Source organism: Phyllobacterium chamaecytisi (assembly GCF_020164455.1).
Classification (GTDB): Bacteria; Pseudomonadota; Alphaproteobacteria; order Rhizobiales; family Rhizobiaceae; genus Phyllobacterium; species Phyllobacterium chamaecytisi.
In genome coordinates this window covers 229,754-311,793 of record NZ_JAIQWW010000007.1, presented here as the reverse complement: position 1 = coordinate 311,793, position 82,040 = coordinate 229,754, and the positions used below count along the sequence as shown (strand labels likewise).

Sequence of the window (82,040 nt, the reverse complement as noted above, 5' to 3'; positions counted from 1 at the left end):
TTAGTTTTTTTACGTTCGGCATTGGTTAATATACTTAGCATTTTTTCTATTAGTTACCAATGTCTTTATGTCCCAGTGTCGCACTGTGGTTAAGATGAAATTTTATGACTACAGGGTATTAGTGCAGGAAAATACCGAATATTTCTTTAGACGAAAGTATATCTTTAATCTGTACGATAAAATCAAAAGTAATATTTCTAAAGTGATTTTTTTCTATTCAAATGTATTCCGTCGATCAATCTACTCGATTTGCTACGCAGTCAAGTAAGTAGTTCTTTAGAATTAGCTCTTATCGGCCAAATTTCAAGCACTCAGAGTCGAAATTTTCCCCTGTATGAAGGGTACAGAGCCGATGTGCTGACCGATGCGGCGGTTTTGGAAAGACATTCCCGCAATTGATACAAATATGAAACCGGCTGCGTGTCGTCGGGCGATAACATTGCGTATCGTCATCTCTGCCGAGGCCTTCCGGCCACCCAAGATGTCTCAAACAGAGCTGAAAATGTTGATGCCTGTCGTCAAGGTCTATCGAAACGCGAAGATGGTCTGTATAGACCGCCCTCAAAAGGCAACAGGGCGGACGTGCGAGCTCCGCAAATGAACATGGCAGTTTTGAGAAATACGGCAACGAGTACGCCGCAAGTGCTTCCAGGCAATGACGCGCCCAATCCCATGGTCGTATTCGAAGGCGTTGCCAAGCGCTTTGCGGCAGGGAATACCGGCGCCGAAGTGGTGGCATTGAACGATATAGACCTCGTCGTGCCGCGTGGATCGGTAACCGGGATCATTGGCCGTTCGGGGGCGGGCAAGTCGACGCTGATCCGGCTCGTCAACGGGCTCGAGAAGCCGAGTTCTGGCCGCATCCTCGTTGATGGCGTGGACATCGCCGGATTGGACGAGAAGAATCTACGCCCTGTGCGCCGCTCGATCGGCATGATCTTCCAGCATTTCAATTTGCTCTCCTCGCGTACTGCCTTCGGCAATGTTGCACTGCCTCTGGAAATTGCCGGCATGGGCACGCAGGACATCGAAAAGCGCGTGGCGCCCTTGCTTGATCTGGTCGGCCTTTCCGACAAGCGCGACCGTTATCCTTCCGAGCTTTCGGGCGGCCAAAAACAGCGCATCGGCATCGCGCGCGCTTTGGCAACCGAACCAAAGCTGCTGCTCTCCGATGAGGCGACATCGGCCCTGGATCCAGAAACCACGCGCTCGATCCTTGCCCTGCTCCGGAAGATCAACAAGGAGCTCGGTCTGACCGTGCTTCTGATTACCCATGAGATGGAAGTGGTGAAGGCCATCGCCGACCATGTGGCAGTGATTGATGGTGGCCGCATCGTCGAACAAGGCCCGACATTCGACGTGTTCACCGGGCATGTGCACGAAACCACCAAGGCGCTTCTCGGTGGCCTCGCAGGCATGCATTTGCCGGAGTTCTTGACTAGCCGGATGTCGCAGCTACCGGAGCCCGGCTCCCGGACTATTCTTCGTGTCATATTCAAGGGTGAAAATGCCACGGAACCGATGTTGGCGCGGCTTGGAAGCGATCTTGGCATCGAGGTCAATATCATGGCCGGAGCAGTCGACGAAATCGCGGGGCGTCCTTTCGGCATGCTGGTGGTTTCCCTGCGTTCCGATGAAGCGAAAATTGCCGAAGCCCGGCAGTTCCTTGCCAATCACGGCCTTTCATCGGAGGTGGTCGGCTATGTCCGCTGATATCATTGCTCTCATCGTCAAGGCGACGGGCCAGACATTGTATATGGTCGCGGTCGCTGGACTGATCGGTTCATTGCTGGGTATTCCGCTCGGCGTGTTTCTGGCGACGAGCGGGCGAGGCGAGCTTTTCGCGGCGCCTTGGGTCAACAAGGTGCTTGGCGCCATCGTCAACGCCACACGTTCGACGCCGTTCATCATTCTGGTCGTTGCCATCATCCCGTTCACCCGGATCGTTGCAGGCACATCAATAGGAACCACTGCTGCGATAGTGCCGTTGACGATTGCGACAATCCCCTTCGTTGCTCGTCTGGTCGAGACGGCAATTCGTGAGGTCGATCCTGGTCTGACGGAAGCAGCGCGCGCAATGGGTGCAAGCCCGATGCAGATCGTCTTCAAGGTGCTGCTTGCCGAGGCGCGGCCCGGAATTACCTCTGCACTGACCCTGACGATCGTCAGCCTGATTGGTTATGCGGCAATGGTTGGCGCGATTGGCGGCGGCGGTCTCGGCGACCTTGGCATCCGCTACGGCTATCAACGCTTCATGCCCGATGTCATGGCCGTCGTCGTTGTGGTGTTGATCGTGCTCGTTCAACTTGTCCAGAGCGCCGGTGACCGGTTGGCGCGGCAATTCGACAAGCGCAGCCGTCCTCGTTGAATTTATTGTAAAAGCAGGAGAATGAAATGTTGAAGAAAATACTTGGTGTAGCAGCCTTGGCGGCGATCCTCGGCGCGACTGGTGCGCTGGCCGAAACGATCAAGATCGGGGTTACGCCGGGCGAGCATGCGCAGATTCTCGAAAAGGTCGCGGAAGTCGCCAAGCCAAAGGGCCTAGATATCCAGATCCTCGAGTTCTCTGATTACGTGGTACCAAACCAGGCGTTGAATGATGGCGAGCTCGATGCAAATTCTTTCCAGCACAAACCTTACCTCGACAATCAGATCGCCGACCGGAAATTCGACATCGTCGATGTGGCCTATACCGTCAATTTTCCGATGGGCGTCTATTCCAAAAAAGTGAAGAGTTTCGACGAGTTAGCGGATGGGGCTACGATTGCGATTCCGAATGATCCGACCAATGGCGGCCGTGCCCTGCTCATTCTCGCCGATAAGGGTGCGATCAAGCTGAAGGACGGTGCCGGCCTGAAGGTCACGCCTGCCGACATCACCGAAAACAAGAAGAACTTCAAGTTCGTTGAACTCGATGCCGCCCAGCTACCGCGTTCGATTGATGACGTCGATGCCGCAGCAATCAATACAAACTACGCGCTTGAGGCCGGGCTTGATCCCATGAACGGTACGATCCTGAAGGAAGGTGAAAAGGCTCCATACGTCAATCTCATCGCTGTCCGTACTGCTGACAAGGACAAGCCCTGGGTGAAGACACTCATTGAATCTTACCATTCGGATCCAGTGAAGCAGTTCATTCTCGACAAGTACAAGGGTGCGGCCGTCCCAAGCTGGTAAATGCCAGCAAGCGAACGCCATCGCAATGCGAGGTGTAAGAAACAGCGGGCGGCGATCGACTAGATTCGCTTGCCGTCCGCGCCGAACAGATGCAGTTTTTGTTTCGGGATAATGACGCGCAATTGATCATCGGTGTTCGATGTTGACCGCCCTGGAACGCGCACGACAACCCTTTCTCCGCCGATGGTGCCATACACATAGCTTTCGGCGCCGACCGGCTCTACACCCTGAACCTTGAGATCAAGCGCCAGTCCGCCGATATGCGTATCGGTGCCAGCGGACACCTCAAGATCTTCTGGACGGAAGCCGATCAAGGATCCCGTCGCTGGAATGGATAGCCCCTCTGCACCGATGCGTGTGCCATCCTTCAGAACCAGTCCCGAATGGTCGGCCGTGACCGGCACAAGGTTCATGGGCGGCGCGCCAATGAAGCTTGCGACAAAGGTGCTGGCCGGTTTCTCGTAGATATCGAGCGGTGCGCCGATTTGTTCTACGGAACCGGCGTTCATGACGACAAGGATATCGGCGAGCGTCATGGCTTCAAGCTGGTCATGGGTAACATAGACGCTGGTCACACCCAGTTGCCGCTGCAGGTTCTTGATTTCAACACGCATTTGCCCACGAAGCTTGGCATCGAGGTTGGAGAGCGGCTCATCGAAAAGGAACACTTTCGGGCTGCGGACAATGGCACGGCCCATGGCCACGCGCTGACGCTGACCGCCCGAAAGTTCCTTCGGACGACGTTCCAGAAGCTGAGTCAATTCAAGGATTTGAGCCGCGTCTTTTACACGTTTGTCGATCTGATCCTTTGGCATACCCCGGTTGCGCAGGCCATAGGCCATGTTGTCGTAGACCTTCATATGCGGGTAGAGCGCATAGTTCTGGAATACCATTGCGATGTCGCGCTCGGCAGGTCCGAGTTCATTGACCACCTTGTTGTCGATTTTAACTGTGCCGTCGGTGATAGACTCCAGACCCGCGATCATACGCAGCAAGGTGGACTTTCCGCAGCCGGATGGACCGACCAGCACGCACAGGGCGCCATCTTCGATGGCAATGTTGATGCCTTTGACCGCTTCGACGGAGCTACTATAAACCTTGCGAACATTGGTCAATTCTACATTTGCCATATCGGTATCATTTCTCCGTTTCGACCAAACCGCGCACGAACCAGCGTTGCATGAGAACGACAACGACGATTGGGGGCAGTATGGCGAGAATGCAGGTCACCATCACCAAGTGCCATTCGGTATCGGCATCGGCGAAGGAAATCATCTTGCGCAGACCAATGACGATGGTCGACATGTCGTTGCGGTTTGTCATCAAGAGCGGCCAGAGATACTGCGTCCATCCATAAATGAAGAGGATCACGAACAAGGCCGCGATGTTGGTCTTGGATAGCGGCAGCAGGATATCCTTGAAGAATCGCCATGGTCCTGCGCCATCGACGCGGGCAGCTTCGACAAGTTCGCCGGGGATGGTCATGAAGAACTGCCGAAACAACAGCGTGGCGGTTGCAGACGCCATGAGCGGCAGGATCAACCCCGTATAGGTATCGATCAGACCAAGGTCGACCATGATCTTGTAGGTTGGCAGGATGCGAACCTCGACCGGTAGCATCAGGGTTATGAAAATGAGCCAAAAGAAGACCATGCGCCCGGGAAAACGGAAGAAGACGATCGCGTAGGCAGAAAGGATCGAGATACAGATCTTTCCGATGGCAATGCCGAGCGCCATCACCAGCGTGTTAAACAGGAGCCGATCTACGCCCACACCGCCGATACGGCCTACGCCTCCGAAGAGCGCTGCGGAATAGTTCTCCCAGAAGTGTCCCCCTGGCAGCAATGATAGGGGTGGGCGCAATATTTCCTGGAGCGTTTGCGTCGAGGCGACGAAGGTGTAGTAGATCGGGAAGGCCACGATCAATATACCGATGATCAATATCACATGGGCGATCAGACGGCCGACAGGATTGTTCTGAATCATGATCTATCCTCAGCCGTAGTGCACTTTGCGCTCGACATAGCGGAACTGAATAGCCGTCAAGCCGATAACAATGATCATCAGGATTACCGACTGAGCGGCGGAGTCACCCAGGATGAGGTTGACGAAGCCGTCATTGTAGACCTTGTAGACGAGCGTCTCCGTAGCTTTGCCGGGGCCGCCCCCCGTGACCGCGTGGATGATGCCGAACGTGTCGAAAAAGGCATAGACCGTGTTGACGACGAGCAGGAAGAAGGTCGTCGGAGCCAGTAGCGGAAAAACGATGGTCCAGAAGCGCTTCGTTTCGCCTGCGCCATCAATGGCTGCCGCTTCGATCAGCGATTTGGGGATCGACTGCAGACCGGCGACGAAAAACAGGAAATTGTAGCTGATCTGCTTCCACGCTGCGGCTGAGACGATGAGCACCATTGCCTGATCGCCGTTGAGCAGTGGGTCCCAATTATAGCCTGTCGAGCGGAAGAGATAGGCAAGCGTTCCCATCGATGGATTGAACAGAAAAAGCCAAAGCATGCCGGCGATTGCCGGTGCGACCGCATAGGGCCAGATCAAAAGCGTTCTGTAGATGCCTTTGCCGCGGATAACCTTATCCGCCATGACGGCTAACAGAAGGGCAAGCGCCATCGCGATGAGCGCTGTGGCTACAGAGAATATAACCGTGACCTGAAGCGAGTTCAGATAGTTTGGATCTCCGAGGACGCGCCGGAAATTATCCAGACCGACAAATTGCGTCGACAGCCCGAAGGGATCTTCGCGCAAGACGGATTGATAGATCGCTTGCGATGCGGGCCAATAGAAGAATATTGCGGTGATGGCGAGTTGCGGTGCCAGCAGCAGATAGGGCAAAAACTTGTTTGGAAAAGTGACGCGCGTTGACGATGCCATGAATGCCTCGTTTTGAAATAGCCCCGTCCGTAGATTGCGGACGAGGCTGTCACATGAAATGAAGATTATTGGCCGATTGCCTGTTTTATCGCAGCGTTGCCACGCTTGACGGCGTTATCCAGAGCCTGCTGGGCAGTCTGTTTACCCGAAAGCATGTTTTCGAACTCTTCGTTCTGGATGTCGCGAACCTGGGGCAAGTTGACGAGGCGGACACCCTTTGAGTTCTCAGTCGGTGCCTTGCCCATCATCTGCTGGATCGGCGTTTCGCGACCGGGATTCTTGTCGTAGAAGCCGGACTTCTTGGTTTCTTCATAGGCGGCCAACGTTACCGGCAAATAGCCCGACACCTGATGCAGGCGCGCCTGAATTTCGGTCTTGGAGAGGAAGTTGAAGAAGGCTGCGACGCCCTTGTATTGCTCGTCGCTCTTGCCCGCAAAAACCCAGAGGCTGGCGCCGCCTGGGATCGTATTCTGCGGAGCATCTTTAGACTCAGGGTCATAGGGCAACGGACCTGTTCCGTAGTTCATACCTGATTTGATCACGTCACCGAGCCCGCCCGATGAATCGTTGTAGATGCCGCATTCGCCGGAAAGGAAGAGCGGTTTGGCTTCGGACGTACGACCTCCGTAACGGAAAGTACCATCCTTTGCGAGATCGGCGAGTTCCTGGAAATGCTTGACGTAAATTGGCGCATTGATCTTCAACTCGACATCGACGCCGCCGATACCGTTTTCATTCGACCCCCAGGGCAGGTTGTTCCAGGCGGCGAAGTTTTCCGTGTGGATCCAGGTCAGCCAGGCCGAGGTATATCCGCATTTGGCTGCGCCGCTTGTCTTGATCTTCTTCGCAGCGTCCCAGACTTCCGGCCACGTCTTGGGTGGTTTGTTTTCGTCGAGTCCGGCCTTCTTGAAGATGTCCTTGTTGTAGTAGAGGATCGGCGAGGAACTGTTATACGGGAAGGACAGCATCGTGCCGTCGGGCTTGGAATAATAGGCGACAATTCCAGGCAAATAGAGGCTCTTGTCAAACTTGGCGCCGCCCATCGAAAGAATGTCGGCGACCGGCTTGATCGCACCCTCGGCGGCCATCATCACGCCGGTGCCCGCATCAAATACCTGGATGATGTCCGGCGCCTGCTTGGCGCGGAAGGCGGCAATGCCGGCATTCAGCGTTTCAGGATACGTGCCCTTGAACACCGGAACCACCTTGTAGTCGCTTTGGCTTTCATTGAATTCCTTGGAAAGCGTGTTGACGACCTCGTTATTGGCGCCAGTCATCGCATGCCACCAGCTGATCTCGGTGACGGCGAAAGACGAGGTGGATGAGGCGAGGACAATGCCGAGAGCAAGGCTCAGTGAAGTGCCGCGAAAAGTCATGTGAATCTCCCATACACATAAGGCGTCATCTGAAGTGCGCTTGAGGGCAGTATCGTCATTATGTGACAGGGAAACAACAGTTTTATGACTGGAAGCTCATACCTTGGTTCAAGGCTGTGGAAAAATGCTCAGCTGTTCACTTTGAGAGGCCCGTTAAACGAGCACAACGCCAGCCTCGCGCATTTTTGTCATCATGGTGACGAGTGAGCCGCCAAGATCGATCCCGCGACAAGCATCTAGCAGCACTTCGGCGGTGAATCCGTGCGCGATAGCGTCGAGCGCGGAATATGCGACACAATAGTCAGTCGCGAGACCTGCGAAAGTCACATTGGTAATGCCACGCTCGCGCAAATAACCGGCAAGTCCCGTAGGGGTCTTGCGGTCGTTTTCGTAGAAAGTCGAATAGCTGTCGATATGCGGATGAAAACCTTTGCGGACCACCAACTCGGCTTTTGTCCAGATCAGATCCGGATGAAATTCTGAGCCTGCCGATCCCTGGATACAATGATCGGGCCAGAGGACCTGCTCACCATAGGGCATCATGATTGTTTCGAACGGCGCCTTGCCGGGATGTGACGATGCAAAACTTGAGTGCCCGGGTGTGTGCCAGTCCTGGGTAAGGACGACGCGATCGAAACGCTGCATGAGCTTGTTAATGATCGGGACGATCTCATGCCCGCCATCGACTCCTAACGCCCCGCCAGGACAGAAGTCATTCTGCACATCGACGACGATCAGCGCGTCCTTGGCCATCTCGATTCTCCAGTAAGGTGAAGACTCTAGTATGACCAGCCGAACTGTTCCGTCAACGTGCGTAGTGCGAGTCGCCACCGATCCAGACATGATTGACATCGAGCTTCTCGTCGAGATGCACGATATTGGCGATATAGCCCGGCGCTAGGCGTCCATAGTGGTGATCGATACGAATACTCTGGGCTGGGTAGAGCGATGCCATACGCAGTGCCTCATCGAGAGACAGACCGAGCTCGCGATGCACGAAACGAACGGCCGAGATCATATCGAGATCAGCACCGGCCAGTGTCCCGTCGTCCAGTGTCAAACGTCCACCGGCACGTGTGATCCTGCGTCCGTTCAACGTGAAAGTTGTAATATCGGTGCCTATCGTGGACATTGCGTCGGTAACGAGAAATATCTTCGCCGGACCCTGCTTGGCACGCAGTGCGATGGCCATTGAGGCTTTGTCGACATGAAAGCCGTCGGCGATCAACCCCGCGGACAGTTCACCTGATTCAAGCACCGCGCCAACCACGCCGGGACTGCGATGGCCGAGCTGGCTCATCGCATTGAACAGGTGTGTCACCATAGTTGCACCCGCATCCTTGGCTGCCAGCGCGACTTCATAGGATGCGCCGCTATGGCCGAGGCTGACGATCACCCCGGCATCGACCATCGCCCGGATCTTTTCAGCCGATACCGTTTCCGGTGCGACTGTGGTCAGCAGAACCGGCAATTCCTGCACGGCTTCGATGATGGCAAGGAGATCAGCGTCGTCCATCGGCCGGATCAGCTTCGGGTCGTGCGTGCCCTTGTGTGTCAAGGACAGATGCGGACCTTCAAGATGCAAGCCGATAAATCCGGCCACTTTCTCTTGCGCCGCGGCCTTGCCTGCAGCGATGGCCGCCGCAGTTATTTCCGGCGTATCGGTAATCAACGTTGGCAGCAAGGCAGTCGTGCCGAAGGCGAAATGCGCATCGCATATGGTGCGGATTGCATCGATGCTTGGACCGTCGTTGAGGAGTACGCCACCGCCCCCATTGACCTGTACATCGATGAAGCCCGGTACAAGCTTACCGCCCTTCAATTCGACCCGGCGGACGTCACCGGGCAAATCCGACAACGGCGTGATACTCTTGATCACATCGCCATCGACAACCAGGCCTGAATCGGCGTGCCAGCTTTCGCCGTCGAATATCTCGGCGCCAGTAAGGGTATAGATAGTGCTCATAGGGTTTCAGTCACTTTTCGTAAGTGCGGCGGTTCATCCGGGTTCAATCCACGGCTGCGGGCAAAGCCTTCCACGAAAGAGTAGAAGGAGACAAGCAGTGCCAGTGGGTCAGTCAGCGGGTGGGACGTAGCCACGAAGGGCAGGGCCGTAGCATGTGATGGTTTGGACGATGTGAGGAACACCGCAGCGCCCTGGTCGGCCAGGCGATTGGCAGCATCCACGAGCGAATCTTCGGCTGCGTCGCGTGCGGCGAGCACGAGAATCGGGAAGCCTTCGCCGACAATAGCCTTTGGCCCGTGCATGACTTCGGCAGCACTGAAGGCTTCCGCATGAACCGCACTTGTTTCCTTGAATTTCAGCGCCATTTCATTGGCGATTGCCAGAGATGGTCCGCGTCCAAGAACAAACAGCGAGTTTTCGTCGGTCACTGCGCCCGCGAAGGCTGACCAGTCACAGGCGACGGCCTTGGCGAGCGCGGCTGGAAGATCATCGATTGCGGCGAGCAACTTGTTGTCTTCGGTCCAATGTCCGATCAGCGCGAGACCGGCAACAGCCGAGCTAATGAACGACTTTGTGGCGGCGACGCTGCGCTCTGGTCCGGCCAGGATGTCGATAGCAAAGTCGCTGGCATGTGCGAGGTCAGACTTGATGACATTGGTGATGGCGATCGTCAGTGCACCGCTTTCACGGGCGGCGTTTGTCATGCTGACTATGTCTGGACTCTTGCCAGACTGTGAGATGGATAGTGTCGCAGCAGAGCCAAGTTTAAGCTTCACGCCATAGATCGATGCGACGGAGGGCCCGAGCGAAGCAACGGGAATACCGGCAGTGAGCTCGCTCGAATACTTCAGGAAGGCACTGACATGATCCGACGAGCCACGAGCAATCGACGCAAGGAAGGGCGGGTTCTTTTCGCGCAACTTCGCACCGGCTGCAGCAAGCGTTGCGCGGGAGGCGTCAAGAAACTTCGCTGTCACATCGGGAATTGAGAGTATTTCTTCCCGCATGAGGGTCGTTCTGGTATTCACAGCACTGCTCCTGAAATTTCCGAAGACTCGCCGAGCTTCAGTTCGGCGACAAATTCATAGGCGTCGGCACGGTAGATCGATCGGGTAAATTCGATAACCTTTCCGGATTCGAGGTAGGATATCCGCTCGATATTCAAGCTGGCGGAACCCGCCGGAACCTGGAGCAGTTTAGCATCATTCTCTTTCAAAATGGCCGCAGAAATGCGCTGTATCGCCCTGACCGGACGATTGCCGCTCTCCGCCAGCACCGCATAGAGCGATAAAGTGACAAGTTCCGGATTTGGCAGCACATGAATCGACAAGGCGGCACGTTCGATTGCCATGGGCGTGTCATTGGCCACGCGCAATCGGCTGATCCGCGCCACCTTTTCGCCGGATGACAGTCCGAGCGTCACCATTTCTTCAGGGGAAGGCGCATAGACGCCGCGGTCGAGCCAAGTCGAGCGGACAATCATCCCGCGCCGTGCCATATCTTCAGTGAAGGATGTGAGATGCGACAAGGATTGTTCGACGCGTGCGGAACGCGGTGCCACAAATGTGCCAGAACCATGCCGCTGGACGAGCAGGCCGTCATTGACGAGACCCTGGACGGCTTTGCGAACAGTTACGCGCGAGATCTCCGCCATCGCAGCAAGTTCTCGCTCCGGAGGCAATGCATCTCCAGGTAGAAGTTTTCCTTCACGAACGGCATTTTCGATCAGCCGCTGCAATTTCACGTAAAGCGGACCACCGACAGCAGAGCTGTCGTTGAGCGAAGGCAGAATATCGATCAAACCATCACCCATTGCTAACCTCCGCCGATGACGAAGCGAAATTGCGTGCTGCCAGTTGGACTGCGCCTGTCAGAGCGTCATTCAACGGTGCTTGCAGTATTGCCCGATAGCGAGGTGAAAGGCGCGGACCATAAAAAGCACCAAGACCACCCAATAGGGAAAGACGCATAGGGGCTGGAGACATGATGGCGTCGAGCCCTTCCTCGATTTGGCCAATGGTCTTGTCCAAAAGAGCAACGGCGACTTTGTCATCTTTCGACGCATACTCGAAGACGGTTGGCGCAAACGTGCCGAAATCACTCGGTGTCGCCGAATGGGCGAATTGGACTATCCGATGCGGATTGCCTCCGAACCGTTCCATAACTGCCGCTGTCATCGGCGAGCTAGGATGAAATTTGTCATAGGCGAGCAATGTTTCTTCGAGCAGGTCCCGACCAAGCCGCGCACCCCCACCGAGATCGCTAACCTTGAAGCCCCAGCCGCCGGCAAAACGAATGTCATTGCCGAGCCGGGTAACATAGGCGGAACCAGTGCCGAGGATCACCACGGTACCATCATGATCACCAAGTGCCCCCTGGAGCGCGATCACGCCGTCTGAATAAACAAGCGATTTTTGAAACGGCAGCATAGCTTCCAGCTTTGCACCATTGCCGCCGACATTGGCGCCGGCGAGGCCGAGGACCGCGAAGACCCTTTTGGTCTGGCCAGCGTCGATTCCAGCCTTTTTGAATGCTGCTTCAGTTGCATCGAGAATGTTCAGACGTGCTGTATTCATGTCGGTCATGATATTGGCCGAACCACTCTTGCCAGTGCCTAAAACATTGCCGCTCAGATCAGCCAATGCCGCCCTGCAACCTGTGCCGCCACCATCAATTCCAAGGAGATAAGTCACGTTCAATCGTCCTCCAGCATTCAGAATACCAATAAAATACCAATAGCCAAGCGTTAATTTATATCTCGTCGGGATTTTCTCAATATCTTTGAAATCATTGAATAAAATCTATTGTCCTAAATGATCGCGTAAATTTTTTAAGGAATTGCTGGACAAGTGGTATTTTTTTGGCATTAATTATCGGAACGAGGAGTGAGCAGTGGCACTAACCCGCACCGAGCAGCGCAACGAGAACGCATTGGGACTGGACGAGAAGTCGCCAGAAGATGTTTTGCGGTTGCTGCATGAAGCGCAGCTTGAAGCTGCCGCTTCGGTTGCGCGCGCCATGAATTCCATCGCACGAGCCTCCCTGCTTGCTGCCGACACGCTCGCGTCGGGTGGGCGTCTCGCTTATGCAGCCGCGGGCAGTTCAGGGCTGATGGCCATGGCGGACGCGCTGGAAATACCCGGTACTTACGGCATTGCTCCCGACCGTGTCGTCATTCTGCTTGCTGGCGGTGTCGCCAGTCTTAGCCGGTTGGCCGGCACTTACGAAGATGATGTGAGCCAGGCCTCAAGCGACATTGCGGCGGCAGGGTTGATGGCTGATGATTGCCTGATCGCGATTTCCGCCAGCGGCACAACGCCTTATGCACTCGCCGCAATCGACGAAGCGAAGGAGCGCGGTCTCAAGATCATTTCGATCGCCAATAATCCCGACGTTCCGATGTTTGAAAAGGCGGACGTAGCAATTGCGCTGGAAACACCGGCGGAAATGGTGGCGGGCTCAACGCGAATGGGGGCGGGCACCGCGCAGAAAATCGCGCTCAATCTGTTGTCCACTTTGATGGCCATCCGGCTTGGTCACGTGCATGACGGGTACATGGTCAATCTCGTCGCGGACAATATCAAACTACGCGAGCGCGCAGCGCGCATCGTATCGGCGATCAGCGCCTGCGATATGAGCGACGCAGCAAAATTGCTCGAAGCCAGTGGTGGCTCGGTCAAGTCAGCGATCCTGCTCGCCGCTGGAGCGACAAGCGCTGAAAATGCATCAAACCTTCTCGAAAGCAATCAACAGAGGCTTCGCCCGGCGCTTTCGGAACTCAAAGAGAGTCATGGTTCTCGCTAGGAACCGGGGCTCTTATTAACGGCACTGCTCAAAAGGGTGCAACAGGAGACTAAAATGGGAAGCACGACTTTAAAAACATTGCTTATGGCGACAAGCATTCTGGCTACGGCCGGTTTTGCCCATGCCGCCGATACCACGCTGACGCTCGAAAGCTGGCGTACCGACGATCTGGCCGTCTGGCAGGAAAAGCTCATTCCGGCTTTCGAAGCCAAGAACCCTGGCATCAAAGTCAAGTTCGCTCCGACGCCTCCGACGGAATATGATGCTGCTCTTGGTGCGCGCTTCGATGCGGGCAGTGCCGGCGACATCATTACTTGCCGTCCTTTCGACAAATCGCTGGAGCAGTTCAAGCGCGGCAATCTGGCGAGCCTGAATGATCTTCCGGGCATGAAGAACTTCTCGGACGTAGCAAAGTCCGCCTGGACGACCGACGATGGCAAGGACACGTTCTGCGTGCCAATGGCTTCGGTTATTCACGGCTTCATCTACAACAAGGACGCCTTCGACAAGCTCGGTATTGCTATTCCGACCACGGAAGCCGAGTTTTTCGCCGCGCTCGACAAGATCAAGGCCGATGGTACCTATATTCCGATGGCCATGGGTACAAAGGATCTCTGGGAAGCCGCGACTATGGGTTACCAGAATATCGGACCGACCTACTGGAAAGGCGAAGAAGGCCGCGCCAAGCTGATCAAGGGCGAAGAGAAGCTGACCGACGCTGATTGGGTCGAGCCCTATAAGGTTCTTCTCAAGTGGAAGGATTATCTCGGCGATGGTTTCGAAGCCCAAACCTATCCGGACAGCCAAAATCTGTTCACTCTCGGACGTGCTGCGATTTACCCAGCCGGCTCGTGGGAAATCGGTTTGTTCAATACACAGGCCCAGTTCAAGATGGGAGCATTCCCGCCGCCTGTGAAGAATGCCGGTGACGCCTGCTACATTTCCGACCACAACGACATCGGTGTTGGTCTCAATGCCAAAAGTGGCCACGCAGAAGAAGCCAAGAAGTTCCTGGAATGGGTTGCTTCGCCGGAATTTGCAGAGATCTACGCCAACGCGCTGCCAGGATTCTTCAGCCTGAATTCAACACCGGTGAAGATGCAGGATCCGCTGGCACAGGAATTCGTCTCATGGCGCGAGAAGTGCAAACCGACAATCCGCTCGACCTACCAGATCCTGTCGCGCGGTACGCCAAACCTCGAGAACGAAACCTGGGTTGAATCGGCTAACGTCATCAACGGCACCGACACACCGGAAGCTGCAGCCAAGAAGTTGCAGGATGGTCTCGACAGCTGGTACAAGCCTGCCAAGTAAGTGATTGATAGCCGGGGCGTTCGGATGATCGTCCCGGCTATTTCTTTATCTCAGCGCAAGGTACGCTGTTGCGCTATCATTGCTAAAAACGGCAGTCGCAGGCCGCTTTCCTTGCGGCCAAAAATCATAAGCAGGGGTCTTAGTTTTCAATGAGCACAGTCGCAGAAGTATCGATCGATCGAGCTGAGGACAGACACCGCCGGCGCTGGCACATTCTGGTGTTTTTGGCGCCCGCCTTGCTCGTCTACACGGCTGTGATGATCCTGCCGCTCATCGAAACGCTGCGACTTTCCCTGTTCAACGTCAAAGACAACCAGAGCATCTTCGTCGGCTTCGCCAATTTCCAGGTGCTCTTCGGCGATCCGCGTTGGGCCGCCAGTTTCTGGAATGCGCTCCGCAACAACTTCGTTTTCTTCCTGATCCACATGCTGGTGCAGAACCCCATCGGTGTGGCACTTGCCGCGCTGCTGTCCGTGCCGAAGCTGCGCTTTGGTGCCTTCTATCGCACAGCGATGTTCCTGCCGACGCTTCTATCCTTCGTGATCGTCGGCTTTATCTGGAAGCTCATCCTGTCGCCAATATGGGGCGTTTCGCCTTTCCTGCTCGATCTGGTTGGGTTGAAATCTCTCTTTTCGCCATGGCTAGGTAAGCCGGGTAGTGCGCTGATCGCCGTGTCGCTGATCTCGGTCTGGCAATATGTCGGCATTCCGATGATGCTGATCTATGCGGCAATGCTCAACATTCCCGAAGAAGTTCTTGAAGCGGCCGAATGCGATGGCGTGACCGGATGGAGCCAGTTCTGGAAGATCAAGCTGCCGCTAATCCTGCCATCCATCGGCATTATCTCCATTCTGACTTTCGTCGGCAATTTCAATGCGTTCGATCTGGTTTATACGGTGCAGGGTGCACTCGCCGGACCGGACGGCGCGACGGATATTCTCGGTACTTTACTTTACCGCACCTTCTTCGGTTTCCAGTTGCAGATTGGCGACAAATCCATGGGCGCGACGATCGCGACGGTGATGTTCCTCATCATCCTGTCAGGCGTCTGCCTCTACCTTTTCGCGATCCAGCGGCGTATGCGCCGCTACCAGTTCTAGGAGCAGCGATCCATGGCAAAGCCAACAGCATCGCCCGTCCGCACCGGTCTCGTCCATCTGGCGCTCATCATCTATACGCTGATCGCGCTGTTTCCGGTGTTCCTGACCGTCATCAATTCCTTCAAGGACCGGAGTTCGATCTTCCGTGATCCACTGGGTCTGCCAACGCCGTCGACGTTCAGTCTCATCGGCTATCAGACGGTTCTTGGACAGGGGGATTTCGTTCTGTATTTCCAGAACAGCTTCATCGTAACCGGCGTTTCGATCTTCTTCGTCCTGCTGTTCGGAGCAATGGCGGCCTTTGCGCTGTCGGAGTATCGCTTCCGCGGCAATACCCTGATGGGCCTTTACCTCGCGCTCGGCATCATGATCCCGATCCGTTTGGGAACGGTGGCCATTTTGCAAGGCATGGTTGCTGCGGGATTGGTCAACACGCTCACCGCGCTCATCCTTGTTTACACCGCTCAGGGTCTGCCGCTCGCGGTCTTCATTCTCACTGAATTCATGCAAACCGTTTCGGATGATCTGAAGAATGCCGGACGCATTGACGGCCTGTCGGAATATTCGATCTTCTTCCGTCTGGTGCTGCCGCTGGTGAGGCCCGCGATGGCGACAGTTGCCGTCTTTACAATGATCCCGATCTGGAACGATCTGTGGTTCCCGCTTATCCTTGCCCCGAGCGATGCCACCAAGACCGTGACGCTCGGCTCGCAGGTGTTCATCGGGCAGTTCGTCACCAACTGGAATGCGGTGCTGGCCGCGCTGACACTGGCTATTGTTCCGGTCCTCGTTCTCTATCTTATCTTCTCGCGGCAGTTGATCCGCGGCATCACTTCGGGAGCGGTCAAATGATGGCTCAAAAGCCAGTGCGGGTTCTTGTGGCGGGGCTCGGCAATATGGGCCGCAGCCATGCGCTCGCCTATCACCTCAATCCCGGTTTCGAGATCGTCGGGCTGGTCAATCGCTCTGTCGTGCCCCTGCCGGAAGAGCTTGGCGCCTACACGATCCACCCCTCCTTCGACAGGGCACTCGCCGAGTTGAAGCCTGACCTCGCTTCCATCAACACATATTCTGACAGCCATGCAGCCTATGCGATTGCCGCCATGGAAGCGGGCGCGGATGTCTTCGTCGAAAAGCCGTTGGCTACGACGGTGGCCGATGCGGAGCGGGTCGTTGCTGCCGCCAGGAAACATGGGCGCAAGCTCGTGATAGGCTACATTCTGCGCCACCATCCGTCGTGGATGCGGCTTATCGAAGAAGCCCGCAAGCTGGGCGGTCCTTACGTTTTCCGCATGAACCTCAATCAGCAGTCGAGTGGGGCTACCTGGGAAACGCACAAGTCGTTGATGAAGACCACGTCGCCCATCGTCGATTGCGGCGTTCATTATCTCGATGTGATGCTGCAGATCACCGACGCCAAGCCGGTTCAGGTGCGCGGTATGGGTGTACGTCTCACCGATGAGATCGACCCGAACATGTACAATTACGGCCACCTGCAAGTGCTGTTCGATGACAACACCGTTGGCTGGTACGAGGCCGGGTGGGGCCCGATGATGTCGGAGACGGCGTTCTTCGTTAAGGATGTGATTTCGCCTAACGGTTGCGTCTCGATCGTCATGGACCAAAACGCCAAATCGGATGACATCGACTCTCACACCAAAACTTCGACTATTCGTCTGCACTCGGCAAAGCTTGGACCGGATGGCCGCTTCGCAAAGCCCGACGAGCTTTTGAGTATGGCTGGCGAACCTGGACATCAGGAGCTCTGCGATCTGGAGCAGGCGTTTGTCCTCAAAGCTATCCACGAAGATCTCGACCTCGACCGGCATATGCAGGACGCCGTACGTTCGCTCAGCGTCTGCCTGGCAGCAGATGAAAGCGTGCGGACCGGTCAACCAGTTAATCTATGAATTTGAATCAAGAAACGGGAACAAGACATTGGGTTCTTTGAAAATTGAAAATATCCGCAAGTCCTTCGGTCAGGTCGATGTGCTGAAAGGCATTGACCTTGAGGTCAAGGATGGCGAGTTCGTGATTTTTGTCGGGCCGTCCGGTTGCGGCAAATCCACATTGCTGAGGGTAATTGCAGGGCTTGAGGATGCCACTTCAGGCGACATATTGATCGACGGCAAAAAGGTGAACAACACGCCGCCTGCGAAACGCGGCATTGCCATGGTTTTCCAGACCTATGCGCTTTATCCTCATCTTTCGGTGCGCGACAACATGGGTCTCGGCCTGAAGCAGGCAGGTAAACCAGCCTACGAAATCAAGGAGCGCATCGGGATCGCCTCGAACATGCTGTCGCTCGGTGATTATCTCGAACGCCGTCCGGCGGAATTGTCCGGTGGCCAGCGCCAGCGCGTCGCCATTGGACGTGCCATCGTTCGCGAGCCGCAATTGTTTCTTTTCGACGAACCGTTGTCGAATCTCGACGCTGCGCTACGTGTCAACACGCGTATCGAGATCGCGCGTCTGCACCGGCAACTCAAGGCAACCATGATCTATGTGACACATGATCAGGTCGAGGCGATGACACTTGCCGACAAGATTGTAGTGTTGAACCGAGGCAGGATTGAACAGGTTGGCTCACCGATGGCGCTCTATAATTCGCCGCAGACAGTCTTTGTCGCCGGTTTTATCGGGTCGCCGCAAATGAACCTGATCGATGCAACCAAGCTCGGCCAGAGCGGTGCGAAAACCATCGGCATCCGTCCAGAGCACATTCAGGTCAGCAAGACATCCGGCGAATGGAAAGGCTCTGTGATCCATGTCGAACATCTTGGCGCGGATACAATCATTTACCTCCAGACTGATTTCGGCCCACTGACCGTTCGCCTCTTTGGCGAGCACAATTACGATGTGGATGGCGTGCTCTATGCCACTCCGGATGCGGGCCGGACCTACCGGTTTGACAATGAAGGCCAAGTCATCAAAGCCTGAGGCACGTGGCAAATGGCAACCCTCTTCGTCGGGTGATCTGCGACACCACGCGCCAATTCATGTCATGACATCACCATGCGTATGGGGCATAGTCCGGCGCGCGTGGAGTCGCCTCCCGCGGCAATAATGTATGGACAAGAGCAGGACGAATACCATGAGCTGGACACCGGACTCCAAGCGCTACGACACCATGAAATACAACCGTTGCGGCAGGAGCGGACTCAAGCTGCCGGCCATTTCTCTTGGGCTTTGGCACAATTTTGGCAACGACACCCCACACAACGTCAAGCAGGCGATCTGCCGTCAAGCCTTTGACCTCGGCATCACGCATTTCGATCTTGCCAATAATTATGGTCCGCCTCCCGGTTCTGCGGAAGAAGCATTCGGCGACATTTTACGCAATGACTTCAAAGGTTATCGCGATGAGCTGATCATCTCCTCCAAAGCGGGCTACAACATGTGGCCCGGGCCTTATGGCGAATGGGGCAGCCGCAAATATGTTATCGCCAGCTGTGATCAGAGCTTGAAGCGGCTGGGCCTCGACTATGTCGACATTTTCTATTCGCATCGTTTTGATCCCGATACGCCGCTCGAAGAAACGATGATGGCGCTGGATCAAATCGTGCGGTCCGGCCGGGCCCAGTATATTGGCATTTCATCCTACAACTCCCACCGCACGCGCGAGGCGGCAGCTATTCTCGAAGAGCTTGGCACGCCATGCCTCATCCATCAGCCAAGTTATTCGATGATCAATCGCTGGATCGAGGAAGACGGATTAATCGACGCGCTGGAAGATCTCGGCATCGGTTCCATCGTATTCTCGCCATTGGCGCAAGGAATGCTGACCGACAAATATCTCAAGGGAGTGCCCGAAGAGAGCCGTGCGGCACAGGGCAAGTCGCTTAATCCGGATTTTCTCAACGAGCGCAACATCGACAACATTCGTGCACTCAATGAGATCGCTTCAAAACGCGGCCAGACACTCGCGCAAATGGCAATCGCGTGGGTTCTGAGGAAGGGTCGCATCACCACCGCTCTGATCGGCGCCAGCAAGCCGCAGCAGGTGATCGATTGCGTCAAGTCGCTCGACAATCTTGCATTCACAGATGCCGAGCTTGCCGAGATCGATAGCTATGCAACCGATGCGAACGTCAATCTTTGGGCTGCCTCGGCTGAACGCAAGGGGCCGTCACGCAAGTAAAGCACCCTCAAAGCAACCTTGAAATTGGCATGGCGGGGCTAATATGCGAAACGTCCCGCCAAGATAAGGATTGGACCGTTCAATGAAGATTGCGATGATCGGGACCGGATATGTCGGTCTGGTGTCGGGTGTCTGCTTTGCCGAATTCGGCTTCCAGGTCACCTGTGTTGATAAAAACCCGGCGATTATCGACCGGTTGCAGGCTGGCGAGGTTACGATCTACGAACCGGGCCTCGATGAGCTGCTGGTGCGCAACGCGCGCGACGGGCGCCTGACGTTCACGACTGAACTCGCAGAGACCGTTGCCGATGCCGATGTTATCTTTGTTGCCGTCGGGACGCCCTCGCGGCGCGGCGATGGTGAAGCCGACCTGCAATATATCCACGCAGCTGCCGATGAAATCGCTGCGGCGATGAAGCCGAACGCGGTCATCGTCATCAAATCGACTGTGGTCGTGGGCACCAACGCCGATGTGCGTGCCCGTATCGCCAAGGCACGGCCCGATGTGCCGTTCTCCATGGTCTCCAATCCGGAGTTCCTGCGCGAAGGCTCGGCCGTCGAAGACTTCCTGCGGCCAGACCGCGTCGTCGTCGGCGTTCATGATGATGCCGGTACAGCGGCCATGAAGCGCGTCTATCGTCCGCTCTATCTGCGCGAAACGCCGATGATCGTCACGACCCTGGAAAATGCCGAGATTATCAAATATGCCGCCAACGCCTTCCTGGCCATGAAGGTCACCTTCATCAACGAGGTGGCTGACCTTTGCGAAAAAGCTGGAGGGAACGTACAGGACGTGGCGCGGGCCATCGGCATGGACAACCGCATTGGATCGAAATTCCTGCATGCGGGGCCGGGATTTGGCGGGTCGTGTTTCCCGAAGGATACACGTGCCTATGCGGCGACCGGACGCAAGGTCAATGCGCCCCAAACCCTTATCGAGCAGGTCGTTACTGTCAATGAACAGCGCAAGCGTTCCATGGCCGAGCGGGTGATCGAAGCAGCGAGGCGGACCGGGGCGAAATCCGTTGCCGTGCTTGGCATTGCCTTCAAGCCCAACACGGACGACATTCGCGAGTCGCCGGCGCTCGATATTATTCCAGCCCTGCAGAAGGCCGGCTTGAGCGTGCGAGCGCACGATCCTGAGGCACGCGAGGCAGCAGAGTCGGTCCTGCGCGATGTCACCTGGTGCAAGTCTGCCTATGAGGCCGTCGACGGGGTAGGGATCACACTGTTGCTGACCGAATGGAATGCCTACCGTGCGCTTGACCTCAAGCGGGTTTCTACGCTCATGAGCGGCAAACTCCTGTTCGATCTGCGCAATGTCTTCAACGCGCAGGACCTTGAAGGCTCTGGCCTGGAATACCACTCTGTCGGACGACCACTGGTGGGCAAGAGCGCCAATACCTGACCGAAATGCAGAGGGATAGCTCTCCGTGCACGAACTGAACGGATTTCGCTATGCAAGTGCCGGCGATGAGACCAGCTCCACGCCGCTCTTTCTCATGCACGGCAGTGGCGGCAACGAGAACGACCTGATTCCGCTTTCCGAAAGCATAGGTCAGAATAGACGCTGTATTTCCATAAGAGGGGCAGTCGAGTGGGAGACGGGGTATGCCTTTTTCAAAAGGAATAATGACAGGAGCCTCGATTACGTTGATCTGGGCTATCAGACGTACCGTTTGTGCGAATTCCTGGCTTCAGCCCTGGAAACGGGCGTCTTAAGATCCAAGCCTATTCTTCTCGGTTTCTCCAATGGTGCGATCACGGCAGCATCGATCCTCTTTCATGCACCGTTTCTTGTGGCTGGCGCAACTTTAATACGGCCACTTTCGCCCGCACCAGACGAGGCTTTCCCGGAGCTCGCCGGTCTTCCAGTCTTCATTAGCGCGGGCGAAGAGGACACAAGGCGCTCTCCGGACGATGTGAAGTTGATGACAGCCCAACTAGAAAACTGCGGCGCTGATGTCACAACCCATGTGCTTCCCACTGGTCATGGTTTGCATGACGACGAACCGAAATTGATCAGAGATTGGCTTCAGGCAAAGGTTGACTAGCTAACCGTCCTGCAATTCCAATGGAAATGGCGTTCGCTCCCAAATTTTTTCGATCTTGTAGGTTTTGACGGAGATTGCCTCCCATTCGTGGAGAATTCGGGCAATTTCAACTCGATCTCCAGCCAAGAGCGCCGGATAGAACTCCGGCGAAAGCCGATCCACATGCTCAGCTACCGACCTATTTTTCTGCAATAAGCTCAGTGCAATATCAAATTCCCCTTTCATGGCGGGTATCAATACCTCGAAAAGTTCAATTGTTGTTGAGCTGACCTCTGGCACCGTCATGGCAGAGAGAAAGGCAAAATAATCATCCAGACTTGCGATGGCATAGAGCTCCGGCAGAGCGCCCTCGATTATGTCCAGCATTTGCGCGATTATGTCTGGCTTGTTCATAGTCCACCCGGACTTCCTGATGTACTCGCCATAGTTGGCTTGGCTGAACCGCAGGCCCCAGCCAAGAGCTCTGATTTCCGTTTTAGGGACAAGCAATTGCACTGAAATTTTCGGAACGAAGACACTCGGATCTATCGAGCTTCCAATATAGACACCGCGCAGCAAATGCTGCACGGGCTTGATGAAGACAAATCGTCCTGTCGAGATCAGGTCGTTCCGGCGCTGAATGAGCGGGCGCATTGCATCACGTACGTCTTTAATAGTGGTCATTGACTATCTCCTGATGGAACCGGCACTTGGCTTGATCTGTATGACAAAGAACTCCTCCGTTTTGGGAAACGTCTTCGCGGTTGAATGGGCAAAAACCCCCATCCGTGCGAGATCAAGCTCTTTTATCCCCGTCTTGAAATCGTAGATGCAAGTCAGATCGCTCCTGACTGTCTCATGAACATCGAGCCCGAGTGATCCTTTTTCCCTGATGCCGACTTCTTGCCGGTAGTACCCGGATGGTGCGCCGGCCAGTGGAGCCATAAGAAATAGTTCTGCTTTCAGAGTGCTGTCGCCTAAGCCGTTCACCATATTTGCCGCACGCAGGTGAAACTGAGTTCCGTAGTTTTGCGGTGTTCCATAGGACCCAATGGGTCCCATCGTCGATGCAACGCTGTCGGCTATAGTTTGTATCGTCCAGTATCTGGGGCAAAACTTGCTAACAGTATCCATATCCGCCTGGCGAACGCTCGCCCAGATTTTTGCGTCGGAATCGCCTTTGCTAAATTGCCTTGCGCGCAGAGAAAGGATTGGCACGACATAAGGATCATCAGCAGCTGCAATTGCGTTGTATTGCGCAACCGCGTCCGCTAGCGGGTATTCAAGTTCAGGTGCTTTCAGGAACGAAAGTAGAGCCGTGGCAGAACGGATAACGGGATTGTTTCTGACAATGGCCCGCAGTGGAGTTTCACGGTCGATCTGCTGTCCCAGTTGCTCGGTCCGTTTAATCCATGAGCTGCTTTGCGGGCCCGAACTACTATGCGCCAATGTGGCGCCAGCGGTGATTGGATCAATCCCACCTTGGCCGTTCGTCCATTGCCCGCCATCAGAATTTCCAGCAGGCACGCGAGGCTGATCTGGATCAAATTTGAGGAAGAGGTCAAGTTCGTCCAAAAACTCGAGCTGCTTGTAGAGAAAATCCTGCTTCTGTTGCAGGAGTCGATGGTCTTGCTTGGCTTGCGCCGCTGAGCACCCACGTCTTGGTGTTCTCAGGGAAGAATCGTTAGCTCTTATCTGCCATAGCAGCTTGTGGTAGGCCGGGCTGTCTTTGGGTGATTGATGCATGAATACGGTCCTTTTTAAAGGACTATATTCCTATAAACTTTGCGACGCCGTCAATTCGACATTAGTCGCAAGTCAATCGATTATTGTGCGGCCTTGTACAGCGTAATGGTCGTCTTGCGGCCCTTGCTGTAGTTGATGCCGCTGACAGTCCCGACTGCGGTAACCGACGTCTCGCCTTGCGGCAGAGCCTTGATGAAGGCGTCGTGTTCCCGTTCATCGACTGCTGAAATCGCACAGGCCGGATCGTTGCTGAGGTGCTTGGCCGCCCCTGCACCGTCGGTGAGGACCGTCTTCGTACCGGCAAGAAAGACCAGGCTTGGCTCAGCATAACTGGCGGAAGCCAATATGCTGTTGTCGCAGGGTTTGGCGGCATTGAACGCATTGGCAATGGCCGGACTGAGCCAGATCGGCGTCAGCGCCGGAACGACGCCCCATGTTAGCAGCGTGAGCGTAATAATCGCAAAGGTTGCAGAGGCTTGCAGCGCGCGCTTGAGATTGTGATTCAATACTAGGCCGCTGGCGAAGACACCGGCGGCAGCTGCAGTAAAGAAGGCAATGATCCCCGGAAACGAGAATGATCCGGTCATGACATAGGGCAGGACAAGCCCCGCCCCCATGAAGCCGAGTGTCGCAGCGGCAAGGCCAAGAAGCGTCAGTCGCTCGACCCAGATTTGCCAGCGGCCGCGATAGGGCTGGGCGGCGATCCCGGTGTCGATGGCCCAAGCCATCATCAACAGCAAGGCGGGGTAGGCGGGAAGGATGTAGTGCGGCAGCTTCGTTGGGATAAGCTCCGTTACAAGCCAGAACGGGATGTACCACGCAGTCAGGAAAGCAAGGCGCGGATCCTCGCGCAGCCGGCTCAACGCCTGCAGCCCGCCGCGTATAGCGAGTACGCCAAATGGCCAGATGAACACGACAAAGATCAGGGCGAAATAGCCTGGCGGCGCGCCGTGGCTTTCCTGCGCATCGCCAACCTTCGACAGGAAATCCTTGTTGACGGATTCGTTGAAGAAGGCACCGCCGCTTTTCAGCGTGATCAAGATGAGCCATGGCAGCACGATTGCCAGCAGGATAAGGATACCGGTTATTGGCTTCAGGCGTTTCAGCCATCGCCACTCGCGGTAGAAAAGGCTGAGAGAGCCCATCGTCAAAACGCTGACAAAGGGAGTGATCGGGCCTTTGATCAGCACACCGGCTGCGGTTGCCACCCAGAAGGTCACTGCTGGTGCCCATTTGGCTGCAGCCTGCTTGCGGCTTGCCATCCATATCGATGCAAGTGCACCCTGTGCGATGACGACCGTCGCCAGCACCGTCGCATCAGTTTTTGCCACACGCGCCTCGAAACCGAGCATAACGATTGCCGCAAGGGCAATACCGGCCATAAGGCCGGCGCTTTGGCCAAAAAGGAATGCTCCCAGAGCAGCCGTGCCGAGCACCGCAATCGTAGCGCCGGCCACCGAGACTAACCGGTAGACCCATATCGGGGCGTCGTTATTGTAGCCTGTGAGCTTGAGCGCAGCGCTCTGCAGCCAGTAAATGCCAACCGGCTTCTTGTAGCGCGATGCGTCTTGAAAGCGGATGTCGACATAGTCGCCGCTTTCAGCCATCTGGTGTGTCGCCTGGACGTATCGTGCTTCATCGCGGTCGAGCGGCGGTATCGAGGCGATCCCCGGGACAAAGGAGACGAAGCAGATGAAAACCAGCAGTAAATAATGGCTGGCGCGAAGTTTTGTGCCGCCGCCGGGAGCGAGATCCGAAGAGGTCATCAACATCCCTTGCTCACGTGTCCAGCGTCATCGCCTTTTTCTCATTGGCGATCAGCCAGAGATTGCGAATATAGACAATCAGTCCGAGGCCCTGACCGGCAATGAACACCGGATCCTTACGCACGACTGCGTAGACAAAAAGCAGCACACCGCCAAACAGCGAGAAGAACCAGAAAGTCACCGGGACGACGCTGCGCTTGGCACGTTCGGAGGCAATCCACTGCACGACGAAACGCATGGTGAAACAGCCCTGCGCAAAAAAGCCCAGCAGGATCCAGGCGTCGAATTGGGCCACGAAAACCGAGTGCAGCCAATTGGTAATAGCATCAGCCATGACTGATCTCCGTAATCGTTGGAACGGTCTTGCGGCGCTTGCGCAGCCACCAGACGCCATAAAGGTCGAGAATACCGCGCAGACCGCGGTCGAGAATGCCGTAGTTCGATTTGCCGTGACGGCGCTCGCGATCGAGGACATCGACATGCACGACGCCATAGCCTTCACGGATCACCAATGCAGGCAGGTAACGGTGCCAGCCATCGAAGAAAGGCAATTCGCGGAAAAGTTGGGTGTGCAGTGCCTTAAGGCCGCAGCCGCTGTCGCGCGTATTGTCCTTCAGGATCGCGCTGCGCAGCTTGTTGGCATATTTCGATGCAAACTGCTTCAGTTTCGTGTCGGTGCGCTTCAGGCGCTGCCCCGCCGCGATGCCGATTGCTGGACCGGCCTGCAGCAGTGCATCGGCCAGCCGTGGCAGGTAGGCCGGATTGTTTTGCCCGTCGCCATCCATGGTGACCACGACCTTACCCCTTGCCGCGAATACGCCCGAGCGAACGGCTGCACTTTGCCCAGCAGACTTGTCGTGACGAATATGGCGCAGAGGCTTCCCGGCCTTGATCCGCTCGCCCAATGCTTCACCCGTCAAGTCGGTAGAGCCATCGTCGACCACGATCACTTCGTAGCTGCGGCCTTCCATGGCTGCATCCACTTCATCGAGGAGAAAGGCTAGATTGGCGGCCTCGTTGCGGCACGGAATGACGATCGTAATTGCCGGATTGCTCAAGTTGCACGCTTTCGTAGTGGGACTTCAGGCGCGCTCCATAACATCGAAAGCGCCGCCGTGCCATCCTCATTTGCATTACGAAGCCGTAATGGTCACCTTGGCGGTCAACGCTTATTGCGAATGTCAGAGAGAGTCTTCGCCGGTGTAATCGCTTCGGGATCGAGACGGATTTCAATGATTGCGGGTTTGCCGCTTGCGACGGCCCGTTGCCACGCTCCTTCGAATTCCTCCGTGGCGTCCACTGTCTCGCCGTGCCCGCCATAGGCGCGGGCAAGCATGGCAAAATCCGGGTTCGTAAGGTCGGTCGCAGATATTCGCCCGGGATATTCGCGTTCTTGATGCATGCGGATCGTGCCATAGATGTTGTTGTTGATGACAAGGACGATGATCGGCAGCTCATATTTTACCGCCGTTGCAAAATCCTGTCCGTTCATCAGGAAGCATCCGTCGCCGGCAAAGCAGACGACCATTCGCTCTGGGTAAAGCTGCTTGGCTGCAACCGCAGCTGGCAGCCCATAACCCATGGAGCCCGACGTCGGAGCCGCCTGGGTGGCGAAGCGGCGGAATCGATGGAAGCGATGCAACCACGTGGCATAATTGCCTGCGCCGTTGGTCATGATCGCATCCTCTGGCAGCACGCTCTCAAGATAGGACATGATTGGTCCCATCGCGACCTTTCCGGGTCCGGTCTTTGGTGGCGTCGACCAGGCGAGGTAGGATTTATGCGCGGTTTCCGCTTCCCCTGGCCAGTTGATGTGGGACGGCGGTGCAAGATGTTCGACAGCTTCGGCAAACACGTCGGGTGCTGAGTTTATCGCGAGGCTTGGGCGATATACCCGTCCAAGTTCATCCGCGTCTGGATGCACATGGATCAGAGTCTGCTTTGGATAAGGGCTGTCTATCAGCGTGTAGCCGGACGAGGGCATCTCGCCGAAACGCCCGCCAATCAGCAGCAACACGTCGGCTTCTTTCACGCGCGCCGCCAAAGCCGGATTGATGCCGATCCCGACGTCGCCAGCATAATTCGGATGCAGATGATCGAACAGCATCTGCCGCCGGAATGAGCAGCCGACAGGCAGGTGCCATTTCTCGGCAAAGCGTGTGATCGACTGGACTGCGTTTTCATTCCAGCGCGACCCACCCAGGATCATGAAAGGCCGTTTTGCGCCTTGAAGAAGATCGGCGAGCTTTTCGATACTTGCCGGAGAAGGACCCGTCTCGACCGGCTGCCAGCCCTGAGCGGCGACTGCTTCGACCTTGTCGGTCAGCATATCTTCCGGTAACGCCAGCACGACAGGCCCAGGACGGCCTGAGGTTGCGACTGAGAAGGCTCGCGTGACGAATTCCGGAATGCGCCGTGCATCGTCGATTTCTGCCACCCATTTCGCTGTATCGGCAAAGAAGCGGCGGTACTCGACTTCCTGAAAGGCCTCGCGCTCACGTGCGTCGCGTTGCACCTGGCCAATGAAAAGGATCAGTGGCGTTGAATCCTGCTTGGCGATGTGGATTCCAGGGGAGGCATTGGTTGCCCCGGGACCCCGTGTGACAAAGCAGATGCCTGGCTTGCCTGTGAGCTTTCCCCAAGCATCCGCCATCATCGTGGCTCCGCCCTCGGCCCGGCAAACGGTGACGCCTATCTTTGCGTCGTAAAGCGCGTCGAGCACGGCAAGATAGCTTTCACCCGGTACGCAAAACAACCGCTCGGCCCCATTGGCAGCCAAGGCTTCCACAATCAATTCACCGCCCGTTTTCATCGGATGCATCCTTCAGTTCCTCGAGAATTTCAGCGCTGTGCTCACCAAGACGTGGCGAAGGCCGTTGATAGGAAAGCGGGCTTTTCGACATGACGATTGGCGTGCGCACCGAAGGTATGGTGCTGCCGTGACCATCGTCGAGATCAAGCCGCAATTGCCGCGACACGATCTGCGGATCGTCAAACATCTCGCCAATCTGGTTGATCGGGCCAGCGGGAACAGCATTTCGGGAACAGGCGTCAAGTAATTCGGCGCGGGTGCGTTTCTGTGTTTCAGTCCGGATCAGGGCCGTCAGTTCGATGCGATTTTCCAGTCGTGCTCGATTGCTCAGGAAGCGAGGATCGCTGGCGAGATTTGTCAGCCCGACAATGCTACAAAACCGGGCGAACTGCCCGTCATTGCCGACCGCAAGAATCATATGACCGTCAGATGTCGGCACAACCTCGTAAGGCGAAATATTCGGGTGCGCATTGCCCATCCGGTGCGGGCTCTTGCCTGTCGCGAGATAGTTCATCGCTTGGTTGGCCATGACAGCGGATTGCACGTCGAACAGGGCCATATCGATCACCTGGCCTTCGCCTGTCTTCGCTGCGTGTGCCAGCGCGGCCTGAATGGCAATGACGGAATAGAGTCCGGTGAATACATCGGCGACGGCGAGGCCAACCTTTTGTGGCTCGCCGTCGGGTGCGCCGGTAACGGACATCAGCCCCGACATGCCCTGAATGATGAAGTCATAGCCCGCCTGGGCTGCGTACGGACCGTCCTGACCAAAGCCTGTGATCGAACAATAGACGAGGCGCGGATTGTCGGCGCTCAAAGATGCGTAGTCGAGGCCGTACTTCTTCAAGCCGCCTACCTTGAAATTTTCGAGCACGACATCTGCAGTACGACACAGTGCCTTGACGGTTTCCTGTCCCTCTTTGGTCGTGAAATCCAAGGTGATTGAACGCTTGCCGCGGTTGCATGAGTGAAAATAGGCGGCAGAGAGATTTTCGCCTTCGCTGCTGGCGATGAACGGCGGTCCCCACCCACGCGTTTCGTCGCCTCCGGCGGGATTCTCCACCTTGATGACATCAGCGCCAAGGTCGGCGAGAACCTGTCCGGCCCATGGCCCGGCCAGAACGCGAGCGAGTTCGATGACGCGCACACCCTTGAGAGGAGCATCAGTCATGTTTCAAGCACTCTCCAAATGTGTCGGTCGTTTCGAAACTGTTCGTATCGCCCAATCCGCAAAATCCCGCATGATTACCTCCCTGTTGATCTCGTTGAGGCCTTCATGCCGTGTACCCTCGTAGATATTCGTCGTGACATTGGAAAATCCAAGTTGTTTCATTCTGCGTTCAAGATGCGTGACAGCTTTGCCCTTTTCAGTGGCCGGATCTTCTGCACCGCCGACGAGATTGAAGGGTAAGTCGCGAGGGACGTTGGCCAGCAACGAATTGTCTGCACCGGTGAAGATGAAGTCGAAAATATCGCGCCACATGCTCACTGTCGGGTTCCAGCCCGACAATGGGTCGGCAAGATAGGCATCTATTTCGTCAGGGTCGCGCGATAACCAGTCAGACGCCGTACGGGCGTTTGCAATGCTGCGGCCCCACTGCTGGAAGGTGAATTTCGGTAGCACCATGCTTGGAACGTCCGATCCCAAAAACATACGCTCGGCACGCAGGACTCCTTGCGCGACCCGGCCGAGAAGTCCAGCAGAGAAATTGGCGTTCCAGATCGCCGCGGCATCCACTCTACCCGGATGCTTCAGCACGTAGTTCATTGCGATCAATCCGCCGAGCGAGTGCCCGAACAGAATCATGGGGAGGTGAGGGTGACGCTGGCGGGCAAGACTGTTGATGGCATCGATGTCGTCCAGAACGTGCATGACCCCGTCGCTTTGCGCGAATCGTCCTGCCGGAGCGCCAGTTGCCTTGGTAAGGCCGTGTCCGCGATGATCGTGCGCATAGACGTGAAAACCTTGTCCGTTCAAGAATTGGGCAAACCGCGCATAGCGCAAGGAATGTTCACTGACGCCGTGACTGATCTGGACGATGGCGTGCGCCTGACCCTCGGCCGCGGAAAACCGCATCGCAAGTTTTGCCCCTGTCGCGCTTGCAATCGTTTCTACGTCTTCGAATGCCATTCTCTGCCTCCCGTCGCAGTTGAAGTGGTGGCGCACGAATAGTCAATGCGCAATAAACTCCGATAAAATCCGCTTAATTTTTTTCGTTATTGCACAATAAATAATCACGCCAAAGCATATGCAATTTTATTTTGCAAAGCCTCTTGCAATCGATAAAAACTTGCCTCAGAACTTCACTCCGAAAGAGATTGAATGTGCGATCGTTGCAACTGCAACAATGAAACGCACTCGGTTTCTGCCAGTTACATGGCCGTTCAGGGGAGAAGAGGACGCTCCCCGAATGCGGCACCAGAGGGGAAACCGGGTGACGGAAATATCCGCGCCCGGTTTCGCTCGTTTTGGGGCTTGCCCTGTTGAATGAGGCCGGATGGCAACGGCGCTGTGCGTGGTTCGACAAGCTCACCATGAGGGAGATTGAGGATTGCACCGATAGTCACCAACCCAGCAATTCTTGGCTCCACTACAACCCAACCATCTCCCTCATGGTGAGCTTGTCGAACCACGCACAGCAGCATTGCTATCCGGCAAATCGGCAGCCTCGGACCAAATGGCCAGACTCAGATGAGGGCGTGGCAAAGAAGGAGCTTAACCTCGGTCCGCTGCTCGAAATAAGCCACCCATCCATTGCCACAGGAGCCCCTTTCGCCTACATACGGCGCAAATTCATGTCCCTAAAATCCCGAACATCGGAGTGACGCGCGTTATGGCACGCCAATTCATCTATCATATGGCCGGCCTGAACAAGGCATATGGAACCAAGAAGGTTCTTGAAAACATTCATCTTTCTTTCTACCCCGATGCCAAGATCGGTATCCTCGGACCGAACGGTGCCGGTAAGTCGACGGTCCTCAAGATCATGGCCGGTATGGACAGAGAATATACGGGCGAGGCCTGGCTGGCCGAGGGCGCGACAGTTGGTTATCTCGCGCAGGAGCCCGTTCTTGATCCCACAAAGGATGTGATGGGCAATGTCATGGACGGGGTTGCCGATAAGAAGGCCATTCTCGACCGCTATAATGAAGTCATGATGAACTATTCCGACGAGACCGCCGACGAGGGGGCGAAGTTGCAGGATATCATCGATTCCAAGAATCTCTGGGATCTGGAATCGCAGGTCGAGATGGCCATGGAAGCATTGCGCTGCCCGCCTGGCGACAGTGAGGTAACCAACCTTTCCGGTGGTGAACGCCGCCGTGTGGCTCTATGCCGTCTTCTGCTTTCGCAGCCGGACTTGTTGCTCCTCGACGAGCCGACCAACCATCTGGATGCGGAAACCACCGCGTGGCTGGAAAAGCATCTGCGCGAATACAAGGGTTCGGTACTGCTGATCACCCACGATCGCTACTTCCTCGACAATGTTACCGGCTGGATTCTCGAACTCGATCGCGGTCGTGGTATTCCTTATGAAGGCAACTATTCGGCCTATCTCGGTGCCAAGGCCAAGCGCATGCAGCAGGAGGGCCGCGAAGACGACTCGCGCCAGAAAGCTCTGGAACGCGAGCGCGAATGGATTTCGGCGAGCCCCAAGGCGCGTCAGGCGAAGTCGAAAGCGCGTATCAAGGCCTATGACGCCTTGGTGGATGCGGCCAACGATCAGCGGCCGGGCGATGCACAGATTCTCATTCCGGCAGGCGAGCGCCTTGGTCAGGTGGTGATCGAAGCGGAAGGTCTCACCAAATCCTTCGGCGATCGACTGCTCATCGAAAACCTTACATTCAAGCTGCCACCCGGCGGCATTGTCGGCATTATCGGTCCCAACGGTGCAGGTAAAACCACCCTGTTCAAGATGATCACCGGGCAGGAAAAGCCCGATTCCGGTTCCATCCGTGTCGGTGAAACCGTGCATCTCGGCTATGTCGATCAGAGCCGCGATCATCTCAAGGCCGACAAGAACGTCTGGGAAGAAATCTCGGGCGGCAATGAAATCATCAAGCTCGGCAAGTACGAGATGAACTCCCGCGCCTATGTCTCGGCGTTCAACTTCAAGGGCGGCGATCAGCAGCAGAAGGTCGGCAATCTCTCCGGCGGTCAGCGCAACCGGGTGCATCTGGCCAAGATGCTGCAGGCTGGTGGCAATGTTCTTCTTCTCGACGAGCCCACCAACGATCTCGATACCGAAACGTTGGCGGCGCTTGAGGACGCTCTGGAAAAATATGCAGGCTGCGCCGTGATCATCAGCCACGATCGCATGTTCCTCGACCGGCTGGCGACGCATATCCTCGCATTCGAAGGCGACAGTCATGTGGAATGGTTCGAAGGCAACTTCGAGGACTACGAGAACGACAAGATCCGCCGCCTTGGCCCGGACAGCGTCAACCCGAAGCGTCCTAGCTACAAGCCGCTAACTCGATAAACGGTAGTGGGAGGCGGAGACGTTCTTCCATCACCATTTTTGACGAACCCATAAGGCTTATTTGCTGGTTTTCGTGGCTTGAATTTCTAGTATGCGGGGAGTCTCACGGAGTGGCTCAATGACCGACCTGTTTGAAACCAGAACCGAAATACTCCCTTCACGCAAGCTTAGCGGGCGGGTCAGTGGATTATTCGAAGCTCTCGCAGGCGACTTTGTCACGACGCCGGCAGCGTCGCTTGAGCTCACGTTCGATGGCATCGTTGGCGATTTTCATGCTGGTCCGACGCGCAAATCCGGCGGGCGTGAGCCCTGGTATCCGCGCGGCACGGAAATGCGCAACGAGCGCCAGCTTTCCATTCTCGCATCGGACGAACTAGCGGATGTCGCTGCTGGCATGGGATTGTCTGATCTGAAGGCTGAATGGATCGGCGGCAACATGGTCATTGACGGTATTCCGGCGCTTTCGATGCTGCCGCCACGGACGCTGATGTTCTTCGAAGGAGGCGTCACCCTGAAGGTCGACGGGCAAAATGCCCCTTGCAAAGTGGCGGGACGCTCCATCGGCGAACATGCAGACACAGAAGATCACACGACGACAGCGCTCGATTTCGTTAGGGTCTCGAAGCGCCTGCGTGGCATCGTCGCCTGGGTCGAGAAACCGGGCACCATTCGCGCCGGTGAAAAGGTCGACGTGCGGGTGCCCGAGCAATGGATTTATCCGATCTAAGGCTTGCGCCAAGAGCTTTTCTATGGCGAATGGACTGAAGGTCCGGTGCCTGCTTTTTGCGGGAGAATCGGGAAGCCGGTGAGAATCCGGCACGTGCCCAACGCTGTAAAGGGGATGGGCCGCGCAGATGCCACGGAGATATCCGGAAGGCGCGCGGTTCAGGTGAACCTCAGTCAGAAGACCGGCCGGACCTCATAGCTTAAACCGCGCGGACAGCGGGGAGAGTTTCCAAGCGTTGTTGGGAGCAAACAATGCAGAATGTTTCGTATCGTCCGGTCACCGCCGATTGCTTTTCCGATGATGAGCGCGCTGCAGTCTACAAAGCCATCTATACAAGGCGCGACGTTCGCGACCAGTTCCTGCCGCAAGCTGTCCCCGACGAGGTGCTGATGCGGCTGCTGGACGCCGCGCATCATGCGCCGTCGGTCGGATTCATGCAGCCGTGGAACTTTATTGTCATTCGGGACGAAGCGCGAAAGGTGGAGATACATCGCGTCTTCACCCGCGCCAACGAGGAGGCCAAGTCGCTATTCAGCGACGAACGGCAAGCGCTTTATGCTTCGCTGAAGCTCGAAGGCATTCTCAAGGCGCCGATCAACCTGTGCATCACCTGCGACCGCACTCGTGGGGGCAAGGTGGTGCTTGGACGTACGCATAATCGCCAGATGGATCTCTACAGTACCGTCTGCGCTGTGCAAAACCTTTGGCTCGCAGCTCGGGCCGAGGGTGTTGGTGTTGGGTGGGTCAGCATTTACCACGATCAGGATATGCGCCGTGTCCTCGGCATTCCGGATCATGTCGAGATCATAGCCTACCTCTGTATCGGTTATGTCGATGAACTCCACGAAACGCCGGAACTGGAAAAGCGTGGCTGGCGCAAAAGGCTGCCGCTCAAGGAACTGATCTTCGAAGACACTTGGCAGGACACGACCAGCATCAGCTCGGATCTTCCTCATCAGGATCCAGCAGACGCGTCGCCCGCCACTCCGTCAACTTCCGATTGATGGCATCAAGCACGAAGAATCGCGCACTCTCCTTGTCATACCCTTCATCGCGCAGGGCATCATAGTCCGTGTGCTGGTGGCGGACATGCGCCACGGCAGCAAGCCACACCGCGATGGGAGGGGGCAATGACCGCATGTGCGGCGCACCGGCAGCAGCCCTTATCGGCTCCGAATCCGAATAGGGAACCGCCGGGAGAAGCAGCGTCAGCGCCTTGTTGATCGCGCGCTGGCGGTTTGTTCCTGTGCTCATGCAGGTTCCTTGCGTGATTCTTGGTCGTATTTCAAACGCGGCAAAATTTGTCGTCAACGGCAAAAACAACTTGCCAAAATTTGATTTCTCACATAAACATATCTTTATGTCTTTTGAGGTGAGTGATGGACAAGCGTAATCTCAATCTTGATCTGATGGTCGATACGCTGAAAGCAGCGGCCGAGCCAAGCCGTTTGCGTATTCTGGCGCTCTTGTCGCGCGGCGACCTGACAGTTTCGGACCTTACGACTATTCTCGGCCAGTCACAGCCACGTGTGTCACGCCACCTCAAGCTCCTGTTTGAAGCAAGCCTTATCAACCGTTATCAGGAAGGTTCCTGGGCTTATTTCCGTTTGGCAGAATCGCTGATCGTCGGCGACATCGCGCGCTCTCTTCTGGATCGTCTGGACAACGCCGATCCGCTGTTGGAGCGTGATCTTGAACGCCTTTCCTCGGTGAAGCTGCAGCGTCGCGAGCGTGCGGCTGCCTACTTCAGCGCCAATGCCACCAGCTGGGACGCGATCAGGTCACTGCACGTCCCGGATGGCGCTGTTGAGGACGCGCTCCTCAAGATCGTCGGTCGCAAGCCCTTCCAGGCCATGCTCGACGTTGGGACAGGAACAGGCCGCCTTCTGGAGCTTTTCGCTCCGCTTTATGTGCGCGGTGTCGGCATCGACATCAATCGCGACATGCTGACTATTGCCCGTTCAAACCTTGACCGCGATGGGGTTACCAACGCGCAGGTTCGCCACGGTGACGTCTACTCGCTGCCGGTTGATCGGGAATCGTTTGATCTCGTAACCATTCACCAGGTTCTGCACTTTCTCGATAATCCGGCGGAAGCAATACGCGAAGCGGCTCGCGCGTTGCGGGCGGGCGGGCGCATGTTGATCGTCGATTTTGCTCCGCATGAGCTTGAGTTCCTGCGCGATAGTCATGCGCATGTGCGTCTTGGGTTCAACAACGGGCAGATGCGCGACTGGCTGACCGAGGCTGGATTGATGCTCGAAGAGAGCCGCGATCTAGAACCGAAGGGCGACGACAAACTGACCGTCAAATTGTGGCTGGCACGCGACCCACGCCTGCTGATCGCCGATCCCGATTCAACCTCCCGCATAACGGAGAGCGTATAATGAGTTTTTTTCGCCAGTCCCGCCGTTCGGATATTGGGTCAAATATCCGTGTTTCATTTGAGTTTTTCCCGCCGAAGACGGAAGTCATGGAAGAACGGCTTTGGGAAACGGTGACGCGCCTTGCGCCGCTCAATCCTGAATTCGTATCGGTGACTTATGGTGCCGGCGGCACCACCCGGGAACGTACTGCCCGTACAATCAAGCGGATTTTGACTGAAACCGACGTCAATGCCGCCGCCCATCTGACCTGCGTCGATGCGACTAAGGAAGAAGTGGATACGGTTGTGCGCGAGTTTGCGGCCATGGGCGTCAAGCGCTTTGTGGCGTTGCGCGGCGATCCGGCCGGTGGCGTTGGCGCGCACTACAAACCAACTCCAGGTGGCTATGAGAACGGCGCCGAGCTGGTTGCTGGGCTCAAAGCCTTCGCGGACTTCGACATCTCCGTCTCCGCGTATCCGGAAAAGCATCCAGAAAGTCCAGATTTTGCCACGGATATCGACATGCTGAAGCGCAAGGTCGACAATGGCGCGACGCGGGCGATCACGCAGTTCTTTTTCGAGAACGATCTTTATGAACGTTATGTTGAGAAGGTTCGCCGCGCTGGCATCTATATTCCGATCCTGCCCGGCATATTGCCGATCCATAATTTCACGCAGGTCACCAATTTTTGCTCGAAGGCCGGAACGCATATTCCCACATGGCTTGCCGAGCGGTTTGACGGGCTGGACAATGACCCGCAGACGCACGCCTTGGTCTCGTCAGCGGTTGCCGCCGAACAGGTGCTCGATCTGGTCGAGCGCGGAATCCAGGATTTCCATTTCTACACAATGAACCGGGCTGACCTACCCTTCGCCATCTGTCATTTGATTGGCATTCGTCCTGGTAGCAGCGATACGGTTGAGGCCAGTCTTGCCGGGGCTGCAGCCTAGGCGATTTGAAACGAAAACGGCCCGGTTGCTATAACCGGGCCGCCTTCCTGTTTTCTATTCGCTTAACGGTCAGAGACCATCTTCGTAGCGCTCTTATTTACAATCAGGGGATTAGTCCTACGACCATTGCACCAATAAATGCGAACGCTGCACAGATCATAAGGACATTCATCGATCGAGTTAGTCCCATCGCTCGTCTCCTGCAGTTAACCCATTTAGCATAGCGCAAATTTGCCACATAAAAAGCCCAAATATTGCGGTCTTGTGACATGGATAGTAGAAATTTTTTGCCGTCTAAACCTAAGTTTTTGAATTTAAACCCATTTAGAGCGGTAGAAAATATTCAAATCACGATAAAATGTTCCCAAAAGCGGTATATTTTTGCAGTGCAGCAAAAAGGTCACACAGAAGGGGTGTAGCTCGAACTTGCCACAATTAGGCCAGAATTAAGCCGCGGACCCCGAGCTGTAAGGCTAACGGTATATTGAAAACTTTACGCTTTTTGGCGCTTTTGCAGCTTTGAGAGCAGCCTGCCATCAATCGCCAACAGTCCAAGAGCGATCAATGCAATGCCAACGAAGTCCTGAAGCGCGAGCTCCTCGTCGAGAAAAATTGTTCCAAGCAGAATAGCGCTGACTGGAACGATCAAAGTGACGAGTGATGCATTTGTTGCGCCCGCCGTCCGGACGATCGAAAAATAGAGGATATAGGCGAAAGCGGTCGACAGGAGGCCAAGACCGAGAATGGCCAACCAGACACCGGTATCGATGTTCGCTACGGCAGGAACGCCGTCGTAGATGAGCACCACGGGTATCATGATGAGCGTGGACGCGGTCATTTGACCGGTGGACGTTACTGTGGGTGGAACTCCCTTGAAGCGCTTCGCCAGAATGCCGGCAAAAGCGTAGGAGAGGGTGGCGCCGATCACAGCAATTTCAGCCCAAAGCGGACCACCGAGACCCGTGAGAACACCAGGGCCGATCATGATGACGAGCCCGAATATGCCCAGGAGAATGCCGACAAGTTTGTTGATCGTGATCCTTTCGTCTACCGTAAGGATGGCGGCGACAACGACCGTCCAGATCGGTGTTGTCGCATTGAGGATCGACTCGACACCTGCGCCAAGAACTGTCTGCCCGATGAAGAGCAGGGAAAAGGGTATGACGTTCATCAGCAGGCCAAGGCCGGCGAACTCAAATGCATGATCCCGGTAGTCCCAGAACCGGACGCCGCGGCTAAGCAGATAGAGATGAAGTGCCAGAGCTGCTACCGCCACGCGAAAAAGAACCAACGTTAACGGGGGAACCACCTGAACCGCGACACGCGCAAAGAAGAATGACCCACCCCAGATTGCGCCAAGAAGGAGCAATTGCAACCATGCGAAGCTGGTCATGGCGAGAGGATTGGGCGACGTTGTTGGCGCGGTGGACATGGATAGATCCTTTCGACAGTGCTGTCTGATAAGGTTTCTAGCTGTTCAACGGTATAAAACCACCCGATTCCAGCTGCAAGAAATCGACTTTCGTCTGTCACCTGTCCTTGATAAGAGTTTTGCATGACGCAGAACAAAACGATGCAACGATTCGCCTCGGCCCGTGAAGCAGCGCTTACCCTGCGACCGGATCAGCCAGTCTACTGCTTTCGCCCGCAAGTTCTGATCGATGACGCACACCAGTTCATGAAGATGTTCCCGGGCGAGACCGCTTATGCGGTCAAGACCAACGGCGAAAATCTTGTGCTCGAAACGCTGGCACGCAATGGCATCAGCGTTTTCGATGTGGCGTCCCCGGGAGAGTTCGAAGCGGTGCGCAAGGTCGCACCGGATGCGCAGATGCTCTATATGCACCCGATCAAGGCGCAGTCGGATATTCGCCTGGCTCTCGAAACCTACGGCATTCGTGTTCTGGCAGTGGATCATGAGGATGAGATCGCCAAGGTAACCCGTATCGTGCGCGCACTCGACATCGATCCAGCCAGCATCACGCTGTACGTACGACTGCAAACCAAGGGACATGCCGCCTACGAGCTGTCCAAGAAATTCGGCGCCGCTCCAGCGCATGCGGTCGAGCTGCTGCAGCGCGCCCACAAGATCGGCTACATGGTCGGCCTGTGTTTTCATGTTGGCAGCCAGATCGAGGATCCCGACACCTATGAGCGTGCCTTGAGCTCGGCTGATTGGGTACGCAACCGCGCCGGGGTTCCTTTGGCGGGTCTCGACGTTGGTGGTGGCTTTCCCGCTGAGTACGGGCATGACCCGAAACGCAAGCATGTCGAGATGCCTTCACTTGGCCAACTGATGTCGCGGCTGCGGGGCGATATCAAGGAGTATGGTTTTGGTGATTTGCCCCTGGTGGCAGAGCCGGGCCGGGTCATCGTCGCCCGGGCGTTTTCATTGATCGTGCGTGTTCTTTTACGCAAGGGCAGGCGGCTCTACATAAATGACGGTATCTGGGCGTCGCTGTCGGATTCGTGGACCGGCAAGATCACGCTGCCTGCTCGTTTCATCCCCGATCCAGCCAAAAAGCACCGCAATGGCGATCCGAAGGAAATTGTGCCGTTCCGGGTGTGCGGCGCAACGTGCGACTCCGTCGATATCCTGTCGCGCCCGTTCTGGTTGCCCGAAACGGTCGACACTGGCGACTGGATCGAGATAGGTAATATCGGTGCTTACTCGCTGTCGCTGCGCACGCGCTTCAACGGCTTTTACCCCGACACGTTCGTCGAGGTGGAGACGCCCTTCGATGAGGGTGATCGACCGGAAGGTTTTGCCTCACTCGAGACGATGGCGCCTGCGCAGTAGCTCGCGACGAAGCTCTAAAGCTTGCCGAGAAGCTCCGGGGTCGGCCACGCATCGGCGGGCAGACCGAGGCGAATCTGTTCGTCGCGTACCGCATCGCGGGTAAGAATGCCGAACACGCCGTCGATCTTCGGGCCCATATCGTGGCCGCGCGCTGCAAGCTTGTTCTGCAATTCTTTCATTTGATCGGGATTGAGCCCGGCTTCAGGATTGGTTGGCTCAAGCGGACCCGCCCCAGCCAGGCGAGTGGCAAAATAGGCTGCTGTCGTGGCGTAGATGATCGATTTGTTCCATTCGACAAAAATATCGAAATTCGCATAGGAAAGGAAAGCGGGGCCCTTGCGGCCCATCGGAAGCAGCAGCGAGGCATCGCCATCGTCGGGACCGAGCGGTCCCTTCATACCGGTAACGCCCCACGCAGCCCATTTGGAATGGGGCAGACGGTTGGTGCGCATGGCATTTTCCCACGGCAGCTCCTGTGTGAGCTTCACTTCCTCCAGCCATGGCTCACCCCTGCGCCAGCCCAGATCATGCATCACACGAGCAGCGGTCATGATCGCATCTGGCGCGCTGTGCTTCAGATCGACCTTGCCATCGCCGTCACCGTCGACGCCGCGCTCGAGATAATCGGTTGGCAGCATCTGCATCTGACCGATCTCGCCAGCCCAGGCGCCGGTCGTCTTGGCATCGACGACACCGCTGTCAAAAAGCTTCAGAAGAGCGATCAACTGCGGGCGGAAAAGTTCTGGCCGGCGGCAATCGAATGAGAGCGTCAGGAGTGCGTTCAAAGTATCGAAATCGCCCTGAACCGCACCGAAATCCGTCTCAAGACCCCAGAATGCCGCGATCACCGGTCCTGGAACGCCATACTCAGCTTCTGCCTTGGCAAAGGTATCCGCATACTTCTTGAGGTTTGCCGCGCCCTGTTTCAAGCGGTAATCGGACACCATGCGCGAGGAGAAAGTGAGGAAAGTCTGATTGAAGACGCCTTGAGCGCGGTCGCGCTCCAGTACCTTGTCATCCATCGAAGCCTTGAGAAGCTCACCCAAGCCCTTATCGGTTACACCGGCGGCTTTTGCCTCGGCGATCAGGCCATTGAACCACGGCTCCAGTTCGCCCCCGCATGCGGGCTTTGCCACTACCGGTTGCGTCGGTGCTACCTGATCCAGGGCATGGGCAGTGCTGGACAGGGCAAAAACGCTGACGGCAAGTGCAATCGATAGTTTGTTCATAAGAAAATCTCATTGATAACGGGCGCGTTCAGTACACGCGGAATTTTTCCTGCTAATGCACGAATATGTGGATGGCGTGAAGTCAAAGAAGTGCGAGAAAACGCTGGCGCTAAGCTTTATCGGACCTTGTTGCGCACCAGCCACTGTTTCCAGGCGCTTTCATTGCCCGCGAAAACATTGATATCTGCGTCGCCGCGTATGCCAGGGACTACTCCGGTCCCGGTATATTGCCAGAACGTCCAGGGATGCGGTCCGTACTTCTCATCGGGGTGACCTGCCACTGAGCGCAACCAGAATGGATAATTGGCAAGCTGCCTCAGATCGTTGTCGTCGAAGAAATCGACGGTTGTATAGATGATTGGCCGCTTGCCGTAGTGACGTTCGAGAATATCCAGGAACGTACGCATTTCGCCGCGCACGACAGCAGCATTTGGCCTGAGCTTGCAGGTTGGAGAAGCGGCGTTCCACTCCATGTCGAGAACCGGGGGCAAAGCGCTCGGATCGTTAGGAACATGCTCGATGAACCAGCGCGCCTGTTCCTTGGCGGTACGGCAGAAATAATAGAAATGATAGGCACCGCGAGGGATGCCTGCGGCGCGCGCCGCTGCCCAGTTCTGGCCAAATCTTTCGTCGAACCTGTCGGCGCCTTCGGTCGCCTTTATGAAGACAAAGGAAATACGGCTGCTGCGAACCGTCTGCCAATCAACTGTGGATTGATATTTCGAGACGTCCGTTCCATGAATCGGATATCGCCACGGCGTCTTGCCGGTCCAGTCGTGAGGATCGCGATCACCGAAACGCGGCGCGCTCACGTTGCCTGTCGGAGCGGCGATCTGTTGAACGGCCGAAGTTTGTTTTGGTGCGGAGAAGTCGTAGTCAACTGTGGTGCAGCCGGCGAGCAAGAGGGTCAATATACTGGCTGCAAGTCGTTTCATGAAGGAGTTCCGTATCGAATCGTGGACGGTGCGTCACAGGTACCTTACAGATGCGTCATTATGCTTAATAAAGATTGCATATTAGAAATTAGCCAAAGGCAATTTAGCTATCTCATAAATTCCGCGTATTTTCGGCCCTTTTGGACGAGATACGGTATCTAGTCGGGAATTGCAAAACCGCATTTCAAACTCTTTTTCGGAACTTTTCTTGACGCCACATTGACTCTACGCGTCGGCGATCTTGTCAAACGCAGTGCTCAATTGCACCTCAATCGCCTCGCTCGGCTTTTAGTGACCACACCTAAGTATAATAGAGCTTTGATCGTTGCCTCGCTAAGACTGGGACAAGTTGTGCACGGAGTACCAGAAATGCGGAACTGGAGTACACAAAAGGAGGCTCTCGCACTGCGACGCTATGCCGGCCAGCGCTATGCCTGCGGCAAGATCGTCGCCTTGGATGACCTCCCTCGATTCCTGGAAGCAGTCCTCCGGCCAGGTGATCGCGTCTGCCTGGAAGGCGATAACCAGAAGCAAGCCGATATACTCGCCAAGGCACTTGCCAATCTCGACCCCGGCAAGATCCATGATCTCCACATGGTGCAATCGGGCGTCGTGCTGCCGGAGCATCTCGATGTGTTCGAGAAGGGCGTCGCCAAGCGGCTGGACTTCTCCTATTCGGGCCCGCAATCGACGCGCATCGCGCGCATGCTGTTCGGTAGCAAGATCGAGCTCGGCGCCGTCCATACCTATCTGGAGCTCTTCGCCCGCTATTTCATCGATCTGACGCCGCAGGTGGCGTTGATCGCCGCGGTCAGCGCCGATCGGGATGGCAACCTCTACACTGGCCCCAACACCGAGGACACACCGACCGTCGTAGAGGCGACCAGCTTCAAGAGTGGCCTTGTTGTGGCGCAAGTCGCCGAGATCGTCGACAAGGTGCCGCGCGTCGATATCCCCGGAGACTTGGTCCATTTCGTCGTTGACGCAAAAAAACCGTTCTATGTCGAACCGCTGTTCACCCGCGATCCGGGCGCGATCACGGAGACACAGATCTTGACGGCAATGCTGGCCATCAAGGGGCTCTATGCGCCCTATGGTGTTCGCCGCCTCAACCACGGCATCGGCTTCAACACCGCCGCCATCGAGCTGCTGTTGCCCACCTATGGCGAAAAACTTGGTCTTAAGGGCAAGATCTGCACGCATTTTGCACTCAATCCGCATCCTACACTTATTCCGGCGATCGAGGCCGGTTGGGTGGAGCAGGTCCACAGCTTCGGCTCCGAAGTCGGCATGGACGATTATCTCTCGGCGCGGTCCGACATCTTCTTCACCGGTCCGGATGGATCACTCCGCTCCAACCGCGCGTATTGCCAGGTCGCGGGGCTCTATGCCTGCGACATGTTCATCGGCTCCACTCTACAGATCGATCTCCAGGGCCATAGTTCGACGGTTACGACCAACCGCATCGCCGGCTTTGGCGGCGCCCCCAACATGGGGTCTGATTCGCGCGGGCGTCGCCATCCGAGCGAGCCCTGGCTGAAAGCTGGCGCTGATGCCGATCCCGATACCGCAGAGGGCCTGCGCCGCGGGCGTAAACTGGTGGTCCAGATCGGCGAGACCTTTGGTGAAAAGAACGTGCCGCTGTTTGTAGAACAGCTCGACGCCCTCGAACTTGCGGATAAGCTCGACCTCGATCTCGCACCGGTCATGATCTACGGCGATGACGTTAGCCACATCATCACCGAGGATGGCATCGCCAACCTCTTGCTCTGTCGCGACAATGACGAGCGCGAACAGGCAATCCGCGGTGTTGCCGGTTACACCGATGTAGGGCGGGCACGTGATCGCAAGATGGTCGAACGGCTACGCGCACGCGGCGTCATCCGCCGCCCGGAGGATCTCGGTATCGATCCGCTAGATGCGGACCGCCGCATGCTGGCAGCGCGCTCGATCAAGGATCTCATGCTCGCCTCGGGTGGTCTCTATCAGCCTCCGAGTCAGTTCCGAAATTGGTAATGAGGGGAAACCGACCATGGAAAAGCTCAGTTTCACAATGAAGCCGTCAACCCCCGCCACCGGCACCCGTGCAAGAGCCATCGTCGGCGTCGTCGCCTCGGGCAATCTGGAAGTCCTTCTCGAGCGTAATTTGCCAGCAAACATCTGCATAATCGATATCGCCACGGCAGCGCCCGGTTTTGCAGCCGTGTGGGAAGCGGTGATCGAGGACTTTGTGACGCGGCGGCCGGCGGGCGGCCTGCACATCTCCATCAATGACGGCGGGGCGCGGCCGGATATGGTCTCCCTGCGTCTCGCTCAAGGTGTCCGTCTGATCGAGGAGCTTGAAGCATGACATCCGCAAACAGTTGGTATGAAGCGGGCGCTCGCCAGCGGGTCGCAGCAATGCTCGATCCCGGCAGCTTCGCAGAATTTATCGGCCCCGAGCAGCGTGAGATCAGCCCGCATCTGGCGATCTTCGATCTGCCGGAACAATTTGACGATGGCATCATCGTCGGTCACGGCACTCTCGAAGGTCGCCGCATATTGGTAGCGGCTCAGGAGGGACGCTTCATGGGCGGTGCTTTCGGCGAAGTGCATGGCGCCAAGCTCACCGGCCTCCTCCGGGCCGCCCGATCGCTCGGAGAACCTGTGCTGATCCTGTTCGACACCGGCGGTGTCAGGTTGCAGGAGGCCAATGCCGGCGAACTCGCCATTGCCGAAATCATGCGCGCACTCGTCGAGGCGCGGATGGCTGGCGTGCAGGTCCTCGGCCTGATCGGCGGCCGCGCCGGATGCTATGGCGGTGGCAGTCTGATCGCAGGTTGCTGCTCTGCCTTGATCGTTTCGGAACAGGGTCGCATCAGCGTCAGCGGTCCGGAAGTGATCGAGACAAACAAGGGGGTTGAGGAATTCGACTCGCGTGACCGCGCCCTTGTCTGGCGGACAATGGGCGGTAAGCACCGCTATCTGATCGGCGGTGCCGATGCCTTCGCCGATGACGATGTCCTGGCCTTCCGCGAAGCTGCGCTCATTGTGCTTGCTGGGAACGGCCGGCTTGATGCCGACGTGCTGGAGGCCGAGCAGCAACGTCTCGAACACCGCCTCCACCGTTTCGGCGAGGCGCATGATGCCATTGATATCTGGACAGACATTGGCGTCAGCGAGCCCACCGAAATACCAGGCCTTGCAACCGACGAATTTTTACGACGCATTACGGACAAGCGGGAGAAGGCCAATGGAGCTCGCTGATATCCTCGCTTCGCTGTTCCCGGGCGGCCATGAGGTGGCTGTCATGGACAATCTGATCTCCGGTAGCGGCATCATCAATGCAATCAAGGTTCATGTCATCGGCATCGCCGGTCAAAGCCCGCTCGGCTGCGAAGGTGCGCTCATCCTTGCCGGCCATGTGCTGGAGATTACGCGCAAAGGGAGCGCTGCGCCCATTCTCGTGCTGATCGATTCCTCCAGTCAACGGATGAGCCGGCGTGACGAACTGCTGGGCCTCAGCGAATGCCTGGCCCACCTGGCCAAGACGCTGCTGCTGGCTGGGGCGCAGGGCCATAGGACCATCGGCCTGCTCTATGGCGGTAGCGCTGCCGGCGCCTTCATTGCGACCGCACTGGCCACCGGCACGCTTGTCGCACTCCCGGGCGCGCACCCGGCTGTGATGGATCTGCCGTCGATGGCACGTGTCACCAAACTGCCCATTGAGGTCCTGAAGGCGAAGGCCGAGAAGACACCGGTGTTCGCGCCGGGTCTGGAAAACCTGGCGCAGACCGGCGCCATCCACGCCGTATGGAATCCCGATCAATCGCTTGCCGAACAGTTTCTCGCACTTCTGGCCGAGCAGACCGGCGGGGACGCACGCGATCGTTTGGGAGAAGGCCGAGGCGGGCGACCAAAAGCGGCCTCCATCGCTCAGCGCGTCGAAAAGGAGGCATCCCATGCCTGAGATTTTCCCGCGCCACACGATGGTAAAACCCTCGCCGCGCGCATGGTCCGCATTGATGGCGCAGCGCCCCGACCTGGCGAATGAGCCCCTCGTCGCGGGATGGGTCGATGCCGGCTATCCGCTTGTCGTCAGACGGTCGCTCTGCAGCGACGACGCGCAAAAGGTGGCTCTCGGTCTTCCCCTGCCGCTCGCACAGGGGAAACGCCGCATCGCGGTAACGCTCGATCCGGACGATATCCTGCGCGCAGATCCGCCGCCGTTGCTGTCCGCCGCCGTCCTGTCAGCACCCGCCTGCTGGCACCCATGCATCGCCCAGTTGATCCGCCTTGATGCAACTACCCGAGTCTTCGGCAGCCTGGCTTGGCAGTGCCTTACAGCGTTGCCCTATCTTTCCGCTGCCTCGGACCTCGATCTACTGTGGTATTTACCCCCCGGTGGCGATGTCGAATCCCTGCTCGAGGGCATCACGGCCATTGACAAGACCGCGCTGATGCGAATCGACGGCGAGGTTCATAATGCCGCGGGAGCCGTGCAGTGGCGAGAACTGCGAGGTGCAGGCGCTGGCAGCAGCATCATTGTCAAAGGTCTGCGAGACGTGCGCGTCGTCTGCCGAGCCGATATTCTCGCGGGAGGCATGCGATGATCGCTGCCATTTCTCACGCCTATACGCCAGCGTCGCATTTCAGGAGTGAAGATGTCGGCGACCTCGCAGCGCTCTGTCTGATGCTGGAAGTCGAGACCCATCCGAAGCCGGGCCTGGTCAGTCACATCGACAATGGCGCGCATTGTGACATGGACGCCGTGCTGCTGATCCGCAGCGCGGAAACACTCGCCCCATTTCTTGCCGATCTCGCAGCGGCGGGCGCCGAAGGTGCTGGCATGGATCGCCTGCGTGCGATCGGCATCGCCGCCGAACGTGCCATGCTCGCTGCGACTGGCGGTGTGAACACTCATCGCGGCGCAATCTTCGGCTTGGGGCTTCTTGCCGCCGCCGCGGGCTTTCGACATGTTTACGGTGTACGCCGCTCTCTCGGTGCGATCATCGCCGAGCGATGGGGAGAGGCTATCCTGACGGGCCCGGTTTCTTTGCACAGCCATGGCGCCAATGCGGCACGATACTATGGTGCTGGTGGCGCTCGCGCCGAGGCTGCACAGGGCCTACCGTCGGTCTACAAGATCGCCCTGCCGGCACTTCGAGCTGGCCGTGAGTTTGCTCGTGGCGACGAGGCAGCGCGCGTCCATGCCTGCATGGCTCTGATCGCCTCCGTCGAAGACACCAATCTCCTGCATCGGGGTGGATCGGCCGGGCTGGCATTCGCCCAGGCGCAGGCATCGACCTTCCTGGCGGAAGGCGGTGTGGCTCAAACGGACTGGCAAGCGCGGGCCACTGCTATTCACAGAGCTTTCACCGCCCGCAATCTTAGCCCTGGCGGGTGCGCAGACCTGTTGGCCATGGCGCTTTTTGTCGATCGTCTGGAGGCACCATGCTAGCTCTGCTTTGCGGCGGGCAAGGCTTGCAGTCCGCGGATATGTTCAGCCTCGTTGCCGACCGGCCGGAAGCTGCAACGATCTTCGAGGAGGCCACGCGCCTTCTCGGCGAAGACCCGCGCCATCTAGTGCAGAATGCCAAAAGCGATCGACTGGCCACCAACCGCACCAGCCAGATCCTTTCTGTGACGGCGGCGCTTACGCTGCATGCCTGCATTCAAGATGCTCTGCCGGAGCAGCTCGCAGTCACCGGCTATAGTGTCGGCGAGATGGCCGCCTGGAGCATCGCGGGAATCTGGACCGCGTCGACTGCCTTGAGGCTTACCGACGAACGCGCGCGCGCGATGGATGCCGCAGGAGGCGTCGGCGGACGGCTAGGTTATATCCGCGGGCTGCGGCAACCGACGATCGAACTCTTGACGGAACGTCATCATTGCGCGATCGCGATCACCAATCCCGGTAATCTGTTCATAGTAGGCGGCCGTGAACCCGATGTCATCGCGGTCTGCGCCGCGGCCTTGGCGGCTGGCGCAGTCCGCGCCGGTCTTCTCGCCGTCAAAATCGCCTCCCACACAACTCATCTCGCAACCGCAGTCGCCCCCCTGCGCGCGGCGCTGGCAACCGAGATATTGGCTGAGCCGATAGCCGGTCGCCTGCTGCTAGCCGGCGGCGATGGCGAACGCGTCGTCGCAGTGGCGACGGCAGTGGAGAAGCTGGCTGCCCAGGTCGCAACCCCAGTCGATTGGGCCACAACCCTGGACGTCCTTTCCGAATCGGGCGTCGACCGCGCCCTGGATCTCGGGCCTGGGCACGCGCTTGCCGAGATGGCGCGCGCAGCGCTTCCCGACGTTCAAAGCTACGCCGCCGACGCTTTCCGTTCCGTCGCAGGAATCCGCAAGTGGCTCGCGCCCGGATAAGCCACGACGCCCTGGCTGCGAACCGATTTCTACCGCTCCGGGTTCCCACTCTGAGCCTGCATGCCCGAGCATACGATCCATCAAATTGTCCAACGCAAAGGAAACCAAATCATGATGATGAACAGACGCACTTTCTCAGCCGCCCTTGTTGCCGGCGCCGCCGCCACCCTAGTCTCGAACCGCAGCATGGCCGCGGCTCCCGCACCGGCAAAGGCGCGCAACGTTGTTTTCGCGCACGGGCTGTTCGCCGATGGATCATGCTGGTCCGAGGTGATCGCACGATTGCAAAAGGCGGGCCTCAATGCCACCTCGGTACAGAATCCCCTGACGACGCTCCCCGAAGCGGTTGCGTCCGTCCAGCGGGTACTGGCACGGCAGGATGGCCCGACAGTTCTAGTCGGACATTCCTTTGCCGGGATGATTGTCAGCGAGGCCGGTGTCCATCCCAATGTCTCGGCGCTTGTCTACATCGCGGCGCGGGCACCGGACGCAGGCGAGGATTACGCGGCGCTGGCCAAGACATTCCCCACGCCACCGGCAACCGCTGGCATCGTTTTCGACGGTGATGAAGGACGCCTCAGCGAGACTGCATTCCTGCACGACTTTGCGGGCGACCTGCCGGAAGCAAAGGCCAAGGTGCTTTATGCGGTCCAGGAGCCGTTCCAAAAAGCTCTTCTCACCGGCAAGACCACGCAGGCAGCCTGGCGCTCGAAGCCGAGTTTCTATGCTGTTTCGACGGAAGACCGGACAATCAACCCGGACCTCGAACGCTTCATGGCGAAGCGAATGGGCGCCAAGACGATTGAAGTGAAGGCAAGCCATCTTTCGCTGATCTCCCATCCCGACAAGATCGCCCAATTGATCCTGGAAGCAGCTGGTCAGCACCCGTAGCTCTTTCCTGAACTGCTTCGCGGCCAGATCACGATGTTCGCCGAACCAGAACTCTACCGTGCCCCAAAACGATCGATGGCACGGTAGGATATCCCTACGACCATCGGCCGAGCCGGGTTAAAAAGGGATACGGATCGGGTTGAGCTACCAGCAGGATTCCGGCTCGCGCTGATTTAATAAGCCTCAAGGTGTGAGAAATAGGACGGCAGCATTATTTTTCTGAAGGTAGATTGATTCACTCACTGCAAGGTTCTGATGCGGATCGTTTGGCTCTCTGCATTAAACTCCAACGCAATGCTGTTCACCGTGCGCCGCTCGCTTACCATGAACCAATGTCTAACGTTCTGATACGAGGGTATAATATAAAACGCCTACAGTTTCCCCCAAAACTATAATGATTGCAGCGGCGATCCGTTGTTGTTGTGGTAACACCCGCTTATGGCGGGAAATGTTGATTGGAACGCAAATGCCTAGTAGATCAATGAATGGAGAAACTCCCGGGGCGGCCAACCAAACGCGAAGCCCCCAAGTCACCATAGACGGCCTCAAAGCCAACCTCGACTGTGCCGTGGAGGCAGCGTTTCTTCATGGCGCGACCGAATGGGTTCGTCTTAATCACCCAACACATTACGAGCGGCTGCTCATGAGATTTGACGACAGCGCCTTGCTGGGCGAGTGCAGGTATCTTCACTGAGGTCGTACGATGTCCACATTCACTCTGATCCTGTGCCACGGCACCGATGCCGATTTCAGAGGCTTCGACTTTAGCGAGTGCAACGACAGCGGTGCATTCGGCCGCGGATTCTATTTCTCCAACGATATGGAGCTTGAGCGGCAATATTCGAACGGTCTCGATCCGGTCGTCGCCAAGGTAACACTGCAGAACCCCTATGTTCTTGATAAACGTCTTTCGTACGACGAGTGGATCGCAGCCACGAGAATTTTTCGGCCGATCGAGCATGCACGCGAGAGATTGATAGGATTGGGGTATGACGGGGTCCTGCTCCTGCAAGACAGCTACGTCGAAGTCGTCGCTTTCTACCCGAGACAAATTCAAAGCTTCGACCGCAGCCCCGATCTCGCAATTCCCGATACGCGAAAACGGAACACCCCGCCTTTGTTGAAGCTCAGATCCTTGTTGGGGCGATTTCGAACATATCCCTCAAGCTGAACATTAGTTGGTGTTCATGAACCCGCTGAAGAATGAAAGAACGGAGAACGAGTATGCCTCTTGGAATCGCCAAAAAATTGCTGCTGGGTTTTGTGCTGGGAACAACCTGTCTGATGTCGTTGTCGCTGGAAAGCAATGCACAAAGCACGATGATGAAGTCAAACAACCAGCCTAGCGCCGCCCAAACATCCAGTCATGTCAATGTACGCGGGACAATCGAAAGCGTCGCCGGAAAGACGTTGGTTATCAAAACGCTGGAAGGCGGCGAGACAGCAATCACCCTTGCAGATGATCTGACTGTCAACACCGTGACCAAGGCGTCGATAGACAACATCAAACAAGGTGATTTTGTCGGCATTGCCAATGTTCCGACAAGCGGAGGCACCAGCAGTGCGCTCGAAGTCGTCATCTTCCCGGCAGCCCTCAAGGGTACTGGCGAGGGCAACTATGCGTGGGATCTGAAGCCGAACAGCAGCATGACCAATGCGACCGTTGCAAATGCCGTCAAGGGCGTAGACGGTCAGACCGTCACAGTCACCTATCGCGGTGGTCAAAAGAAGATCGCGATCCCGGACAATACGCCCATCGTGGCATTGGCGGTCGGGAAAGCAGATGATCTAAAGACTGGTGCCGCAGTGTTTGCCCCCTCGGAATTCGGAGCCGACAGCAAGTTCACCTCACATCGTGTCGTGGTCGGCACTGATGGCGTGGTCCCACCGATGTAACAGTTGTTCTCAATAGTGCATTCCGTCTGGTTCAATAAACACCGTTCCAATTGTGGCAGCAACGGCCATAACGACAGCGACTGGTGATACATTGCATACGGTGCTGACCTGATCTCACACCGGGTAATGGCATTGCCGGATGCCTGTCGCGCGGCGGTATTCCTGACCTACGTGGAGCGAATGTCTTATAGTGAGGTTGCCGAAGTTCTGGCATTGCCAATTGGCACCATCATGCGTGCTCTCGTCGACGCTCGAATTTTGTTGGCAGAAAGCAGCGTGCCTGCAAAAGATTCGGAGCCTGGAAAAGTCTTCTAGCTTTGAATGCTGTCAGGTTGCTCCTGACTGTCCGACATATTTTCTCACCACTTCCTAATGACAACCAACGTTTAGTTGACGCAAACCAGTGTATGATTCAAAACGTTGACGTCCGTTCATACTTCATTCGAGGCAGTATTTTTATTCTGCAAATTGTCAAAGATGATTGGACTGAACATGAGCACGATTCAAAGAACTGATCCTTCCGCAATCCGCACTGAGGAACTCGAACACGAACTCTACGACGCTGTGGAAATCGCATACCTGCGCGGCGCGAGCGAATGGGTTCGCATTCACTATCCGCAGTATTACGAGCGCCTGCATATGCAATATGACAGTTGCGCAGCTTGAGAAATACGAAGGCCGCATTGCCAAGGTTAAGGCGCGCGATTTGCGTCCTTCAACCTCGTTCCTGAGGTTGCTTTCAAATCCGGCCCCCGTTTTACCGGGGAGCCGGATTTGAGTTGTCAGTTACAGGAGTAGGGATCGCAGTATCCGTAATTATCGTCGCGGCGGAAGTCCCCAAAGTGATCTCTGCGGCCATCAAAGCGATCATGACTTGCCATCACGCCACGAGCACTGCCGAAGATGCCACCTGAACCGAACATACCTCCATGGGAGCGTCCGCCGAAGCTATGATCGCCATCGCCGAAACCTCGTCCCATACCATGGTCACCGCCGCCAAGGCCTCGACCATCGCCGCCATGATCCCCACTATGGCTGCCGCCTCCGTCGTGTCCTCCGCCATGCCCTCCACCGCCGCCATGTGCCATTGATTCAGTTGCCGAGCCAACGGCTACCATTGCCCCCAAGGCCAATACAGCCAGGGCCGTTACAGATTTTCTCATAACTCACTCCTTTACTTGTAAGCTTTCACATTTGGTAGGAAAGCAAACTTGATTTAGGCATGGGAGTCAGACACTTTAAATTATGCGATGGTATACGAGGATGATCCAGTAGTGTGAGTGATATTACTCTATATTTGTCGCGAGTAACCCATTTTTATATCGATAAACTTTGGGTGATCACCTATGACGTGCACAACTACTTGTACATTCGTCGACTCGCGTGTCGCATGGGCTGCTCTATGAAGATCAACCCACGCAGGGGATTCTTAAAAGCTGTAAGGACTATCGGCAGTAGTATGGATAGCCGCCGCCGAAGAGAAACGGGAATCCGCACGAGTAGTAGGGGTCTCCCCAGTAGTAACCGTCGTTCCCAAAATGCCGAAAATGCCGGAAGTGACCTCGGTCGTGGAAACCATAGTGGTAGAAGTGGCCGCGGTTCCCATGAAAGCCGCCGAAGCGATGACCACTGTGGAAACCGTGGCTTCTGAATATCTCGTGACCGCCGCCATGGCCTTCGTGACCGCGCGCCATCGTTTCTGTCGCTGAGCCAACTGCCATCGCAGCGCCCAAGGCCGCTACCGCCAGAACTGTTGCTGTTTTTCTCATAGTTCACTCCTAAATATCGTGTTCTGTTTTTCATGGGGAGTTACTCTGATGTGGGGGCGGTAAGTGCTCCGGACCAATCAGAGTTTGGTGATGCAATTGTGTATGGGCCGTGAGGTTCTCGGCCCCCTAGTCTTCCGCGCGGATGCTAGTGAGCTATTTTTTTTGCGTGAGGCGGTTGAGTGCGATTCTGTCGCATGTGATTCCCAATTTTGGTCATTAGGTATCCAAAACGACTGTGAAAACATCGATGCTCACCATGACGAAATCCCGACCTTTAAAAGTATGCATCTATGGCGCTGGAGCTATTGGGGGGACCATGGGTGTCCTGCTGGCACTGGCAGGAGCCGAAGTCAGCGTCATCGCGCATGACGCAACGCTGGCGGCAATCAAGAACGACGGCCTCCAATTGACGAAAGACGGCAAGGCTCACCGTGTTCATGTTCGGGCAACCGATGACCCCTCTCAACTGGAATCCCAGGATTACGTGATCGTGTCAGTGAAAACGACCTCGCTTGAGGATGCGGCCTCACACATAGCGCCTTTGTTGAACCCCGGCACCAAAGTCATCACCGCAATGAATGGCGTCCCCTGGTGGTTCTTCATCGGCGGCAATGGGGTACTCAGCAACACACGGCTGACTGCTGTGGATCCACGTGGGATTGTCGAAAAGTCTATACCCTTGGCCCAGACGGTCGGCTGTGTCGTCTACATGGCTTGCTCTGTCGATGCGCCCGGAAAAGTCCGGCACAATGGTGGAAACAAGCTGATTATCGGCTACGCGGACAACAGCCAGCTTGACGGGCTGGACGAAATCAAGGACCTGCTCAACGCGGCAGGGTTTTCATGTCACGTCACCGCGGCCATACGCAATGATATCTGGCACAAATTGTGGGGTAACCTCAGCATCAATCCGATCAGCCTGCTTACGGGCGAGACAAGCGACATCATCATCAATGATCCTCTGGTCTACGAACTCTGCGTCCACATGATGCAGGAAGCTGCGGCGATAGGCGAGGCCATCAATATTCCGATGACTGTGTCGACAACGGACATGATCGGACGAGCCAAGTCCTTGGGCGCGTTTAAAACATCGATGCTGCAAGACACAGAAGCTGGAAAGCCCGTTGAACTGGATGCCTTGTTGACGGTAGCACATGATATAGGAAAGATCGTCGACGTGCCGACGCCGTTTATCGACAGTGTGTTGGGCTTGGCGCGATTGCGCGCTCGAAAGCTGGGGCTTTTCGACAGGGCCGCATAATAATTATGCGGGGCCAGGTCGGGTAGCGGATGCTAGTTACTGACACGTTTAGGCAACCGATACCTATGTATACTTACGCCTCGGGCAGATTGTTTGTAACCCTTTTGTTGTGCCTGTCGAACACCGATAACCGATAGGCTTGGTAGTTCCCCCGGCTACCACGCTTCAGTTTCCCCCCCCAACTGAAGCACGGACATTCCTCCGTTGTGTCCGCAAAAGACCGCCTGGGTCGTCCTCTGGGCGGTCTTTTGTTGTCGAGGGCGAGAAACACCAGGAAGGGTAGAATGTGGCGGGATGGGAGGCGGTCATGGCGGCAGCATGGGTGGCTTTCACGGGGCAGTCAATTGGCGGCGCTATGGGAGGCATGCCTTCGGAGCAGTTTATTGGCGGCACCCACCAGAATTTACTGGCAGCGTCCCACGCAACTCCAACCGCATTAAGCGCAACCCGTTGCTTGGCATTCAGCTTCATTGCGACCGGGTAATGGCTGGCGCCGGAATCGAGCTGGGCTTAAGCCCGGTCGCGCATGCAAGATTGGCCCGACCGGAACACGAAACCGATCAGGACGACGCTTTTGAGGCCTACATTTTCGGCGATACCGATTACATCAATCAAAATTACATCAATTAAATAGCGCATCAACAGCTGTGATGCTCTCCGGTGGCGCGGAACGAGACATGAACATGGCGCTACTCTCCCCTTGCTTTCCGGTTGGCGACACTGTTGGATCGTCTTTTTGGCACTTCGGGGAGAACAGCCATGATTGCTGCTTACATCGACGAGTTCATTATGTTTTGCGCCGGATTGTGGATGACAGCAGTAGGCTTTCGCTATCTTTCGTTTCCACCTCCCAACCAAGGTGCTCAGAACGCTTGGCTCGCAAACCTTGTACACCATTTCAGATGGATGGGACCACTATTGCTGGTAATTGCTATCGTTCTGGCCATAGCCTCGCCGGCTTAGTCCGCTGGTCCTTACCCTGGCATCAACGGCGGTGATGCTCTCGGGTGGCATTGGGTGGGACATGAACTAGTCAGCTTAACCTAATGATCATTCTTGGCTTGCTTACTACCGGGACGTAGCGTTGGCGCGACAGCCAGAAATCAGGAGACCGGGAAATGCTCAAGTTCATATCCGCCGAAGGACAGATTGTTTACGTTAACCCGCATACGATCGTTGCAGTCCAGAAATATCCTGACGCGCAACATACAACCATTCACACTCTGGGACCGCAAAGCCCTAGTCACTTCTGCATCCTGGTGAACGAAGAGCCCGAGGCCGTTGCAACGCAGTGGCGGGAAGCCATCAAACAGACTTTTCCTATTTAACTTTATCCTTTGCCGACAGGTACAGCGTCAATGGCACGACTGGCTTCAAGGTGAAGTTCTGATCAAGGTTCCAACAAAAAGGCGGTGGACTTTCGACCACCGCCAATTCGTTGGTATCAATCTGGATACCGGCGTCCATCAAACAAATGAAATATGCATTAGGTCATCTTTTTCAAAAGCCCGGTCAGCTGGAGTCTCAAGGGTCAGCTGACCGGGCTGTTGGGCCTTGCTTGGGGCCCCTTGCCGACGGGGGGTGTTGTCGGCACCAAAGAGGATAGCCTTAATCAGACGATGCGAGATCGGACTAAAGGCCTACCAGTAAAAATCAAAAGTCCTACACATCGACTGAGTTTTCTCGATGGACAATACTAGGCACGCCGCCTTAGCCTTGCGCCATCGCGTCGGCTTGGTTTTCACGGGCTCAAGACCGAATGATCTGTATTCCTTCATGCGGTCATTGCGAGCCAATGGCCGGAAGGATTCCACTACATCATTCTCAAGTAGTAGTGCAGGTTGCTGCCGTTCTTTGCCATATATTTCAGCGCCAGAACTCGTCCAGATAGTCAATGACCTCGCCGTCAGATCCTGCGACCTGGCTAAGCATCATCTGGTCGATCCAAAAGAGGATGGCCTTACGTATCTCCTGATCCTGCCAACCGGCTTCCCTGGCCTTCTCATGCACCCGGATATAGGTAAGGTGGTTGAATGGAAGGGCAATCTGATCCTTGAACATCTCCTCGATCGCGTCCGCACATTCAGCGCCGCGCCGAAGATAGGGGCCGTCCTCCTTGGGCGGCTTTATTTCGTATCGGGTATGATATGGAACATAAGACTCCTTGCGTTCTCTCATGGCATCACCTCATTATCAGGCGTTCTTAATCCAAGCCTGTTCCATGGCCTCTTCCGCGATCGTTTGACGCGAGCCAATAGGCGAAGCTAGGCACTCAAGTGCGTGGCCCTCTTGCCTCCGAGCCTCCTCGGAGAATCGGCGAAACTCTCCGATGAAGCTAAACTGTCCGGCGTGCTTGAAGTTCCCGCGGGGTAGATCGGTGGGGCTCGATGCTTCCCGTCCTATGCTGAAAGAGAGGCCCAACCGTGGGCAGGGCGCCTCTGGAGAGTGGCCGGGCCTCAAGGGGAGCGGGCCTGCGATCATCTCGATGAAGATCTGGCGTCGGGTTATGGTTGCATTCTGCACGTAATGGTCGCTGCCAGCTGGCCGAGCAGCGCGACTAGTTCGGCGGACTCTTGAGAGGCCGTGCGAACCCACCACTTCCCGCATCGTTACAGTTACGTACTTGTTAATTGCCCACCGTAGGATTTCACTGGCCGAAAATAAAATACTCACGATCAAATCAAACGGTACCGTTGCCCACAAGCTCGGGTTCCGTTGGTTCTTGGTCCTGATGTCGGGAAGAACGCTCTCGGCGATTTGAATTCTTGTGACGTACCTACATCTTAGAGATTTTGATGCGTCGAACACATCGTCGTGTTTTTTTCATTGAAAGCAGAACACAGGAGGAGATCATGCATTTATTAGTTCGGACTGCCCTGGCAGTTGCTGTCCTTACCGTTCCATGTGAGGCCCAGGATATGTTCAAGAAATATGGCAAGGCGGCCGGTTGGGACATATTTGTCAATGAGAAGACGGGCCCGGGCTGCCTTATCGCCCGGCAGAACCCCGACGATGGCGCACAGGTGGAGATCGGTATCGATGCAACGGCAGATCTGCGCGGCTATCTGGCGCTTTACTCCAAAAAACCTGAAAAGATTACCGCAGGTGAAAAGCTCTCGGTAGTATTCGACGTCGATGGTGAGAAGTTCACGGGCGTGGCTACCGGCCAGGAGATTGAAGGATTCGACGGTGCAACCGTTCCTTTCAACGACCTTGATTTTATCTATGGCCTTGCCAAGAAGAAGAAACTGACGATCACCGCGAAAGGGCGCAATGAATTAGTGGTTGACCTCACTGGTACCGACGCTGCGTTCAAGGCATTGCGCGCTTGTCAAGCCGCTCAGAAGAAGTAGCGGCGTCCGTCTGAAGGGAGGAGAGGGGCGGGTCAAAGCTTCCTGCTTCAGTTTAATGTCGATTCTGCATCTTTACATCACATTGCGGAGCACATGGAGTACATCGCTCCGTACGGCAACGACATACCGGAAATCACGCCAACGGCCTTGGAAGCGCTGCGGTCGACGGAGCTGACAACGACAAAGCGATCCGGTGTCGATCGTGAACGCGACGAGCTGAAGAAGTGCCTGGACTATGTGCGAGAGGGTGACACGCTACGGGTGACTAAATTTGATCGCTTGGCGATTGCCAGCGACATCCAGGCGCGCCGGTCTGCCGGCGAAAGCTTTCGCTCGATCGCGAAGAGCGTCGGTTTCAGCGTGGCGACGGTTCAGAACGTGTTGAAAAGCGCAGCTTCCGTCGTCGATAACGCGGGGTAGGGCCGCTGGCACGGTCGCGCTAGGACCGCACGGTCATTTGGGCGGTAACTGCATCCTCAAACGCCGGATCACCCGACCACGAGAACAGAGGGCCGAGGGGGTGGGTAAGAAGCTAGTTATGCCCAGCAGGCGATGCGTCAGCGACACCAGTCCTTGACCCGCTCGCCCTTGTTGTTGACGAAGGCGATGTAGGGCTGCGGATTGGTCGAATGGAACACGGCGACGAAGTGGCCATAGCGCGTCTTGCCCTTGGCCAGGTACGAGCCAGCACCGTTCTTCGCCCAATTGCCGTCGTAGCTGTAGGTGTTGGGGCCAACGGCGATTTTGCCGTTGGTGAACAGCGATACTTCGTAAGTCTTGCCAGAGGTGGCGGACTGGCAGGTCATCGTCCAGTCGCTGCGATCAGGCGCGTAGGACGGCTTAGGCAGCGCGGGTACGATAGCGGCTGTGGTAGCGGGCGGGCGCGCTGTTGCCTCTTCCTGCGTTTCGCTTACCAATTCGGAGAAACCTGCCAGTTCATCGCTCTTGAGCCACGCCATCTGATCGCCAGGAGTGGTGACCATCTTGGCAATGACGCTGTCAGGCATGCCATAGAGTTTGGCAAGCCGCGCCATTTCAAGTGTCGTTGCCTTGGCTGATTCACCCTCGTAGGGCATGACTTCATTGCCGTCCGAGGCTTCTAGGCAGGAGGAGGCCGAGTGTACGCCGATACTCGCGCTCGCCGTATGGTAACGCCGCGCCCCTGCCGCCCACACCAGCGGGCACATCGAGTTGCAGCGATCACCACTCGCAACGGCGGTATTAAGGCCGAGCAGGTGCACCGCATAGGCCAGCTTTACCCCAGCGCCGACATTGCCGCCCGGCGAGTTGAGCAGCAGCGATTGAATGGAATTACCCGCCTCATTGGCGGCGGTAACGGCTGCAATCAGTCGCACGTTATCGCCTTCGACGATTTCGCCAGCCATGAGCAGTGTTTGATCCGAAATCGAAGTAAAGGTTGCAGCATGGCTGGTGCTGGCCAATGCTGCGGCGGCGAAGGCCGCTACGATGCGTTTCATTTTTTGGCGCCCCTTTTATTTTTCTTTTTCTTGGCAGATGCCATTATTTCCGTGACGTGGTGGTGACTGACGGTCGGGAGAAGAAGCAGCGAGGCGGCGTTCATGACTGAGTCATGGAATTTCCCGGATCCCAACGACCCTCCCGCAAGTTCGTGATGACCTTGCCGGCAAGCGTGAAGCCACCCAAGTTGGCCGAGCAGCGTTGGCGGACAGAACTAAGGCGGAATTCTTCGAGTGGAAGGTCTCGCTGAAAAACGGAAGGCTCGGGGGCAACGTCGACACAATCACCAGCAGGAATATTGCAAGTGCTGGGCGGAGGTCGCGCCGATTAACCAGACCCGCCGCGCTGTGCAACGATCGAGAGTTCCTTGGGTCGTAATAAGTATGCGCCTAGGTGTGAACGAGGGTACGACACATCCAATGCTGGACGAAATGTGAGACCCGGCACCATAGAACTGAAGAGATCGTGGACGTCGACTCTCTGCTGGTTAGAAGGACTAACCGATTGGTGAGACCCGACGCGGGGTTCAATGGGCGGTGACACGCCGGGCCTCGTGCCGGAGCTCGTGAGCTCTCCGACCAGGATCAAACCAGCTCGGTCGACGGATCGTTCCGGTATTAACTCTTTTGAATTAGGTGAGGCACCAACGCCTTCCTTGGGCTCGGAATGACCGGTGTCAGTGCCTCTGCCGTTCCTCGCGGAACGACTTGGCTACAACACAGATTTCAACAATTGTGTTCCAAGGATCTGAAGCCTGAAACAGCAAAGCCCGATCTACCGGAAACTATTTCAATGGCGGGTCCGAATCAGACCCTCACCAACAATGGAACGCTGACGAATACAAACAACATCGGTGCCGATGTGGTTCACGATCGTCAACGGCGCCACGGGGATAATCGCCAGCACCAACCCCAATGCCGTTTCAAATGCCATTACCGCAGTGAGCTCTGCCTGCTATGCTGCCACCGGCGAGGTTCATGAGCATATACGCGTTAGGCCCATTGATTTTCACGGATAGGTCTTTAGTCCGATTTCTCTTTCCCCCAAGAGGCCTATCTTCGGACTGTTGGTCCGGCTCTGTCGGCATGCACTTTATTGAGGAGGTGGATAATGGTTCAATTTAAAGTTGGTCTCGTCGCAGCAGCGTGTCTTGGTTTGTTTTTTGCCGGCGCAATGTGTGCAACCACCGATCATTTCAATCCCGTAGGTTCGGCCCTTGCCAAAAACGGCGGCGGCAACGGTGGTGGTAACGGCAACGGCAACGGCAACGGCAATGGCGGTGGAAACGGGAACAACGGTGGAAGTCATGGCAAGTCGTCCGACCGCGGCAATTCTGTAAATGCCCACGACAAAGCCAAAGTCGAGAAATCATCTCTGGACACCGACGACGATAAAACTGGTTTGGGTCCGCTGAACGCTGCGCATGCATCTGCACGGGCAAGGGAGCGGGCCGCACCGAACTCTTCCGTAGGCAAGATTGCAACCTACGAGCGCAGCCGGGAAGAAGCCTTGGCGCTGACTGACCCTGCGCTGCAGGAGCAGGCGCTTGACGATGCGGTTGCACAGCTTGAAACGGCCTTTGGCCGCACGCTCACCCCAGCGCAGGTCGATCGCATTGATGCATTGCTGGATGCGCGCCAATAAGATCTTACTGAACCTATATCTGCGGTAATCTTTCAACAGCGGCCTTCGGGTCGCTGTTTTCACGGGCAGCTAACACGGCGTCATGTTGGGAAGAATTCCAAATCTTCAGAAGTCGCGGAGTAGCCGAACATCGGGATGAGTCTGGATTCACGTTTTGATTGCGTGAGGAAGTTTCTTGGGGGTAGACATTGCGCGGGGTCTCCTGGCTCGTGCATAATTGCACGATGACAGACATTGCGGTAACGGTGACCACGGCAACATATCACCGTAGAAACGAAAAACGGTGGCTCGCGACCGCTATGGGCAGACCAGTGCTACGACCGCACAGGCACCCAGAATGGAGATAAACAATGAAAGCATCGGGGTATCGGTGCCTACGTAACGTTCGAATATTGCCTCGATCAAATGGCTTTGGACCAACGCACCGTACACAGCCATGAATCTGCTGACCCGCTGGAATTCCCAGTCTCTTGCGAGGCAGTTTCTGCTCATTGGAGGGTTAGTCTCGGTGGGCGCGATGATTTTGATTGGCGCTTTTGTGGCGGGCCTGATTGAAGCTGCCGTTACTCGTAATTCGGCGGCGGCGACCGCTTTGTACGTGGACAGCGTTATCGCGCCCATTCTTCCCGACATGCAAACCAATCAGATGCTCGACGAGACGGTTACGCATGCGTTGGATGAGACGTTGGGGCAGGGGGCGTTGGCTAGCAGGCTAATGTCTTTCAGGCTCTGGCGAAGCGACGGGCTGGTTCTCTATTCCAACGACAAGAAGCTTATGGGCAAGCGCTTTGCCGTCAGCGATGACCTGAAGACAGCGTTTGCTGGCAAGATGGTCGCTAATTTTAACAACGTTGATGATGTGGAAAGCGAAGCTGAGCGGGCGAGCGGCAAGCCACTTCTGGAGATTTATAATCCGGTCCTCCAACCTTGGTCGGGCAAAGTGGTCGCCGTATCGGAATTTTATGAGATAGCTGACGAATTTCAGCACAGTTTGGATCAGGCGCGCCTGCGCAGCTGGCTTGCTGTCGCCTTCTTTACACTGGCTTTTTTTCTGGTCTTGTCAGTTATCGTGTTTCGTGGAAGCAAGACCATCGACGACCAACGTCGGGACCTAAAGCAACGGGTGAGCGAACTTTCCGACCTGCTCCTGCAGAACAAGACGTTGCATGCGCGCGTCCAACGTGCCTCTCAACGCGCTGCGGCACTGAACGAAAGCTATCTCAGGCGCATAGGGGCGGATATTCATGACGGCCCCGCACAACTCATGGCGTTCGCTGCGCTTAGGTTGGACAGCGATGTCCTGGTTAATCCTGCTGTCTCGGAAGAAACGCGTGAGGGCGAAGTGATGGCGATAAAGGAAAGCCTGGACGAGGCGATGCGTGAAATCAGGAACATCTGCGACGGCCTTGTGCTGCCACATATAGAGGCGGCCGATTTGCCAGAAATCATCCAGCGGGCGGTTAAAGCCCACGAGTATCGTACCGGGTCGAGCGTTGATTTATCGATGTCAGGCACCCCGGCGCAGCTCGAACCTTCGGCAAAAATTTGCATTTATCGCTTTATACAAGAAGCTTTGAACAATGGATTCCAGCATGGCGGAGGCATTGAACAACGGGTTGTGGAAACTTTGCGGGGCGAGCGCGTTGTAGTCGAGGTCTCTGACAGCGGGCCGGGATTCGATCCAGCCACTGTCGGTCGTACCGGTATCGGACTTGCCGGGCTAAGAGATCGAGTAGAAAGTCTTGGGGGCCATTTTACAATAGAGTCTTCGGCACGAGGGACTAGGGTACGGATGTCACTGAATTTGGACGGACTGGAGCAGGCGTAATGACTGGACTAAGTATTGCAGTGATCGACGATCATCCGTTATTCAGGGAGGGGGTCAGGCGCAGCCTCGGTGAAATCAACGGCTTCCAGATCGTTGGAGAAGGCTGCACGAAGGAGGACGCGATCCGGATTGCCCATGATCACCGCCCGGACGTTATTCTAATGGACATCTCTATGCCAGGCGGTGGTCTAGACGCGATCTCTCCGATCCTCGACCATTTCCCCGACCAAAAGATCATCATGCTGACGGTGTCAGAGAGGAGTGACGATGTGACGAAGGCTCTGAACAGTGGCGCGAAAGCATACGTCCTCAAAGGCGTCGGCTCACGGGCGCTGGCCGAAATAATCCGAGCTGTTGCCTCTGGCGAGGGTTACGTTTCTCCGGCCCTATCGGCCCGGATGCTATCGGATCTGTCATCCATCTCCAATGCGTCCAATAAGACTGATCTGATCTCCGAACTCTCCAGTCGCGAGTATGAGGTCCTGGATCTTGCCGCGGCCGGTTTGAGCAACAAGCGGATTGCGCTGAAGCTCGACATTCACGAAAAAACTGTGAAGCACCATATGGGACGCATATTTGCGAAACTTAACGTCACAAACAGGACGGAAGCCGCGATGGCCCTGCGTGACGCTGGTCGCGATATCCGCTTGGCATAATTGGTCATTGCATGGCGCACCCAGCGTGCAAAACGATCAGCGGGCGAACGACTGTAATCTCGATTGATCAGAAATTGTTGCTGTGCGGTTAATGATGGTGCGCCCCCTCGCATCCTTCATTGTGTAGCGCCCGGCCTCAATCCTTTCGCTCATTCCATTCTTGTGACGAACTTCAATCGAAGAGTCATCAACTTCCACGTTTTCGCGGGTAACGGGTTTGGATTGATTGACTGTAGTGCCTTTTTCATCGCCGCTCTGGCCCGCATTGTCGTTTTTTCCGTCCTTGCCGTTATTACCCTTCCCGTTCCCTCCGCCGCTATTTCCACTGTCGCCGCCGTTGCTATTGCCTCCGCCCTTGCCGCCTCCATTACCGCCACCCTTGCCGCCGCCATTGCCTCCATCTTTTGCCCACGCCGATTGTGCGTGCAAACTCAGAGATCCACCATCAAGGGTGATTTCAGAGGGCGTCGCCACCAATACCGCCGCTACGAAAGCGCTACAAAGGACGCGAGCCAGTCCAAAACGGGTATGCATAGTGCCTCCTAGAAGTTCTGTCCTCATAACAGAACGCAAGACAAAGGGAAGGTTTGGTCTCTGTTGCGGCTCAAAGCAACTGCAGTCACAGAAGCGGCGGGCCTCAAGAGGGCTTCCCCGAATTTGGCATGTCGCATTCGCGTGTCAACATCGCCATACCCTTCCATACCAAACGATCGCCTCGCGGTATTCCGACTTTGGTCCGATCATCGATTGTCATAAGACTCATCCTTCGCTGGTCTGAAGTCCGAGAGGAACGCGACCGCCCTTAGGGTCCATCGAGCCGATCCTCTTCATTGCTGAACAGCAATCAGACTTTGGTCTGATCTTGGGCTTGGCATAAGTCCGACGCTTCCTAGGGCTGAAGCCCAACGGTGGAACGAAGTCGCCAGTCCTGGGTTGGCGTGGGGGATTGCCGCGCATATGAAGAGTTGGTTTTGCCATCCAAAACACGAAACGAGCCAGCTTCTTGAGAACCACTCGAAAGGACTTCTTGTGACGACGAAAATAATTCGAGAATCCGAAGAACTTGAAAAACTTCCCATTGGGGGGCTCTTGAAACGATCGTTCGATGTGCTCGCTGCGATCCTTGCCCTCATCCTGCTCAGCCCGCTGTTTATACTGCTCTCCTGTCTGGTTAAGTTGTCGGATGGTGGACCTGTTCTCTATGGCCATCGCCGCATCGGGCGTGGCGGGAATGCGTTCTATTGTCTCAAATTTCGTACCATGGTTACAGACGGTGATGCCGTCCTTGAAGCCCATTTCGCTGCAAATCCGGAGGCACACGCAGAATGGTTGGCGGCACGAAAGCTGCAGGTCGATCCACGCGTCACAACTGTCGGCATCGTGTTACGGAAATTGAGCCTCGACGAATTACCTCAACTGGTAAACATTCTTCGCGGAGAGATGAGTCTGGTTGGGCCGCGTCCTGTAGTGAAGGATGAGATCGAGCTCTATGGTTCCGCCGCAACCTACTATTTCAAATCGCGCCCTGGCCTGACTGGTGTGTGGCAGATCAGCGGGCGTAATGACGTCAACTATGACGAACGGATTGCTTTCGATAAGCACTATGTTGAAAACTGGTCCTTTCAGAAAGATATCATAATCATTCTCAAGACCATTCCCGCCGTATGTGCGTCTCGCGGATCGTATTAATTATTAACTTGGCGGCCGCTTCACTGGGCCGGATAGAATTGAGTTGTCGGTGCGCACCTTGCGGCTCCAAACGATTCCGCCAATGAAAAAGACGGTAAGTTGAGTTCGTCAGCCGTTTTTATGCTCATAGAGTTGGTCCATACTCAATGAGGCTACTTCGGCAAATCGAGCCTGGCTCTTCACGTGACCGCCACTGAGGATCACAACATCATCGCAAAACGCAATCGTGCTCCTATGATGGCTGATCACGATCGTTGTACGCCGTCCTGCCCTCGATTTAAGCGTCTCGACGATCGCTGCTTCCGAGAGACCGTCCACAGCATTTGTGGCCTCGTCCAGAATCAGGATGTCGGGATCGCGCACCATTGCTCTTGCCAGTGCAATGCGTTGCCGCTGTCCGGCCGACAGGTTGACGCCTCTGTAGCCAACGATCGTTTGGTATCCATAGGGCAGGTTTTCTATAAACTCGTGTGCCTCGGCCAATTTTGCCGCACGCTCCGCTTCGGCGGCCGTCGCCAGGTCTTGCCCGTAAGTGATGTTCTCCAAAATCGTACCGTCCACCAATTCCAGGTCCTGGCTTGCCAACGCGATCTGGCTTCGCCATTGGGTGGGGTCGATCTGGCTCAAGGGCACGCCATCAACGATGATCTGCCCCTCATCCGGATCCACAAATCTGCACAAAAGGTTTACCACGGTGGTTTTGCCGGCACCTGATCGACCGATGATTGCTGTCGAGCAACCACTGCGGATTTCGAAGGTCGCGGAATGCAACACTGCCGCACGGGAACCTGAACCAGGGTATTTAAAGGTCACACTGTCGAATTGCATCCGTTGACGTAAGCCTTGGGCCGGCTGCGTGCCCGCTGGAGGTTCTGGCTTATCTGACGAATCCAGCAGCCATCTCACTTCTTCCAGTGACCCGCTCCAACCCTGGATCTGGCTCCACGACAATTGCAGGGCACGCATATGCGGCTGCAGCCGGTAGAGCAGGACTATGAATGCGACGATAACCGGAAAAGTCACGTTCACGAACCAGGCAACCACGACGACTGCCAAGAACAGCATCGCATGCAAGACCTCGGTCAGCGGTGGTAGTGCCCCCTGGCGGGTTTGGAGGACAAAGCCAGCCCGGCGAACGGCGTCGGATGCTTTGTCGAAAACCGCCTTTTCACGCCGCTCCTGCCCGAAGATACGGATCAGCCGGCCGGCATGTACGAGGTGGAGCATTCTTGATGCAAGTTCGCTATTGAGCGATGTGACACTACGGCTCGGGTCTTTCAAACTGGCCGAAAGAATGGCGTGCGCCAGTTGGACCAGCGCCAGGCCCAGCGCCACGAACAGTGTCATCGGCCAGGACAGAAGCAGAAGGAATCCCAGTAGAATGATCGCGGCCGACGCGCTCACAATCGACGCGAGGACGGTCTGGATGGCATCCGAAGCCCGCCACGACTCATTGGAGATGATATTCAGCAATCGCCCCGGGCTCTGTTGCAGGAAGAACGGGTATCCTATGCTCAGGAGCTGCTGTGAGAGCGCGCTTCGAATGGAGTGGCTGGCTTTGCCGTAGATGTATGTCGTGAGTACGGTGTTTGAAAATGCCAAAACGTTCTTCAGCGTGATCAAGGCGAGGACAATGACCGCGATTACAACGAGTCGTTCTCCATCATCCAACCCCGATCCGACTTGTTGGAAGACAGCAGAGAGGCCGCCCATTCCCGCGTCATTCTCATGGCCGGCAATGATGCTCAGCATGGGGATGACGAGGCCGATACCGGCGCCTTCAAGCGCAGCGCTGCTCAGGCCGAGGATGACCACAGCGGAAAGCAGGGGCAATTGGCGCCCCAGCGCGTCTCGGAGCATCTGCGTGCCTGGCAATACGAATTGCAACATGATGTCACCTTAGCTGAAGAGCTGCCTGTTTGTCTTGACGCACCTCTCGGCGACGCCGCCGTTTTGTTAAAAGAAGACCCACGAATGCGACAGCGCCCAGCAAATTCATGAATACAATTGGCCAGTGCGAAAGGTGCAGCTCAGGATCGAATCGAGGGCCGCCGAAAAGCTCCCTGCAAGCCGATCTCACGGACCAAAAGAAATGGCGAAGCAACCATGGAGCGCATCGGATATGCTTCACGTAAAGCCCCCCATTGCCCAGGCTGTAATTTCGGTGAAGCTTCTCTACATCTTGGCGCGCACTTCGTCCGTGGTGGTGGAAGACGGTCATGTCGGGCACATACTCGACCGGTATGCTGCGTTGAAATGCGCGTATAAGGTAGTCGGTGTCCTCCGCAGCTCGCAGCGGGGCGCCCGCGCCGAGCAGTTCGTCGAATTGGCCGACACGAGCCGCGACCTCGCGATGCATCGTCATGTTGCAGCCCACCACGAAGCCACCGGGATGGACGTCGCGGGTAAGCCGCGCGCGTGTCGGCGATCGTTTGATCGTGAATGGTAAATCATTGGGGTTGCCGAGCTCAACTCGGCCCCCGCGGATGACCAACTGCTCACCGGTCGCATAATGACGCTCCAGGTCACGGAGATAGCCCCGATGAACTTCGCAATCGTCGTCGATGAAAATGACAATGCTGCCCCGCGCGTGCTGTAGCCCGAGATTGCGTGCGGCGGCTAGGCCCGGACGCGCTTCCACAAGCAGTGTGATCGCAATATCCGAGGTAGCGGCCACGCCCGTCACGTATCCTGGCGTGCTGTCCGTCGAGCCGTTGTCGACAACGACGAGTTCGCTCGTAAAGGCAGCATGGGACCGGCATGCCGCCTCAATCGATCTAATGCAGGCTGCAAGAGCCGATGCGCGGTTTCGCGTACACACAATGAAACTTGCATGCACCGGGTTCTCTGACTCCGACGGAGCAATTGTCGAAAGCGCGCGCGCCATCTTGAAACTGTGTTGGGCGGTCTGGTGGAGTTCGGTATCCATTCTAGCTCAGCCGATTAGTTCATAACGGGGCAGGACGGTCGCGGCGGGCACGGACTGCAAGTACCGGGATAACGCGTCGACCTGCCTGTTGGCCGCAATTGAAATGCCACTGAACCACGGCATGTAAGCACCGGGGCGGAGACTGTATCGTTCGCGGCGCCGGATGAGCCCCCATTTTTGCGTGCGGGTTAAGAATTCATGCGTTAACTCCGGTCGCTGTTCATCGCCGATGAGCTGATAGAGAAAGTAAAAAAGGTTCAAGGCGCCTTCTTCATAGCTCGGCCGTATCGCCTCGGGCTGTGTCGAGATCTTCTCTTCGAGCCCCAGAATACATTCCGCGACCCGCTGAACACTGTTCATCGTCACGGCGTTGGCGATGTCGTCGAAGACGTCAGGATTGTCGACCAGACCTTCCCGCTCGAGATTCTCGGCAACGATCTTCAGATGCGTCTTGCGCATTTGTCGCTTGTGCTTGTTTGTGACGCTTTCGTCGTGGATACGATAGGCGACCAAACTCTCACCGATCATTGCCGCTGAAAAGCGATCCGTAATCCGTCTGAAAAGGTCGAAATCTTCTGCGTGGACGTAACGTGGGTCATAGAAAAGCATCTCATCCGGGATGACTTTTCTGTTGTAGACCACGGTCGAGTGCATGAAGATCGTAAAGAACTTCGACAATATCCCTAAACTTGCCCACAGGTAGAGCGGATCAAGCGTGCCCCGCACAATACGGTCGCCGATAAGTGTGTCGATACCCGTCCCGCAGATTGCGAGGTGCGGTTGCTCCTTAAATACCGAGACTTGGCGCGAGAGGCGAGTCGTGTAGCAGACGTCATCTGCATCCATCCTGGCGACAAGCTCGCCCTTGGCCAGAACCAGGCCCTCGTTCAAGGTCGCGATGAGGCCACGGTTCTCTCGTGAGACGATGGATATACGACCGTCGGCCTTCTGGTATCGCTGCAGAATCTGCAAGGAGCCATCAGTCGAGCCATCATCGATCGCGATGACCTCCAGATGCTCATGGTCCTGACGCAGAATGCTGGCGAGCGCCGCGGCGAGATAGGGTTCGCCGTTGTAGACAGGGAGCAGGACGGAGACCAGTGGAGTGGGCATGGTTCACCTGGGGTCAGTTCGTTGACGATTGAGGGTTTGGGAGAGTGTCGCTGTCATCGATTGCACGGTGAGGATAGGCGGGAATCCCCGGGACTTTCGTCGCGTATACCGCTTGAGCGGTGGTGCGCTCTTTTGGAACGACGTAAGGGAAGAAATCTTTTAGCGCGTTGATCCGCTTTTCCAGGACCAGCCACGAGATCGAGGCGAGCATCAGCGTGCCGGCACCTGCAATGAGGAGCCGACCGAATCCTTGCTCCGAGACATTGATGGGTATCCAGGGCTGAGCTTTGACGATCAATGCAAGAACGACTGCGTGAAAAAGGTAAACGCCGTAGCTGATGCGACCAAGGGCAGTCAGTGGCGGGCATTCAACAAGCCGACCGAGATAACCGCCCAATCCTGCTGAACAGCAGCTCACAATCATCACCAGCGGGACGAGAGGAAGAACCTCCAGCCCGATCCAGCGTGCCCAATCCAGCGTCATGGGCATTGGCATTGGTCTGAGCCACAACAGAATGAGGAAGGTGACGGCGAGCGGCACCCAGCTCATCAACATCCATCGGGGCGAGAGCGCAGTCCTCGATCGCCAGATAGCAAGCAATGCACCGGATGCCAGTGCGTCCATTGACGCGGGAGGAAGCAGATCACGCGCGAGAGAAGGCGTTCCTGTAACAGGCCAGTAGAAACGATATGCTAACGAAAGGAGGATGACGCCAATACAAATCCGTTCGATCGAACGGCGCGGCGCCAACAGAATAATCAACGGCCAAATGACGTAGAACTGCTCTTCGATGCTCAGGCTCCATGTGTGACACAAGATCCATGGCGTCCACTCATCGCGAAGGGCATACCAGAAGTTTGAAAGGTAAAACGCGTGCCAGGCTAGCACTCGTTTGGATTCCTCTAGGCCCGCCAGCCAGACGAAGCCCAACATGCCAAAATATGGGGGGAAAATGCGCAATGCCCGGCGAATGTAAAACGACTTGAGTGCCGCAACGGGTTCGAATTCTGCGGCGGAGCGCGCCTCCAGGAGAAGCCGCGTAATCAGGAACCCGCTCAGCACGAAGAAGAGACGTACTCCGACGTGGCCCCAATAAGAGCCATCGGCAGCGAAAAAATGCGCATACAAAACCATGGCGACGGCAACGGCTCTCAGACCGTCCAACTGCCGATAACGCACATTCGACATCGGGATCCTTCAGTGTTCAGCTATACCGGCAAGCTCCTGGACCGCGCCAACCCTCCAATCAGTGACGGTTCTTGCCAAATGGCCTCCCTCATTGACCCAACAAATAGGCTCTCTCGGGCGTGATCACCTCGATCTGCGGACGTACCAAAGCTTCGTTCGGCGCAAACAATTATGGCTGCTTCTGTTTGGCACGTGGCAGAAAGCGCAAGGGTGCTCGCCTGTCTTCCAAATCCCTCCATATCAAACATAGGCCGCACCGTAATCAGACTTTGGTCTGACTACGGTGCGGCATAAGTCGGGCGCGGTTCAATCAATCTAGGTCCGACGCAATAATGCTGCGATGAACGAGAACTGACCGCGCGCAGATTCTCCCATTCGGGCATGACATGCAATAAACGACCGATAACAGCGGTGGCCATTGCGAACATCCAGTCGTTGAGATTTGCTAGCGGAGCACCTGCGGGCCTCGGAGACGCAGGTTGGATAGCGGCGTCAATGGGCTGCGCCATTCAGCGTTTGTTCGCGCAGATCATGCCCCCATTTTCCTAGCTGCACGAATTCTTGGCGCGTGTTACTCGTTGCAACCTATGTTTGAGACGTATTGGTTGCAGCATTTGCCATTTGGGGGCAAGAAATGATCAGAAGACTTGGCTTGCTGGTTTTGCTCGTCGGCTTCGTCGCGTTCGCAAACGCCTTTTTGAGTTCCTGGGTAACGATCGATCGCAATGATTTGGGTGTTTCCGTGGGCCAAACCGGAAGCTGTATCCGCCCTGCGATCCCGAGTTTCTGGCGAAACTATCGCGGCTATCCCGACTACGATAATGAACTTATCTCCGATTATTTCGGCATTTATGCTGCCTATGCGTCGAATGTTTATCAACCGATCCCGCGCGAGCGCTTCAGGCTGCAGCCCGACTATTTCGGCTGGGCTCCGCAAGGTGGACCGATCGTAAGGCCAGGTGGCTTCGACGCCGAAGTGTACTATCGTCGCGCGACCGATCGCCTGTCGGTGATGATGGTGTTCCGGGGCAAAGACAATTCCACAAGTCTCAACGATCTCATCAGCGAAAACACCTACTTTACCCAGATGATCAATCCCTGGGATCAATATCGCACCGCGCGCAAGGAGTTCGCCAAAGTGCGGAGGGAAGCCCAGCAGAACGCGGCCGACCTGCCAGTTGAATACATAATGGTCGGACATGGCCTCGGAGGCGGGCTCGCGCGTCACATGGCAGCTGCGTTTCCATGTACCGCCGCTATCGTCTTCAATTCGACCTTCATATCCAACAATCGCCGTCTGGCGGAGCCGTATGATGGCCAGGTCGTTGATCTTTTTTCCGACAATACCCTTCCATCGAGATTGGCAATCCTGTCCAACCCGCGCGCATTCTTCCGGATTTCGCGCGTCCATCAATGGTATCGCGTGCGAAATGCCGGAAACTTCGCCGGGCCGCAAGGCATGCAAAGGGCCGCCGTTGCCATGGCCCGGATCCCGGTTATGTGCCTGCTTCGCGCCGATTGCGAATTGAACAAGACGACGAGTGGCGATGCGCAGGAGGCAAATCCGCAAACCAACCGGACGGCTGCGGAGATGTCGATGCTCTATTGCCTCGCGGGTCCGAACTCGGAAGGCTCCAAGAGCGATCTGTGCAAATAGGGTCTATTTCTTGCGGCGAATAACTGAAATCCAGGCAAAGCCGCGGTAGAGCCGCCGCGCTTCGCTTGTACATCCGGTTTGCGCAGCGATCGTGTCAGCTACATCGAACAGGTTGTTGCGCGGTGTGACGTGATACCATTCCAGCCATTTATACAGAGCAGTCCTGGTAAAGCCGGGCAGGTCCTTCAGATCACCAAAATCCACGATATGCAAGGCGCCGCCAGGTGTCAGATGGCTCACAGCCTCGCGGATCACCTCTTGCCATTGCGGAATCATCGAAACCGCATAGGAGATGAAGATCCGGTCGAATTCACGCCGTCCGAAAAGCGCTTCCGGATCAAAATCCGCGGCATCGGCGTAAGCGAGGTGCGCACGTTCGTCCAGTCCCGCTGCGGCTATTTTCTTGGTCGCGGTCGCGAGCATTTCATTCGAGATATCAATGCCGTAGAGCGAAGTCTTGGGATAGGCTTCGCCGGCCAGGACAAGATTCCGGCCGGTACCGCAACCAATTTCAAGAACGCTGCCTTTCGCAGGGGGATTGAGGCCCGCGATCATGGGGTCGCGTCCAAGAAGGTAATATTTGCGGGTGGCATCATAGAAATGACGCTGATGCCGGTAGACCCGATCCATCAGCGGACCATGTTCAATCTTGGCGAGCATCGAACTAATCCTTCAGCGTGTAGAGGTGGAAACCGCCGTAGATTGACGAGCGATCGCGGGCATGAAGGGCGAGTGACTCTTCATCCTGATAGGACCAGCGTTCGAGCAGAGCATCGTCGATACGACCCGGCAGAATGGTCGGCTCGGCGGCGGTCCGGAATATGACGCGAGCGCCTGGTGCGGCGGTGCGGGTAATTTCGTGCCAGAGTTCGTTGAGCTGGGTGTCGTTCATCCAATCCTGTGCATCGAGGAGGATGAAGCGGTCGACGGATGCGACGGCCTTTGCCGCGAGAAATTCTGTCAGGGACGCATTCACAACGCTCATCCGACCTGCGCGGTCGCGCACGGTGGCAAAGTTGTTGCGAGAGAGATACGGAGGCAGCGGGCCCGTTTCAGCGTTGTCGCTATAACCACGACCGAAGGCCTGCCAGGCGAAATAGTTCTCCGAAAGGGGGAAGCCACAAGCGAGCTTTTCAAGACGGCCGCGCAGGACCTGTGCCATATTGCCGTTTCCGGCCGTTGCAAGAGCATCATATTGCTGCGGTGGGATGCCGAGGCCAAAAAGGGACGATTTCCGCTTCGTCGCCCAGCGGATCATGCGCTTGTCAAAGAGCGGGGCCAGGGCGCTGTCGAAATAGGCGCGCTGTTCCTCCATGGTCGAGGATTTCAGAATATCGCGCGGATCGATGCCGTAAAGTTTTGCCACGCGATGTCCCATGCCGATGAACAGCCCGAGCAAGCCGTGGCGATAGAGATCGCGGGAGAAGATCGTGATACGCCGGCGCCCCGACAACATGCGTTTTTCCCAATAGCCGCGGCTTGTAGAGTCCAGATGGTGGCGAATAAAGCGTTCATAAGCAGCAAGGTTGGCCTTGTCATCGGCCGTGCCGTAAAAGCGATAGAACGCATCGTAGTTGGGCAGGTTTGCCACTGCCGCGAGCTTCAGGCGGTTGAAAGCGACGTGGGCAGTATTCAAATCTACGGCCTCGACGCTGGCAGGGTCGGCAGTCAGGTAGGACATGGCATTGCAGCCGCCCGATGCGATTGTGACGATGCGATGTCCGGGGCGGATCTGCAGCGCCTCCATGTCGACTTCGGGATCTTCCCAGATTTGTGGATAAACCAATCCCTTGAAGACATGAGCGAAAAGCCGCTCGGACATCCCCGCCCGCGATAGAAACCTGTTCTGACGGACCGCCTTGTTCAGCTTCTCACCACGCGGGAGAGGGGCATTTGTGGATTGTCGAGCAAACGGCATCTAATCGAATCCCCTTTGTTGGAAATTCCTGCTCGCCTAACATTTCGATGTAACAGACGGGTGACGGTGCCAATGCAACCAATTGTCAAACGGATTCAACTTATGGCGGCAACCCATTGGGTTTGCTCGTTCGCGCAATGTGACACTGTTGCCGCATAAGTGATCGAATTCGGCTAATTCCTTGTTTTTCCCACTTTTCCTGGAACGGCCAGCTGATATATGACGTTTTAGTGACGGTTTTGTAACAACCGCCCGCGCATGCGTTGTGGAGATGGCGTTGGTCAGGCAGATCGAGCAAGTCGAACTTGAGACAGAGAGTGCCTGGCAGGCCGATGCGGCTGCGACTCAGCCCTCCATATTTGCAATCTACCTACGGCACATGGGTTATGTGATCGCTGTTTGCGTTCTTTCAACGGTCTTGGTGTTTGCCATTGAACTGGTATCGCGCGGCTCAGTTTCGGAAACGGTGCTGTTTTTTCAGGAGCTCTACCGGCCTGCCTGGACGACTGTCGGCTTCTATGCACTGGTGATGATTGCGTTCGATGCGCTTCTCGGACGTTCCCACAATGGACTGCTGGTCGTCGCTCCCTGCGTGTTGCTGTTCACGTGGATTGGGAGACAGAAGGCGCTGTATCTGGGAGACCCGCTTTACCCCACCGATTTTCTGTATTCTCGCCAGATCGTGGACCTTCTGCCCCTGCTCGTCAGGGAACGGCCGTGGAGTGCCGTCGGCATCGTCGCAATAACGATTTTGGTAAGTGCTGGGCTTGTCTTGACCTGGCGGTTTTGGCGCCGGCGCGCTTTCAGGCTCAACGGCAGGGGACGCCTGTGGCGACTGGTTGTCGCGATACCGGCCCTGGTCTTCTTTGTTTCGATCATGGATTACAACAATTTTTCCTGGGCGAGGGACCGCCTGCGCGTACAACCAATCATGTGGGATCAGAAGGAGAACTATGCCCATAACGGGTTTACGATGGCCTTCGCGCTCAATTTGCCTATGGCCGACCTAACCGTTCCTCAAGGCTATTCCTTCGAAGCGATCACCGCGATATCGGTCCCTGCAACAGCGATGGAGTCACGCGAAAAGCCCGATATCATCATGGTGATGAGCGAGTCCTTCTGGGATCCGACACGGTTACGCGGCGTGAATTTCAATCGTGATCCGCTCCCAACGGTGCGCGCGAGGCAATCTGGCTCGGTGTTCTCGCCAGAGTTCGGCGGGATGACAGCCAATGTGGAATTTGAGGCGTTGACAGGCTTTTCCAACGCATTTTTGCCCTATGGCAGCATCCCCTATCAGCAATATGTCCGCCATCCCCTGCCTTCGCTTGCCACCTTTCTGAAAAGCAAGGGCTACGCGACGAGGGCAATCCATCCCTATCACGAGTGGTTCTGGAACCGCCGGAATGTCTATCAGGCATTCGGCTTCGACACCTTCCGATCGGAGGAGAATCTGCCGAAACTCGCGTCGCGGGGGCCGCTGGTGTCGGATGCGGCCCTAATGGAGGAAGTCATTCGGGAAGCGGACGAGACCAAAGGCCCGTTCTTCTTCTTCACCGTGACCTTGCAGGGTCATGGCCCTTATGAACCGTATCGTTACAAGGACCCATCTATTGACGTGGCGACAGAAACAGGTGTTGCCGAGCGCGAAGCCATCCGCAGTTATTCTGAAGGTGTCGCCGATGCTGACCGTGGTTTGAAGAGACTGATGGACTGGGCGTCAAAGCGCAAACGCCAGACGATCCTCGTCTTTTTCGGCGATCATCTGCCACCCCTAGGCGACGCCTACATCTCCACGGGATACATGAAAGGCCGCGTTGCAGACAGGCGCGCGCCGCTCGACGAGATGCTCAAGCAGCATGAAACGCCTTTGGTCGTCTGGTCCAATCGAACGGGAACGGATCATGGCATCGGTACTGTCAGTCCGGCTTTCCTGCCTCTGCATCTGCTTGAGCTTGCTGGGTTAAGCCATCCATATTACACAGGCTTTCTTGGCGCGATCCGCGACCGTTACAAGATCATAGACCGCCATCTGCTATTGTCTACAGACGACATGTCAAATCCTGACTGGATGGAAAAGCCAGGCACCGACCCGCTGATCAATAATTTCCGGCTGCTGCAATATGACATGATGTTCGGGAACCGGGCGGGTCAGGATAAATTCTTTCCCGAGCTGAATGTTCACGGCAGTTAAGGCGACGGTTATCTCAGGTCTAGCCGCAATAGTTCATCGTCATAGGATTGATCGTTGACGCGCAAGGCATCTTTTTCAAAGCCGAACACGGTGAAGCCAAGCCCCAGATAAAGCGCGCGTGCCGATATGTTTGTGGCCATTACGGTTGCGTGCAGCGTATCCACATGACCCCGGGCATAATCGATGACTGTCTCCGTCAATTGCTTTCCGAGGTTATGTCCGCGCCATTCCTTGTCGACGAAGACGCCCCATAGCAGCCCCTTGTGCCTCTGCTTGATTTTGGTGTTCATGGCGAACCCGGCAACGCCGACAAGGATATCATCGGCGAATGCACCAAAGGCGGCATTGGGCCGGTCATCGAGGCGCCGGCGGACCTCCTCGATACCGAGTTCGCGTTCCTCTTCGTAGCTCGAACCGAAAGCCTCTGGCGCGCTGCGCAAGCCATGCAGGCGCAGCGCGTGAAAGGCTTCGGCATCGGCGCCGTCCAAAATCCTTATGGAGGGAGGGGCGCCGGGCACCATTGTCAGGCTCCGATCTTGCTGTAACCGCCGGGCGTTGGCGTTGTGACGATGACGGCTTCACCTGCCTCGAGCACAGTCTGATCGCACGCCTTCAATGTTTCAATAGTTCCATCGTTGCGGCGCACTTCGGTTTTGCCAACCTCGCCGTCGCCGCCGCCATCGAGGCCCTCTGGGGGACGATTGCGATGCGATGAAAGGATCGAGCAATCCATCTGCCTTAGAAACCGGATGGTGCGTTTGGTACCGCCACCGCCCGGGAACTTCCCGATGCCTCCGGAATTTGCCCGGATGTGAAAGTCCTCAAGCAGGACGGGAAATCGCATTTCGAGTATCTCCGGATCGGTGAGGCGCGAATTCGTCATATGGGTGTGAACGCCGGAGGTTCCGGCAAAGCCCGCCCCATTGTTGAAATGGCCGGCGGGAGACCCTGAACAGATTGTCTCGTAGTACTGGTACTCATCATTGCCAAAGGTCAGATTGTTCATCGTTCCTTGCGAATTTGCCATGGCACCAAGCGCCCCGAAAAGCGCATTGGTAACATGCTGCGACGTCTCGACATTACCGGCCACGACAGCTGCTGGATAGGCAGGCTTGAGCATCGAACCATCGGGAGTGATGATGTCGATCGGACGCAGACATCCTGCGTTCATCGGGATCGCGCCCTCAACCATGACGCGGAAGACATAAAGAACTGCCGCGCGCGCCACCGGTTCTGGCGCGTTGAAGTTGTTCTTCATTACTGGCGACGTGCCTGTGAAATCGACAGTCGCCCGGCGCTCGCGCTTGTCGACAGTGATCTCGACCTTGATCGTCTGGCCCGTATCGGTCGCATAGGAACATTCGGAATGTTCAGGCAACTGGTCGAGAACGCCGCGGACGCTTTCGGCTGCGTTGTCCTGCACGTGGCCCATATAGGCCTCGACCACATCGAGACCGAACTGAGCGATCATCTTCCTGAGTTCATTCACGCCCTTCTCATTGGCGGCGATCTGGGCTTTCAGATCGGCAATATTCTGGTGAACATTGCGCACAGGCCATGGATGGTTGGTCAAAAGCTCGGTCAGTTCTTCTTCGCGGAAGCGGCCCCTTTCAACGAGACGGAAATTGTCGATCAAGACTCCTTCTTCGTCCACTGTTGTCGCAAGCGGCGTCATCGATCCTGGCGCCGATCCACCGATGTCCGCATGATGACCGCGAGACGCCGAATAGAAGAGGATGTTCTTGCCCGCGTCATCGAAAACCGGAGTAACTACCGTGATATCGGGAAGATGCGTGCCGCCATTATAGGGTGCGTTGAGCGCGAAAACATCGCCCGGATGGATATCGCCTTCATTTAACTTGATGATCGTTTCGACGGAACGATCCATCGATCCCAGATGGACTGGCATATGCGGGGCATTGGCCACCAGTGCGCCATTGCGATCAAAAACCGCGCAGGAGAAATCCAGCCGCTCCTTGATGTTGACCGAATAAGCGGTGTTTTGCAGCGTCACGCCCATCTGCTCGGCGATCGACATGAAGAGATTATTGAACACCTCCAGCATGATCGGATCAGCTTGCGTGCCCAATGCGGCGGCGCGTGCCTTCTTCTCTATCCGCCGCATCAGAACGTGATTGAGCGCGGTGATTTCCGCCTGCCAGCCGGGTTCCACGACGATCGTTTGATGCGTCTCGATGATCAGCGCGGGGCCACTGATCTTGTGTCCGGGTTTAAGATTGGCGCGCGGGAAGGTGACAGCATCGTGGAAGGCTCCACCGGTGTAGACCACGCAGGTTTCACCGGCCTCGGGCTTCGAATTGTCTTGGCGTTGCTCGGTTTCAGTCTGCTTGTGTCCGCGACTATCCGAGCCCTCGACGCCGACTGCTTCCACGACGATACCCTTGTCGTCGTAGATGAAGCCAAATTGCGCCTTGTGTGCAGCTTCAAAGGCAAAGCGCGCTTTATCGATCGAGAAATTACTGAAATCGACTGGGATTGTCGTATCGGTGCCGTCATAGCGCAGATGCAGAATTGGTCGTGATGCGATGTGTTCGCGGGGCACGCCTTGTTCGGTTATTTCCTTGATGACGGTTTCGGAGAGACGGTCGGATAGCTGGCGTATGTCGCTCAATGTGTTTGGGGACAAGATTTTCACCAACGCTTGCTGGCGGGAGGCGAATATGGAGGACAAGCCGATCCCATAGGCGGAAAGCAGGCCGGAAAAGGGATGGATCAATACGGCTTCCATGCCAAGTGCGTCGGCAACGAGGCAGGCATGCTGGCCTCCTGCGCCACCGAAACAATTCAGCAGATACCGGGTGACGTCGTAGCCGCGCTGCACGGAAATCTTTTTCACAGCATTGGCCATGTTTTCGACCGCGATGGTGATGAAACCTTCCGCAACCTCTTCCGGTGTTTTGCCTTCGCCGATTTCTGCGGTGAGGGCAGTGAATTTTTGGACTACCACCTCGCGGTCGAGCCGCTCATTCTGCGCGGGACCGAAAATCGCCGGAAAATACTCAGGCTGCAACTTGCCGAGCATGACATTGGCATCGGTTACGGCCAGCGGGCCACCGCGCCGGTAACAGGCCGGGCCAGGATTGGCGCCAGCGGAATCGGGACCTGCCTGAAACCGGCCAGCGCTATAGTGCAGGATCGATCCGCCGCCCGCCGCCACCGTATGAATGCGCATCATCGGCGCGCGTATGCGAACGCCCGCGACTTCCGTGTCGAAGGCGCGCTCATAGTCTCCTTCGTAGTGCGCGACATCTGTCGAGGTGCCGCCCATGTCGAATCCGATCACCTTGTCGAAACCGGCGAGCTTTGCTGTCTCGACCATGCCGACGACACCGCCTGCCGGACCGGAAAGGATCGCATCCTTGCCTTGAAACAAATCTGCCGCGGTCAAACCGCCAGAGGACATCATGAAAGACAGGCGGGGGCCGCTATCGGACTTGCCCTCTATGCCAAGCTCGCGCGCAACGTGTTCGACGTACCGGCGCAAGATCGGCGAGAGATAGGCATCGACAACTGTTGTGTCGCCGCGACCAACGAGCTTGGCCAGCGGCGAGACCTCATGGCTGACGGAGACTTGGCCGAAGCCCATTTCGCGCGCAATTTTCGCCGCTGTCCGTTCATGCGCCGGATAGTTCCAGGCATGCATGAAGACGATCGCGACGGCATCGATGCCGGCCTGCCTGATATCGGTCAAAGCGACGCGGATTTGTTCGGCATCAGGAACGATTTCCACTGTTCCGTCTGTACGGACGCGCTCGTCGATTTCGATCACACGTTCATAGAGCTGTTCAGGGAGAATGATTTCCTTGGCAAAGATGTCCGGCCTTGCTTGATAGGCGATCTTCAAGGCGTCACGAAACCCTTTGGTTATCACGAGCGCTGTCCTGTCACCTTTTCGCTCGAGGAGCGCGTTGGTGGCGACGGTCGTGCCCATCTTGACCTCACCGATACGCTGCGAGGGGATGGGGTCGTCCTTTTTGACGCCAAGCAAATCGCGAATGCCCTGGATGGCCGCATCGCGGTAAGCTTCTGGGTTTTCCGAAAGTAACTTGTGGGCTCGTATAGCGCCTTCGGGATCGCATGCAATGACGTCGGTGAATGTACCGCCACGATCGATCCAGAAGTCCCATTTGTCGCTCATAATATTCGTCCGATCTTAAAATTGGTGATTTGCAAAAATTTCGGCGAGCTTGTGCGCCGCCTGCCACAATAAACAGGCCCGGTTAGCAAGCGCAATCGGCTGTAGCATTTGGATTAAATTTTCTGCGTATGTGTGGTTATCCACACAGGAATTAACCGAAAGCCAAAACAGAATCCAACTTTGCCTTATTTTCGATAAGATGGAATCGAGGGGCCATCTAGCAATTTCGGAGAGGAAACCATGAAGAGTAAATTTGTTGTTTCGCTGGCGGCGGTTTCGCTTCTGGCGCTGGCCGGTTGCGGCGAGAGTGAGCAGAAGTCGGAACAGCCGCCGGCAAAAGCCGAACAGCCGGCACCGGCACCAGCACCAGCACCAGCACCAGCTCCGGCCCCAGCGCCCGCGGCTACGGAAGCGCCGGCGGCGCCGATGAACGCGGAAGAGACCTTGAAAAAGATCAAGGAACAGGCCGCGACAATGACGGCTGAGCAAAAGCAGGCTGCAGTCGCCACCGCCCGCAAGGCGGCTGAGGATGCCGCGACGGCAGCCGGTCAGACGGCGGATCAAGTCAAGGCGGCTGCGGACTCTGCAGAAAAAGCCATCAAGGACGCGCTCGGCGTTCAGTAAAAACAATCCCAGTCATGGGTAAGCGGCCAGCCATGCGCTGGCCGCTTGGCCAAACGCACGCAAATGCTGCGTCAACCGGTCCCGGCAAAACGCGTTTTTCGACACACTATCTCTCTCGCAATTGCGAACGAATTTGAATAAAACGAACATATGTCGATTTGGCGCCGCATCAGCGATTTCATTACCAGCACAGCGATCGATGCCTTTTCGAGCATCATCGAGGCGGTGCGTACTGCGTTTGAAGGCGATCCGGAAACGCGGCGGCGCGTAGCCTTCTCCATCGCCATGATTGCATTGTCGGCCAAGATGGCAAAGGCCGACGGCGTCGTGACGCAGGTGGAAATCAACGCTTTCAATGACATTTTCCATGTGCCGGCACAATATCAGGATCAGGTCACACGCCTTTATAACCTCGCCAAGCAGGATGTGGCGGGCTACGAAGCCTACGCCACCCAGTTGGCTTCGCTGTGCGGCTCGGGCAAGCCTAATTGCAAGATGCTGGAAGACATCCTTGACGGGTTGTTCCACATTGCCAAGTCGGACGGTGCCTTGCACGACGAGGAGTTGATTTTTCTCGGAACGGTCGCTGAGATATTTGCGATCGACGAGGAGAAATTCGACATCATATTGGCACGGCATGTCGGGCGCAGTCAGGCGGATCCATATCTCGTTCTCGGTCTTCCACGGAACGTCAATTTTGAAACCGCGCGCAAGCAGTATCGCGCGCTCGTTCGCGAAAACCACCCGGACATGTTGATGGCACGCGGAGTGCCGGAAGAGTTCATCGCCATTGCCAACCAGCGCATCGCCGCGATCAATGCGGCTTGGGATAAAGTCGAAAAAGACCTTAAGGCATATGAGCACGTTTGAGCCGGACCAACCGCGGGCCGATGTTCATGCCTCGCCGAATTTTGGTCCACGCAAGGACGGCAAGAATCCCTCCATCTTGATCCTGCATTATACCGGCATGGAAACTGGCGAGGCAGCGGAAAGCTGGCTGGCAAATCCACAAAGTGAAGTGTCTGCTCACTACGTCGTTTACGAGAATGGCCGTATCGTACAGATGGTGCCAGAAAGCGAGCGCGCCTGGCATGCGGGGCGGAGTTCCTGGAAAGGCGAGACCGATATCAATTCCTGTTCCATCGGAATCGAGATCGTCAACGGCGGTCCGCTGCTCGGGTTTCCGGATTTCCCTGAACCGCAAATCGAGGCGGTGATCGATCTTTGCCAGGGTATTGTAACGCGCCACGGTATCCGGCCGGAGAATGTTTTGGCGCATTCAGATATCGCGCCGGCGCGCAAGATCGATCCCGGCGAGAAATTTCCCTGGCCAGCACTTTACGATGCGGGCATTGGCCATTGGGTCGGCCCTTCGCCGGTACGCGGCGGAAGGTTCTTTTCGCTTGGCGATGAGGGCCAACCTGTCGAGGCCCTGCAGTCAATGCTGGCTCTTTATGGCTATGGCGTTCCTATCGATGGTGTGTTCGGTTCGTCGACACAATTGGGCATTTTGGCCTTCCAGCGTCACTTTCGCCCTGAAAAAGTCGATGGAGTAGCGGACGTATCAACCATCGAAACCCTGCACAAGCTACTTTCTGCACTGCCAGTGGTCTCGTCATAAGTTGTTGAACGAAAAAGTCTTTTCCCGATAGGCTTTGTGCGCTGCAGCATATATATTTCAATGGGTTACACAAAGTTATTTGGCCGATCAATATTCGGCTGCATTGCGCCGTCAAATCCTTGGCCAATGTTCCGGGCATCGCCCTTGTGTTTTTTGGCACGGAACGGTCCCGGCGTGCACGTTCGTGCGGCCCAAGCTTCTAGA

The 82,040-nt window shown here is 56.3% G+C and carries 80 protein-coding genes and 1 riboswitch; of the genes, 45 read left to right on the top strand and 35 right to left on the bottom strand.

Annotation, left to right across the window (positions count from 1 at the left end; translation table 11 throughout):
- Window positions 1-672: 672 nt before the first annotated feature.
- The 3 genes from LB462_RS13830 to LB462_RS13820 are packed head-to-tail and all read left to right on the top strand — an operon-like array spanning window position 673 to window position 3,177.
- Window positions 673-1,713 (top strand): methionine ABC transporter ATP-binding protein, encoded by a 1,041-nt coding sequence (locus tag LB462_RS13830; RefSeq protein ID WP_224508787.1) that lies wholly within the window; start codon window positions 673-675, stop codon window positions 1,711-1,713.
- The gene (locus LB462_RS13825) at window positions 1,703-2,368 is read left to right on the top strand and encodes a methionine ABC transporter permease (protein WP_224508734.1); all 666 of its coding nucleotides are present in this window, start codon (window positions 1,703-1,705) and stop codon (window positions 2,366-2,368) included. The genes LB462_RS13830 and LB462_RS13825 overlap by 11 nt, the downstream gene beginning before the upstream one ends.
- A gap of 29 nt (window positions 2,369-2,397) precedes the next feature.
- Entirely contained in the window at window positions 2,398-3,177 is a 780-nt protein-coding gene (locus LB462_RS13820; RefSeq protein ID WP_224508785.1) for a MetQ/NlpA family ABC transporter substrate-binding protein, read from the top strand.
- Window positions 3,178-3,236: 59 nt separating this feature from the next.
- On the opposite strand, the gene LB462_RS13815 is transcribed toward LB462_RS13820, so the two are convergent.
- From LB462_RS13815 to LB462_RS13775, 9 genes are all read right to left on the bottom strand, one after another.
- Window positions 3,237-4,307 carry a sn-glycerol-3-phosphate import ATP-binding protein UgpC gene (locus LB462_RS13815; RefSeq protein WP_224508733.1) on the bottom strand — a complete coding sequence of 357 codons (1,071 nt, stop codon included), beginning with the start codon at window positions 4,305-4,307 and terminating at the stop codon, window positions 3,237-3,239.
- Between the two features lie 7 nt (window positions 4,308-4,314).
- Window positions 4,315-5,163, bottom strand: coding sequence for a sn-glycerol-3-phosphate ABC transporter permease UgpE (gene ugpE, locus LB462_RS13810; RefSeq protein ID WP_224508732.1), 849 nt, complete (start codon window positions 5,161-5,163; stop codon window positions 4,315-4,317).
- Between the two features lie 9 nt (window positions 5,164-5,172).
- Window positions 5,173-6,063 (bottom strand): sn-glycerol-3-phosphate ABC transporter permease UgpA, encoded by an 891-nt coding sequence (gene ugpA / locus LB462_RS13805; protein ID WP_114432340.1) that lies wholly within the window; start codon window positions 6,061-6,063, stop codon window positions 5,173-5,175.
- A gap of 65 nt (window positions 6,064-6,128) precedes the next feature.
- Entirely contained in the window at window positions 6,129-7,439 is a 1,311-nt protein-coding gene (gene ugpB / locus LB462_RS13800) for a sn-glycerol-3-phosphate ABC transporter substrate-binding protein UgpB (protein ID WP_224508731.1), read from the bottom strand.
- Window positions 7,440-7,592: 153 nt separating this feature from the next.
- The gene (pncA, locus tag LB462_RS13795; RefSeq protein ID WP_224508730.1) at window positions 7,593-8,192 is read right to left on the bottom strand and encodes a bifunctional nicotinamidase/pyrazinamidase; all 600 of its coding nucleotides are present in this window, start codon (window positions 8,190-8,192) and stop codon (window positions 7,593-7,595) included.
- Window positions 8,193-8,244: 52 nt separating this feature from the next.
- Entirely contained in the window at window positions 8,245-9,405 is a 1,161-nt protein-coding gene (nagA, locus tag LB462_RS13790; protein ID WP_224508728.1) for an N-acetylglucosamine-6-phosphate deacetylase, read from the bottom strand.
- Window positions 9,402-10,412: an SIS domain-containing protein gene (locus LB462_RS13785; protein ID WP_224508783.1), complete on the bottom strand. Its 1,011-nt coding sequence runs from the start codon at window positions 10,410-10,412 to the stop codon at window positions 9,402-9,404. The genes nagA and LB462_RS13785 overlap by 4 nt, the downstream gene beginning before the upstream one ends.
- A gap of 17 nt (window positions 10,413-10,429) precedes the next feature.
- The gene (locus LB462_RS13780; RefSeq protein ID WP_224508726.1) at window positions 10,430-11,218 is read right to left on the bottom strand and encodes a GntR family transcriptional regulator; all 789 of its coding nucleotides are present in this window, start codon (window positions 11,216-11,218) and stop codon (window positions 10,430-10,432) included.
- Window positions 11,211-12,098, bottom strand: a complete 888-nt coding sequence (locus LB462_RS13775) for a glucosamine kinase nucleotide-binding domain-containing protein (protein WP_224508724.1) — start codon at window positions 12,096-12,098, stop codon at window positions 11,211-11,213. The genes LB462_RS13780 and LB462_RS13775 overlap by 8 nt, the downstream gene beginning before the upstream one ends.
- Before the next feature lie 199 nt (window positions 12,099-12,297).
- Here LB462_RS13775 and LB462_RS13770 point away from each other — a divergent pair, with 199 nt between their 5' ends.
- The 9 genes from LB462_RS13770 to LB462_RS13730 all read left to right on the top strand — a co-directional run bounded on the left by LB462_RS13770 (window position 12,298) and on the right by LB462_RS13730 (window position 21,818).
- A complete protein-coding gene (locus tag LB462_RS13770; RefSeq protein ID WP_224508722.1) occupies window positions 12,298-13,209 on the top strand; it encodes an N-acetylmuramic acid 6-phosphate etherase in 912 nt (303 codons plus the stop codon).
- A gap of 54 nt (window positions 13,210-13,263) precedes the next feature.
- Complete coding sequence (locus tag LB462_RS13765; protein WP_224508719.1) at window positions 13,264-14,523, top strand: ABC transporter substrate-binding protein; 1,260 nt, start codon at window positions 13,264-13,266, stop codon at window positions 14,521-14,523.
- Window positions 14,524-14,672: 149 nt separating this feature from the next.
- Entirely contained in the window at window positions 14,673-15,623 is a 951-nt protein-coding gene (locus tag LB462_RS13760; protein WP_224508718.1) for a carbohydrate ABC transporter permease, read from the top strand.
- Window positions 15,624-15,635: 12 nt separating this feature from the next.
- Complete coding sequence (locus LB462_RS13755) at window positions 15,636-16,475, top strand: carbohydrate ABC transporter permease (protein ID WP_112531782.1); 840 nt, start codon at window positions 15,636-15,638, stop codon at window positions 16,473-16,475.
- The gene (locus LB462_RS13750) at window positions 16,475-17,533 is read left to right on the top strand and encodes a Gfo/Idh/MocA family protein (RefSeq protein ID WP_224508781.1); all 1,059 of its coding nucleotides are present in this window, start codon (window positions 16,475-16,477) and stop codon (window positions 17,531-17,533) included. Before LB462_RS13755 ends, LB462_RS13750 begins: the two co-directional genes overlap by 1 nt.
- A 28-nt stretch (window positions 17,534-17,561) precedes the next feature.
- Complete coding sequence (locus LB462_RS13745; protein WP_224508716.1) at window positions 17,562-18,563, top strand: ABC transporter ATP-binding protein; 1,002 nt, start codon at window positions 17,562-17,564, stop codon at window positions 18,561-18,563.
- A 154-nt stretch (window positions 18,564-18,717) separates the two neighbouring features.
- Window positions 18,718-19,764 (top strand): L-glyceraldehyde 3-phosphate reductase, encoded by a 1,047-nt coding sequence (gene mgrA, locus LB462_RS13740; RefSeq protein ID WP_224508714.1) that lies wholly within the window; start codon window positions 18,718-18,720, stop codon window positions 19,762-19,764.
- A gap of 82 nt (window positions 19,765-19,846) precedes the next feature.
- Window positions 19,847-21,172, top strand: coding sequence for a UDP-glucose dehydrogenase family protein (locus tag LB462_RS13735; protein WP_224508712.1), 1,326 nt, complete (start codon window positions 19,847-19,849; stop codon window positions 21,170-21,172).
- 25 nt (window positions 21,173-21,197) lie between these two features.
- The gene (locus LB462_RS13730; RefSeq protein WP_224508711.1) at window positions 21,198-21,818 is read left to right on the top strand and encodes an alpha/beta hydrolase; all 621 of its coding nucleotides are present in this window, start codon (window positions 21,198-21,200) and stop codon (window positions 21,816-21,818) included.
- Here LB462_RS13730 and LB462_RS13725 read toward each other — a convergent pair whose 3' ends face one another.
- The 8 genes from LB462_RS13725 to LB462_RS13690 form a co-directional block, all read right to left on the bottom strand.
- Window positions 21,819-22,481 (bottom strand): hypothetical protein, encoded by a 663-nt coding sequence (locus tag LB462_RS13725; RefSeq protein WP_224508709.1) that lies wholly within the window; start codon window positions 22,479-22,481, stop codon window positions 21,819-21,821. It lies immediately after the preceding gene.
- A gap of 3 nt (window positions 22,482-22,484) precedes the next feature.
- A complete protein-coding gene (locus tag LB462_RS13720; protein ID WP_224508707.1) occupies window positions 22,485-23,543 on the bottom strand; it encodes a hypothetical protein in 1,059 nt (352 codons plus the stop codon).
- Between the two features lie 80 nt (window positions 23,544-23,623).
- Window positions 23,624-25,309, bottom strand: a complete 1,686-nt coding sequence (locus tag LB462_RS13715) for an ArnT family glycosyltransferase (RefSeq protein ID WP_224508705.1) — start codon at window positions 25,307-25,309, stop codon at window positions 23,624-23,626.
- A gap of 13 nt (window positions 25,310-25,322) precedes the next feature.
- Window positions 25,323-25,643, bottom strand: a complete 321-nt coding sequence (locus tag LB462_RS13710; protein ID WP_112531790.1) for a lipid-A-disaccharide synthase N-terminal domain-containing protein — start codon at window positions 25,641-25,643, stop codon at window positions 25,323-25,325.
- Window positions 25,636-26,367 carry a glycosyltransferase family 2 protein gene (locus LB462_RS13705; protein ID WP_224508703.1) on the bottom strand — a complete coding sequence of 244 codons (732 nt, stop codon included), beginning with the start codon at window positions 26,365-26,367 and terminating at the stop codon, window positions 25,636-25,638. The genes LB462_RS13710 and LB462_RS13705 overlap by 8 nt, the downstream gene beginning before the upstream one ends.
- A 104-nt stretch (window positions 26,368-26,471) precedes the next feature.
- Window positions 26,472-28,121: a thiamine pyrophosphate-binding protein gene (locus tag LB462_RS13700; RefSeq protein WP_224508701.1), complete on the bottom strand. Its 1,650-nt coding sequence runs from the start codon at window positions 28,119-28,121 to the stop codon at window positions 26,472-26,474.
- Window positions 28,105-29,292, bottom strand: a complete 1,188-nt coding sequence (locus LB462_RS13695) for a CaiB/BaiF CoA transferase family protein (protein ID WP_224508700.1) — start codon at window positions 29,290-29,292, stop codon at window positions 28,105-28,107. The genes LB462_RS13700 and LB462_RS13695 overlap by 17 nt, the downstream gene beginning before the upstream one ends.
- A 3-nt stretch (window positions 29,293-29,295) precedes the next feature.
- Window positions 29,296-30,252: an alpha/beta hydrolase gene (locus tag LB462_RS13690; RefSeq protein WP_224508698.1), complete on the bottom strand. Its 957-nt coding sequence runs from the start codon at window positions 30,250-30,252 to the stop codon at window positions 29,296-29,298.
- 703 nt (window positions 30,253-30,955) lie between these two features.
- Between LB462_RS13690 and ettA the strand changes: the two genes are divergently transcribed.
- The 3 genes from ettA (at window position 30,956) to bluB (ending at window position 34,336) form a co-directional block, all read left to right on the top strand.
- Window positions 30,956-32,605, top strand: coding sequence for an energy-dependent translational throttle protein EttA (ettA, locus tag LB462_RS13685; protein WP_224508696.1), 1,650 nt, complete (start codon window positions 30,956-30,958; stop codon window positions 32,603-32,605).
- Between the two features lie 118 nt (window positions 32,606-32,723).
- A complete protein-coding gene (locus tag LB462_RS13680) occupies window positions 32,724-33,332 on the top strand; it encodes an MOSC domain-containing protein (RefSeq protein WP_224508694.1) in 609 nt (202 codons plus the stop codon).
- A gap of 26 nt (window positions 33,333-33,358) precedes the next feature.
- A riboswitch (cobalamin riboswitch) is annotated at window positions 33,359-33,536 on the top strand.
- A 47-nt stretch (window positions 33,537-33,583) separates the two neighbouring features.
- Window positions 33,584-34,336, top strand: a complete 753-nt coding sequence (gene bluB / locus LB462_RS13675; protein WP_224508692.1) for a 5,6-dimethylbenzimidazole synthase — start codon at window positions 33,584-33,586, stop codon at window positions 34,334-34,336.
- On the opposite strand, the gene LB462_RS13670 is transcribed toward bluB, so the two are convergent.
- Window positions 34,269-34,586, bottom strand: a complete 318-nt coding sequence (locus LB462_RS13670; protein WP_106718643.1) for a DUF2293 domain-containing protein — start codon at window positions 34,584-34,586, stop codon at window positions 34,269-34,271. The genes bluB and LB462_RS13670 overlap by 68 nt on opposite strands.
- A 125-nt stretch (window positions 34,587-34,711) precedes the next feature.
- Between LB462_RS13670 and LB462_RS13665 the strand changes: the two genes are divergently transcribed.
- Together LB462_RS13665 and metF are read left to right on the top strand one after the other, a co-directional pair.
- Window positions 34,712-35,719, top strand: a complete 1,008-nt coding sequence (locus LB462_RS13665) for an ArsR/SmtB family transcription factor (protein WP_224508690.1) — start codon at window positions 34,712-34,714, stop codon at window positions 35,717-35,719.
- A complete protein-coding gene (gene metF / locus LB462_RS13660; protein WP_224508688.1) occupies window positions 35,719-36,648 on the top strand; it encodes a methylenetetrahydrofolate reductase [NAD(P)H] in 930 nt (309 codons plus the stop codon). Before LB462_RS13665 ends, metF begins: the two co-directional genes overlap by 1 nt.
- A 493-nt stretch (window positions 36,649-37,141) precedes the next feature.
- On the opposite strand, the gene LB462_RS13655 is transcribed toward metF, so the two are convergent.
- Window positions 37,142-38,080, bottom strand: a complete 939-nt coding sequence (locus LB462_RS13655; RefSeq protein WP_224508685.1) for a DMT family transporter — start codon at window positions 38,078-38,080, stop codon at window positions 37,142-37,144.
- Between the two features lie 141 nt (window positions 38,081-38,221).
- On the opposite strand from LB462_RS13655, the gene LB462_RS13650 reads away from it, so the two are divergent.
- A complete protein-coding gene (locus tag LB462_RS13650) occupies window positions 38,222-39,448 on the top strand; it encodes an alanine racemase (RefSeq protein ID WP_224508780.1) in 1,227 nt (408 codons plus the stop codon).
- A 14-nt stretch (window positions 39,449-39,462) separates the two neighbouring features.
- On the opposite strand, the gene LB462_RS13645 is transcribed toward LB462_RS13650, so the two are convergent.
- Entirely contained in the window at window positions 39,463-40,677 is a 1,215-nt protein-coding gene (locus LB462_RS13645; protein ID WP_224508684.1) for a lytic murein transglycosylase, read from the bottom strand.
- A gap of 116 nt (window positions 40,678-40,793) precedes the next feature.
- On the bottom strand, window positions 40,794-41,612 hold the full coding sequence (locus LB462_RS13640; protein ID WP_224508682.1) for a glycoside hydrolase family 25 protein: 819 nt from the start codon (window positions 41,610-41,612) through the stop codon (window positions 40,794-40,796).
- Window positions 41,613-41,981: 369 nt separating this feature from the next.
- Between LB462_RS13640 and mdcA the strand changes: the two genes are divergently transcribed.
- The 12 genes from mdcA (at window position 41,982) to LB462_RS13580 (ending at window position 51,419) form a co-directional block, all read left to right on the top strand.
- The gene (gene mdcA / locus LB462_RS13635) at window positions 41,982-43,628 is read left to right on the top strand and encodes a malonate decarboxylase subunit alpha (RefSeq protein WP_224508680.1); all 1,647 of its coding nucleotides are present in this window, start codon (window positions 41,982-41,984) and stop codon (window positions 43,626-43,628) included.
- 16 nt (window positions 43,629-43,644) lie between these two features.
- On the top strand, window positions 43,645-43,962 hold the full coding sequence (gene mdcC, locus LB462_RS13630; RefSeq protein ID WP_224508678.1) for a malonate decarboxylase acyl carrier protein: 318 nt from the start codon (window positions 43,645-43,647) through the stop codon (window positions 43,960-43,962).
- The gene (locus LB462_RS13625) at window positions 43,959-44,858 is read left to right on the top strand and encodes a biotin-independent malonate decarboxylase subunit beta (protein ID WP_224508676.1); all 900 of its coding nucleotides are present in this window, start codon (window positions 43,959-43,961) and stop codon (window positions 44,856-44,858) included. Before mdcC ends, LB462_RS13625 begins: the two co-directional genes overlap by 4 nt.
- The gene (locus tag LB462_RS13620; protein WP_224508674.1) at window positions 44,845-45,561 is read left to right on the top strand and encodes a biotin-independent malonate decarboxylase subunit gamma; all 717 of its coding nucleotides are present in this window, start codon (window positions 44,845-44,847) and stop codon (window positions 45,559-45,561) included. Before LB462_RS13625 ends, LB462_RS13620 begins: the two co-directional genes overlap by 14 nt.
- Window positions 45,554-46,204: a malonate decarboxylase holo-[acyl-carrier-protein] synthase gene (gene mdcG, locus LB462_RS13615; protein WP_224508672.1), complete on the top strand. Its 651-nt coding sequence runs from the start codon at window positions 45,554-45,556 to the stop codon at window positions 46,202-46,204. Before LB462_RS13620 ends, mdcG begins: the two co-directional genes overlap by 8 nt.
- A complete protein-coding gene (gene mdcB / locus LB462_RS13610; RefSeq protein WP_224508670.1) occupies window positions 46,201-47,052 on the top strand; it encodes a triphosphoribosyl-dephospho-CoA synthase MdcB in 852 nt (283 codons plus the stop codon). Before mdcG ends, mdcB begins: the two co-directional genes overlap by 4 nt.
- Window positions 47,046-47,966 (top strand): ACP S-malonyltransferase, encoded by a 921-nt coding sequence (locus tag LB462_RS13605; RefSeq protein WP_224508668.1) that lies wholly within the window; start codon window positions 47,046-47,048, stop codon window positions 47,964-47,966. Before mdcB ends, LB462_RS13605 begins: the two co-directional genes overlap by 7 nt.
- A gap of 111 nt (window positions 47,967-48,077) precedes the next feature.
- Window positions 48,078-48,857: an alpha/beta fold hydrolase gene (locus LB462_RS13600; protein WP_224508666.1), complete on the top strand. Its 780-nt coding sequence runs from the start codon at window positions 48,078-48,080 to the stop codon at window positions 48,855-48,857.
- A gap of 703 nt (window positions 48,858-49,560) precedes the next feature.
- A complete protein-coding gene (locus LB462_RS13595; protein ID WP_112532617.1) occupies window positions 49,561-50,028 on the top strand; it encodes an ADP-ribosyltransferase-containing protein in 468 nt (155 codons plus the stop codon).
- A 53-nt stretch (window positions 50,029-50,081) separates the two neighbouring features.
- Complete coding sequence (locus LB462_RS13590) at window positions 50,082-50,753, top strand: hypothetical protein (protein WP_224508664.1); 672 nt, start codon at window positions 50,082-50,084, stop codon at window positions 50,751-50,753.
- A 90-nt stretch (window positions 50,754-50,843) separates the two neighbouring features.
- Window positions 50,844-51,068, top strand: coding sequence for an RNA polymerase sigma factor (locus LB462_RS31440; protein WP_370637146.1), 225 nt, complete (start codon window positions 50,844-50,846; stop codon window positions 51,066-51,068).
- A gap of 177 nt (window positions 51,069-51,245) precedes the next feature.
- Complete coding sequence (locus tag LB462_RS13580) at window positions 51,246-51,419, top strand: hypothetical protein (protein WP_162713631.1); 174 nt, start codon at window positions 51,246-51,248, stop codon at window positions 51,417-51,419.
- Between the two features lie 214 nt (window positions 51,420-51,633).
- Here LB462_RS13580 and LB462_RS13575 read toward each other — a convergent pair whose 3' ends face one another.
- Complete coding sequence (locus tag LB462_RS13575; RefSeq protein ID WP_224508659.1) at window positions 51,634-51,861, bottom strand: hypothetical protein; 228 nt, start codon at window positions 51,859-51,861, stop codon at window positions 51,634-51,636.
- A gap of 337 nt (window positions 51,862-52,198) precedes the next feature.
- Entirely contained in the window at window positions 52,199-52,522 is a 324-nt protein-coding gene (locus tag LB462_RS13570) for a hypothetical protein (protein WP_224508657.1), read from the bottom strand.
- A gap of 247 nt (window positions 52,523-52,769) precedes the next feature.
- On the opposite strand from LB462_RS13570, the gene LB462_RS13565 reads away from it, so the two are divergent.
- From LB462_RS13565 to LB462_RS13550, 4 genes are all read left to right on the top strand, one after another.
- Entirely contained in the window at window positions 52,770-53,783 is a 1,014-nt protein-coding gene (locus LB462_RS13565; RefSeq protein ID WP_370637136.1) for a 2-dehydropantoate 2-reductase, read from the top strand.
- A gap of 318 nt (window positions 53,784-54,101) precedes the next feature.
- Entirely contained in the window at window positions 54,102-54,413 is a 312-nt protein-coding gene (locus tag LB462_RS13560; RefSeq protein WP_224508652.1) for a P27 family phage terminase small subunit, read from the top strand.
- A gap of 129 nt (window positions 54,414-54,542) precedes the next feature.
- Entirely contained in the window at window positions 54,543-54,746 is a 204-nt protein-coding gene (locus LB462_RS13555; protein WP_112532339.1) for a hypothetical protein, read from the top strand.
- A 155-nt stretch (window positions 54,747-54,901) separates the two neighbouring features.
- The gene (locus LB462_RS13550) at window positions 54,902-55,111 is read left to right on the top strand and encodes a hypothetical protein (protein ID WP_224508651.1); all 210 of its coding nucleotides are present in this window, start codon (window positions 54,902-54,904) and stop codon (window positions 55,109-55,111) included.
- Window positions 55,112-55,649: 538 nt separating this feature from the next.
- Here LB462_RS13550 and LB462_RS13545 read toward each other — a convergent pair.
- On the bottom strand, window positions 55,650-55,961 hold the full coding sequence (locus LB462_RS13545) for a hypothetical protein (RefSeq protein ID WP_224508649.1): 312 nt from the start codon (window positions 55,959-55,961) through the stop codon (window positions 55,650-55,652).
- A 674-nt stretch (window positions 55,962-56,635) separates the two neighbouring features.
- Between LB462_RS13545 and LB462_RS13540 the strand changes: the two genes are divergently transcribed.
- On the top strand, window positions 56,636-57,136 hold the full coding sequence (locus tag LB462_RS13540) for a hypothetical protein (RefSeq protein ID WP_112530187.1): 501 nt from the start codon (window positions 56,636-56,638) through the stop codon (window positions 57,134-57,136).
- A gap of 93 nt (window positions 57,137-57,229) precedes the next feature.
- Window positions 57,230-57,556 carry a helix-turn-helix domain-containing protein gene (locus LB462_RS13535; RefSeq protein WP_224508647.1) on the top strand — a complete coding sequence of 109 codons (327 nt, stop codon included), beginning with the start codon at window positions 57,230-57,232 and terminating at the stop codon, window positions 57,554-57,556.
- A gap of 137 nt (window positions 57,557-57,693) precedes the next feature.
- Here LB462_RS13535 and LB462_RS13530 read toward each other — a convergent pair whose 3' ends face one another.
- Window positions 57,694-58,614, bottom strand: coding sequence for a COG3904 family protein (locus LB462_RS13530; protein WP_224508645.1), 921 nt, complete (start codon window positions 58,612-58,614; stop codon window positions 57,694-57,696).
- Between the two features lie 790 nt (window positions 58,615-59,404).
- A complete protein-coding gene (locus LB462_RS13525) occupies window positions 59,405-59,548 on the bottom strand; it encodes a hypothetical protein (protein ID WP_224508643.1) in 144 nt (47 codons plus the stop codon).
- Between the two features lie 177 nt (window positions 59,549-59,725).
- Here LB462_RS13525 and LB462_RS13520 point away from each other — a divergent pair, with 177 nt between their 5' ends.
- The 3 genes from LB462_RS13520 to LB462_RS13510 all read left to right on the top strand — a co-directional run bounded on the left by LB462_RS13520 (window position 59,726) and on the right by LB462_RS13510 (window position 62,743).
- Window positions 59,726-60,259 carry a Holotricin-3 precursor gene (locus tag LB462_RS13520; protein ID WP_224508641.1) on the top strand — a complete coding sequence of 178 codons (534 nt, stop codon included), beginning with the start codon at window positions 59,726-59,728 and terminating at the stop codon, window positions 60,257-60,259.
- A 436-nt stretch (window positions 60,260-60,695) separates the two neighbouring features.
- The gene (locus LB462_RS13515; RefSeq protein WP_224508639.1) at window positions 60,696-62,087 is read left to right on the top strand and encodes a sensor histidine kinase; all 1,392 of its coding nucleotides are present in this window, start codon (window positions 60,696-60,698) and stop codon (window positions 62,085-62,087) included.
- Window positions 62,087-62,743 carry a response regulator gene (locus tag LB462_RS13510; protein ID WP_224508637.1) on the top strand — a complete coding sequence of 219 codons (657 nt, stop codon included), beginning with the start codon at window positions 62,087-62,089 and terminating at the stop codon, window positions 62,741-62,743. Before LB462_RS13515 ends, LB462_RS13510 begins: the two co-directional genes overlap by 1 nt.
- 36 nt (window positions 62,744-62,779) lie before the next feature.
- On the opposite strand, the gene LB462_RS13505 is transcribed toward LB462_RS13510, so the two are convergent.
- Window positions 62,780-63,217: a hypothetical protein gene (locus LB462_RS13505; protein ID WP_224508778.1), complete on the bottom strand. Its 438-nt coding sequence runs from the start codon at window positions 63,215-63,217 to the stop codon at window positions 62,780-62,782.
- Between the two features lie 555 nt (window positions 63,218-63,772).
- Between LB462_RS13505 and LB462_RS13500 the strand changes: the two genes are divergently transcribed.
- A complete protein-coding gene (locus tag LB462_RS13500) occupies window positions 63,773-64,432 on the top strand; it encodes a sugar transferase (RefSeq protein WP_370637134.1) in 660 nt (219 codons plus the stop codon).
- A gap of 108 nt (window positions 64,433-64,540) precedes the next feature.
- Here LB462_RS13500 and LB462_RS13495 read toward each other — a convergent pair whose 3' ends face one another.
- From LB462_RS13495 to LB462_RS13480, 4 genes are read right to left on the bottom strand one after another with little or no spacing between them, the layout of a single operon-like run.
- Window positions 64,541-66,322, bottom strand: a complete 1,782-nt coding sequence (locus LB462_RS13495) for an ABC transporter ATP-binding protein (RefSeq protein ID WP_224508634.1) — start codon at window positions 66,320-66,322, stop codon at window positions 64,541-64,543.
- A 4-nt stretch (window positions 66,323-66,326) separates the two neighbouring features.
- Complete coding sequence (locus tag LB462_RS13490) at window positions 66,327-67,319, bottom strand: glycosyltransferase family 2 protein (protein ID WP_224508776.1); 993 nt, start codon at window positions 67,317-67,319, stop codon at window positions 66,327-66,329.
- Window positions 67,320-67,367: 48 nt separating this feature from the next.
- Window positions 67,368-68,474, bottom strand: coding sequence for a glycosyltransferase family 2 protein (locus LB462_RS13485; protein WP_224508632.1), 1,107 nt, complete (start codon window positions 68,472-68,474; stop codon window positions 67,368-67,370).
- Between the two features lie 13 nt (window positions 68,475-68,487).
- Complete coding sequence (locus tag LB462_RS13480) at window positions 68,488-69,663, bottom strand: acyltransferase family protein (protein WP_224508629.1); 1,176 nt, start codon at window positions 69,661-69,663, stop codon at window positions 68,488-68,490.
- Between the two features lie 634 nt (window positions 69,664-70,297).
- Here LB462_RS13480 and LB462_RS13475 point away from each other — a divergent pair.
- The gene (locus tag LB462_RS13475; protein ID WP_224508627.1) at window positions 70,298-71,320 is read left to right on the top strand and encodes a Tle-like phospholipase domain-containing protein; all 1,023 of its coding nucleotides are present in this window, start codon (window positions 70,298-70,300) and stop codon (window positions 71,318-71,320) included.
- A gap of 3 nt (window positions 71,321-71,323) precedes the next feature.
- On the opposite strand, the gene LB462_RS13470 is transcribed toward LB462_RS13475, so the two are convergent.
- Together LB462_RS13470 and LB462_RS13465 are read right to left on the bottom strand one after the other, a co-directional pair.
- Window positions 71,324-71,980, bottom strand: coding sequence for a class I SAM-dependent methyltransferase (locus LB462_RS13470; RefSeq protein ID WP_224508625.1), 657 nt, complete (start codon window positions 71,978-71,980; stop codon window positions 71,324-71,326).
- A gap of 4 nt (window positions 71,981-71,984) precedes the next feature.
- Window positions 71,985-73,238 (bottom strand): BtaA family protein, encoded by a 1,254-nt coding sequence (locus LB462_RS13465; protein ID WP_224508623.1) that lies wholly within the window; start codon window positions 73,236-73,238, stop codon window positions 71,985-71,987.
- 379 nt (window positions 73,239-73,617) lie between these two features.
- Here LB462_RS13465 and LB462_RS13460 point away from each other — a divergent pair, with 379 nt between their 5' ends.
- Window positions 73,618-75,432 (top strand): LTA synthase family protein, encoded by a 1,815-nt coding sequence (locus tag LB462_RS13460; protein WP_224508774.1) that lies wholly within the window; start codon window positions 73,618-73,620, stop codon window positions 75,430-75,432.
- Window positions 75,433-75,440: 8 nt separating this feature from the next.
- Here LB462_RS13460 and LB462_RS13455 read toward each other — a convergent pair whose 3' ends face one another.
- Both LB462_RS13455 and LB462_RS13450 read right to left on the bottom strand, forming a co-directional pair.
- Complete coding sequence (locus LB462_RS13455) at window positions 75,441-75,953, bottom strand: GNAT family N-acetyltransferase (RefSeq protein ID WP_224508621.1); 513 nt, start codon at window positions 75,951-75,953, stop codon at window positions 75,441-75,443.
- A gap of 2 nt (window positions 75,954-75,955) precedes the next feature.
- Complete coding sequence (locus LB462_RS13450) at window positions 75,956-79,591, bottom strand: hydantoinase B/oxoprolinase family protein (RefSeq protein ID WP_224508619.1); 3,636 nt, start codon at window positions 79,589-79,591, stop codon at window positions 75,956-75,958.
- A 240-nt stretch (window positions 79,592-79,831) separates the two neighbouring features.
- Between LB462_RS13450 and LB462_RS13445 the strand changes: the two genes are divergently transcribed.
- The 3 genes from LB462_RS13445 to LB462_RS13435 all read left to right on the top strand — a co-directional run bounded on the left by LB462_RS13445 (window position 79,832) and on the right by LB462_RS13435 (window position 81,836).
- A complete protein-coding gene (locus LB462_RS13445; protein WP_224508617.1) occupies window positions 79,832-80,215 on the top strand; it encodes a hypothetical protein in 384 nt (127 codons plus the stop codon).
- Between the two features lie 150 nt (window positions 80,216-80,365).
- Complete coding sequence (locus tag LB462_RS13440) at window positions 80,366-81,085, top strand: J domain-containing protein (RefSeq protein ID WP_224508615.1); 720 nt, start codon at window positions 80,366-80,368, stop codon at window positions 81,083-81,085.
- Window positions 81,072-81,836: an N-acetylmuramoyl-L-alanine amidase gene (locus tag LB462_RS13435; protein WP_224508613.1), complete on the top strand. Its 765-nt coding sequence runs from the start codon at window positions 81,072-81,074 to the stop codon at window positions 81,834-81,836. Before LB462_RS13440 ends, LB462_RS13435 begins: the two co-directional genes overlap by 14 nt.
- Window positions 81,837-82,040: the final 204 nt, after the last annotated feature.

Coding starts and splice junctions, on each gene's coding strand:
- LB462_RS13830 (WP_224508787.1), top strand. CDS start 673: ATGGTCGTATTCGAAGGCGTTGCCAAGCGCTTTGCGGCAGGGAATACC.
- LB462_RS13825 (WP_224508734.1), top strand. CDS start 1,703: ATGTCCGCTGATATCATTGCTCTCATCGTCAAGGCGACGGGCCAGACA.
- LB462_RS13815 (WP_224508733.1), bottom strand. CDS start 4,307: ATGGCAAATGTAGAATTGACCAATGTTCGCAAGGTTTATAGTAGCTCC.
- ugpE (WP_224508732.1), bottom strand. CDS start 5,163: ATGATTCAGAACAATCCTGTCGGCCGTCTGATCGCCCATGTGATATTG.
- ugpA (WP_114432340.1), bottom strand. CDS start 6,063: ATGGCATCGTCAACGCGCGTCACTTTTCCAAACAAGTTTTTGCCCTAT.
- ugpB (WP_224508731.1), bottom strand. CDS start 7,439: ATGACTTTTCGCGGCACTTCACTGAGCCTTGCTCTCGGCATTGTCCTC.
- pncA (WP_224508730.1), bottom strand. CDS start 8,192: ATGGCCAAGGACGCGCTGATCGTCGTCGATGTGCAGAATGACTTCTGT.
- nagA (WP_224508728.1), bottom strand. CDS start 9,405: ATGAGCACTATCTATACCCTTACTGGCGCCGAGATATTCGACGGCGAA.
- LB462_RS13785 (WP_224508783.1), bottom strand. CDS start 10,412: ATGCGGGAAGAAATACTCTCAATTCCCGATGTGACAGCGAAGTTTCTT.
- LB462_RS13780 (WP_224508726.1), bottom strand. CDS start 11,218: ATGGGTGATGGTTTGATCGATATTCTGCCTTCGCTCAACGACAGCTCT.
- LB462_RS13765 (WP_224508719.1), top strand. CDS start 13,264: ATGGGAAGCACGACTTTAAAAACATTGCTTATGGCGACAAGCATTCTG.
- LB462_RS13760 (WP_224508718.1), top strand. CDS start 14,673: ATGAGCACAGTCGCAGAAGTATCGATCGATCGAGCTGAGGACAGACAC.
- LB462_RS13755 (WP_112531782.1), top strand. CDS start 15,636: ATGGCAAAGCCAACAGCATCGCCCGTCCGCACCGGTCTCGTCCATCTG.
- LB462_RS13750 (WP_224508781.1), top strand. CDS start 16,475: ATGGCTCAAAAGCCAGTGCGGGTTCTTGTGGCGGGGCTCGGCAATATG.
- mgrA (WP_224508714.1), top strand. CDS start 18,718: ATGAGCTGGACACCGGACTCCAAGCGCTACGACACCATGAAATACAAC.
- LB462_RS13735 (WP_224508712.1), top strand. CDS start 19,847: ATGAAGATTGCGATGATCGGGACCGGATATGTCGGTCTGGTGTCGGGT.
- LB462_RS13725 (WP_224508709.1), bottom strand. CDS start 22,481: ATGACCACTATTAAAGACGTACGTGATGCAATGCGCCCGCTCATTCAG.
- LB462_RS13720 (WP_224508707.1), bottom strand. CDS start 23,543: ATGCATCAATCACCCAAAGACAGCCCGGCCTACCACAAGCTGCTATGG.
- LB462_RS13715 (WP_224508705.1), bottom strand. CDS start 25,309: ATGACCTCTTCGGATCTCGCTCCCGGCGGCGGCACAAAACTTCGCGCC.
- LB462_RS13710 (WP_112531790.1), bottom strand. CDS start 25,643: ATGGCTGATGCTATTACCAATTGGCTGCACTCGGTTTTCGTGGCCCAA.
- LB462_RS13700 (WP_224508701.1), bottom strand. CDS start 28,121: ATGAAAACGGGCGGTGAATTGATTGTGGAAGCCTTGGCTGCCAATGGG.
- LB462_RS13695 (WP_224508700.1), bottom strand. CDS start 29,292: ATGACTGATGCTCCTCTCAAGGGTGTGCGCGTCATCGAACTCGCTCGC.
- LB462_RS13690 (WP_224508698.1), bottom strand. CDS start 30,252: ATGGCATTCGAAGACGTAGAAACGATTGCAAGCGCGACAGGGGCAAAA.
- ettA (WP_224508696.1), top strand. CDS start 30,956: ATGGCACGCCAATTCATCTATCATATGGCCGGCCTGAACAAGGCATAT.
- LB462_RS13680 (WP_224508694.1), top strand. CDS start 32,724: ATGACCGACCTGTTTGAAACCAGAACCGAAATACTCCCTTCACGCAAG.
- bluB (WP_224508692.1), top strand. CDS start 33,584: ATGCAGAATGTTTCGTATCGTCCGGTCACCGCCGATTGCTTTTCCGAT.
- LB462_RS13670 (WP_106718643.1), bottom strand. CDS start 34,586: ATGAGCACAGGAACAAACCGCCAGCGCGCGATCAACAAGGCGCTGACG.
- LB462_RS13665 (WP_224508690.1), top strand. CDS start 34,712: ATGGACAAGCGTAATCTCAATCTTGATCTGATGGTCGATACGCTGAAA.
- metF (WP_224508688.1), top strand. CDS start 35,719: ATGAGTTTTTTTCGCCAGTCCCGCCGTTCGGATATTGGGTCAAATATC.
- LB462_RS13655 (WP_224508685.1), bottom strand. CDS start 38,080: ATGTCCACCGCGCCAACAACGTCGCCCAATCCTCTCGCCATGACCAGC.
- LB462_RS13650 (WP_224508780.1), top strand. CDS start 38,222: ATGCAACGATTCGCCTCGGCCCGTGAAGCAGCGCTTACCCTGCGACCG.
- LB462_RS13645 (WP_224508684.1), bottom strand. CDS start 40,677: ATGAACAAACTATCGATTGCACTTGCCGTCAGCGTTTTTGCCCTGTCC.
- LB462_RS13640 (WP_224508682.1), bottom strand. CDS start 41,612: ATGAAACGACTTGCAGCCAGTATATTGACCCTCTTGCTCGCCGGCTGC.
- mdcA (WP_224508680.1), top strand. CDS start 41,982: ATGCGGAACTGGAGTACACAAAAGGAGGCTCTCGCACTGCGACGCTAT.
- mdcC (WP_224508678.1), top strand. CDS start 43,645: ATGGAAAAGCTCAGTTTCACAATGAAGCCGTCAACCCCCGCCACCGGC.
- LB462_RS13625 (WP_224508676.1), top strand. CDS start 43,959: ATGACATCCGCAAACAGTTGGTATGAAGCGGGCGCTCGCCAGCGGGTC.
- LB462_RS13620 (WP_224508674.1), top strand. CDS start 44,845: ATGGAGCTCGCTGATATCCTCGCTTCGCTGTTCCCGGGCGGCCATGAG.
- mdcG (WP_224508672.1), top strand. CDS start 45,554: ATGCCTGAGATTTTCCCGCGCCACACGATGGTAAAACCCTCGCCGCGC.
- mdcB (WP_224508670.1), top strand. CDS start 46,201: ATGATCGCTGCCATTTCTCACGCCTATACGCCAGCGTCGCATTTCAGG.
- LB462_RS13605 (WP_224508668.1), top strand. CDS start 47,046: ATGCTAGCTCTGCTTTGCGGCGGGCAAGGCTTGCAGTCCGCGGATATG.
- LB462_RS13600 (WP_224508666.1), top strand. CDS start 48,078: ATGATGATGAACAGACGCACTTTCTCAGCCGCCCTTGTTGCCGGCGCC.
- LB462_RS13595 (WP_112532617.1), top strand. CDS start 49,561: ATGTCCACATTCACTCTGATCCTGTGCCACGGCACCGATGCCGATTTC.
- LB462_RS13590 (WP_224508664.1), top strand. CDS start 50,082: ATGCCTCTTGGAATCGCCAAAAAATTGCTGCTGGGTTTTGTGCTGGGA.
- LB462_RS13580 (WP_162713631.1), top strand. CDS start 51,246: ATGAGCACGATTCAAAGAACTGATCCTTCCGCAATCCGCACTGAGGAA.
- LB462_RS13570 (WP_224508657.1), bottom strand. CDS start 52,522: ATGAGAAAAACAGCAACAGTTCTGGCGGTAGCGGCCTTGGGCGCTGCG.
- LB462_RS13565 (WP_370637136.1), top strand. CDS start 52,770: ATGCTCACCATGACGAAATCCCGACCTTTAAAAGTATGCATCTATGGC.
- LB462_RS13560 (WP_224508652.1), top strand. CDS start 54,102: ATGGGTGGCTTTCACGGGGCAGTCAATTGGCGGCGCTATGGGAGGCAT.
- LB462_RS13555 (WP_112532339.1), top strand. CDS start 54,543: ATGATTGCTGCTTACATCGACGAGTTCATTATGTTTTGCGCCGGATTG.
- LB462_RS13550 (WP_224508651.1), top strand. CDS start 54,902: ATGCTCAAGTTCATATCCGCCGAAGGACAGATTGTTTACGTTAACCCG.
- LB462_RS13545 (WP_224508649.1), bottom strand. CDS start 55,961: ATGAGAGAACGCAAGGAGTCTTATGTTCCATATCATACCCGATACGAA.
- LB462_RS13540 (WP_112530187.1), top strand. CDS start 56,636: ATGCATTTATTAGTTCGGACTGCCCTGGCAGTTGCTGTCCTTACCGTT.
- LB462_RS13535 (WP_224508647.1), top strand. CDS start 57,230: ATGGAGTACATCGCTCCGTACGGCAACGACATACCGGAAATCACGCCA.
- LB462_RS13530 (WP_224508645.1), bottom strand. CDS start 58,614: ATGAAACGCATCGTAGCGGCCTTCGCCGCCGCAGCATTGGCCAGCACC.
- LB462_RS13525 (WP_224508643.1), bottom strand. CDS start 59,548: ATGGCATTTGAAACGGCATTGGGGTTGGTGCTGGCGATTATCCCCGTG.
- LB462_RS13520 (WP_224508641.1), top strand. CDS start 59,726: ATGGTTCAATTTAAAGTTGGTCTCGTCGCAGCAGCGTGTCTTGGTTTG.
- LB462_RS13515 (WP_224508639.1), top strand. CDS start 60,696: ATGAATCTGCTGACCCGCTGGAATTCCCAGTCTCTTGCGAGGCAGTTT.
- LB462_RS13510 (WP_224508637.1), top strand. CDS start 62,087: ATGACTGGACTAAGTATTGCAGTGATCGACGATCATCCGTTATTCAGG.
- LB462_RS13495 (WP_224508634.1), bottom strand. CDS start 66,322: ATGTTGCAATTCGTATTGCCAGGCACGCAGATGCTCCGAGACGCGCTG.
- LB462_RS13490 (WP_224508776.1), bottom strand. CDS start 67,319: ATGGCGCGCGCGCTTTCGACAATTGCTCCGTCGGAGTCAGAGAACCCG.
- LB462_RS13485 (WP_224508632.1), bottom strand. CDS start 68,474: ATGCCCACTCCACTGGTCTCCGTCCTGCTCCCTGTCTACAACGGCGAA.
- LB462_RS13480 (WP_224508629.1), bottom strand. CDS start 69,663: ATGTCGAATGTGCGTTATCGGCAGTTGGACGGTCTGAGAGCCGTTGCC.
- LB462_RS13475 (WP_224508627.1), top strand. CDS start 70,298: ATGATCAGAAGACTTGGCTTGCTGGTTTTGCTCGTCGGCTTCGTCGCG.
- LB462_RS13470 (WP_224508625.1), bottom strand. CDS start 71,980: ATGCTCGCCAAGATTGAACATGGTCCGCTGATGGATCGGGTCTACCGG.
- LB462_RS13465 (WP_224508623.1), bottom strand. CDS start 73,238: ATGCCGTTTGCTCGACAATCCACAAATGCCCCTCTCCCGCGTGGTGAG.
- LB462_RS13460 (WP_224508774.1), top strand. CDS start 73,618: ATGGGTTATGTGATCGCTGTTTGCGTTCTTTCAACGGTCTTGGTGTTT.
- LB462_RS13455 (WP_224508621.1), bottom strand. CDS start 75,953: ATGGTGCCCGGCGCCCCTCCCTCCATAAGGATTTTGGACGGCGCCGAT.
- LB462_RS13450 (WP_224508619.1), bottom strand. CDS start 79,591: ATGAGCGACAAATGGGACTTCTGGATCGATCGTGGCGGTACATTCACC.
- LB462_RS13445 (WP_224508617.1), top strand. CDS start 79,832: ATGAAGAGTAAATTTGTTGTTTCGCTGGCGGCGGTTTCGCTTCTGGCG.
- LB462_RS13440 (WP_224508615.1), top strand. CDS start 80,366: ATGTCGATTTGGCGCCGCATCAGCGATTTCATTACCAGCACAGCGATC.
- LB462_RS13435 (WP_224508613.1), top strand. CDS start 81,072: ATGAGCACGTTTGAGCCGGACCAACCGCGGGCCGATGTTCATGCCTCG.